Source organism: Luteimonas sp. A482, assembly GCF_054072655.1.
This window is the reverse complement of the sequence record NZ_JBSVRO010000006.1, coordinates 55,651-167,501: the sequence shown is the minus strand read 5'-3', so window position 1 is coordinate 167,501 and position 111,851 is coordinate 55,651. Positions and strand designations below refer to the sequence as shown.

Annotated in this window: 102 protein-coding genes and 3 tRNA genes (1 of these 105 running past the window's edge); 67 read left to right on the top strand and 38 right to left on the bottom strand. The window is 68.8% G+C overall.

Going from position 1 to position 111,851, the window contains the following annotated elements:
• Nucleotides 1–1,360, bottom strand: partial view of a M14 family metallopeptidase gene (locus ACW5DW_RS15435; protein WP_457020090.1) — the 5' portion only. Its footprint begins 419 nt before the window's first position; 1,360 of the gene's 1,779 nt are visible here — the first part of the coding sequence; its start codon is at nucleotides 1,358–1,360; the stop codon falls past the left edge of the window.
• Between the two features lie 135 nt (nucleotides 1,361–1,495).
• Here ACW5DW_RS15435 and ACW5DW_RS15430 point away from each other — a divergent pair, with 135 nt between their 5' ends.
• Both ACW5DW_RS15430 and ACW5DW_RS15425 read left to right on the top strand, forming a co-directional pair.
• Complete coding sequence (locus tag ACW5DW_RS15430) at nucleotides 1,496–3,130, top strand: POT-type proton-dependent oligopeptide transporter (RefSeq protein WP_457020088.1); 1,635 nt, start codon at nucleotides 1,496–1,498, stop codon at nucleotides 3,128–3,130.
• Between the two features lie 24 nt (nucleotides 3,131–3,154).
• A complete protein-coding gene (locus ACW5DW_RS15425; protein ID WP_457020108.1) occupies nucleotides 3,155–3,763 on the top strand; it encodes a rhomboid family intramembrane serine protease in 609 nt (202 codons plus the stop codon).
• A 51-nt stretch (nucleotides 3,764–3,814) separates the two neighbouring features.
• Here ACW5DW_RS15425 and ACW5DW_RS15420 read toward each other — a convergent pair whose 3' ends face one another.
• Nucleotides 3,815–3,997: a hypothetical protein gene (locus tag ACW5DW_RS15420; RefSeq protein ID WP_457020087.1), complete on the bottom strand. Its 183-nt coding sequence runs from the start codon at nucleotides 3,995–3,997 to the stop codon at nucleotides 3,815–3,817.
• A gap of 183 nt (nucleotides 3,998–4,180) precedes the next feature.
• Here ACW5DW_RS15420 and ACW5DW_RS15415 point away from each other — a divergent pair, with 183 nt between their 5' ends.
• The 4 genes from ACW5DW_RS15415 to ACW5DW_RS15400 all read left to right on the top strand — a co-directional run bounded on the left by ACW5DW_RS15415 (nucleotide 4,181) and on the right by ACW5DW_RS15400 (nucleotide 7,096).
• Nucleotides 4,181–4,453 carry a GNAT family N-acetyltransferase gene (locus ACW5DW_RS15415; RefSeq protein WP_457020086.1) on the top strand — a complete coding sequence of 91 codons (273 nt, stop codon included), beginning with the start codon at nucleotides 4,181–4,183 and terminating at the stop codon, nucleotides 4,451–4,453.
• A 161-nt stretch (nucleotides 4,454–4,614) separates the two neighbouring features.
• Complete coding sequence (locus tag ACW5DW_RS15410; protein WP_457020107.1) at nucleotides 4,615–5,325, top strand: pseudouridine synthase; 711 nt, start codon at nucleotides 4,615–4,617, stop codon at nucleotides 5,323–5,325.
• Nucleotides 5,326–5,570: 245 nt separating this feature from the next.
• Nucleotides 5,571–5,780 carry a cold-shock protein gene (locus ACW5DW_RS15405; RefSeq protein ID WP_457020085.1) on the top strand — a complete coding sequence of 70 codons (210 nt, stop codon included), beginning with the start codon at nucleotides 5,571–5,573 and terminating at the stop codon, nucleotides 5,778–5,780.
• Nucleotides 5,781–6,265: 485 nt separating this feature from the next.
• Nucleotides 6,266–7,096 carry a hypothetical protein gene (locus ACW5DW_RS15400; protein WP_457020083.1) on the top strand — a complete coding sequence of 277 codons (831 nt, stop codon included), beginning with the start codon at nucleotides 6,266–6,268 and terminating at the stop codon, nucleotides 7,094–7,096.
• A gap of 185 nt (nucleotides 7,097–7,281) precedes the next feature.
• On the opposite strand, the gene ACW5DW_RS15395 is transcribed toward ACW5DW_RS15400, so the two are convergent.
• Both ACW5DW_RS15395 and ACW5DW_RS15390 read right to left on the bottom strand, forming a co-directional pair.
• On the bottom strand, nucleotides 7,282–8,124 hold the full coding sequence (locus ACW5DW_RS15395; protein WP_457020081.1) for an NAD-dependent protein deacetylase: 843 nt from the start codon (nucleotides 8,122–8,124) through the stop codon (nucleotides 7,282–7,284).
• 88 nt (nucleotides 8,125–8,212) lie between these two features.
• A complete protein-coding gene (locus ACW5DW_RS15390) occupies nucleotides 8,213–10,408 on the bottom strand; it encodes a M3 family metallopeptidase (RefSeq protein WP_457020080.1) in 2,196 nt (731 codons plus the stop codon).
• A gap of 166 nt (nucleotides 10,409–10,574) precedes the next feature.
• On the opposite strand from ACW5DW_RS15390, the gene ACW5DW_RS15385 reads away from it, so the two are divergent.
• Nucleotides 10,575–12,623, top strand: coding sequence for an amidohydrolase family protein (locus ACW5DW_RS15385; protein WP_457020079.1), 2,049 nt, complete (start codon nucleotides 10,575–10,577; stop codon nucleotides 12,621–12,623).
• Nucleotides 12,620–13,108 carry a glutathione peroxidase gene (locus ACW5DW_RS15380; RefSeq protein ID WP_457020078.1) on the top strand — a complete coding sequence of 163 codons (489 nt, stop codon included), beginning with the start codon at nucleotides 12,620–12,622 and terminating at the stop codon, nucleotides 13,106–13,108. Before ACW5DW_RS15385 ends, ACW5DW_RS15380 begins: the two co-directional genes overlap by 4 nt.
• Nucleotides 13,109–13,124: 16 nt before the next feature.
• Here ACW5DW_RS15380 and ACW5DW_RS15375 read toward each other — a convergent pair whose 3' ends face one another.
• Nucleotides 13,125–13,547, bottom strand: a complete 423-nt coding sequence (locus ACW5DW_RS15375; protein ID WP_457020077.1) for a universal stress protein — start codon at nucleotides 13,545–13,547, stop codon at nucleotides 13,125–13,127.
• A gap of 147 nt (nucleotides 13,548–13,694) precedes the next feature.
• On the opposite strand from ACW5DW_RS15375, the gene ACW5DW_RS15370 reads away from it, so the two are divergent.
• Entirely contained in the window at nucleotides 13,695–14,771 is a 1,077-nt protein-coding gene (locus ACW5DW_RS15370; RefSeq protein ID WP_457020075.1) for a hypothetical protein, read from the top strand.
• Between the two features lie 4 nt (nucleotides 14,772–14,775).
• On the opposite strand, the gene ACW5DW_RS15365 is transcribed toward ACW5DW_RS15370, so the two are convergent.
• The 5 genes from ACW5DW_RS15365 to ACW5DW_RS15345 form a co-directional block, all read right to left on the bottom strand.
• The gene (locus ACW5DW_RS15365; protein ID WP_457020074.1) at nucleotides 14,776–15,570 is read right to left on the bottom strand and encodes a ferredoxin--NADP reductase; all 795 of its coding nucleotides are present in this window, start codon (nucleotides 15,568–15,570) and stop codon (nucleotides 14,776–14,778) included.
• Nucleotides 15,571–15,775: 205 nt separating this feature from the next.
• Complete coding sequence (locus ACW5DW_RS15360; RefSeq protein ID WP_457020073.1) at nucleotides 15,776–17,662, bottom strand: ABC transporter ATP-binding protein; 1,887 nt, start codon at nucleotides 17,660–17,662, stop codon at nucleotides 15,776–15,778.
• Between the two features lie 210 nt (nucleotides 17,663–17,872).
• A complete protein-coding gene (locus tag ACW5DW_RS15355; protein WP_457020072.1) occupies nucleotides 17,873–19,273 on the bottom strand; it encodes a PhoH family protein in 1,401 nt (466 codons plus the stop codon).
• 100 nt (nucleotides 19,274–19,373) lie between these two features.
• Nucleotides 19,374–19,856, bottom strand: coding sequence for a peroxiredoxin (locus ACW5DW_RS15350; RefSeq protein WP_457020071.1), 483 nt, complete (start codon nucleotides 19,854–19,856; stop codon nucleotides 19,374–19,376).
• A gap of 28 nt (nucleotides 19,857–19,884) precedes the next feature.
• Nucleotides 19,885–20,511: a glycine cleavage system protein R gene (locus ACW5DW_RS15345; RefSeq protein ID WP_457020070.1), complete on the bottom strand. Its 627-nt coding sequence runs from the start codon at nucleotides 20,509–20,511 to the stop codon at nucleotides 19,885–19,887.
• A 116-nt stretch (nucleotides 20,512–20,627) separates the two neighbouring features.
• Between ACW5DW_RS15345 and dapA the strand changes: the two genes are divergently transcribed.
• Nucleotides 20,628–21,533 (top strand): 4-hydroxy-tetrahydrodipicolinate synthase, encoded by a 906-nt coding sequence (gene dapA, locus ACW5DW_RS15340; RefSeq protein ID WP_457020069.1) that lies wholly within the window; start codon nucleotides 20,628–20,630, stop codon nucleotides 21,531–21,533.
• Nucleotides 21,534–21,559: 26 nt separating this feature from the next.
• A complete protein-coding gene (locus ACW5DW_RS15335) occupies nucleotides 21,560–22,072 on the top strand; it encodes a hypothetical protein (RefSeq protein WP_457020068.1) in 513 nt (170 codons plus the stop codon).
• 74 nt (nucleotides 22,073–22,146) lie between these two features.
• Here the strand turns inward: ACW5DW_RS15335 and fdxA are convergent, their stop codons facing one another.
• Together fdxA and ACW5DW_RS15325 are read right to left on the bottom strand one after the other, a co-directional pair.
• Entirely contained in the window at nucleotides 22,147–22,470 is a 324-nt protein-coding gene (fdxA, locus tag ACW5DW_RS15330; RefSeq protein ID WP_457020106.1) for a ferredoxin FdxA, read from the bottom strand.
• Between the two features lie 680 nt (nucleotides 22,471–23,150).
• A tRNA-Glu gene (locus ACW5DW_RS15325) sits at nucleotides 23,151–23,226 on the bottom strand.
• A gap of 151 nt (nucleotides 23,227–23,377) precedes the next feature.
• On the opposite strand from ACW5DW_RS15325, the gene pcnB reads away from it, so the two are divergent.
• The 5 genes from pcnB (at nucleotide 23,378) to pgi (ending at nucleotide 28,616) form a co-directional block, all read left to right on the top strand.
• Complete coding sequence (gene pcnB, locus ACW5DW_RS15320) at nucleotides 23,378–24,706, top strand: polynucleotide adenylyltransferase PcnB (RefSeq protein WP_457020067.1); 1,329 nt, start codon at nucleotides 23,378–23,380, stop codon at nucleotides 24,704–24,706.
• Nucleotides 24,703–25,200, top strand: a complete 498-nt coding sequence (gene folK, locus ACW5DW_RS15315; protein ID WP_457020066.1) for a 2-amino-4-hydroxy-6-hydroxymethyldihydropteridine diphosphokinase — start codon at nucleotides 24,703–24,705, stop codon at nucleotides 25,198–25,200. Before pcnB ends, folK begins: the two co-directional genes overlap by 4 nt.
• A 4-nt stretch (nucleotides 25,201–25,204) precedes the next feature.
• Nucleotides 25,205–26,017 carry a 3-methyl-2-oxobutanoate hydroxymethyltransferase gene (panB, locus tag ACW5DW_RS15310; protein ID WP_457020064.1) on the top strand — a complete coding sequence of 271 codons (813 nt, stop codon included), beginning with the start codon at nucleotides 25,205–25,207 and terminating at the stop codon, nucleotides 26,015–26,017.
• 7 nt (nucleotides 26,018–26,024) lie between these two features.
• Nucleotides 26,025–26,879 (top strand): pantoate--beta-alanine ligase, encoded by an 855-nt coding sequence (gene panC / locus ACW5DW_RS15305; RefSeq protein WP_457020062.1) that lies wholly within the window; start codon nucleotides 26,025–26,027, stop codon nucleotides 26,877–26,879.
• Nucleotides 26,880–27,113: 234 nt separating this feature from the next.
• Complete coding sequence (gene pgi / locus ACW5DW_RS15300) at nucleotides 27,114–28,616, top strand: glucose-6-phosphate isomerase (RefSeq protein WP_457020061.1); 1,503 nt, start codon at nucleotides 27,114–27,116, stop codon at nucleotides 28,614–28,616.
• Between the two features lie 266 nt (nucleotides 28,617–28,882).
• On the opposite strand, the gene queG is transcribed toward pgi, so the two are convergent.
• On the bottom strand, nucleotides 28,883–30,004 hold the full coding sequence (gene queG, locus ACW5DW_RS15295) for a tRNA epoxyqueuosine(34) reductase QueG (protein WP_457020060.1): 1,122 nt from the start codon (nucleotides 30,002–30,004) through the stop codon (nucleotides 28,883–28,885).
• A 23-nt stretch (nucleotides 30,005–30,027) separates the two neighbouring features.
• Here queG and ACW5DW_RS15290 point away from each other — a divergent pair, with 23 nt between their 5' ends.
• The 6 genes from ACW5DW_RS15290 to ACW5DW_RS15265 all read left to right on the top strand — a co-directional run bounded on the left by ACW5DW_RS15290 (nucleotide 30,028) and on the right by ACW5DW_RS15265 (nucleotide 37,452).
• Nucleotides 30,028–31,524, top strand: coding sequence for an NAD(P)H-hydrate dehydratase (locus ACW5DW_RS15290; RefSeq protein ID WP_457020059.1), 1,497 nt, complete (start codon nucleotides 30,028–30,030; stop codon nucleotides 31,522–31,524).
• Nucleotides 31,521–32,009, top strand: coding sequence for a tRNA (adenosine(37)-N6)-threonylcarbamoyltransferase complex ATPase subunit type 1 TsaE (gene tsaE, locus ACW5DW_RS15285; RefSeq protein ID WP_457020058.1), 489 nt, complete (start codon nucleotides 31,521–31,523; stop codon nucleotides 32,007–32,009). The genes ACW5DW_RS15290 and tsaE overlap by 4 nt, the downstream gene beginning before the upstream one ends.
• A 75-nt stretch (nucleotides 32,010–32,084) precedes the next feature.
• Nucleotides 32,085–33,605, top strand: coding sequence for an N-acetylmuramoyl-L-alanine amidase (locus ACW5DW_RS15280; protein ID WP_457020057.1), 1,521 nt, complete (start codon nucleotides 32,085–32,087; stop codon nucleotides 33,603–33,605).
• Nucleotides 33,606–33,656: 51 nt separating this feature from the next.
• Nucleotides 33,657–35,489: a DNA mismatch repair endonuclease MutL gene (gene mutL, locus ACW5DW_RS15275; protein WP_457020056.1), complete on the top strand. Its 1,833-nt coding sequence runs from the start codon at nucleotides 33,657–33,659 to the stop codon at nucleotides 35,487–35,489.
• Nucleotides 35,490–35,505: 16 nt separating this feature from the next.
• Nucleotides 35,506–36,435 (top strand): DUF1684 domain-containing protein, encoded by a 930-nt coding sequence (locus tag ACW5DW_RS15270; RefSeq protein ID WP_457020105.1) that lies wholly within the window; start codon nucleotides 35,506–35,508, stop codon nucleotides 36,433–36,435.
• A 51-nt stretch (nucleotides 36,436–36,486) separates the two neighbouring features.
• A complete protein-coding gene (locus ACW5DW_RS15265) occupies nucleotides 36,487–37,452 on the top strand; it encodes a TraB/GumN family protein (protein WP_457020055.1) in 966 nt (321 codons plus the stop codon).
• A gap of 229 nt (nucleotides 37,453–37,681) precedes the next feature.
• Here ACW5DW_RS15265 and rnfB read toward each other — a convergent pair whose 3' ends face one another.
• From rnfB to ACW5DW_RS15250, 3 genes are all read right to left on the bottom strand, one after another.
• On the bottom strand, nucleotides 37,682–38,110 hold the full coding sequence (rnfB, locus tag ACW5DW_RS15260) for an Rnf electron transport complex subunit RnfB (RefSeq protein ID WP_457020054.1): 429 nt from the start codon (nucleotides 38,108–38,110) through the stop codon (nucleotides 37,682–37,684).
• A gap of 146 nt (nucleotides 38,111–38,256) precedes the next feature.
• Nucleotides 38,257–40,365 carry a methionine--tRNA ligase gene (gene metG / locus ACW5DW_RS15255; RefSeq protein WP_457020053.1) on the bottom strand — a complete coding sequence of 703 codons (2,109 nt, stop codon included), beginning with the start codon at nucleotides 40,363–40,365 and terminating at the stop codon, nucleotides 38,257–38,259.
• Between the two features lie 125 nt (nucleotides 40,366–40,490).
• Entirely contained in the window at nucleotides 40,491–40,928 is a 438-nt protein-coding gene (locus tag ACW5DW_RS15250) for a DUF2147 domain-containing protein (RefSeq protein WP_457020052.1), read from the bottom strand.
• Nucleotides 40,929–41,181: 253 nt separating this feature from the next.
• On the opposite strand from ACW5DW_RS15250, the gene apbC reads away from it, so the two are divergent.
• From apbC to ACW5DW_RS15235, 3 genes are all read left to right on the top strand, one after another.
• A complete protein-coding gene (apbC, locus tag ACW5DW_RS15245; protein WP_457020051.1) occupies nucleotides 41,182–42,030 on the top strand; it encodes an iron-sulfur cluster carrier protein ApbC in 849 nt (282 codons plus the stop codon).
• 138 nt (nucleotides 42,031–42,168) lie between these two features.
• Nucleotides 42,169–42,741 (top strand): dCTP deaminase, encoded by a 573-nt coding sequence (gene dcd / locus ACW5DW_RS15240; protein WP_457020050.1) that lies wholly within the window; start codon nucleotides 42,169–42,171, stop codon nucleotides 42,739–42,741.
• A 59-nt stretch (nucleotides 42,742–42,800) separates the two neighbouring features.
• Nucleotides 42,801–43,301: an RDD family protein gene (locus tag ACW5DW_RS15235; protein ID WP_457020049.1), complete on the top strand. Its 501-nt coding sequence runs from the start codon at nucleotides 42,801–42,803 to the stop codon at nucleotides 43,299–43,301.
• An 84-nt stretch (nucleotides 43,302–43,385) separates the two neighbouring features.
• Here ACW5DW_RS15235 and ACW5DW_RS15230 read toward each other — a convergent pair whose 3' ends face one another.
• The 11 genes from ACW5DW_RS15230 to ACW5DW_RS15180 form a co-directional block, all read right to left on the bottom strand.
• Nucleotides 43,386–43,814: an HIT domain-containing protein gene (locus tag ACW5DW_RS15230; protein ID WP_457020047.1), complete on the bottom strand. Its 429-nt coding sequence runs from the start codon at nucleotides 43,812–43,814 to the stop codon at nucleotides 43,386–43,388.
• Between the two features lie 10 nt (nucleotides 43,815–43,824).
• Nucleotides 43,825–44,499, bottom strand: coding sequence for a dienelactone hydrolase family protein (locus tag ACW5DW_RS15225; protein WP_457020046.1), 675 nt, complete (start codon nucleotides 44,497–44,499; stop codon nucleotides 43,825–43,827).
• Between the two features lie 167 nt (nucleotides 44,500–44,666).
• The gene (gene greB / locus ACW5DW_RS15220) at nucleotides 44,667–45,170 is read right to left on the bottom strand and encodes a transcription elongation factor GreB (protein ID WP_457020044.1); all 504 of its coding nucleotides are present in this window, start codon (nucleotides 45,168–45,170) and stop codon (nucleotides 44,667–44,669) included.
• A gap of 12 nt (nucleotides 45,171–45,182) precedes the next feature.
• Nucleotides 45,183–45,692 carry a copper resistance protein NlpE N-terminal domain-containing protein gene (locus tag ACW5DW_RS15215; RefSeq protein WP_457020043.1) on the bottom strand — a complete coding sequence of 170 codons (510 nt, stop codon included), beginning with the start codon at nucleotides 45,690–45,692 and terminating at the stop codon, nucleotides 45,183–45,185.
• A 170-nt stretch (nucleotides 45,693–45,862) separates the two neighbouring features.
• Entirely contained in the window at nucleotides 45,863–46,528 is a 666-nt protein-coding gene (pcp, locus tag ACW5DW_RS15210; protein WP_457020042.1) for a pyroglutamyl-peptidase I, read from the bottom strand.
• Nucleotides 46,528–47,478, bottom strand: a complete 951-nt coding sequence (locus ACW5DW_RS15205; RefSeq protein WP_457020041.1) for a DUF979 domain-containing protein — start codon at nucleotides 47,476–47,478, stop codon at nucleotides 46,528–46,530. Before ACW5DW_RS15205 ends, pcp begins: the two co-directional genes overlap by 1 nt.
• A complete protein-coding gene (locus ACW5DW_RS15200; protein ID WP_457020040.1) occupies nucleotides 47,475–48,197 on the bottom strand; it encodes a DUF969 domain-containing protein in 723 nt (240 codons plus the stop codon). The genes ACW5DW_RS15205 and ACW5DW_RS15200 overlap by 4 nt, the downstream gene beginning before the upstream one ends.
• Nucleotides 48,194–48,964 (bottom strand): 5-oxoprolinase subunit PxpA, encoded by a 771-nt coding sequence (locus ACW5DW_RS15195; protein WP_457020039.1) that lies wholly within the window; start codon nucleotides 48,962–48,964, stop codon nucleotides 48,194–48,196. The genes ACW5DW_RS15200 and ACW5DW_RS15195 overlap by 4 nt, the downstream gene beginning before the upstream one ends.
• Nucleotides 48,961–49,935, bottom strand: a complete 975-nt coding sequence (locus ACW5DW_RS15190) for a 5-oxoprolinase subunit C family protein (RefSeq protein ID WP_457020038.1) — start codon at nucleotides 49,933–49,935, stop codon at nucleotides 48,961–48,963. Before ACW5DW_RS15190 ends, ACW5DW_RS15195 begins: the two co-directional genes overlap by 4 nt.
• Nucleotides 49,928–50,656: a 5-oxoprolinase subunit PxpB gene (gene pxpB, locus ACW5DW_RS15185; protein WP_457020037.1), complete on the bottom strand. Its 729-nt coding sequence runs from the start codon at nucleotides 50,654–50,656 to the stop codon at nucleotides 49,928–49,930. The genes ACW5DW_RS15190 and pxpB overlap by 8 nt, the downstream gene beginning before the upstream one ends.
• A 17-nt stretch (nucleotides 50,657–50,673) precedes the next feature.
• Nucleotides 50,674–52,176, bottom strand: a complete 1,503-nt coding sequence (locus ACW5DW_RS15180) for a helicase HerA-like domain-containing protein (RefSeq protein ID WP_457020036.1) — start codon at nucleotides 52,174–52,176, stop codon at nucleotides 50,674–50,676.
• A 177-nt stretch (nucleotides 52,177–52,353) separates the two neighbouring features.
• On the opposite strand from ACW5DW_RS15180, the gene ACW5DW_RS15175 reads away from it, so the two are divergent.
• Entirely contained in the window at nucleotides 52,354–53,907 is a 1,554-nt protein-coding gene (locus ACW5DW_RS15175; RefSeq protein ID WP_457020035.1) for a transglycosylase SLT domain-containing protein, read from the top strand.
• 152 nt (nucleotides 53,908–54,059) lie between these two features.
• Here ACW5DW_RS15175 and ACW5DW_RS15170 read toward each other — a convergent pair whose 3' ends face one another.
• The 3 genes from ACW5DW_RS15170 to ACW5DW_RS15160 all read right to left on the bottom strand — a co-directional run bounded on the left by ACW5DW_RS15170 (nucleotide 54,060) and on the right by ACW5DW_RS15160 (nucleotide 56,157).
• Nucleotides 54,060–54,578, bottom strand: coding sequence for a DUF6491 family protein (locus tag ACW5DW_RS15170; RefSeq protein ID WP_457020033.1), 519 nt, complete (start codon nucleotides 54,576–54,578; stop codon nucleotides 54,060–54,062).
• A gap of 83 nt (nucleotides 54,579–54,661) precedes the next feature.
• Nucleotides 54,662–55,510 (bottom strand): archaetidylserine decarboxylase, encoded by an 849-nt coding sequence (asd, locus tag ACW5DW_RS15165; RefSeq protein ID WP_457020032.1) that lies wholly within the window; start codon nucleotides 55,508–55,510, stop codon nucleotides 54,662–54,664.
• Entirely contained in the window at nucleotides 55,507–56,157 is a 651-nt protein-coding gene (locus tag ACW5DW_RS15160; RefSeq protein ID WP_457020031.1) for an SCO family protein, read from the bottom strand. The genes asd and ACW5DW_RS15160 overlap by 4 nt, the downstream gene beginning before the upstream one ends.
• Nucleotides 56,158–56,230: 73 nt before the next feature.
• Between ACW5DW_RS15160 and prmB the strand changes: the two genes are divergently transcribed.
• The 7 genes from prmB (at nucleotide 56,231) to ACW5DW_RS15125 (ending at nucleotide 64,061) form a co-directional block, all read left to right on the top strand.
• Nucleotides 56,231–57,211 carry a 50S ribosomal protein L3 N(5)-glutamine methyltransferase gene (gene prmB / locus ACW5DW_RS15155; RefSeq protein WP_457020030.1) on the top strand — a complete coding sequence of 327 codons (981 nt, stop codon included), beginning with the start codon at nucleotides 56,231–56,233 and terminating at the stop codon, nucleotides 57,209–57,211.
• A gap of 106 nt (nucleotides 57,212–57,317) precedes the next feature.
• Nucleotides 57,318–58,412, top strand: a complete 1,095-nt coding sequence (gene aroC, locus ACW5DW_RS15150; protein WP_457020029.1) for a chorismate synthase — start codon at nucleotides 57,318–57,320, stop codon at nucleotides 58,410–58,412.
• The gene (locus ACW5DW_RS15145; protein WP_457020028.1) at nucleotides 58,405–59,409 is read left to right on the top strand and encodes a 2-hydroxyacid dehydrogenase; all 1,005 of its coding nucleotides are present in this window, start codon (nucleotides 58,405–58,407) and stop codon (nucleotides 59,407–59,409) included. Before aroC ends, ACW5DW_RS15145 begins: the two co-directional genes overlap by 8 nt.
• A 124-nt stretch (nucleotides 59,410–59,533) precedes the next feature.
• Nucleotides 59,534–60,562, top strand: coding sequence for an aspartate-semialdehyde dehydrogenase (locus ACW5DW_RS15140; RefSeq protein ID WP_457020026.1), 1,029 nt, complete (start codon nucleotides 59,534–59,536; stop codon nucleotides 60,560–60,562).
• Nucleotides 60,563–60,711: 149 nt separating this feature from the next.
• Nucleotides 60,712–62,535: a type IV pilus assembly protein FimV gene (locus ACW5DW_RS15135; RefSeq protein WP_457020025.1), complete on the top strand. Its 1,824-nt coding sequence runs from the start codon at nucleotides 60,712–60,714 to the stop codon at nucleotides 62,533–62,535.
• Between the two features lies 1 nt (nucleotide 62,536).
• Nucleotides 62,537–63,325, top strand: coding sequence for a tRNA pseudouridine(38-40) synthase TruA (gene truA / locus ACW5DW_RS15130; protein ID WP_457020024.1), 789 nt, complete (start codon nucleotides 62,537–62,539; stop codon nucleotides 63,323–63,325).
• Between the two features lie 79 nt (nucleotides 63,326–63,404).
• Complete coding sequence (locus tag ACW5DW_RS15125; RefSeq protein ID WP_457020022.1) at nucleotides 63,405–64,061, top strand: phosphoribosylanthranilate isomerase; 657 nt, start codon at nucleotides 63,405–63,407, stop codon at nucleotides 64,059–64,061.
• A 101-nt stretch (nucleotides 64,062–64,162) separates the two neighbouring features.
• Here ACW5DW_RS15125 and ACW5DW_RS15120 read toward each other — a convergent pair whose 3' ends face one another.
• On the bottom strand, nucleotides 64,163–65,056 hold the full coding sequence (locus ACW5DW_RS15120) for a LysR family transcriptional regulator (RefSeq protein WP_457020021.1): 894 nt from the start codon (nucleotides 65,054–65,056) through the stop codon (nucleotides 64,163–64,165).
• 95 nt (nucleotides 65,057–65,151) lie between these two features.
• Here ACW5DW_RS15120 and trpB point away from each other — a divergent pair, with 95 nt between their 5' ends.
• From trpB to pnp, 31 genes are all read left to right on the top strand, one after another.
• Entirely contained in the window at nucleotides 65,152–66,372 is a 1,221-nt protein-coding gene (gene trpB / locus ACW5DW_RS15115; protein WP_457020019.1) for a tryptophan synthase subunit beta, read from the top strand.
• Nucleotides 66,373–66,516: 144 nt separating this feature from the next.
• A complete protein-coding gene (trpA, locus tag ACW5DW_RS15110) occupies nucleotides 66,517–67,317 on the top strand; it encodes a tryptophan synthase subunit alpha (protein WP_457020017.1) in 801 nt (266 codons plus the stop codon).
• A gap of 168 nt (nucleotides 67,318–67,485) precedes the next feature.
• A complete protein-coding gene (accD, locus tag ACW5DW_RS15105; RefSeq protein ID WP_457020016.1) occupies nucleotides 67,486–68,367 on the top strand; it encodes an acetyl-CoA carboxylase, carboxyltransferase subunit beta in 882 nt (293 codons plus the stop codon).
• On the top strand, nucleotides 68,364–69,722 hold the full coding sequence (glmM, locus tag ACW5DW_RS15100) for a phosphoglucosamine mutase (RefSeq protein ID WP_457020014.1): 1,359 nt from the start codon (nucleotides 68,364–68,366) through the stop codon (nucleotides 69,720–69,722). The genes accD and glmM overlap by 4 nt, the downstream gene beginning before the upstream one ends.
• 76 nt (nucleotides 69,723–69,798) lie before the next feature.
• The gene (locus ACW5DW_RS15095; RefSeq protein WP_457020013.1) at nucleotides 69,799–70,737 is read left to right on the top strand and encodes an isopenicillin N synthase family dioxygenase; all 939 of its coding nucleotides are present in this window, start codon (nucleotides 69,799–69,801) and stop codon (nucleotides 70,735–70,737) included.
• Between the two features lie 38 nt (nucleotides 70,738–70,775).
• Entirely contained in the window at nucleotides 70,776–71,942 is a 1,167-nt protein-coding gene (locus tag ACW5DW_RS15090) for a glucuronyl esterase domain-containing protein (RefSeq protein ID WP_457020011.1), read from the top strand.
• 71 nt (nucleotides 71,943–72,013) lie between these two features.
• Nucleotides 72,014–72,766: a triose-phosphate isomerase gene (gene tpiA, locus ACW5DW_RS15085; RefSeq protein ID WP_457020010.1), complete on the top strand. Its 753-nt coding sequence runs from the start codon at nucleotides 72,014–72,016 to the stop codon at nucleotides 72,764–72,766.
• Between the two features lie 33 nt (nucleotides 72,767–72,799).
• Entirely contained in the window at nucleotides 72,800–73,261 is a 462-nt protein-coding gene (gene secG, locus ACW5DW_RS15080; RefSeq protein ID WP_457020009.1) for a preprotein translocase subunit SecG, read from the top strand.
• 50 nt (nucleotides 73,262–73,311) lie between these two features.
• Nucleotides 73,312–73,396: transfer RNA gene (locus ACW5DW_RS15075), tRNA-Leu, on the top strand.
• 80 nt (nucleotides 73,397–73,476) lie between these two features.
• Nucleotides 73,477–73,833: an NADH-quinone oxidoreductase subunit A gene (locus ACW5DW_RS15070; RefSeq protein WP_457020008.1), complete on the top strand. Its 357-nt coding sequence runs from the start codon at nucleotides 73,477–73,479 to the stop codon at nucleotides 73,831–73,833.
• Complete coding sequence (locus tag ACW5DW_RS15065) at nucleotides 73,824–74,432, top strand: NuoB/complex I 20 kDa subunit family protein (RefSeq protein ID WP_457020007.1); 609 nt, start codon at nucleotides 73,824–73,826, stop codon at nucleotides 74,430–74,432. The genes ACW5DW_RS15070 and ACW5DW_RS15065 overlap by 10 nt, the downstream gene beginning before the upstream one ends.
• A gap of 4 nt (nucleotides 74,433–74,436) precedes the next feature.
• Nucleotides 74,437–75,213: an NADH-quinone oxidoreductase subunit C gene (locus ACW5DW_RS15060; RefSeq protein ID WP_457020104.1), complete on the top strand. Its 777-nt coding sequence runs from the start codon at nucleotides 74,437–74,439 to the stop codon at nucleotides 75,211–75,213.
• Nucleotides 75,210–76,532: an NADH-quinone oxidoreductase subunit D gene (locus ACW5DW_RS15055; RefSeq protein ID WP_457020006.1), complete on the top strand. Its 1,323-nt coding sequence runs from the start codon at nucleotides 75,210–75,212 to the stop codon at nucleotides 76,530–76,532. The genes ACW5DW_RS15060 and ACW5DW_RS15055 overlap by 4 nt, the downstream gene beginning before the upstream one ends.
• An 8-nt stretch (nucleotides 76,533–76,540) precedes the next feature.
• The gene (gene nuoE / locus ACW5DW_RS15050) at nucleotides 76,541–77,068 is read left to right on the top strand and encodes an NADH-quinone oxidoreductase subunit NuoE (RefSeq protein WP_457020005.1); all 528 of its coding nucleotides are present in this window, start codon (nucleotides 76,541–76,543) and stop codon (nucleotides 77,066–77,068) included.
• A complete protein-coding gene (nuoF, locus tag ACW5DW_RS15045) occupies nucleotides 77,068–78,435 on the top strand; it encodes an NADH-quinone oxidoreductase subunit NuoF (protein ID WP_457020004.1) in 1,368 nt (455 codons plus the stop codon). The genes nuoE and nuoF overlap by 1 nt, the downstream gene beginning before the upstream one ends.
• The gene (gene nuoG / locus ACW5DW_RS15040; protein WP_457020002.1) at nucleotides 78,432–80,693 is read left to right on the top strand and encodes an NADH-quinone oxidoreductase subunit NuoG; all 2,262 of its coding nucleotides are present in this window, start codon (nucleotides 78,432–78,434) and stop codon (nucleotides 80,691–80,693) included. The genes nuoF and nuoG overlap by 4 nt, the downstream gene beginning before the upstream one ends.
• Nucleotides 80,690–81,793 (top strand): NADH-quinone oxidoreductase subunit NuoH, encoded by a 1,104-nt coding sequence (gene nuoH, locus ACW5DW_RS15035; protein ID WP_457020001.1) that lies wholly within the window; start codon nucleotides 80,690–80,692, stop codon nucleotides 81,791–81,793. Before nuoG ends, nuoH begins: the two co-directional genes overlap by 4 nt.
• Nucleotides 81,793–82,284, top strand: coding sequence for an NADH-quinone oxidoreductase subunit NuoI (gene nuoI, locus ACW5DW_RS15030; RefSeq protein ID WP_457020000.1), 492 nt, complete (start codon nucleotides 81,793–81,795; stop codon nucleotides 82,282–82,284). The genes nuoH and nuoI overlap by 1 nt, the downstream gene beginning before the upstream one ends.
• Before the next feature lie 10 nt (nucleotides 82,285–82,294).
• Nucleotides 82,295–82,945 carry an NADH-quinone oxidoreductase subunit J gene (locus ACW5DW_RS15025; RefSeq protein ID WP_457019998.1) on the top strand — a complete coding sequence of 217 codons (651 nt, stop codon included), beginning with the start codon at nucleotides 82,295–82,297 and terminating at the stop codon, nucleotides 82,943–82,945.
• The gene (nuoK, locus tag ACW5DW_RS15020) at nucleotides 82,945–83,268 is read left to right on the top strand and encodes an NADH-quinone oxidoreductase subunit NuoK (protein ID WP_457019997.1); all 324 of its coding nucleotides are present in this window, start codon (nucleotides 82,945–82,947) and stop codon (nucleotides 83,266–83,268) included. Before ACW5DW_RS15025 ends, nuoK begins: the two co-directional genes overlap by 1 nt.
• Before the next feature lie 326 nt (nucleotides 83,269–83,594).
• Nucleotides 83,595–85,709, top strand: coding sequence for an NADH-quinone oxidoreductase subunit L (gene nuoL, locus ACW5DW_RS15015; RefSeq protein ID WP_457019995.1), 2,115 nt, complete (start codon nucleotides 83,595–83,597; stop codon nucleotides 85,707–85,709).
• Between the two features lie 4 nt (nucleotides 85,710–85,713).
• On the top strand, nucleotides 85,714–87,228 hold the full coding sequence (locus tag ACW5DW_RS15010; RefSeq protein ID WP_457019994.1) for an NADH-quinone oxidoreductase subunit M: 1,515 nt from the start codon (nucleotides 85,714–85,716) through the stop codon (nucleotides 87,226–87,228).
• Nucleotides 87,229–87,316: 88 nt separating this feature from the next.
• Nucleotides 87,317–88,765 carry an NADH-quinone oxidoreductase subunit NuoN gene (gene nuoN, locus ACW5DW_RS15005; RefSeq protein WP_457019993.1) on the top strand — a complete coding sequence of 483 codons (1,449 nt, stop codon included), beginning with the start codon at nucleotides 87,317–87,319 and terminating at the stop codon, nucleotides 88,763–88,765.
• Nucleotides 88,766–88,841: 76 nt separating this feature from the next.
• Nucleotides 88,842–88,918, top strand: a tRNA-Met gene (locus tag ACW5DW_RS15000).
• Nucleotides 88,919–89,093: 175 nt separating this feature from the next.
• Entirely contained in the window at nucleotides 89,094–89,675 is a 582-nt protein-coding gene (gene rimP / locus ACW5DW_RS14995) for a ribosome maturation factor RimP (RefSeq protein ID WP_457019991.1), read from the top strand.
• Nucleotides 89,676–89,782: 107 nt separating this feature from the next.
• Complete coding sequence (gene nusA, locus ACW5DW_RS14990) at nucleotides 89,783–91,294, top strand: transcription termination factor NusA (protein WP_457019989.1); 1,512 nt, start codon at nucleotides 89,783–89,785, stop codon at nucleotides 91,292–91,294.
• Between the two features lie 95 nt (nucleotides 91,295–91,389).
• Nucleotides 91,390–93,999, top strand: coding sequence for a translation initiation factor IF-2 (gene infB, locus ACW5DW_RS14985; RefSeq protein ID WP_457019988.1), 2,610 nt, complete (start codon nucleotides 91,390–91,392; stop codon nucleotides 93,997–93,999).
• Nucleotides 94,000–94,134: 135 nt separating this feature from the next.
• Nucleotides 94,135–94,473 (top strand): 30S ribosome-binding factor RbfA, encoded by a 339-nt coding sequence (gene rbfA, locus ACW5DW_RS14980; protein ID WP_457019986.1) that lies wholly within the window; start codon nucleotides 94,135–94,137, stop codon nucleotides 94,471–94,473.
• Nucleotides 94,474–94,651: 178 nt separating this feature from the next.
• The gene (gene truB / locus ACW5DW_RS14975) at nucleotides 94,652–95,620 is read left to right on the top strand and encodes a tRNA pseudouridine(55) synthase TruB (RefSeq protein WP_457019984.1); all 969 of its coding nucleotides are present in this window, start codon (nucleotides 94,652–94,654) and stop codon (nucleotides 95,618–95,620) included.
• Nucleotides 95,621–95,805: 185 nt separating this feature from the next.
• On the top strand, nucleotides 95,806–96,066 hold the full coding sequence (gene rpsO, locus ACW5DW_RS14970; RefSeq protein WP_457019982.1) for a 30S ribosomal protein S15: 261 nt from the start codon (nucleotides 95,806–95,808) through the stop codon (nucleotides 96,064–96,066).
• A 126-nt stretch (nucleotides 96,067–96,192) separates the two neighbouring features.
• Nucleotides 96,193–98,301: a polyribonucleotide nucleotidyltransferase gene (gene pnp, locus ACW5DW_RS14965; protein ID WP_457019980.1), complete on the top strand. Its 2,109-nt coding sequence runs from the start codon at nucleotides 96,193–96,195 to the stop codon at nucleotides 98,299–98,301.
• A 622-nt stretch (nucleotides 98,302–98,923) separates the two neighbouring features.
• On the opposite strand, the gene ACW5DW_RS14960 is transcribed toward pnp, so the two are convergent.
• The 3 genes from ACW5DW_RS14960 to ACW5DW_RS14950 form a co-directional block, all read right to left on the bottom strand.
• Nucleotides 98,924–100,471 carry a DUF1501 domain-containing protein gene (locus tag ACW5DW_RS14960; protein WP_457019978.1) on the bottom strand — a complete coding sequence of 516 codons (1,548 nt, stop codon included), beginning with the start codon at nucleotides 100,469–100,471 and terminating at the stop codon, nucleotides 98,924–98,926.
• Nucleotides 100,472–100,481: 10 nt separating this feature from the next.
• Entirely contained in the window at nucleotides 100,482–102,263 is a 1,782-nt protein-coding gene (locus tag ACW5DW_RS14955) for a DUF1800 domain-containing protein (RefSeq protein ID WP_457019977.1), read from the bottom strand.
• A 144-nt stretch (nucleotides 102,264–102,407) separates the two neighbouring features.
• Nucleotides 102,408–103,811, bottom strand: a complete 1,404-nt coding sequence (locus tag ACW5DW_RS14950; RefSeq protein ID WP_457019976.1) for a GntP family permease — start codon at nucleotides 103,809–103,811, stop codon at nucleotides 102,408–102,410.
• A gap of 167 nt (nucleotides 103,812–103,978) precedes the next feature.
• Here ACW5DW_RS14950 and ACW5DW_RS14945 point away from each other — a divergent pair, with 167 nt between their 5' ends.
• From ACW5DW_RS14945 to ACW5DW_RS14935, 3 genes are all read left to right on the top strand, one after another.
• Entirely contained in the window at nucleotides 103,979–106,189 is a 2,211-nt protein-coding gene (locus ACW5DW_RS14945; protein WP_457019974.1) for a TonB-dependent receptor, read from the top strand.
• Between the two features lie 134 nt (nucleotides 106,190–106,323).
• On the top strand, nucleotides 106,324–109,638 hold the full coding sequence (locus tag ACW5DW_RS14940; protein ID WP_457019972.1) for a PAS domain-containing hybrid sensor histidine kinase/response regulator: 3,315 nt from the start codon (nucleotides 106,324–106,326) through the stop codon (nucleotides 109,636–109,638).
• Nucleotides 109,639–109,843: 205 nt separating this feature from the next.
• Complete coding sequence (locus tag ACW5DW_RS14935; protein ID WP_457019971.1) at nucleotides 109,844–110,332, top strand: NUDIX hydrolase; 489 nt, start codon at nucleotides 109,844–109,846, stop codon at nucleotides 110,330–110,332.
• 10 nt (nucleotides 110,333–110,342) lie between these two features.
• Here the strand turns inward: ACW5DW_RS14935 and ACW5DW_RS14930 are convergent, their stop codons facing one another.
• The 4 genes from ACW5DW_RS14930 to ACW5DW_RS14915 all read right to left on the bottom strand — a co-directional run bounded on the left by ACW5DW_RS14930 (nucleotide 110,343) and on the right by ACW5DW_RS14915 (nucleotide 111,750).
• Nucleotides 110,343–110,702 (bottom strand): VOC family protein, encoded by a 360-nt coding sequence (locus ACW5DW_RS14930; protein WP_457019969.1) that lies wholly within the window; start codon nucleotides 110,700–110,702, stop codon nucleotides 110,343–110,345.
• Nucleotides 110,703–110,757: 55 nt separating this feature from the next.
• The gene (locus tag ACW5DW_RS14925; RefSeq protein ID WP_457019967.1) at nucleotides 110,758–110,916 is read right to left on the bottom strand and encodes a hypothetical protein; all 159 of its coding nucleotides are present in this window, start codon (nucleotides 110,914–110,916) and stop codon (nucleotides 110,758–110,760) included.
• 7 nt (nucleotides 110,917–110,923) lie between these two features.
• Entirely contained in the window at nucleotides 110,924–111,103 is a 180-nt protein-coding gene (locus tag ACW5DW_RS14920) for a hypothetical protein (RefSeq protein WP_457019966.1), read from the bottom strand.
• Between the two features lie 95 nt (nucleotides 111,104–111,198).
• A complete protein-coding gene (locus ACW5DW_RS14915) occupies nucleotides 111,199–111,750 on the bottom strand; it encodes a DUF1294 domain-containing protein (protein ID WP_457019964.1) in 552 nt (183 codons plus the stop codon).
• Nucleotides 111,751–111,851 lie beyond the last annotated feature (101 nt).

Here is a 111,851-nt window from a genome sequence, read left to right as displayed (position 1 = left end):
GCTTGGCGTCGGCCCGGAACACCTGCACGTCCAGCGCCTCGCACGGGCTGGAGTCCGGGCGGCAGTCGACGCGGCGATGGCGGACGCCGTGCTGGTCGAGCTTCGCGGCGACGATGTCGGCGAAGCCCGCCGGCACGAGGTAGCCGCCACGCGGGGCTTCGACGACCGTGTGCGGCACGACCACGTCACGCAGCGGCACCTGCCACACCCGTGGCGTGGTCGTGTCATAGCGGGTCATCGGCGCCCCGGACACCTCCGACGGCGTACGCGTGTAGGCATAGCCGCGGAAATCGATGATGCGGCTGTCCGTGGTTGCCAGGTATTCCAGCGCGACCGGCTGGCCGGACAGATCACGCGCATCGGCCGCCTGCGCCACCGCCATCCATTCGCGGCCGTGCCGCGCCACCTGCTCCAGCACCGAGACGATGGTGTTGCGGGTGATGCGCACGCGCACCGGGTACTGCTTCCAGGAGTGTGTCTCGACCAGCATCGCCAGCCGGTTGCGCAGCAGGAAGTAGCCGGTGGAAAAGCGCGGCGGCGAAACGCCATCCTCGAACCCCGAAGCCGGGTCCTGGTAATCCTCGAACGAGGGATAGAACGGCAGCGGCAGCGAGCCCTGCGCGGCCAGGTCGGCGATGGTGCGTTCGCGTAGGGCGAGGCCAGCCTGGCGCAGCGCCTCGTCGCCGGCGTGCAGCGGTTCGACCTGGATCGAGACGTCGTGTTCGAACTGCGCGCCGTTGGTGGCGTGCAGGTCGATGTAGGCGATCGGGTCCCAGGCCTCGACCAGCCGCAGCATCGCCTGCATCTCCGGCGAGTCGGCCTTGGCGTAGTCGCGGTTGAGGTTGAGGTTCTGCGCCGTGGTGCGCCAGCCCATTTCCTCGGGGCCGCTCTGGTTGGGGCGGTTCCAGGCGCCGAAGCGCTCGTGGCCATCGACGTTGAACACCGGCACGAACAGCCAGACCAGTTGCTCCAGCGCGCCCGGCGCGGCCTCGCCGGCCAGCGCCTCGCGCAGGGCCAGGAAACCGGCGTCCTTGCCGTCGATCTCGCCGGCGTGGATGCCGCCCTGGATCAGCACCACCGGCAGGCCGCGTGCGCGTGCGGCCTCGGGCGTCAGCGCGCCGCTGCGCGAGACAGCCAGCACTTTCATCGGCCGGCCTTCGGGGCTGGTGCCGAAATCGATGCAGCGCACCGCCTCGGGATGGCGCTGCTCGAAGGCCGCGCACAGCGCCACGGTTTCGTCGTAGCGGCCGGTCTTCACGAATCCGCTGCGCTCGGCCACGGTGGCCAGGGGCGGCTGTGCTGCGGCGGGCAGGGCGGTAGCCAGGACGGCGAGGAGGGCGGCGAGGATGGGCTGCTTCATCTTGGCTCGTGCGGAGGACGGTGCGGCGATGATGCCAGCGCGTCGCGCCGGGGCCATGTGTCAATGGTACGGACCGCATGGGCGGCTGGGCCCGGGATCGGCTAGCCTGCGGGACTTTCTCCCCGGAACACCCGCATGAGCACAAGCGCCACGCCGGTTCCCCCGGCCCAGGGCCGGATGCCCGGCCAGATCAAATACATCATCGGCAACGAAGCCTGCGAGCGCTTCAGCTTCTACGGGATGCGCAACATCCTGGTGCCGTTCCTGATCAGTTCGGTACTGCTGCAGTACCTGCCCGCGGGCAGCGAGCGCGAGGCGATGGCGAAGGAGGTCTTCCACACCTTCGTGATCGGCGTGTACTTCTTCCCGCTGCTGGGCGGCTGGCTGTCGGACCGCTTCTTCGGCAAGTACAACACCGTCCTGTGGTTCTCGCTGATCTACTGCGCCGGCCACGCCTGCCTGGCGATGTTCGAGGGCAACCGCACCGGATTTTTCACCGGCCTGTTCCTGATTGCGCTGGGATCGGGCGGCATCAAGCCGCTGGTGGTCAGTTTCTGCGGCGACCAGTTCGACCAGACCAACAAGGACAAGGCCAAGCTGGTCTTCGACGCGTTCTACTGGATCATCAACTTCGGTTCGTTCTTCGCCTCGCTGTTCGCGCCGCTGCTGCTGCGCCACTATGGTCCGGCCGTCGCCTTCGGCGTGCCGGGCGTGCTGATGTTCATCGCCACGGTGATGTTCTGGCTGGGCCGCAAGCAGTACGTCAACGTGCCACCGTCGGGCAACGACCCGCACTCGTTCCTCAACGTGATCCGCACCGCGCTGCGCGAGCGACGCGTGGGGGAGGGAAATGCTGGCGCGATCGTGGCCTGGAGCGGCGTCACGGTCGCCGCGCTGATGCTGGCGCTGTGGGCGCTTGATGCGATCGGCGCGGGTGTGCCGTGGCCGGACGCGTTCGGCTTCGTCATCACCGCCTGCCTGGCCCTGGGCGTGTTGATCGCCTTTGGCGGCTGGGGCGCGTCGCTGCAGCTCGAGCGGGCGCGTGGCCTGCATCCGGATGCCGCGGTGGACGGGGTGCGTGCCGTGCTGCGGATCCTGATCGTGTTCGCGCTGGTCACGCCGTTCTGGTCGCTGTTCGACCAGAAGGCCTCGACCTGGATCATCCAGGGCAACGCCATGGTGATCCCGCACGACCAGTGGTGGTGGCCGAGCCGGCTGATCCTGGAACCGGCGCAGATGCAGGCGCTCAACCCGCTGCTGGTGATGCTGCTGATCCCGTTCAACAACATCGTGCTGTACCCGCTGCTGCGGCGGATGGGATTCGTGGTGACCGCGCTGCGGCGGATGGGCTGGGGCATCGCGATCTCGGGCGTGTCGTGGATCGTGGCCGGCGTGCTGCAGCTGTGGATCGACAGCGGCGCCGAGGTCTCGCTGGCCTGGCAATCGCTGCCCTACCTGCTGCTGACCTTCGGCGAGGTGCTGGTCTCGGCGACCGCGCTCGAGTTCGCCTACAGCCAGGCGCCGCACGCGATGAAGGGCGTGATCATGGCGTTCTGGTATCTCACCAGCACCTTCGGCAGCCTGTGGGTGCTGCTGACCAACGCCGGCGTGCGCAACGACGGCTTCAAGGCGCTGATCGTGCAGACCGGCATGAGCGAACCGGCGTTCCTGATGTTCTTCTTCGCCGCATTCGCCTTCGTCGCGGCCGCCGCGTTCGCGCTGTATGCGCGGCGCTACCCGATGCAGGACAATTACCGCATCGCCAGCTGACGTCGCAGGAACCTTCGCATGTCCATCGTCACCTTCATCCTGATCGGCGTGACCGTGCTGGTCTCCTGGCAGGCGTTCAACAACCGCGTCCTGCTGGACCGCCTGATCCTGTGGCCGCCGGCGATCGACCGCCACCGCCAGTACGACCGCCTGGTCACCCACGGCTTCATCCACGCCGACAGCCAGCACCTGCTGTTCAACATGATCACGCTGTTCTTCTTCGGGCGCGCGATCGAGCCGGTGTTCGTGGACCGCATCGGACACCTGGGCTTCGCCGCGTTCTACCTGTCGGCCATCGTGATGGCGATCATGCCGACCTACTTCCGCCACCAGAAGGACGCGAACTATCGCAGCCTTGGCGCGTCGGGGGCCGTCTCTGCGGTGCTTTTCAGCTTCATCCTGTTCGCGCCGTGGAGCCTGATCTTCGTGTTCTTCATCCCGGTGCCGGCAATCGTGTACGCGGCGCTGTACATCGGCTACTCGATCTGGATGGACCGGCGCGGCGGCGACAACGTCAACCACAGCGCGCACCTGTGGGGCGCGGCCTACGGGATCCTGTTCACGGTGCTGATGGAGCCACGCGTGGCCAGCACGTTCCTGGCCCGGCTGCTCAGTCCAACGCTGGGCGGATGATCGGATGCGGCGCGCCGGCATGCCCGGCGCGGCAGGTTGCCGGCGGCGCGGTCAGACGGCGCTGGTCTGCACGTGGTGGTGTTCGATGTCGGTGTCGGTGACCCGGTAGGTCTGCTCGAGGCCGCCGTAGATCAGCGAGTCGAGCTGCGAGAATTCCAGGTTGTCGACGTCACCATTGCGAACCAGATCGAACAGGCGGTTGACCGCCTCATGCCGCGTGCTGCTGTCGATCATGGTGTTCCCCTTGCAAAATGGTGTCCGTTCCCTGCTTGGAAGCACGTTGCGTGCCAAAGTGAACCGTGATCGCCGTCAAGATACTGGCTGACGCTGGAGGTCAGCACCTGGCTGGTCGCGCGCATACTGACTCGAAGCGCAGCCGCCTGCGGCCGTGCGGCTGCATCTGATCGGGAGGACGCGATGGGTATCGAACACTTGGAGGGACGTGGCTTCAGTGTGGAGACGGATGGCCATCGCAGCGTCGTGGACTACACGCTGGAAGGCGACCGCATGCGGATCACGCACACCCTGGTCCCGGACGCCCTGCGCGGACGCGGCATCGCCGGACAACTGGTACGTGCCGCGTTCGAGCATGCGCGTTCGGAAGGGTGGCAGGTCGTAACCCAGTGCGAGTACGCGGCGTCCTGGGTCGAACGGCACCCGGAGTACGCCGACCTCGTTGTCGGGGACTGAGCCGGCGCGCGAATGCGGTGGCCGTAGTGCAGGCCGGGGGCCGTTGCGGGCCTTCCGGAGCACTGCGCCGTCCCGGACCTGGACGCATCCAGGTCGCGACGGATGGCCCGCGCAGCACGCGATCTGCGAGACTGCGCGTCCTCCCACGACCCGTGCGACCCATGCGGCTCAACCGTTACATCAGCGACACCGGCCATTGTTCCCGGCGCGAGGCCGACCGCCTGATCGGCGAAGGCCGCGTCACCGTGAACGGCCAGCGCGCCGGCATCGGCGCCGAGGTGGGCGAGGGCGACGCCGTGCTGCTGGACGGCCAGCCGCTGAAACAGCGTGCCGCCGCACGCGGCCGCCGCCACGTCTACATCGCGCTCAACAAGCCGGTCGGCATCACCTGCACCACGGAGTCGGCGGTGAAGGACAACATCGTGGACTTCGTGGATCACGAGCAGCGGATCTTCCCGATCGGGCGCCTGGACAAGGATTCCGAGGGGCTGATCCTGCTGACCAGCAACGGCGATATCGTCAACGCCATCCTCCGCGCCGAGAACGGGCTGGAGAAGGAATACCTGGTGGCGGTGAACCACGCGGTCACGCCCGAGTTCCTGCGTGGAATGAGCCGCGGAGTGCCCATCCACGGCCAGACCACGCTGCCGTGCAAGACCGCCAAGCTGGGGCGCTTCGGGTTCCGGATCGTGCTGACGCAGGGGTTGAACCGGCAAATTCGCCTGATGACGGCGCATTTCGGCTTGCGAGTCAAACAGTTGCAGCGCGTTCGCATCGGTAGCGTCAGGCTTGCCCACCTCAAACCGGGGCAGTGGCGCAATCTCACCGATGCCGAGCTGGCAGGCCTGCTGCCGGGCCGCGAGGACTGGTAACCGGTTGACAAATCGGGATTTACACTTTCCGCAAAAGTTTGGTATCTTTCGCGAACTGTTCAAGGCCGGGATCACGGTACATCGTGACTCCGATGCGGTAGATCACAAGAGTCACGAGCCGTCCCCCCCGGCGGTTGCTCCAGGCGATCCGCTCCATCGTTCGCGTTACCCCTTGCTCGATACAGTCCAGGCATCCCTGACAGGGCCCGGTATCCATCCACTGTCCAGTTTCAAGGAGTAGCAGCATGTCCGAACGTCAGACCGGTACCGTCAAGTGGTTCAACGACGCCAAGGGCTTCGGCTTCATCACGCCGGAAAGCGGCCAGGACCTCTTCGTCCATTTCCGTTCGATCCAGGGCACCGGCTTCAAGTCGCTGCAGGAAGGCCAGCAGGTCACCTTCAAGGTTGTGCAGGGCCAGAAGGGCCTGCAGGCTGACGAAGTACAGCCGGTCTAAGCGACACGTCGCTCAGGCAATGCCAGAAAGCCCCGGGTGGAGACACCCGGGGCTTTTTCGTGGTTCTTCTCCCATTCGAGGGAGAAGGATGGACACGGTTGCTGGAAGTCCCGCGCGTGCTTCGGATTGGTCGCCAGGGCACGGCTCACTGCGACTGCTGCCGTGATGCTTCGATGGCCAGCTTTTTCGAAGCCACGCCAGTGACTGGACGATAGTCGTTCCGGGGCGGGGGTTGCGGAAAGCAGCGCATGGATGCGCTGCGGCGGCGAGTCAGCCATGGATGGCTGACCGAGCCGGGGAGCAACCCCCGCCCCGGGACGATCCCGACCGAAGGAGGGTGTTGCATGCTCGTGCGGCCGCGCCCGCCAAGCATCCGGCCCTATCGTCCCATGCCTGCTCGGACAACCTTGACCGCCCCTGCACGCGCGCGGAGTTACAAAAGCGTTGGCGTGCATGTTCATGCCGCCATCCCAGCAGGGGGACTCATGAAGCGGTTACTGGTAACGATCCTCGTCGTGTGCGCGCTGGCGGGTTGCCGCCCTGAAGCGCCGACCCAGCCGGGTGCATCCGCCGTGCCCGGCACGCAGGCGCCGATGCCGCAGGAAGAACCAGCGGCGCCCGTGGTGCTCGAGGATGTGGTGGAAACCGATCCGCGCTACATCATCGGCATCACCTGGCCCGACGGCGTGGATCGCTATCCCAAGCTGGCCGTGCTGCTCAAGGACTACGCGGATGCGGCACGCGCCGAGGTGATGCAGGCGGTCGAGGGACTCGGGCCGGACGCAACCGCGATGTACGACCTGGCGCTGGAGTTCAGGGTGATCGCCGACACGCCGCAGGTGTTCGCCGTGGCCGCCGACGGCGGCAGCTATACCGGCGGCGCGCACGGCACGCCGCTCATCGCGCGTTTCGTCTGGCTGCCGCAGGAGGACCGCCTGCTCACGCCGGCCGACCTGGTCGCCGATGCGAGTGCGTGGCGGGAGGTGTCCTCGTACGTGCGTGAACAGTTGCACGCGGCGCTGTCGCAGCGCGTGGACGCCGACGAGCTTGAGCCGGGCGAGCGCGCGCGCGTGATGCGCTCGGCCGGCCGCATGATCGAGGAGGGCACGGCACCCGAACCGGACAACTTCGCACAGTTCGAACCCGTGATGGGCGCCGACGGCAGCGTGGTCGCCCTGCGTTTCGTGTTCCCGCCCTACCAGGTGGGGCCGTACTCGGATGGCGTGCAGACCGTTGAAGTGCCTGCCGCGGTGCTGCTGCCGCATGTGGCGTCGGCGTACCAGCCGCTGTTTTCGAGATCGGTCGCCGCAAACTAGATCCGCCGGCAGACTTCAGCGGGTGCACTCGCCAGAGGGCGCCGAAGCATGGTCAAGGTGGATTTCGCGCGCGGCGTGCGCGGGTGATATCGCGCCACAGCAGACTCAATGCCTGCTCGCTTCTGGATACGGCAGCAGCGCTGCGCGCCGAACGTACGCGGCGAGAAGAAGGCGGCGGAGAAGCGTCATCGCAGGGTCGCCTGCAGGGATGTGGCGATGTCCGCGTCGATGCGCAGGGTGGCGAGGGAATCGGCGCGGGTGCGGCCCTGGTTGAGGATCGCGATCGGCAGGCCGATCGCGGCCGCCATGCGTGCGAAGCGGAAGCCCGACCAGACCATCAACGAGGATCCTGCCACGAGCAGTGCGTCGGATTCGTGCAGGCCCTGCTGCGCATCGGCCACGCGCTGGCGCGGGACGCTTTCGCCGAAGAACACCACGTCGGGTTTGAGCAAGCCGCTGCACTGTATGCAGTACGGCGGGGTGAAGCCGTCGACGGCGCTGTCGTCGATGTCGGCGTCGCCGTCCGGTGCGGTGCGGGCAAGGCGGGACTGCCAGCCGGGATTGGCGGATTGGATATCGGACTGGATGCGTTCGCGTGGACTGCGTGCGCCGCAGCCCAGGCAGACGACGTCGTCGAGGCGGCCATGCAGGTCGATCACGCGCTGGCTGCCGGCGCGCTGGTGCAGGCCATCGACGTTCTGGGTGAGCAGCGTTCGCACCTGTCCGCGCTGTTCAAGCGCCGCCAGTGCGGCATGGGCGGCGTTGGGACGGGCCGACAGGAAGCGCGGCCAGCCGACGCTGCTGCGCGCCCAGTAGCGGCGGTAGGTGGCCTCGCTGCCGGTCAGGGCCTGGAAGGTGATTGGCGGCGTGCGCTTCCACTCGCCGTCGCGGTCGCGGTAGTCGGGGATGCCTGATTGCGTGCTGCAACCGGCACCCGTGAGCACGAAGATGCGGCGATGGCGCGCAATCCATTCGCGCAGGGCTTCGGCTGATCCGGCGCGCGGCGCAGCTTCGGGGATCGCGGACATATCGCGATCCTAACCGGAGCATTGCGCCTGCAGAACGAAAAACGCCGCCGGATGACCGGCGGCGTTTCCTGTGCTGCGATGGCGCGGATCAGTTCGCCGTCGGTGCCGCATCCAGGCCACGCTTCTTCAGCAGCGGCTCGATCCTGGGCTCGTGACCGGTGAAGTCGACGAACAGCTGCTTGGCATCCTTGGCGCCACCGCGCGAGAGCAGTGTCGAGCGCAGGCGGTCGCCGTTCTCGCGCTTCAGGCCGCCGTTGGCCTTGATCCACTCGACCGTGTTGGCGTCCAGCACTTCCGACCAGATGTAGGCGTAGTAGGCCGCCGCATAGCCGCCCATGATGTGGCTGAAGTAGGGCGTGCGATAGCGCGGCGGCACCGGTGCGTAGTCCAGTCCGACCGACTTCAGCGCAGCCGCTTCGGTCGCTACGATCTCGCCGGCCGCCGGCAGCTTGTCCTGCGGCAACTGGTGCAGGTACTGGTCGAGCATGGCCGCGCCGAGGTATTCGGTGGTGGCGAACCCTTCGTTGAAGGTGGCCGAGGCCATCTTCTTGTCCAGCAGTTCCTTCGGCAGCGGCTCGCCGGTCTCATGGTGCTTGGCGTAGTTGGCCAGGATCGACGGCCAATCGGCCCACATCTCGTTGACCTGCGAAGGGAACTCGACGAAGTCGCGCGGCACGTTCATGAAGAAGTACGGGTACTTCACGTCCGAGAACATGCCGTGCAGCGCGTGCCCGAACTCGTGGAACATGGTGGTGACTTCATCCCAGGTCAGCAGGGTCGGCTCGCCCGCCTGCGGCTTGGGGATGTTCTGGTGGTTGGCGACCACCGGCAGCGTGCCTTCGAGTTCGGACTCGCCGACGTAGGAGTTCATCCACGCGCCACCGCGCTTGGACGGACGCGCATAGGGATCGAAGATGAAGATCGACAGCGGCTTGCCGTCCTTGTCGAAGACATCGTAGGTGAGGGTGTCGGCGTGGTACTTCGGCAGGTCGCTGCGTTCCTTGAACGTGATGCCGTACAGCTCGGTCGCGGCGAAGAACACGCCGTTCTCGAGCACGTTCTTCATCTCGAAGTAGGGCTTGAGCTGGTTGTCGTCGAAGGCGTACTTGTCCTTGCGCACCTTCTCCGTGTAGTAGGCCCAGTCCCAGGGCTCGAGCTTGAAGCTGGCTTCGCCCTTGGCGGCCTGCTCACGGTCGATCATCGCCTGCAGGTCGGCGCCCTCGCGGCGCGCGTTGGCCACCGCGGCGGGTGCTAGGCGGCCGAGCATCTCGTTCACCGCTTCGACGGTGGCCGCGGTCTCGTCGGCCAGCACGAACTCGGCCGGCGTGTCGTAGCCCAGCAGCTTGGCGCGCTCGCTGCGCAGCTTGAGCACCTCGGCGACGATGCCGGTGTTGTCCCACTGGTTGCCGCGGCTGCCGCGGACCACCGAGGCCTTGTGGATGCGCTCGCGCAAGCTCCGGTTGTCCAGCTGCGGCAGCAGCGGCTGGCCGGTGGTGTTGAGCAGGGTCAGCAGGTACTTGCCGTCCTGGCCCTTGGCCTTCGCGGCCGCGGCGGCTGCGACGATCTGCCCCTCGCTGAGCCCGGCCAGTTCGGACGCGTCGTCCACCAGCACCGCCGAGTCGTTGACCTCGTCGAGCACGTTGTTGGAGAACTGCGTGCCGAGCGCGGCCATGCGCGAGTTGATCTCCTTCAGGCGCACCTTGTCGGCCTCGGAGAGCTTGGCGCCGGAGCGGACGAAGCTGTCGTAATACTCATCGACCAGGCGCACGCCCTCGGCGTCGAGGCCAAGCTCGTTGCGCTGGTTGTAGACGGCCTGCACCCGCTCGAACAGCTGCGGGTTGAGCATGACCGCGTCGCGGTGCGCGGCGAACTTCGGCGCGTACTCGTTGTTGATCTGCTTGCGCGTGTCGTTGGTGTCGGTGCCGTTGAGGTTGCCGAAGATGCGGCGCGCGTTGTCCAGCAGCTGGCCGGACTTCTCCAGCGCCAGGATCGTGTTCTCGAAGGTCGGCGCCGTCTTCACGGTGGCGATCTGCTGGATCTCTTCCAGGTTGCGCGCCATGCCCGCGTCAAAGGCCGGCGCGAAGTGTTCGTCCTTGAGCTTGTCGAACTGCGGGTAGCGCAGCGGCAGCGGGCTTTGCACGAACAGGGGATTGGCCGCCTGCGCCTCGGGGCTGGCGGCAGCGGTCGCGTTCACGGGGCCGTCGGCGGTGGTCTGGGCGGTGGCCCCGGTGGACACGGCGGCGGTCAGCGCGATGGCCAGGGCGGCAGCGAGCGGGTGCTTCATGGGCAATCCTCGTGAAACTGGAAAACCCAAGGGTAGCCGATGGCGGCTGACCAGGCCCCTGACAAACGGCACATGGCCGGGTTGCGCGGAGGGGGCAGGTCCAGCGCTACACTCCCTCGACGGCGGGGATCTCTTCACACGGCCGCGGCGCGGCATCGGGGGTTGCATGAAGTGCGACAGGTTCCTGTTCCTGCTGCTGGCCCTGGGCCTGGCGGGTACCGCCGGGGCGGCCGAGACGCTGCGCTACGTGGCACTGGTGGACGGCGGCAAGCAGGCCGGCCAGCAGACGGTGACCACCGGCGAGGACGGCGTGGTCCGGACCGAATTCATCTTCAAGGACAACGGCCGCGGACCCGAGCTGAAGGAAGAGTTCACCCTCAACGATGACGGCACGTTCCGCCGCTACCGTGTGGCCGGAATCTCCACGTACGGCGCACCGGTCGACGAGCAGTTCGAACTGCTCGATGGCGTCGCGCGCTGGAAATCGACCTCCGACCAGGGCGAGCAACGCGTCGCCGACGGCGCGCAGTACTCGCCGCTGGGCGGGACGCCTGCGGTGGCATCGGTTGCGCTCTCGGCGCTTGCCGCTCGCGGGGACGGGCGCCTGCCGTTGATCCCCAGCGGCACCCTGAGCGTGCGCAAGGTGACCGAAGCGCAGGTGCGCAGGGGCGACGAAGCCCGCACGGTGCAGCTGGTGGCGATTACCGGCATCGGCTTCACCCCGACCTTCGCCTGGGCCACCGACGAGGCGCGGCCGCGCCTGTTCGCCTACATCTTCCCGGGCTTCATGCAGATGATCGAGGCCGGCTGGGAAGGCAATGCCGACGCGCTCGAAACGGCGCAGAAGGCCGCGGAAGCCGAGGCGCTGGTGTCGCTGCAGCAGCGCCTGGCGCACCCGCTTGCCGGCAGCACCCTGATCCGCAACGCGCGCGTGTTCGACAGCGAGCAGGCGCGGCTGGGCGTGGCGTCGGACGTGCGGCTGGCCGATGGACGGATCGTATCGGTGCTGGCGGCCGGCGCGGATGTCGCCGCGGCCGACCACGTCATCGATGCGGGCGGGCGCGTGCTGCTGCCTGGGCTGTTCGACATGCACACCCACGTCGACCGCTGGGGCGGCGGCCTGCAGCTGGCCGCGGGCGTCACCTCGGTGCGCGACATGGGCAACGACAACGCCACCCTGCAGCAGGTGATGGCCGAAGAGCGCGCCGGCACGCTGCTGATGCCGCGCATCGTCGCCGCCGGCTTCCTCGAGGGCGAGAGCAAGCAGTCCGCGCGCAACGGGTTCGTGGTCGGGGGCCTCGATGGGGCGAAGAAGGCAATCGACTGGTATGCGGCCAATGGCTACCCGCAGCTGAAGATCTACAACTCGTTCCCGAAGGGAATCCTGCCGGCGACCGTTGCCTACGCGCACGAAAAGGGGCTGCGCGTGAGTGGCCATGTGCCGGTGTTCCTGCGCGCGCAGGACGCGGTCGATGCAGGCTTCGACGAGTTGAACCACATCAACCAGGTGGTGCTGAACTTCCTGGTCAAGCCCGACACCGACACGCGCACGCTCGAGCGCTTCTACCTGCCCGCGCGCGAGGCCATCGACCTGGACCTCGACTCCGATGCGGTGCAGGACTTCATCGGCACGCTCGCAGCGAAGCAGATCGTGCTCGACCCGACGCTTGCGACGTTCGAGTTCCTGCACCAGCGCAACGGCGAGATCACGCCGATCTTCGCCGGCATCGAGGACCACCTGCCGCCGGACGTGCAGCGTGGCCGTCGTGCCGCGGAGATGGACATTCCCGATGACGCAACCGGGGCGCGCTATCGCGAGTCGTTCCAGCGGATGGTCGAGTTCGTCGGGCGCGCGTACCGTGCCGGCGTACCGCTGGTGGCCGGCACCGACGAGGTGCCTGGCTTCACCCTGCAGCACGAGCTGGCGCTGTACGTGCGCGCGGGGCTGACGCCGGCGCAAGCGCTGCAGGTGGCGACCTGGAACGGCGCGAAGTATTCCGGCGTGCTGGAGCAGCTGGGCAGCATCGCGCCCGGGAAGCAGGCCGACCTGGTGCTGGTTGACGGTGACCCGACCACCGACATCGCCGACATCCGCAAGGTGGTCACCGTGATCAAGGGCCAGACCGTCTACTACCCGGCGGAAATCCTCACCGAGCTGGGCATCCGCCCGTTTGCCGAACCCCTGCGCGTGCAGGCCGCGGATGGCGCGCGATGACTACCGCGCACGGGTTTTCCGCGACGGGCATCGATGGCGACGAGGTGGCGCTGGCCGATTACGCCGGCAAGGTGCTGCTGATCGTCAACGTCGCTTCGAAATGCGGCTTCACCCCGCAGTACGCGGGGCTGCAGCAGCTGTGGCGCGACTACCGGGAACGCGGCCTGGTCGTGCTGGGCTTCCCCTGCGACCAGTTTGGCCACCAGGAGCCCGGCGACGAGGCCGCGATCCGCGCGTTCTGCACGCTCGACTACGGCGTCGACTTCCCGATGTTCGCCAAGGTCGAGGTCAACGGCGCAAGCGCGCATCCGCTGTGGGCATGGCTCAAGCGCGAGAAGGGCGGCCTGCTCGGGATCGACGCGATCAAGTGGAACTTCACCAAGTTCCTGGTCGGCCGCGACGGTCGCGTGCGCAAGCGCTATGCGCCGACCGAAACGCCCGACGCGCTGCGCGCCGACATCGAAGCGGCGCTGGCGCAAGGCTGAGCCGCGGCGCGCAAGGTCAATGGACGATGGTGACCGGCACCGGCATGCCGGCCAGCACCTTCATCGAGACCGAGCCGAGCAGGGTGCCCTTGATCGCGCCGCTGCCGCGCGAGCCCATCACGATCAGGTCGACCTTCTGCTTGGCCGCGGCATCGAGGATGCCCTCGGCGATGCCGTCCACCTTCTCGACGAAGCTCACCTGGACCTTGCTGCGGGCCAGCGCCTTTTTCGCAGGTGCGAACATGCGTTCGAAGTTCTCGGCGTGCAGGGTGCGCGCGGCTTCGGCGCCGATCCTGCGCTCCACGCCCGGGAACAGGGTGTCGTCGACCGCAACCACCACCACCTTGCCGGGCTTGGCCAACGACTTGGCCAGGCCCAGGGCGTGTTTCAGGGCGCGCGTGCTTGTGTCGCTACCGTCGACCGGTACCAGGATCTTCATTTGCGGGGTTCTCCGAATGTTGGTGTGATTCTACCCGTCCCTCCGGCGTCGGATGCGCTACCCCCGAACGGGCCAGCGGGCAGCGCGCCGTCCGTGGTGCCGACCTGGATATGTCCGGGCCGCGCATGGCTTTGCGTTGGCTCCGCCATGGCAATCGACCCCACCGCAAAAAAGCTGGCCTGCGCACTGATGCTCACACTGTCGCTCGCAACAGGGGCGGCGCACGCGGCGCCGGAGGAAGGTGCGCGCATCCGGCTCGCCGTCGTCGGCGACTCCGACAGCCATTCCTACCACGATCGCCTGCGTTTCAGCGGGAACGACGGCGCCCGTGGCGGCGCTCACCACGCCACCACCTGGCAGTGGACCGAGGCCCTGCAGCGCCTGCGCAGCGGCTGGATCGACCAGGGCGAATGGGCGCACCACGGCAGTCCCGGCACCATCGCACGGGCCGCCGGATGGGTGGGCCTGTCGGCGCGTGCGCCGGAAAAGGAGGACTTCCGCTACAACTTCGCGGTTTCCGGCGCCCGTTGCGAGAGCCTGATGGGAGGCGAACGACAGGTGCCACAACTGGTCGGCCTGATGGACGAGGAACCGGACGCGTGGCGTAGCGGAGTGGTGGTGATCCGTATCGGCGTCAACAGTTTCGGACAGAGCGACAGCCTCGAACGGCTCGCCACCAACCCGGACGATCCGGAGCTTTCGGGCACGATCACCCGCTGCATCTCGGCCATGCGCGAGGCCGTGCATCACGTGCACCACAGCCATCCGCATACCCGCGTGGTGCTGGTCGGCATCTTCGACAACAGCAACATCGGCGACGCCGCGCTCGCCCCGCGTGCGCCTGCCGCGCTGCGCAACATCGCCACCGCGTTGGACCGCTATGACGACGCGTTGCGGGCAATGGCGGTGCGCGATTCCCGCATCGCGTTCTTCGACGACCGCGCCTGGTTCGCAGCGCTGTGGGGGTCGCGCGGCCCGGAAGGACGGCCGCGTTATCGTGACGTCAACATCGGCGGGCGCATGCGCGTCAGCAATACGCAGGGCGATGCGCCTTCGCATGCGGTGTTGGCCGATGGCCACGCCGGCAGCGCATGGAACGCACTGTGGGCCCGGGCCCTGGTCGATCTGATCGACCGCCACTTTGGCGCGCGCATCCCGGCGGTGGACGAGGCCGAGCTGCTGGCGCTGCTGCAACCCGGCCGGCATCGCGACCGGCGCGGGTGACGCGCTATTTTTCGACGAAGGCGCGCTCGAACACATAGTCGCCAGGCGTGCCGATGCGCGGCGCAGCGGCGAAGCCGCGCCGGTCGAGCAGGGCGCGGAAGTCGGCCAGCATCTGCGTGCTGCCACAGATCATGGCGCGGTCCTTCGCCGGATCGAGTGGGTCGAGGCCGAGGTCGGCGGCCATGCGGCCGCTGTCGAGCAGGTCGGTCAGGCGGCCGCGCTGGTCGCGGCCCTGCCATTCGAAGGCCTCGCGGCTCACCGCCGGGTAGTACAGCAGCTGGCGCGCGATCTGCTCGCCCAGCAACTCATGCCGCGGCAGCTCGTTGACGATGTAGTCGCGGTAGGCGAGGTCGCCCGCGCTGCGCACGCCGTGGGCGACGATCACGCGCTCGAAGCGCTCGTAGGTCTCCGGATCCTTGATCACCGGCATCCACGGTGCCAGGCCTGTGCCGGTGCCCAGCAGGTAGAGGTTGCGGCCGGGATGCAGGTCGCTGATCAGGAGGGTGCCGGTCGGCTTGCGACCGATCAGCACTTCGTCGCCGGGCTGGATGTGCTGCAGGCGCGATGTCAGCGGGCCGTTGGCCACCTTGATGCTGAAGAACTCCAGCTGCTCCTCCCAGTTCGCGCTCGCGATCGAGTACGCGCGCAGCAGCGGCTTGCCCGCGACCTGCAGCCCGATCATCACGAACTGGCCGTTCTCGAAGCGGAAACCGTCGTCGCGGGTGGTGGTGAAACTGAAGTAGCTGTCCGTCCAGTGGCGGACGTCCAGCACCGTCTCGGTGCCGAAAGCGGAGGACATGGGAAAGGGGGTCGGAAGAGTCAGCCACAAATTATAGCGAATGGATGAGACTGGCTCTCATCTTCCAGGTGGCTAAGGGGTGACACTTTGTCCACAGACCGGCGTAGGAGCGGCTTCAGCCGCGATCGCTGGATCCGCAGCAACGCGCCCGATGGTCGCGATTCGCGGCTGAAGCCGCTCCTACAGTGGTCCACGAGCGGGCCGGCTACCGATACCCGGCCGCCTGCAGCTCGAACAGCTCCGCATAGCGCCCGCCCTGCGCCATCAACTGCTCGTGGGTGCCACTCGCCTCGACCCGGCCGTCGGCCAGCATCAGGATGCGGTCGGCCATGCGCACGCTGGAGAAGCGGTGCGAGATCAGCACCGCGGTTCGGTCGTCGGACAATTCCTTGAAGCGCTGGAACACCTCGAACTCGCTGCGCGCATCGAGCGCGGCGGTGGGCTCGTCGAGGATCATCACCTGCGCATCGCGCATGTAGGCGCGTGCGATCGCGATCTTCTGCCACTGCCCGCCGGACAGGTCGACGCCGGTCTTGAAGCGGCGGCCGATCAACTGGTCGTAGCCGCCCGGCAGCGCGTCGATGACCTCGTCGGCCATCGCCCGGCGTGCGGCGTCCTCGATCCGGGCACGGTCATCCATGCGGTCGATCTGGCCGACGCCGATGTTCTCGCCGGCGGTGAGGTGGTAGCGCACGAAGTCCTGGAAGATCACGCCGATATTGGCACGCAGCGCGTCGATGTCGTATTCGCGCAGGTCGTGGCCGTCGAGCAGGATGCGGCCCTCGTCCGGGTCGTAGAGGCGCGCCAGCAGCTTGACCAGCGTGGTCTTTCCGGCGCCGTTCTCGCCGACCAAAGCCAGCACCTCGCCGGCGCGCAGCTCGAAGTCCATGTGCCGCACCGCCCAGCGCTCCGCGCTGGGATAACGGAAGCCGACGTCCTCGAACACGAAGCCCTGCGCGATAGGGCTGGGGAATGGCCGCGGGTTGTCCGGCGAGGTGATTTCCGGCTCGACCTCGAAGAACGAGAACAGGTCGTCCAGGTACAGCGCCTGCCCGGCCACCTGCGAGAAGCCGATCAGCAGGCCCTCGAGCAGCTGGCGCAGCCGTCGGAAGCTGCCGGCGAGGAAGGTCAGGTCGCCAATGGTGAAGTCGCCGCGCACCGTGCGCCAGGCGATGTAGCCGTAGGCGACGTAATAGCCGAGCGTACCCAGCGCTGCGAGCAGCGCTCCCCAGAACGCGCGCCGCCGCGCGAGCGCGCGGTTGGCGAGGAAGAACTTGTCTGCCAGCGTCCGGTAGCGGTCCACCAGGAAGCGGTGCAGGTTGAAGATCTTCACTTCCTTGGCCGTCTCGACGCTGGCGCCGGTCTGGCGCACGTACTCGAGCTGCCGGCGCTCGGGCGTCCACTGGAAGTTGAGCGAATAGCTCAGCGCACTGAAATGCGCCTCGCCGAGGAAGGCCGGCACCAGCGCCACCGCCAGCAGCACGATCAGCCAGGGCGCGTAGACCAGCAGGCCGATCGCGAAGCTCACCACCGTGATCGCGTCCTGCACCTGGCCAAACAGCTGGCCCATCAGGTTCATGCGGCCCATGGTCTGGCGGCGCGCCCGGTCTAGCTTGTCCTGCAGCTCCGGGTCCTCGAAATCCTCCAGGTCGAGCGTGGCCGCGTGCTCCATCAGGCGCACGCTGGTAGCGTTGGTGAACAGCTCCGAGAGCAGCGCGTCGGCATAGCTCACGATCCGCCCGAGCAGGTCGGAGAGGATCGCCAGGCCGAACTCGATCACCAGCAGCCACAGCAGGTGTTCGAGCTGTCCGCCGCGCCAGGCCTCGCCGATCGAGTCGAAGCCAAGGCCCAGCCCGACCAGCCGGATCACCTCGTCGATGATCAGCTTGCCGATGTAGAGCGTGAGGATCGGCAGGAACGCGCGGATCACGCGCAGGCCGAGGCTGGTCATGCTCAACGCAGGGCTGGTGGCCCAGATCTGGCGCAGGAACGGCGGCAGGTTGCGCATCGCGTCGAAGCGCTCGCGCAGGCTGGGCCGGCTGTCTGCGCGGCTGGGCTTCGGGGCGGCTTTTTCGGTCCCGCGTCGGCTCATGCCGGTATTGTGCATCGCGTCCGTAGCCTTGTCGCGCGGATGGCCGCGGACTGTCACGCCGTCCTGAGGCTGTCATCCCGAGCGCAGCGAGGGATCTGCCTTAGGGCATCATGAGCAGATCCCTCGCTGCGCTCGGGATGACAAGTCCGGCTCCCGAAGCAGGACTGTCCGTTCGCGCGGCGCTGCTGAAGGGCAGCGTGCCGCTGACTCCTACAGCACTTCCGAGGCGTAATCCGCCAGCCGCGAGCGCTCGCCGCGACGCAGGGTCACGTGCGCGCTGTGCGCCCAGTTCTTGAAACGGTCGACCGCGTAGGTCAGGCCGGACGTGGTTTCGGTGAGGTAGGGCGTGTCGATTTGCTCGACGTTGCCCAGGCAGACGATCTTGGTGCCGGGCCCTGCGCGGGTGATCAGCGTCTTCATCTGCTTGGGCGTGAGGTTCTGCGCCTCGTCCAGGATCAGCCAGCGGCTGAGGAAGGTGCGTCCGCGCATGAAGTTGAGCGAACGGATCTTGATCCGCGAGGCCAGCAGGTCGTTGGTGGCCGCGCGTCCCCACGCGCCCCCTTCCTGGTTGTGGGTCAGCACCTCGAGGTTGTCGGTGAGCGCGCCCATCCACGGCGTCATCTTCTCCTCCTCGGTGCCGGGCAGGAAGCCGATGTCTTCGCCAACGCTCACCGTCGCGCGGGTCATGATGATCTCGCGGTAGCGCTGCTGGTCCATGGTCTGCGCCAGGCCTGCGGCCAGCGCGAGCAGGGTCTTGCCCGTGCCGGCGGTGCCAAGCAGGGTGACGAAGTCGATCTCCGGGTCCATCAGCGCGTTGAGCGCGAAATTCTGCTCGCGGTTGCGCGCGGAAATGCCCCAGACCGCGTGCTGGCTGCGGCGGTAGTCGTCGACGATCTGCAGCACCGCCTTGCCTTCGTCGACCTTGGCCACGCGGAACTCGGCGTCGTCGTCGCCGGGCAGGTACAGGTACTGGTTGGGATGCCAGTCGCTGTCCTCGTCGACGGCGACTTCGTAGTAGGTGCGGCCGCGATCGGTCCAGGAGCGCAGGTCCTTGCCGTGGCGCGTCCAGAAGTCTTCCGGCAGCGCGTTGGCACCGGTGTAGAGCAGGCTGAAGTCGTCGAGCGCGCGGTCGTTTTCGTAGTCCTCGCTGACCAGACCGGCGATCGCGGCCTTGATCCGCAGGTTGATGTCCTTGGACACGAACACGACCGGTAGCTCGGGCTCGTCGCGCCGCAGCTGCAGGATCGCGCCGAGGATGCGGTTGTCGGGCGCGACCGCGCCAAACGAGGTCTTGTCCTCCTTCGGCATCGTGGTCTGGAAACGCAGCTTGCCGATGCTCGCCGCGCCGCGCAGCTGCAGGCCGTTGGGGCGCTGGAGCAGCAGGCCGGTCCCGATCTTGTCGCTGCCGTGCGCCTCGATCAGCTCATTGATGAAGCGGCTCACCTGGCGCGCGTTGCGGCTGGCTTCGGATGTGCCCTTCTTGCCGTTGTCGAGTTCCTCGATGACCTGCATGGGCAGGAACACGTCGTGTTCCTCGAACCGGAACAGCGCGGTGGGGTCGTGCATCAGGACGTTGGTGTCGAGCACGTAGACGCGCTTGCCGTGGGTCATCATCGAAATGTTCGCCTCCTGGCGACGGAAAGACGGGCACGGCCGCGCGCCGCCGCGACCTGCGGGGCAGGGCGGCGGTCGGGGCGGTCGGCAATGGGAATCACGTGTGCTGCGCGACCTTCAGCGCATCCAGCACGGCCTGGGCATGGCCGGCGACCTTGACGCCGCGCCACTCGATGGCGAGACGGTGGTCGGGCGCGACGAGGAAGGTGCTGCGCACCACGCCCATCACCTTGCGCCCGTACATGTTCTTCTCGTGGATCACGTCGAAAGCACGGCAGAGCTTCTCGTCGCCATCGCTGACCAGCGCGAAGGCAAAGCCCTGCTTGGCGCAGAAGTTGTCGTGCGATTTCACCGAGTCGCGCGAGACGCCGAGGACGTCCGCGCCCAGTGCGTGGAAGTCCGGCAGCAGCGCGTTGAAATCCAGGCCCTCGGTGGTGCAGCCGGGCGTGGAGTCTTTCGGATAGAAGTACAGCACCAGCCAACGGCCGGCGTAATCGGCGAGCGTGGCGTTGGCGCCACCGGACAGCGCCAGCGGCAGTTCGAGCGTGGACTTCGGGAGGGTCTTGCCGACTTGTGTCATTGCACGTCTATCGTGGCGGCCGGGCGCATCAGAACTTCATCGGATCCATGATCGCGTCGAGGTTCAGGTGGTCGCAGAACTCGAGGAAGTCGTCGCGCAGCGCGGCGATGTGCATGTTCGCCGGCACGCCGATGGTGACCTGGGCCGAGAACATGTCGGCGCCGGTCTGCATGGCGCGGTAGCGCGAGCAGTGCAGGCTCTCGATGGTGATGCCCTGGCGATCGAAGAAATCGGCGAGCTGGAACAGGATGCCGGGCTTGTCGGCGGCCACCACCTCGACGATGTAGGGCAGCAGGTTGGACTGCACGGGCTTGGGGCCCGTGCGGTACCACACCAGCCTGAGGTCTTCCTCGCGCTCGAGCCGGGTGAGCATCGCCTCGAGTTTGGCCACCGAATCCCAGGAGCCGGTGGCGAGCGCGGTCACCGATACGTCGCGGCCGACGGTCGACAGGCGGGTATCGACGAGGTTGCAGCCGCTGTCGGCGATGCGCCGCGACACCGCCAGCAGGGGCGATGCCGGATGCGTCGTGTAGGCGTTGATCAGCAGGTGGTTCTCGTTCGGCGAGGGCCGCGATGCGGTATCTGGATCGGTCAAGGCGGCGTCCGCGACGATGGGTTCCGTGATGGCTCGGGTTCTGAACGGTGGCCCGGGCATGGCCGGGTGCAGTGGCCAGCATACTTGCCCGTGCTTCCGGGCCGCAAGTAACATGCGGGCATTCGAATCATCCGTTCATGCGCCCGGATCCGGCGCTTCGCACGAGACCCCGGCCCTTGCGACTTTCCGGCAGCATCACCGCGCTGGCGACGCCTTTCACGGTGGCGGGCGAACTCGATCTCGACGCCTGGCGACGCCTGCTGCACGCCCAGTGCGAGGCGGGAACGCAGGGCCTGGTGGTCGCCGGCTCCACCGGCGAAGCGACCGCGCTGCTCGACATCGAGTTCGACGCGCTGCTGCGCACGGCGGTTGAAACCGTGGCCGGGCGTGTCCCGGTGCTGGCCGGTACCGGGCAGTCGGCCACCGCGAAAACGATCGAACAGACCCGCCGCGCCGCGGCGCTCGGCGCCGATGCCGCGCTGGTCGTGACGCCGCCGTATGTGCGTCCGACCCAGGCAGGCCTGCTGGCGCACTACACGGCGCTGGCCGATGACGGCGCGCTGCCGGTGGTGATGTACAACGTACCCGCGCGTACAGGCTGCGACCTGCTGCCGGCAAGCGTGGCGGCCCTGGTCGGCCATCCGCGGATCGTCGGCATCAAGGAGGCGGTCAGCGATCAGGCACGTATCGCGGAGTGGCTGGCGCTGCGCACCGACGGCTTCGCCGTACTGTGCGGTGACGATGCCAGCGCGGCGACGGCGATGCTGGCCGGCGCCGACGGCGTGGTCTCGGTCGTGTCGAACCTGGTGCCGGCTGCGATGCGTCGCCTGTGCGATCTGGCCCGCGCCGGCTGCCGTTCGGATGCGGAACAATGGAATGCAGCGCTGGCGCAGTTCCACGAGTTCGCGTCGATCGCGCCAAACCCGATCCCGGTCAAGGCCGCGCTTTCGCTGCTGGGCCTCGGCCATGGTCTGCGCCTGCCGCTGACCCCACTGGCCGACATCCACCAGCCCATGGCTGCGCGCATTGCCGCCGCCGCCGTGTCCATCGAACACAGCCTCCGCGATCAGATCGCGGCCTGAACCTTTTTCCGCAGGAGATTCCAATGATGCGTCATTCCCGCCCTCTGTTCCGTCTGCTCGCGGTCGGCCTCGTCGCCGTTGCCGTGGTCGGCACCAGTGGCTGCAAGTGGTTCCGCAAGGGCAGCGAGCTGTACGCGGCCAGCCCTGAAAGCCGCCCCCTGGAAGTCCCGCCGGACCTCGATCGTCCCGATACCTCGGCGGCGATGGCACTGCCGGAAACCGGCTCGGTCACGCGTTCGGCGGTGGCCGACGCGGGCAGCCCGCAGCCCAACGGCTTTGCCGTGGCCGGCGAACTCGACCAGGTGTACGCCCGCGTGGGCGAGGCGCTGGCGGCAACCGAGGGCCTGACCGTGGTCAACCGCGCCCAGCTGCTGGGCACCTACGACGTCGACTATGGCGACGCCAAGTTCCTGGTCCGCGTCACCAGGACCGACACCGGCGCCTATGTCTCGGCGGTCGATCCGCGCGGCCTGCCGGCGGCGGGCGATCCGGCGCAGCGGCTGATCTCTGCCCTCAAGGCGGCGCTGAGCGGCGGCTGAGGCCACAAATCGGTAACGAAGAAGGCGCCGCGAGGCGCCTTTTTTCTTGATCGGATCGGGGCGGGAGCGGCCGCTCAGCGTTCCAGAAGCGGCAGCTTGTCGGGCTTGCCTTCCCACTCCTTGGCATCGGCCGGCGCATCCTTGCGGGTGGTGATCACCGGCCAGCCCTTCGACAACTCGGCGTTCAGCGCGACGAAGTGCTCCTGGCCCGCCGGCACGTCGTCCTCGGGATAGATCGCGTTGATCGGGCACTCCGGCTCGCACAGGGTGCAGTCGATGCATTCGTCCGGATCGATCACCAGGAAGTTCGGGCCTTCGTGGAAACAGTCCACCGGGCACACCTCGACGCAGTCGGTGTACTTGCACTTGATGCAGTTCTCGGTGACGACGAAGGGCATTTCGCGACGATCCATGGTTTCTGGCGGGATGACCCGCGATTTTAGAACACTCGCGCACCGAACGGTGCGAAGCGTTCGCATTCGCCGCGGGCGGGGTTAGCTGGCCTGTGGAGTGTCTGCCCCGACACAGCAAGCGACGGCGGCAGATGCTCCGTTCCCGTGCGTGCCGCGGACTGACAAAGAGCAGGCCTGAATCAAGTCTGCGGCCGGGGGCCGTCCCGGACCGGGGGTTGCTCCCCGGCTCGGTCAGCCATCCATGGCTGACTCGCCGCCGCAGCGCATCCATGCGCTGCTCTCCGCAACCCCCGCCCCGGAACGACCATTGCCCAGTCACTGGCTTGGCTTCGAAAAAAGCTGGCCATCGAAGCATCGCAACACAGTGGCAGTGAGCTGTGCCCTGGCGACCGGGGGTCGCGGAAAGCAAAACATGGATGTTTTGCGCGCGAGTCAGGGCAGGGAGAGCGTGGATGGCTTGCGCGGCATGCCGCGCATCCACGCGAGCGCCCGGCATGCTGTGCCGGGCCGGACCGCGCAGCGGCCCTGACCGAGCGAAAAGCGACCCCCGGTCGACAGGGCGCGGCGTCCATTCGAAGCCCGGAAGGGGACTTCCGCATCCAACTTCCCCTCGAATGGGAGCGGAAAAGAAAAAAGGCCCGCTTGCGCGGGCCTTTTTTTGAATATGGTGCTCCCTACGGGATTCGAACCCGTGTTTTAGCCTTGAGAGGGCCACGTCCTGGGCCTCTAGACGAAGGGAGCTGGGTGCTGCCTGGGCAGCGCCGGATGGACGTCCGACTGCCCGGCAGTGACCATGAAAGATCACGGGTGCCGGTGCAGCTTGCTAGTATAGCAGCGATACAAGGCTGCCGAATATCAAAACGTCGGCCCCCACCCGGAACCGCCTGGCCTGATGCCGACCTACAAACATGTCACTCCCGCGCTGAGGATCATCCCGCGCGACCAGCACCCCATCTCGCGCCGCGGGATCAGCCCCAACGCACTGCGCGTGCTTTACCGCTTGCACGAGGCCGGCCATCGCGCGTGCCTGGTGGGCGGTGCCGTCCGCGACCTGCTCGCCGGGCTCGTCCCCAAGGACTTCGACGTCGCCACCGACGCCACGCCCGAGGAGGTCAGGCACCTGTTCCGCAACTGCCGCCTGATCGGCCGGCGCTTCCGGCTGGCGCATGTCGTGTTCGGCCGCGAGGTCATCGAGGTCGCCACCTTCCGCGCCAACATCGACGACGGCAGCGGCGATCGCCAGGTGCACGATGGCGGCCGCCTGCTGCGCGACAACGTCTACGGCACCATCGAGGACGACGCGGTCCGTCGCGATTTCACCGCCAATGCGCTGTATTACGACATCGCCGATTTCTCGGTGCGCGACTATGTCGGCGGCTTCGAGGACGTCGGCAACCGTGTCATGCGCCTGATCGGCGATCCGGAGACGCGTTACCGCGAGGACCCCGTGCGGATGCTGCGCGCGATCCGACTGGCGGGCAAATTGCGCTTCGAGATCGCGCCCGAGGCGGCCGCGCCGCTGGCGCCGCTGGCGCCGCTGCTGGCTGAAGCCGCGCCAGCACGGCTGTTCGAGGAATGCCTGAAGATGTTCCTGTCCGGGCACGCGGTGGCCAGTTTCGAAGGCCTCGAGCGGCACGGCCTGCTGCCGGCACTGTTTCCAGAGACCGCCGCCGCGCTGGCTGCCAACCGCAGCGGCGCGCTGCGCCGGATGCTGATCGACGGCCTGCGCAGCACCGACCAGCGCGTGGCGACGGACGAGCCTGTGTCGCCGGCATTCCTGTTCGCCGTGCTGCTGTGGCCGGCCTACTGCCGCGCGCTGATGGCGCTGCAGGCGCAGGGGCTGAACACGGTGGAAGCCGAGCGCCGCGCCGCCGACCGGGTCACGTTGCACCAGCTCAACACGATCGCGCTGCCGCGGCGGTTCTCGCTGCCGATGCAGGAGATCTGGCTGATGCAGTCGCGCTTCTCGCTGCGCCAGCGCAAGCGGGTGGTACGGACGCTGTCGCATCCGCGCTTCCGTGCCGCCTTCGATTTCCTGGTGCTGCGTCGGGCGGCGTCGCCCGCGCACGATGAGGACATCGCGTTCTGGCAGGAGGCGCAGGGCAGTCCGGATGCGGCCATCGCGCACCACCCGCCGGGTGAAGTGGACGCGGACGCCGACGGGGACGCGGACGCGCCGCGCAAGCGTCGCCGCCGTCGCCGCAGCCGCGCCGGCGAATGAATCCCGTCGTCGCCTGCGTCGGCCTCGGCGGCAACGTCGGCGAGGTGGCGCGGACGCTGGCCGACGCGGTGCTCGCGCTGGCCGCGTTGCCCGGCTCGCGCCTGCTGCGGGCCTCGCACGTGTACCGGACGCCGGCCTGGGGGCGGCGCGACCAGCCCGATTTTCTCAATGCCGCCGCCACCCTGGAGACCGTGCTGCGGCCGCGGCAATTGCTTGATGCATTGCTCGAGATCGAACAGCGCTTCGGTCGCGAGCGCGCGGCCGGCGACAGCGGGCGCTGGGGTCCGCGTACGCTCGATCTCGACCTGCTGCTGTACGCCGACGCGGTGGTCGACGAACCGGGCCTGCGCGTGCCGCATCCGCACCTGCACGAGCGCGCGTTCGCACTGGTTCCGCTGGCCGAGATTGCCCCGGATGCGGTGATCCCCGGCCACGCCAGCGTGCGCGCCGCGCTGGCGGCATTGGATGCCGATGGCATCGAGGCGATACCCTAGGCCCATGAACAGCGCCGCAGACAAGCCGATCACCGTTCCCGGACTGGCCGAAGCGCGCCGGGCCGGCCGCCGCCTGGCGATGCTGACCGCGTACGATGCCGGTTTCGCGCGCGTGTTCGACGCCAACGGCGCCGACCTGATCCTGGTGGGCGATTCCCTGGGCATGGTGGTGCAGGGCCATGATTCCACCCTGCCGGTCACCGTCGAAGACATCGCCTACCACACGCGTGCGGTGGCCAAAGTGCTGCGCCGCGCGCTGCTGGTCGCCGACCTGCCGTTCCAGGCCGATGCCACGCCCGAACGCGCGCTGGAATCCTCGACCGCGCTGCTGCAGGCCGGTGCCGGGATGGTCAAGCTCGAGGGTGCGGGCCCGCACAAGCTGGCCGCGATCCGATTCCTGTCCGCGCGCGAGATTCCGGTGTCCGCGCATCTGGGCTTGACCCCGCAGTCGGTGCTGCGCTTTGGCGGCTACAGGGTGCAGGGGCGAGACGCGGTCGCGGCCGAGCAACTGCGCGCCGACTCGCTTGCCGTCGCCGAGGCGGGCGCCGCGCTGCTGGTGCTCGAGTGCGTGCCGTCCGCGCTTGCGGCGGAGATCACCGCCGCCTCGCCGATCCCCACCATCGGCATCGGCGCCGGGCCGCACTGCGACGGCCAGGTACTGGTGCTGCACGACATGCTCGGCCTGGACAGCGGCCACCGCCGCCCGAAGTTCGTGAAGGACTTCCTGGCCGAAGGTGGATCGGTCGCAGGCGCGGTGCGCGCCTATGTGCAGGCCGTGCGCGATGGCAGCTTCCCCGGGCCCGAACACCTCTACTGAGCCCGCGATGATCGAGGTCGCCGATACGCTTGAGGATTTGCGCGCGCGCGTGGCGCGCTGGCGGCGCGACGGCCTGCGGATCGGTTTCGTCCCGACCATGGGCAACCTGCACGCGGGCCATCACTCGCTCGCCAGGCTTGCACGCAGCCGCGCAGACCGCGTCGTCGCCAGCGTGTTCGTCAATCCGACCCAGTTCGGCCCGGACGAGGACTTCGCGCGCTATCCGCGCACCCCCGACCGTGACGCCGGTGGGTTGGCCGAGGCCGGCTGCGACCTGTTGTGGCTGCCGTCGGTGGAAACGATGTATCCCTACGGCGCGGCCAACGCGGTGAGCATGCGCGTGCCCGGAATCACCGACGTGCTGGAGGGCGCGCACCGCCCGGGACACTTCGACGGGGTGGCCACGGTCGTGTCGCGGCTGTTCAACCAGGTGCAGCCGGACGTAGCCGCATTCGGCCGCAAGGACTACCAGCAGCTCGCGGTGATCCGCTACCTGGTGCGCGATCTCGCGTTCCCGATCGAGCTGCTGGCCGGCGACACGGTGCGCGAGGATGACGGTCTGGCGATGAGTTCGCGCAACCAGTACCTGGCTCCGGCCGAACGCGCGCTGGCGCCGGAAATCCACCGCACGCTGCAGGCGATGCGCCAGGCGGCGCGGGACGGAGCCGCGACGGCGCAGGTCGAAGCCGATGCGGTCGCGCGGCTGGGCCGCAATGGTTTCGAGGTCGACTACGCGGCGGTGCGGCGCCTGGATCTTGACGATGCAGGCGAGGCGCAGGGTGGGGCGCGGGTGGCGCTTATCGCCGCGCGCATCGGCACGACGCGGTTGATCGACAACCTGGAATTCGATCTCGACGCCTGAGCCGGGTCGCGCGCGGACGTCCCCCCGAAAGTCTGCAAGCCGGGCCGCGTTGCGCCCCGGAATGTCATCCCGAACGCAGTAGGGGATCTGCGCGACGCCGGCGCATGGGTCTGCCAGTCGGTCAACCCGGCACCGCGATCGCCCTATACTTCGGGGCCGCAAGGCATGCGCATGCGCATGCATGGTTGCAGTTGAATCTGCATCGTCCAATTCCACGCAACAGGCAGGCCGTCCATGTCGGATTTCGCGACCCTCCGTACCCACGCCGAACGACTCTCCGCCACGGCCGTTTCCGCGCTCGTCGGCAACGACGCGGCGCGGGCGCAGTCGCTGTCGCTGCGCGTGGGCCCGCTGTATGCGAACTTCGCGCGCCAGCGCTACGACGCGCCGGCGCTCGATGCGCTGTTCGCATTGGCGGAGCATTCCGATCTTGCAGGCGCGATGCGACGGCTGCTCGATGGCGACATCGTCAACGTCACCGAGGGGCGTGCGGCGCTGCATACGGCGCTGCGCGGGGATACGTCGGATGCGCCGGTCGCGCGCGAAAGCGCCGGGTTCGCCCGCGATGCGCGCACGCGCATGGCCGCGATGATCGACGCCCTGGCCACGGGTGAAGTCACCGACATCGTCAGTGTCGGCATTGGCGGGTCCGACCTCGGCCCGAGGCTGGTGGCCGACGCGCTGGCGCTGGCGGGCGCGCGCTTCCGCGTGCACTTCCTGTCCAACGTGGACGGCAACGCGGCGCAGCGCACGCTGGCCGGCCTCGACCCGGCCAAGACCGCCGCGATCCTGATTTCAAAGACCTTCAGCACCCAGGAAACCCTGCTCAACGGCCGCATCGTGCGCGACTGGCTGGGCGACGACAGCCGCGTGTATGGCGTGAGCGCCAACGTCGAGCGCGCAGCCGCATTCGGCATCGCACCCGAGCGCATCCTGCCGATGTGGGACTGGGTGGGCGGGCGCTACTCGCTGTGGTCGGCGGTGGGCTTTCCAATTGCGCTGGCGATCGGCATGGACCGCTTCGAAGAGCTGCTCGCCGGCGCCGCTGCGATGGATGCACACGCCGCATCCGCCGCGCCGCGCGGGAACCTTGCGGTGTGGCATGCGCTCACCGCGCTGTGGAACCGCAACGCGCTGGGGCTGGCCACGCAGGCCGTGCTGCCCTACGACGAGCGCCTGAAGCTGCTGCCCAACTACCTGCAGCAACTGGTGATGGAAAGCCTCGGCAAGTCCGCGCGCCTGGACGGCGCGCCGCTGCAGGTCGACACGGTGCCGGTGTGGTGGGGCGGCCCAGGCACCGACACCCAGCACAGCTTCTTCCAGGCGCTGCACCAGGGCACCCAGGTGGTGCCGGCCGACTTCATTGGCGTGGTGAACAGCGAGGATGGACACGCCGACAACCATCGCGCGCTGCTGGCCAACCTGCTGGCGCAGACCGAGGCGCTGGCCAACGGCCAGGCCAGCGACGACCCGCACCGCGCCTACGCCGGCAACCGGCCCAGCACGATGATCCTGCTCGATGCGCTGACCCCGCACGCGCTCGGCGCGCTGGTGGCGCTGTACGAGCACAGCGTCTACCTGCAGTCGGTGGCCTGGGGCATCAACGCCTTCGACCAGTTCGGCGTCGAGCTGGGCAAGCAGCTCGCCAGTCGCCTGCTGCCGGCGCTGGAAGGCAAGGCGCAGGCCGACGATCCGGTCACGCGCGTGCTGCTCGACGAGATCGCCGCCCGCCAGTAGGAGCGCCTTCAAGCGCGAGCGCGGGCTGTCGAGTCGCTTGTGCTGTCGGCCGGGGATCCGCCGAACGCGCCATGGCGGGTCCGCAATGGGGCTTTCCGTTGCAATCCCGGCTGTCCTCCCGGTTGTCGTCCCTGATCCTCCCGGATGTCATCCCGAGCGCAGCGAGGGATCTGGCTTTGCCTCTGCAGCAGATCCCTCGCTGCGCTCGGGATGACAGCGCGAACGGGCTCGGGATGGCACTGGGAATGGCGGCCCGCAGCTGCGGATCAATCTGCGGCCGCGGGGTCCGCAAGCATCGACGTCGCGCCATGCCGCCGCAGCGCCCACTCCACGTGCTCGCGCACGACCGGATCCCCGATCTCGCGCCGCGACTGCAGCGCCGTGATGACCTCCGGCGTCGTCGGCGCATTGCCCAGCGCAACGGCGATGTTGCGCAGCCAGCGCGCATGGCCGCTGCGGCGGATCGCCGAGCCTTCGGTGCGCTGCAGGAACTCGTCCTCCGTCCACGCGAACAGCTCGGCCAGCGAGGCTTCATCCAGGCGATTACGTGCGCGGAAATCCGGCTCGTCGGTGCGGCGCGCGAACTTGTTCCACGGACAGACCAGCTGGCAGTCGTCGCAGCCGAAGATGCGGTTGCCGATCAGCGGCCGCAGCGACTCGTCGATGCTGCCCTCGTGCTCGATGGTCAGGTAGGAGATGCAGCGGCGCGCATCGAGCCGATGCGGCGCGATGATCGCTTGCGTCGGACACACCTCGATGCAGCGCACGCAGCTGCCGCAGTGCGCGCTGGCCGGCGGATCGATCGGCAGCGGCAGGTCGACGTAGATCTCGCCGAGGAAGAACCACGACCCGCCGTCGCGGTCGATCAGGCAGGTGTGTTTGCCGATCCATCCCATCCCGGCGTTGCGCGCGAGCGCGCGTTCGAGCACAGGCGCGGAGTCCACGAAGACGCGGTGGCCGAAGGGGCCCACCTCGTCGGCGACGCGTTCGGCCAGCTTCTGCAGGCGGTTGCGCATCAGCTTGTGGTAGTCGCGCCCCAGCGCATAGCGCGCGACGTAGGCGCGCTCGCCATCCTGCAGCGTGCGCCAGGCGTCATCGGGATCCTGCCCGTAGTCCAGCCCGACCGAGATCACCCGCAGCGTGCCCGGCACCAGCTCCTGCGGGCGCGAGCGCTTGTCGCCGTGCCGCGCCATCCATTCCATGTCGCCATACAGGCCCTGCGCAAGCCAGTCGCGCAGGAAGTCCTCGTCCTGCCCGAGTTCGATGCCAGCGATGCCGCAGCGCTGGAAGCCGGCCTCGCGCGCGAGCGCCTTGATGCGCAGCGCAAGCGCGGCCGCATCGGCGGGGACCGGACCGGGCAGGGCGGGATGGGCGGGGGGCGAGGACATGCTGCAAGTATAGAATCCGCCCGATGGACGCCGACCCCAACGCCCGCGGTACGCCGCTTTACGACACTGCCGCGCTGCGTGCAGTGGAAGCACGTGCGGCCGGGCACAGCGGTGATGCCTTCACGCTGATGGCGCGCGCCGGGCAGGCGGCCTGGCGCGAACTGCTGGCGCGCTGGCCGCAGGCGCGGCGCATTGTCGTGGTCTGCGGCCCGGGCAACAACGGTGGCGACGGCTACGAACTGGGCCGGCACGCGCTGGGTTCGGGTTGCGATGCGCGCGTGCTCCGGCTCGGGACGCATGCGCCGCGCACCCCGCTGGCGCAGCGCGCATGCGCAGCCTTCGTCGATGCCGGCGGGCAGGTGGCCGACGTCGGGGCTGGTTTCGGCGACACCGACCTGATCGTCGACGCGCTGTTCGGGATCGGCCTGTCGCGCGCGCCAGACGCCGCGACGGCCGCACTCATCGATGCGATCAACGCCTCGGCCAGGCCGGTGTTTTCGCTGGACGTGCCCAGCGGACTGGACGCCGACACCGGCAGCGCGCCCGGCGTGGTGGTGCGGGCCACGCACACGCTGCAGTTCCTAGCCGCGCACGCCGGGCTGCATGGCGGCGTCGCGCCGCGCTGCAGCGGCAGCCTGTCGCTGGCCACGCTCGATGCGGAGGAATTCCTGGCCGACGCGCCGGTGGCGGCGCTGCGCCTGCAGGCCGCCGACCTGCGCGACTGGCTGGCGCCGCGCAGGCGCGATGCGCACAAGGGCGACAGCGGCCACGTGCTGTGCGTGGGCGGTGACCTGGGCACCGGCGGCGCGGTGATGCTGGCGGCCGATGCGGCGCTGCGCTGCGGCGCGGGCCTGGTCAGCGTTGCGACGCGACCGGAGCATGTCGCGGCGTTTCTGGCGCGACGTCCCGAAGCGATGGTGCGCGGAATCGATTCTCCCGCGCAGCTCGACGCGATGCTCGAACGCGCCAGCGTGGTCGCACTGGGGCCAGGCCTCGGCCAGGACGAATGGGGCCAGCGCCTGTACGAACGCGTGCTGGCGTCATCGCGACCGCTGCTGCTCGACGCCGACGCGTTGAACCTGCTCGCGCGCAGCCCCCGGGCCCTGCACGCGGACACCGTGCTCACCCCGCATCCGGGCGAGGCCGCGCGCCTGCTTGGCGTCTCGGTCGCGGAAATCCAGGGCAACCGCTTCGCCGCGGCGCGGCTGCTGGCGGAGATGTGCGGATGCGTGGTCGTGCTCAAGGGCGCGGGCAGCCTGGTGGCCGCGCCGGGTCGCACGCCGCGCGTGATCGCCGCGGGCAATCCCGGCATGGCGGTGGGCGGCATGGGCGACCTGCTCAGCGGCTGCATCGCCGCGCTGCGCGCGCAGGGATTCGATGGGTTCGAGGCGGCCTGCTGCGGAACGCTCCTGCACGCGGCCGCAGGCGATACGGCTGCGCGCGGCGGTGAGCGCGGCATGTTGCCCGGTGACCTGCTCGATGCAATGCGGCTGTGGTCGAACGGAGGGCCCACGCCTTGACCGCACTCCACCTGCCGGACGAGGCGGCGACCCGCGCCCTGGCTGCGACGCTTGCGCAGACGGCTCCCGCAGCCGCCGTCGTCTACCTGCATGGAGATCTGGGCAGCGGCAAGTCGACGCTGGCCCGCGCCTGGCTGCGCACGTTGGGGGTCACCGGCACCGTGCGCAGCCCGACCTACACCCTGGTGGAGCGCTACCCGCTGGCGAAGGGGGGCGAAGCGCTGCATCTGGACCTGTACCGGATCGGCGCATCCGGCGAGCTGGAGTACCTGGGCCTGGACGACAGCCAGGCCGCGCTGTGGCTGGTCGAATGGCCCGATCGCGGGGCCGGGGCCCTGCCACAGGCCGACCTGCACATCCACCTGGCCATCGCGGGCAACGGGCGCGCGGCCCGGCTGGAATCCGGCAGTGTCGAGGGCCAGGACTGGGTGCGCCGCCTGGCCAACAAAGGCGATTTGCGCCCGATACCTGAACCGAACCCATAGGAAAGACCGGCAGGTTGCCGATTTGAAAGGAAAACTGCGTTGCAAATCCGTATCAACGGTGATTGACTACGGCCCATGCGCACGCGGCGAATCAACGTCCAACAGATCGTGCTGGCGGCAGCGCTGCTGGCGGCCCTGCTCTGGAACCTCACCCACGCGGCCGAAATCCGCGCAATCGAGCTGCACGCCGGCCCCACCGGCACCCGTGCCGAACTGCAGGTGGACGGGGAAGCCGAATACCGGCTGATCTCGCTCGCCAATCCCGACCGCCTCGTCGTCGACCTGCCGGGCAGCCGCGTCGCCGGCAAGCTCGCCCTGCCGACGCCCGCAGGGGTCGTGAAGACCGTCCGCCGCGGCCAGCCCGAGCCGGGCACCCTGCGTATCGTGTTCGACCTGGCCGAGCCCGTCGCGGCGCTCAAGCCACGCTTCGAGGCCGGGCCCGGTGGCGCGCGCCTGGTGATCGAGTGGCCGGGCGACGGGCACGCCGATCCGATCGCCCGCATCGCCGCGGCGTCCTCGGCGGCGACGCCGAAAGTCCAGGACACCGCAGCCGCCGCACCCCCACCCGCGGCACAGACGCCCGCACCCGATCCCGTCGCCGCGTCGGCCGCAGCGACCTCGCGCCTCGTCGCCGGGCTGGCGACCGCGCAGCAGGCCGCCCGGGCCACCGCCCCGCCCCAAGATTCGGCATCGCCGCCGCAGCCGCAGTCAACCGACGCCCCGTCATTGCCGCGTGCGGTGCCGTCCACTTCCAGCGCTGTCGCGACCACTGCCGCCACTCCGGCGATTGCCGCCAGCGAACCGACGCGCGTGATCGCGCAGCCCCCGGCAATCGCCAGCACCGGGCGTCCGCTGGTGATCGCCATCGACGCCGGCCACGGCGGGCAGGATCCCGGCGCGATCGGCCCCAGCGGCAAGCGCGAGAAGGACATCACCCTGGCCATCGCCCGCGAACTGGCGCGCCAGGTCAACGCCACGCCGGGACTGCGCGCGCAGCTGGTGCGCGACCGCGACGTGTTCATCCCGCTGACCAACCGCGCCCGCATCGCGCGTCAGGGCAAGGCCGACATGTTCATCTCGATCCACGCCGACGCGGCCGAAAACCGCAACGCCAAGGGATCGTCCGTGTACGTGCTGTCGCTGCGCGGCGCCTCGTCGCAGCGCGCGCGCTGGCTGGCGGAGAAGGAAAACGCGGCCGACCTGATCGGCGGCGTGCGCGCGCCGTCCAACGACAGCGTGCTTACCGGCGTGCTGCTCGACCTGACCCAGAGCGGGCAGATGAAGGCATCCGAGGATGCGGGCAACCACATCCTGGATGGCCTCAAGCGCATCGGCAACAACCACAAGCCGCACATCGAACGTGCCAATTTCGCGGTGCTGCGCACCTCCGACATGCCGTCGATGCTGGTCGAAACCGCCTTCCTGTCCAATCCCGAGGAAGAGAAGCGCCTGATCGACCCGAAGTTCCAGGGCACGGTGGCGCGCGCGATCCTCGACGGCGTGCACACCTATTTCTCCAGCCAGCCGCCACCGGGCACTCTGTACGCGGCGCGGGCCGCGGCCGGGCAGGTCGCAAGCGCCGGCGGCAGCCCCTGACGCAGGCACGTTCGGCCAGCGGCGGCATGCGCGCGCCGCTATCATGCACGGGTGCCCATCCAGCCCTTGCCCGACACCCTGATCAACCAGATCGCCGCAGGCGAGGTGGTCGAACGACCCGCGTCGGTGGTCAAGGAGCTGGTCGAGAACGCGCTTGACGCGGGCGCCACCCGGATCGACCTGGAACTCGAGGAAGGCGGCGTGCGCCTGATCCGCGTTCGCGACGACGGCGGAGGCCTGCCTGCCGCGGAACTGCCGCTGGCGGTGGCCCGGCACGCGACCAGCAAGATCGCCAGCCTCGACGACCTTGAATCGGTGGCCACGCTCGGCTTCCGCGGTGAGGCGCTGCCCTCGATCGCGTCGGTGAGCCGGCTGCGGATCGCGACCCGGCGGGCGGATGATGCGCATGGCGCGGAACTCGTCGTCGAAGGCGGGCGGGTTGGCGAGGTGTCGCCCAAATCGCATCCGGCGGGGACGACGGTGGAAGTCCGCGACCTGTTCTACAACGTGCCGGCGCGGCGCAAGTTCCTGCGCGCCGAGCGCACCGAGCTGGGGCACATCGAGGAATGGCTGCGCTCGCTGGCGCTGTCGCGGCCCGATGTCGAGCTGCGCGTCTCGCACAACGGCAAGGCTTCGCGGCGCTATCGCGCGTTCGACGGCTCCGGCGGTGCGCTGTTCACCGGCGAGCGGCTGGTGGAGACGCTGGGCGAGGAGTTCGCGAAGCAGGCCCTGCGCATCGAACACGAGGGCGCGGGCCTGCGCCTGCACGGCTGGATCGCGCAGCCGGCGTATTCGCGCGCCAGCGCCGACCAGCAGTACCTCTACGTCAACGGCCGCTCGGTCCGCGACCGCAGCGTGGCGCACGCGGTGAAGCAGGCCTTCGCCGACGTGATGTACCACGGCAGGCAGCCGGCGTACGTGCTGTTCCTGCAGCTCGATCCGACCCGCGTCGATGTCAACGTGCATCCGGCCAAGCACGAGGTCCGCTTCCGCGACTCGCGGCTGGTACACGACTTCGTCTACCGCACGCTGCACGACGCGCTGGCCGGCACGCGCGCCGGGCTCGCGGACACGGCCCCTGCGTTTGCGCGTGACGCGCTGCCGGGTGCCGCCGACACGATGCAGCCGGATGGGTTTGCGGGCGCGCGCCCATCCTGGGCTGCGTCATCGTCCGGTCCGCAGGTGCCGATGTCGCTGCAGGTCGACGAGGCGCGCGCGGCCTATGCGGCGCTGTATGCGCCCTCGCCGGCGTCCGCCCAGGACTGGCCAGCGCTGCCGCGCGCCGACCAGGCCGCGGGCGTGCCGCCGCTGGGCTATGCGATCGCCCAACTGCACGGCATCTACGTCCTCAGCGAGGCGGCCGACGGACTGATCGTGGTCGACATGCACGCCGCCCACGAGCGCATCGGCTACGAGCGGCTCAAGACCGCACACGACAGCGCGGGCCTGCGCACCCAGCCGCTGCTGGTGCCGCAGGCCGTCGCGGTATCCGAGCGTGAGGCGGACGTGGCCGAACTCGAAGCCGCGACCCTGGCCGAGTTGGGGTTCGAGGTATCGCGCGGCGGCCCGCAGACACTGCTGTTGCGCAGCGTGCCTGCGCTGCTCGCCGACGGCGACACCGAGGCGCTGCTGCGCGACGTGCTTGCCGACCTGCGCGAACGCGGCGAAAGCCTGCGTGTGCGCGGTGCCCGCGACGAACTGCTCTCGACCATGGCCTGCCACGGCGCCGTGCGCGCCAACCGGCGCCTGACCGTTCCCGAGATGAATGCGCTGCTGCGGCAGATGGAGGCCACCGAGCGCTCCGGGCAGTGCAACCACGGGCGCCCGACCTGGGCGCACTTCAAGCTGTCCGAGATCGACCGATGGTTCCTGAGGGGGCGTTGAGATGACGAAGGGCGTGATGGGGGCGGCGGCCGCTTCACTGATGTTGTTGCTTGCCGCTTGTGGAGGCGGCGATGGCACTGCGATGACGGACGATGCCGCAGGCCCGGCTGCGGATCCTGCATTCGTGGCGGACAACGACGCCTGGCGCGTCGAGCGCCGCGCGCGCCTGCTCGAGCCCGACGGCTGGCCCAGCCTGGTCGGCCTGCACTGGATCGAGCTGCCCGCGCATTACGTCGGCAGCGGCGCGACCAACGGCATCCGCCTGGCCAAGGGGCCGGAGAAGATGGGCCTGCTGCAGCAGCAGGCCGGCAAGGTCTGGCTCACGCCCGAGCCGGAGGCCGGCTTGACGGTGGACGGCGAGCCTGCAATCGCGCGGTTCGAACTGCAGCCCGAGCTGTCCGGGGCGCCGACCCTGGTCGGCTTCGATGACGGCAAGGGCCAGCTGTCGCTGATCCAGCGCGGCGGGCGCAGGGCGTTGCGCGTCAGGCATGCCGAGGCCGAGACCCTGACCGGGCTGGGCCCGCTGGAGTACTGGCCGGCGGATCCGGCCTGGCGCGTCCAGGCGCGTTTCGTCGCGCACCCTGCCGGCAAGACGATCCCGATCATGGACATCACCAGCCAGCAGGCGGTGCAGCCGAACCCGGGGACCGTCGAGTTCGAACATGGCGGCAGCAGCTATCGGCTGGAGGCACTGGAGGGTGAAGAGGGCGGGCTGTTCCTGGTCTTCTCCGACCGTACCAGCGGCCATGACAGCTACGCGGCAGGCCGCTACCTCTACACCGATGCGCCGGCGGCGGACGGTACGGTCGCGGTCGATTTCAACCGCGCCTACAACCCGCCCTGCGTGTTCACCGACTATGCGACCTGCCCGCTGCCGCCTCCCGAGAACCGCCTGGACCTGGCGGTGACCGCGGGCGAGAAGAAGTACGTACGGCCGGCGGGTTGAGCGCGTCTGCAAGACGTAAAGTCGCCCGGACCCACACTGCAAGGACACACGATGCGCGACCGCTGGAACATGCCCCGCCGCCTGATCCGCTCCACCCTTGCCGTTGCTGCGCTCGTCGCGTTCGCCGGCGCGGCTCTAGCCGATACGCCTCGCGGCGACGCGCCCGTGCCGCTGCTCTGGAAGGTGTCGGACGACAACAACTCGTTGTACCTGCTTGGCGCTTTCCACCTGCTCAAGCCAGGCGACTATCCGCTCTCGCGTGATGTCGACGACGCGTTCGCCGACGCCGAGAAGCTGGTGTTCGAAATCCCGCCGGAAGAGCTGGGGTCGCCCGCGCTGGGCATGCAGATGGGCCAGGCCGGGCTGCGCACCGACGGGACCCTGCTCGACAGCGAGCTGCCGGAGAAGACGCGGCTTGCGCTGGCCGCCTGGCTGAAGGCGAACGCCGCGGAGCTGCAGAAGATGCAGATGCCGCCGCAGACCATGCAGATGTTCGAGCCGTGGTTCGCCGGGTTGATGGTGACGATCGCGGAGATGACCAAGGCGGGCCTGGACCCGGCACTGGGCCTGGACGCGCATCTCGCGCGCAAGGCCAGCCAGGCCGGCAAGGCGACGTCGGGCCTGGAAACCGGCGTCGAGCAGATCGCCTTCCTGGACGACATGCAGCGCGGCGAGCAGCTGCAGTTCCTGCAGAGCTCGCTGGAGGGCGCTGCGGAGGGCCGCGCCGAGATCGACAAACTGCACGCCGCCTGGCGTAGCGGCGACGCGGATGCACTGTGGACCGGCATGGCCGCCGATATGCGCCGCGAATTCCCGGACCTGTACCAGCGCATCAACGTCGCGCGCAACGAAGCCTGGGTGCCCAGGCTGGAGGCCAAGCTGCGCGCCCCCGGGACCGACGACGTCCTGGTCGTGGTCGGCGCGCTGCATCTGCTCGGCGAGGACGGCGTGGTCGAGAAGCTGCGCGCAAAAGGCTACGAGGTCGAACGCATCTGCTCAGCCTGCGTAACGAAATAGGCCGTATGACCCTGCATTGACCGCTTCGGCCGCGGATGGCGCATCAAGCGCCTCGGCCCGTTCGTCATCCCGCCACCGCATCGCGGCTGAAGCCGCTCCTACAGCGGGGCGTATCGCCGCGAAATCACTCGCATTGCTCCCTGTAGGAGCGGCTTCAGCCGCGAACGGCGCATCAAGCGCTTCGGCACCCGTTCGTCATCCCGCCACGGCATCGCGGCTGAAGCCGCTCCTACAAGGCGCCCGGGAGCGGACGCATCTCGATGCAGTCCACCGGGCAGGCCGGCACGCACAGATCGCAGCCGGTGCACAGCGGCACCACCACCGTGTGCATCAGCTTGCTTGCGCCGACGATGGCGTCGACCGGGCAGGCCTGGATGCATTTCGTGCAGCCGATGCAGTCGGCCTCGATGATGACCGCCACCTGTGGCTGCCTGTGCAGGCCGCGGCTGCGGTCGTAGGGCAGCGCGGGCACGTCGAGCAGGCGTGCAAGGATTCGCGAGCCGCTGTCGCCGCCCGGCGGGCAGCGATCGATGCCTGCCTCCCCGCGCGCCATCGCCTCGGCATAGGGCCGGCAGCCTGCGTAGCCGCATTGCCCGCACTGGGTCTGCGGCAGCAGCCGGTCAAGGCGCTCGATCAGGTCGGGACGGGGCAGACTCATGCGATGCGCGTTCCTGCATGCCGGCGCTCATGGGCAAGGATCAGCATGTTGCGATCCTCCTTGCTGTCGCCGTAGGCGCCGCCCCTTTCATGATCCGCCATAGCGACCGTTCGGGCGCTGGCGGATGAATGTGCGGAGGCCCGTTCTCAACGCACCGGCATGCCCGGCTGTGCGCCGGCATCGGCATCGAGCAGGGCCAGGGCGCCGCCGTCGAAGCCGGCGGACAGGATCATTCCCTCGCTGAGGCCGAAACGCATCTTGCGCGGAGCGAGGTTGGCGATGAACACGACGCTGCGGCCGACCAGCTGCCCGGGTTCGGCGTAGCTGGCGCGGATGCCGGAAAAGATCTGGCGCTGGCCAAGTTCGCCGGCATCGAGCAGGAAGCGCAGCAGTTTGTCCGAACCCTCGACGAAGCCGCATTCGAGCACCTTGCCGATGCGCAGGTCGAGCTTTGAGAAATCCTCGATGCCGATGTGGCCGGGGCCATCGTTGGCCACGGTAGCGGACGCAGGCGCGGCCTTTTTGTCCGGCGCCTTCGCAGGTACGGCATCCTGCATCGTGGTCAGGGTGTCCTTCGAGGCTTCGGTCATGGCGTCGATCTGCTTCGGGTCGATGCGGGTGAACAGCGGCTGGTAGGGGCTGAGCGTGCGGCCGGCAAGCGGCGTGCGCACGCCCGGCGCCAGCGTCACACCGAGATACTGCTCGATGCGGGCGGTGATGGTCGGCAGGATCGGCTTGAGCGCGCCGGCGATGTCGGCGAAGGCCTGCAGCGCGGTGCTCAGCACCAGGTGCAAGTCGCCGCTGCGCGCGGGATCCTTGGCCAGCGCCCAGGGGGCGGTCTGGGCGATGTACTCGTTCACCCAGTCTGCGGCTTCCATCACGCCACGCGCCACGGCGGCGAAGTTGCCGCCCTCGTAGTGCCCCGGGACCAGGCGCACGGCGTCGAGCACACGCGCCTGCAGCGCCGAAGCCTGGACGTCCCAGTCCGCGCTCACGCCGTCCGGCGTCCCGGTCGCAAGCGCATTGTCGAACTGCCCCTGCAGCAGCTTCGCGCAGCGGCTGGCGATGTTGACGAACTTGCCGACCAGGTCGCTGTTCACGCGTGCGACGAAGTCGGAGAGGTTGAGGTCCAGGTCGTCCACGCCGCCGGAGGACTTGGCCGCGAAGTAGTAGCGCAGCGCCTCGGGGTCGAGCCCGCTGTCGAGATAGGTGCGCGCCATCACGAAGGTGCCGCGCGACTTGCTCATCTTCGCGCCGTCGACCATCAGATAGCCGTTGACGTGCAGCCGGTCGGGCAGGCGCAGGCCGTTGCCGCCCAGCACCGCCGGCCAGAACAGGCCGTGGAAGTTGACGATGTCCTTGCCGATGAAGTGGTGCAGCTCGGCCGCATCGCCAGGGCGGAGCAGGCGTTCGAACTCGGCCTCGTCGAGGCCCGGCTTGCTGCCGCTGCGCGCCAGCGCAAGCAGGCTGGAGTAGTAGCCGATCGGCGCGTCCAGCCACACGTAGAAGTACTTGCCCGGATGGCCGGGGATCTCGAAGCCGAAGTAGGGCGCGTCGCGGGAGATGTCCCAGTCGCGCAGGCCGCCCTCGGCATCGATCCACTCGCGCAGCTTGGCCCTCACCCCGGGAATGGCGACGTCGCCTTGCAGCCACGCGCGCAGCCTGTCGGTGAAATCACCGACCTTGAAGAAGAAGTGCTCGGAGGCGCGCAGTTCGGGCGTTGCGCCCGACACCACCGAGCGCGGGTCCTTCAGCTCGGTGGGCGCATAGGTGGCGCCGCAGGACTCGCAGTTGTCGCCGTACTGGTCTTCGGTGCCGCAGTTCGGGCAGGTGCCCTTGACGTAGCGGTCGGGCAGGAACATCTGCTTGACCGGGTCGTAGAGCTGCTCGATCGAACGCCGGTCGATATGGCCACCGGCGTCGAGCGCGGCATAGAAGCGCTCGGTCAGCTCGCGGTTTTCGGCCGAATGCGTGGAGTGGTACCAGTCGAAGTCGACGCGGAACTCCGCGAAGTCGCGCTCCTGGCTCGCCTGCGTGCCCTGGATGAACTGCTCCGGCGCGATCCCGGCCTTCTCGGCCGCCAGCATGATCGGCGTGCCGTGGGTGTCGTTGGCGCAGACGAAATGCACCGTGCCGCCGGCCTGCCGCCGTGCGCGCACCCAGATGTCGGCCTGGATGTAGCCGACCAGGTGGCCGATGTGCAGGTGGCCGTTGCCATAGGGCAGGGCACTGGTGACGATGGCGGAGCGGGGCATGTCTTCGCGTTCTGCGGCGGTGGCGGATTATCGCATGGCGCTGCAGACCGCCCGCTGCAGCGGCGGCGGACAGCAAAAGGCCCGGCGCGTTGGCCGGGCCCCTGGCGCGTCGAACCTGCAGCCCGTTACTGGCGCTGCCAGACCTGAGACTTGCAGATGAAGGCCACGCAGCCCGATACCTCGAGCTTGCTGCCGCCCTCGATCAACTCCATCTTCGACTTGTACACCTTGCCCTCGTCTGGTTTGAGGATGGTGCCGCCGGCGTAGGCGTCGCCGTCGCGCTTCATGCCGCGGATGATCTCCATGCCGGTGATCGGCTTGCCCTTGCGATCGTCCTTGCACTTGTCGCAGGCCGGATTGGGCTTGCCGGGATTGAGCAGTTCAACGATGCGGCCGCTGAGCGTGCCGTTGGCGCCCTGCGTGATCTCGACGATCGACTTGGCCTGGCCCGTTTCGTCGTCGATGGTCTTCCAGCGGCCAACGGCTGGGTCGGCGGCGAGCGCCGGCAGGCACAGGGCCAACAAACCTGCTGCAACGAGAAGCCTGGATCGCAAGTGGTACATGGTCACTCCCGGGTGTGTGTGCTGGCCCGCAGTCCGGTTGAAAAAAGCACCCGACGCGGTACGTACGGTGGAGTATCCAACAAGTGCAAGGGCATGGCTACGGACCGCCCGCGCCCGGTGTTCAGCTTCCCGCATCGCCTGCACGCCCGCGTGGGTACCGCGCTCAGGGGGAGGACGGAATGTCCCGGGGGGGAGTGGCGCTGCGATGGCGCGATAGACTGGGCGCAGGTTTTTCGCAGGTGATCACGCGTCCATGGCAATCCACTCCCGCGCGGTGCAGGGCGCGCTTTCGCCGCTGCCGCAGGTCCGCAACATCCTCGCCGTCGGTTCGGGCAAGGGTGGCGTGGGAAAATCGACGACCGCGGTCAATCTCGCCCTCGCGCTAGCCGCCGATGGTGCGCGCGTGGGCGTGCTGGATGCCGACGTCTACGGCCCGAGCATCCCGATGATGTTGGGGCTGTCGGGCAAGCCGGAGAGTCCGGACGGCAAGTCGATCCTGCCGATGCGCGCACACGGGATCGAGGCGATGTCGATCGGGCTGCTGGTGGATCCGGACACACCGATGATCTGGCGCGGGCCGATGGCGACCTCGGCGCTGACGCAGCTGCTCAACGAGACGCGCTGGGGTGGCGAGGACGGGTTGGACTACCTGATCGTCGACCTGCCGCCCGGCACCGGCGACATCCAGCTGACCCTGGCGCAGAAGATCCCGGTCGCGGGCGCGGTGGTGGTGACCACGCCGCAGGACGTCGCCACGCTGGACGCGCGCAAGGCGCTGCGGATGTTCGAGAAGGTCGAGGTGACGGTGCTGGGGCTGGTGGAGAACATGGCCCAGCACGTATGCACGAACTGCGGGCACGTGGAGCATCTGTTCGGGCAGGGCGGCGGCGAGCGCATGGCTGCGCAGTACGGCGTGCCTCTGCTGGGATCGCTGCCGCTGGAGGTCGGGATCCGCGAGCAGGGCGATGCGGGCGTGCCGATCGTGGCGTCGGCGCCGCAATCGGCGGCGGCCGCTGCGTATCACGAGACCGCGCGGCGGCTGGTCGAGGAACTCGAGAAGCGTCCGCGCGCGCCGCGCAGCATTTCTGCTTCGCTGCTCTAGGGCAACGCTGAAAAAGTCAGATTTGTCATTCCGAAGGCCGCTCGAACGCGGAGCGTCTGCGCGGTCGCAACGGTTCCTGCCGCCCGGCAAGCGCCCTACAATGCGGCGATTGGCCGCATCGGCCGCAGAGAACCGCGCATGAGCATCAAGAGCGACCGCTGGATCCGGCGGATGTCGGAGCAGCACGGCATGATCGAGCCCTACGAGCCCGGCCAGGTGAAGGAAGCGAACGGCGGCCGCATCGTCAGCTACGGCACCTCCAGCTACGGCTACGACGTGCGTTGCTCGCGCGAGTTCAAGATCTTCACCAACATCAACTCCACGATCGTCGATCCCAAGAATTTCGACCCCAAGAGCTTCGTCGACATCGAAGCCGACGAGTGCATCATCCCGCCCAATTCGTTTGCACTGGCACGCACGATCGAGTACTTCCGCATCCCGCGCGACACGCTGGTGGTGTGCCTGGGCAAGAGCACCTATGCGCGCTGCGGGATCATCGTCAACGTGACTCCGCTCGAGCCCGAATGGGAAGGCCACGTCACGCTTGAATTCAGCAACACCACGCCGCTGCCCGCGCGCATCTACGCCAACGAGGGCGTGGCGCAGATGCTGTTCTTCCAGTCCGACGCCGATGACGTCTGCGAGACGTCCTATCGCGACCGGGGCGGAAAATACCAGGGCCAGACCGGCGTGACCCTGCCGCGGACCTGAGTGCAGGCCGCGCACAGCCATTCCCGACATCGAATCCACAACCGCAAGGACGCAGCACGATGAACGAGCAAAACCCGTATGGCAGCCCCGAGGCGGTGGTCGCAGACCTGGGCGACACCAACCTCGCCGGTCGTGGTGAGCGGCTGGGCGCGGCCATCATCGACACGCTCATCCTGCTGGTGATCCTGGTTCCGCTGATGTTCGTGGGCGGCTACTGGCAGGTGGCGATGTCGGGCGGTGGGGAGATCCCGTTCGGGACCGCGCTGCTGTGGGCGGCGGTCGGATTTGCCGTATTCGTGGCCGTGCAATGGGTTCCGCTCAACGCCAATGGCCAGACCTGGGGCAAGCGCATGCTGGGTATCCGCATCGTCGACATGGACGGCGACAAGCCGCCGATCGGCCGGCTGATCGGCCTGCGCTACCTGCCGGTGCAGTTGGTCACCAACGTGCCGGTGGTCGGGATGGTGCTGGCCCTGGTGAACGTGCTGCTGATCTTCCGCGGTGACCGTCGCTGCGGCCACGACCTGATCGCGGGCACCCAGGTGGTCAAGGGCGGCTGAAGCCCGCCAGTCAACGCGCTTATGCAACGAGGCCCGCAGCGATGCGGGCCTCCTGCTTTGTGGGCTTTGCGGGGGCGCGTCCGGTCAGGCCCGCAGCCCGTCCTCGAGCAGGCGGATCCGCGCGACCAGCGTTTCGGGCGTGTACGGCCGGGCGGCGACGCGGCCCCAGACCGGCGCCGGCCAGGCCGGGTCGTCCTCGAAGCGTGCGATCACGTGCACGTGCAGCTGCGGCACCAGGTTGCCCAGCGCCGCCACGTTGAGCTTGAACGGGCGGAAGCCATCGCGCAGGAGCCGGGACGCGAGGTCGATCTCGTCGGTGAGGCGATGGCGCTGCGCGTCGTCCAGTTCGACCAGTTCGCGCGCGCCTGCGACGCGCGGGACCAGCACCAGCCAGGGGTAGTTGGCGTCATCCATCAGGCGCAGGTCGCACAGTTCCAGGGTGGCCAGCGGATGGGTATCGGCGGCGAGCTGCGGGTGCAGTTCGTAAGGTGCGTGGTCGTGATGCCTGGCCATAAGGACTCCTTCAGCGCAGCGCCGATTCGAAGAACGCCAGCGTACGCCTGCGCGCCAGCGCGGCGCTCGCTGCGTGGAAGTGGCGGGGATCCACGTCGCGGTTGAAGGCGTGGCCGGCGCCGGGATAGACCTGCACCTCCGCCTCGGGCCACGCGTCGCGGTGTGCCTGGATGTAGTCGGGCGGCGTGCTTTCGTCGTCTTCGCCGAAGTGGAACAGCATCGGCGCGCGCAGCGCTTCGCCCAGGTGGGGCTGCGAGCGCGCTCCGTAGTAGGCCACGGCCGGCAGGCCCAACCGCGTATTGCCGAGCAGGGCGGCGCTGCCACCCCAGCAGAAGCCCACCACGGCGACCTTCAGGCCCTCGCGGCGCAGCGTCTCGGCCGCCGAGCGCGTGGTGTCGACCGCCCGGTCCATGCCCAGCTCGCCCACCAGCTCGAGTCCCCTGGCGAAGCCGGCCTCGTCGTAGCCAAGCTCGACGTTGCGCGCCACCGGATCGAACAGGGCCGGCGCCAGGGACACGTAGCCGGCCGCGGCATAGCCTTCGGCGACGCTGCGGATGTGCTCGTTGACCCCGAAGATCTCCTGCAGCACCACGATCCCGCCCAGGGCGGCTGCGCGGTCCGGCGGATCGGCCCGCCAGGCGTCGATGGGGCCGGCTCCGGTCTGGATGACGATGTCTCGGCCCATGCGAGGCCTCCGTGCGCAGGTCCACCGATTCTAGCCGAGGCCATGATTCGCGCCCCGTGACGCCCAGGCGCCGCGCGCGTGCATTCCCAGCCACCTTCATCGTCGGCTTCCCCGGCGAGACCGAGGGCGAAGTGCGAGGAACTGCTGGATTTCCTGAGCGAGGCAGGTCAGTCCCCGTAACGCACGTCGACGATGAAGTACCTTGCCGCGCCGCCCGGCAGCTGCGCCTCGAATTCGTCGTCGATGCGCTTCTTCAGCATCGCGCGGGCGAGCGGGGAATCGATGCTGATCCAGCCGAGCTTCGCGTCGGTCTCATCCGGGCCGACGATGCGGTAGCGGGCGGTTTCACCGGTGCTCGCGTGTTCCACCTCCACCTGCGCGCCGAAGAACACGGCCTGCGGGTCGGATGGCGGCCCGTCGATCACGCGCAGCGCCTCCAGGCGCTTGCTGAGGTAGCGCACGCGGCGGTCGATCTCGCCCAGCTGCTTCTTGCGGTAGCTGTACTCCGCATTCTCGGAGCGGTCGCCCTCGGCCGCCGCGGCGGCAAGCGCGGCCACCACTTCCGGACGGCGCACTCGCCACAGCGTGTCGAGTTCGGCCTTCAGGCGCGCGTGGCCCTCCGCGGTGACCAGCGCGGTGCTCTTCTCGGCGGGAGGACGCCAGCGACCCAAGCAGGCGACCTCTCAGTTCCGGCGCAGGCTGGTGTAGCCGTCGCCCGCGAGCGGCGCGCCGTCCGCATCCAGCAGGCGGATCTCGTCGCGCGACACGATGGCGAAGCGGCGGTCGTCGGCTTGCTTGGTCTCGGGGTCGAGCAGGAGTTGGCTACCGTCGGCGTTCACCGTCCAGGTGCCGGTCGCGCGTGCGGCTTCGGCGCCTTGTTGGACCTCGGCCTGGGAGTACGTGCCGTCGGCGCGGATCTCGACCGAGGTTTCGATGCCGGGGCAATCCGCGCAGGGCAGGATCCCCGCGAACGTTCCTGCGAACGCCTTGCGGTCGAAACCGGCCGGATCGGTGGCGTCGTGACGGATGACGGCACTGGCGTCGGTACCGGCGAGCAGCGGATCGGCCGGGAGGGCGGGCTCTTCCACCTTCGATGTGGCCGGTGCAGGCGCCGCATCCGGCTCCGGCGCGCAGGCAGCAAGCGCCACGACGATCAGGATGGACAGCGGCGCAAGGGCTCGGGACGATCGCATGGCAGGATTCCTGCGGACGGGGAAGGTGAAGGATAGGGCGGCGGCGTGAACATGCTTTCGCTGGACGCGCCAGGGAAGTCTGGACGATCGACGCGCGGTCGTCATTCCTGCGAGCCGACCCTTGCAGCCGCGGGCTGGTAATGCGGCGATGGCGTCACCGCAGGGATCGGCTAATGCTCCGCGCCGGCAGTGACCGCCATGTCGACCGCATGCGACAGCGCCGCTTCCACCGCGATCCGCACGCCCGCGACCATCGTCTCCAGCGGCAGCCCGGGCTGGCCGGGATGGCACGCAGCCTGTGCATCGGAATACGGGATGTGGATGAAGCCGCCGCGCACCGCCTTGCGCCTGCGCAGGGTGTGCATCAGCCCATAGAACACGTGGTTGCAGACGAAGGTGCCGGCGGTCTGCGAGACCTCGACGGGGATCCCCGCGCGCGTCATCGCCACCAGCATGGCCTTGACCGGCAGCGTCGTGAAATACGCCGCCGGCCCGCCCGCGACCACTGGCGTGTCGATTGGCTGCGCGCCGGCGTTGTCGGGAATGCGCGCGTCGTCTACGTTGATGGCGACACGCTCGAGCGAGATGTTCGCGCGGCCGCCGGCCTGGCCCACGCAGACCACCAGCGCGGGACGCGCCTGGCGGATTGCGCGACGCAGCGCGCGCAGCGACTCGCCGAACACCACCGGCAGCGCGTGGCCGACGATGCGGTGGCCGGCCACGACCTCGCCGTCCAGCGCCCGCACCACGGCCTGGCTGGGGTTGTCGCCGTGGCCGCCAAAGGGACCGAATCCGGTCAGCAGCACGGTGGGCATCGAAGTGGCGTCGTCGGTCATCAGCGGAACACGATGAAGTACATCAGCACGATATTGCAGGCCAGCAGCGGCAGCGCGGTCGCCACCTGCTGGCGGATCACCGCGTTGGGATCGCGCAGTTCCAGCAGGGCCGCGGGCACCAGGTTGAAGTTGGCCGCCATCGGCGTGAGCAGGGTGCCGCAGTAGCCCGACAGCATGCCGATCGCCGCAAGCGATGCGGCATCGGCGCCGTGCATCTGCACCAGCAGCGGCAGGCCGACGCCGGCGGTGATCACCGGGAAGGCGGCAAAGGCGTTGCCCATCACCATGGTGAAGGCGGCCATGCCCAGCGCATAGGCCACCACCACGACGAAGCGGTTCTCCACCGGGATCAGCATTCGGATCACTCCGGCCACCGCCTCGCCCACGCCGGTGGCCGCGAACACGCTGCCGAGCGTGGCCAGCAGCAGCGGCAGCAGCGCGGCCCAGCCGATCGCATCCAGCAGCCGGCGCGACTGCTCGATCGCCGCGACCGGCGTGCTGCGCGTGAGCAGCAGCGCGGCGATCACCGCCAGCACGCAGGCCACCCCCAGCCCGACCAGGGTGGTCAGCTGCGCGCCGAACACGCGCGTGCCGCCCAGCTCGATGTCGGCAAACGGCACGGCCACCAGCACCGCGACCACCGGGATCAGCAGCGCTGGAATGAACAGCCGGTTGCCCAGGCGGCGCGCCGACGCTTCGCGCCCGGCTGGCGTGCCTTCGTCGCAGCGTCCCCGTCCCAGGCCAAATGCCGCCAGGCAGGCGAGCACGACCACGATGCCGCCGACCACGGCCGGCGGCATCCGCTCGGCCGCCAGCATGGCCAGCGCGACCAGGCCCCAGAACAGCGCGTTGGCGAAGCGGCGCGGATTGGCGCGGTCGCGCGCAGCGCGCAGCGAGGTCCACAGCAGGGTGCCGCCAACCAGCCAGTAGATCCACTGCAGGCTGATCATGGCGTCTTGCCTTCGACATCGACCGGCGTGACCGTACGCGCGGCGAGGGCGGCGGCCTCACGCTGCAGGCGCCGGTCGAGCCGCGCCAGCCGCGCGCCATGGATGACGAAGGCGCAGATCGCCGTCGGAATGCCCCACAGCGCGATATGCAGGGGTTCGAGCACGATGCCGTGCTCGGCGTAGAAGCCCTGCATCAGCAGCACCGCGCCGAAGGCGATGAAGATGTCCTCGCCGAAGAACAGGCCGACGTTGTCGGTGGCCGCGCACAGCGCCTTCAGGCGCTCGCGGCTGTCCTCCGGCAGCGACCCGTGGCGCGCCTCGGCGGCCGCTTCGGCCATCGGCGCCAGCAGCGGGCGCACCGTCTGCGGATGCCCGCCCAGGCTGGTCAGGCCGAGCGCGGACGCAAGCTGCCGCGCGCCGAGATAGGCGATCAGCAGGCGCCCCGCGGTCGCGCCGCGCAGGCGCGTGATCCAGGCCTGGGCGTGTTCCTTCAGCCCGTGCCGCTCGAGCAGGCCGATCACCGGCAGGGTCAGCAGGAATACCGTCAGGTAGCGCTGCTTGGTGAACGACTCGCCCAGCAGCTCCAGCACCTGCACCGGCGTTTTCCCTGCAACCAGGCCGGTGACCAGCCCCGCCGCGACCACGATCAGTGCGGGGTTGAGGCGCAGGGCGAAGCCGATCACGACCAGCGCGATGCCGACCAGGGGCCAGTAGCTCATGCGTGCGGCATCCGCGTGGCGGGGGAGAGGATGGCGAAGCCCTCGGCGCGCAGCGCGCCGCGCAAGGCTGAGGCGAACGCGGCGGCGTCCGCGTCCGCGCGATCACCGTGCAGGCACAGCGTGTCGGCGCGGATCGGCACAACGTGCCCGTCGATCGAGGTCACCGTGCCCGAACGCAGCATGCTGCGCACCTGGGCGAGCGCAGCCTCCACGTCCGGGACCACGGCGCCGGGCTGATCGCGCGGCACCAGGCGGCCGTCGGCGGTGTAGGCGCGTTCGGCGAAGGCTTCCTGCGCCACCGGCAGGCCCAGGCGTGCGCCGGCGTGGGCCAGCTCGGAGCCGGCCAGGGCGTACAGCCACAGGCGCGGATCGGAGTCGTGGACCGCGCGGGCGATGGCGTCGGCGATGCCTGCATCGCGCGCTGCGAGGTTGTACAGCGCGCCGTGCGGCTTGACGTGGGCAAGTACGGTGCCGGCTTGGGTACACAGCGCTGCCAGCAGCTCGACCTGGTCGCGGACCAGGGCATGCACTTCCGCCGGCGGCAGCGACAGCTCGCGCCGGCCGAAGTGCGCCCGGTCCACGAACGAAGGATGCGCGCCGATCGCCACGCCATGGCGTAGGCACAGCGCGATCGCCTCGCGCATGCTGCGCGCGTCGCCGGCATGGCCGCCGGTGGCGATGCTGGCCGAGCTGATGCAGGGCACGATCGCGGCATCGTCGCCGCAGCCTTCGCCTAGATCGCAGTTGAAGTCGATGCGTGCCGTCATGTCGCGCGGGTCCTCGCCTCGATGGCCAGGGCGATGCGGTGCAGGCGCTGGCGCTGCTCGGCATTGGCCGCGCTGGCCTGCGCCGGCGTGCAGGGCAGGAAGTGCAGCCGTGCGCCGGGACGCATCTGCGCCAGCAGCGGGATGTCGGCGCGGATGACGTGGCCGATGCGCGGATAGCCGCCATGGGTCTGCGCATCGGCCAGCAGCACGATGGGCTGGCCGTCGGGCGGCAGCTGGACGGTGCCGGGGGCGACAGGTTCGGAAATGCGCTCATCACGATCTGCCACCTGCAGGGCCGCACCCTGCAGGCGCAGACCCTGGCGGTTGCTGCGCGCATCCGCCTGCCAGACCGGGCCGCACACGCCGTCCACCGCATCGGCCCCGGGCAGGAGCCGGATCGTGCGGGGCCGCCCAGACGGATGAGCATAGGGCAGGGGATTGGCGTCGATCCACCAGCGCGCGACCTGCAGCTGGCGCGAAGGCGACGCGGAGCGGCCGCCGATCGCGAGTTGGTCGCCCGCCTGCAGGGCGCGCCCGTCCAGGCCGCCAAATCCGCCGCGCAGGTCGGTACTGCTGCTGCCCAGGACCGGCTCGACATCGAGTCCACCGGCCACGGCCAGATAGCTGCGCGCGCCATCCAGGCAGGGTCCGAAGGCGAGGGTGGTCCCTCTCGGCAGGTCGACCGGTCGATTGCCCGGCACCGGCATGCCGTTCGCGCGCGCCTCGATGGCGGCGCCGCAGATCGCCACGCGCGCCGCCTGGCCGAAGCGCAGCGTCGGCCCGACCAGTGTGATCTCCAGGCCGGCGTGCCCAACCGGATTGCCCGCCAGCAGGTTGGCCAGTGCGTGCGCCCAGGGATCGGCCGGACCGCCGCTGGCCACGCCGAGATGCCGCAGGCCGTGGCGCGGCGCGCCCTGGACCGTGGTCAGCAGGCCCGGCGCGATGATCCCGATCGATGCCGGCCTAGCCACGTGCGTCGTCCACGGTCGCTGCCAGGCGCGCGTACTCGGCCAGGGCGATCGACACGAAGCGCAGGCGCTGGCCGGGCTGCAGCAGGCTGGGCGCCGCGCGATGCGGATCGAACAGCGCGGTGGGCGTGCGGCCGATGATCTGCCAGCCGCCGGGGCTGCCGGACGGATAGATTCCGGTCTGGCTGCCGCCGATGCCGACGCTGCCGGCCGCCACCCGGGTGCGCGGCGTGGCGTGGCGCGGCGTGGCCAGCGCCGGGTCCAGCCCCAGCAGGTACGGAAAGCCCGGCGCGAATCCGATCATCCCGACGCTGTATTCCGGTGCGCAATGGCGCGCGATGACCTCGTCCCGGTCCAGCCCGGCCCGGGCCGCCACGGCATCCAGGTCCGGTGCGCAGGCACGCTCGTAGCAGACCGGGATTTCAATCGTGCCGGTCGCCGTGCACCCCGCAGCGTGCGCGTCCCCGGCCGGCAGCCCCGCCAGCCAGTCTTCGGCCAGGTCGCGGGCGAAGCGGTCGCGGGCCAGCAGATGTCCTGGATCGATGTAGAGCGCGAGTGCGGCATAGGCCGGCACGATGTCGAGCAGCCACGGCGGGCGCGCGGCGGAGATGCGCGCGGCCAACGCATGCACCTGCCGGTTGAGCTGCAGCTCGACGCACGCGCCCAGGCGCAGCAGGACCGCGTCCTCGCCCAGCGCCTCCAGTGTCCAGGGCGGCGTATTCAATCCGGCTCCGGCGCCGCTCAGCGCTTCTTGCCGCCCAGCAGGCCGCCCAGGATGCCGCGCACGATCTGGTTGGTGATCGTGCGCGCGGCCTGCTTGCTGGATGCCTCGATCACGCCCTGGCGCCGGCCGCTCCCGAACAGCACGTCGCGCACCGCCTTGCCAAAGCCGCCGCCCTCGTCCGCCTTCCCGGGGCCGCCACGCGCCGGCGGCGCTGCAGCGACGTCGGTGGCGGCCTGCGCGCGCGCGGCCAGCATCTCGGCCGCCGATTCGCGATCCACCGCCGTGTCGTACTTGCCGCCGACCGGGCTGCCTGCGCGCACCTGCGCACGCTCGGCTTCTGTGATCGCGCCCATGCGGCAGCGCGGCGGCGCGACCAGGGTGTGCTCGACCGCCATCGGGATGCCTTTTTCCTGCAGCGTCGACACCAGCGCCTCGCCGGTGCCCAGCCGCGACAGCGTCTGCACCACGTCCAGCGCCGGATTGGCGACGAAGGTTTCGGCCGCGGTCCGCACCGCCTTCTGGTCGCGCGGGGTGAACGCGCGCAGCGCGTGCTGCACGCGATTGCCGAGCTGGCCGAGGATCTCGTCCGGCACGTCGTCGGGAAACTGCGAGCAGAAGTACACGCCCACGCCCTTGGAGCGGATGATGCGCACCACCTGTTCGATGCGCTGGCGCAGCGCCGCCGGCGCATCGTCGAACAGCAGGTGCGCCTCATCGAACATGAACACCAGCTTCGGCTTGTCGAGGTCGCCAACCTCGGGCAGGTGCTCGAACAGCTCCGACAGCAGCCACAGCAGGAAGCTCGAGTACAGGCGCGGCTTGAGCACCAGCTGGTCGGCGGCGAGGATGCCGATCACGCCGCGGCCGTCGTGGGTGGTGCGCATCAGGTCGGACAGCTCCAGCGCCGGCTCGCCGAACACGTGGTTGCCGCCATCCTGCTCCAGCCGCAGCAGGGCGCGCTGGATCGCGCCGATCGACTGCGGGCTCACCAGCCCGTACTCGGTCGAGATCGACTTGCGCTCCTCGGCCACCAGGCCGAGCAGGGCGCGCAGGTCGGCCAGGTCGAGCAGCAGCAGGCCGCGGTCGTCGGCCAGCTTGAACACGATGTCGAGCACGCCCGACTGGGTGTCGTTGAGCTCGAGGATGCGCCCGAGCAGGGTCGGGCCCATCTCGCTCACGGTGGTGCGCACCGGGTGGCCGAGCTTGCCGTACAGGTCCCAGAACACGACCGGACTGCCTTCGGCCGCGTAACCCTCCACGCCGATCTGCGCGGCGCGGGCCAGCAACTTGTCGTTCATGGCGCCCGGCACGGCCAGACCGGCCACGTCGCCCTTCACGTCGGCCATGAACACCGGGACGCCGATGCGCGAGAAGCCCTCGGCCAGGGTCATCAGGGTGACCGTCTTGCCGGTGCCGGTGGCGCCGGCGACCAGGCCGTGGCGGTTGCCGTAGCGCGGCAGCAGGTGCACCTGGGCGCCCCCGCCGGTGGTGATGGCCTTGCCGACAAGAATGGGCTGCATGCGTGCGTCCGTGTTCCGGTGTGGATTGCCCGGGATTCTAGCCTTGTCCCGGGTGCGGGCAGGCGCACCGGCGAAGTAGCGCCGGCAGTGCGCGGTTGCGCGGAATCGGCCTGAGTTCCTTGTGGCACCCGGCGGCAGCGGCTACCCTGCCGGCCCCCTCCGCGGTCCCGGTGCTAGATGTCGTCCCTGCCCATGCCTGCACTGCGCGGCCTGCTGCTGGCCAGCGCGCTCGTGCTCGCCGTCGTTCCCTCCGCCGCGCAGGCGCAGTCCAGGCGCACCGTGGCTGCGATCGAAGCACTCAACCAGCGCATGGCCGCCGCCGAGACGCGCTGGCGCGACGCGCTGGTGAAGATCGGCAACAGCGATCCGACCGGGCTGGACGAAAGCAATGCCGCGCTCGAGGACATGGAGGACGTGATCGTCGATTGCGGCAAGCTCAAGGGCTGCGGCTCGGGCAACCTGCTGGCCAGCTACAAGCGGCTGCTCAAGGCGCAGGCCGATGCCGCCGCTGGCGTGGTCGGCGATGAAGCGGACGACAGCATCGCCGAGGAAGGCGACCTGCCGACCGGCGAAGTGCCCGACAGCGCCACCGCCGCCGCGCTGCTGGGCGCCGAGGACCGCCGTTTCCTCGAGCAGGTGCAGATGAACCCTGCCGTGCAGGCCGGCATCCGCCGCTGGCTGACCGACATGCGGGTGGCGCTGATCACCAGCCACGAGAACTTCCAGTACATGCAGCACCTGATGTCGCCGGCGTTCAAGCGTCGCGGCCTGCCCGAAGCGCTGCTGTTCGGCATCCTGGCCAAGGAATCCAATGGCCGCGTGCACTCGCGCTCGCGCGCCGGCGCCACCGGCCCGCTGCAGTTCATGCCGGCCACCGGCAGCCGCCTGGGCCTGGGGCTGGACGGGCGCGGCTTTGACACCCGCTACGATCCGCGCGCCTCGGCTGACGCGGCCGCGGTGTACCTGGGCGAGCGCTACGCTGAATTGGGCGGCGACAACATCGAGCTGTGGCTGGCCGCCTACAACGGCGGCGAGGGCAGGGCGCGTCGCGTGCATCGCGAGTTCGGCGGTCGCAGCTTCTGGGATCCGGACGTCTACAGCCAGTTCCCGCCCGAGACCCGCGACTACGTGCCGATGGTGATCGCGGCGGCCTGGCTTTACCTGCATCCGCGCGAGTACGGCCTGAACTTCCCGCGCGTGGACACCCGCCCGGCAACCTTCCAGCTCAAGCGTGCGGCCTCGATCTACGAGCTGACCATTTGCCTGGGCAACGGCAATACCCGCGACGGCTACATGCGCGTGCTGCGCAACCTCAATCCCCAGTACGAGGCCGAGGCGGTGATCCCGCAAGGCGCGCGCCTCAACGGCACCGTGCGCATGGCCGGCCTGTACGAGCGCTGGTGCACCAAGGGCGCGCGCGCCGAACTCGCCCGGCAGCTGGTCAACAGCGACCCGTCCACTGCGATCGTGCGCGTGGGCGATGTGGAAACGGTGACCTTGCCCGATGGCACGGTGTTGCAGCAGCAGGCCGCGCTGTCCGCACCTGCCGCCACGGTGGCCCCGGCGCCAGCAGCGCCGCGTACCCATCGCGTCGCTTCCGGCGAAACCCTGGTCGCCATCGCGCAACGCTACAGCTGCGATACCAAATCGCTGGCCGCCGCCAACGGCATCAAACCGCCGCGCTACTTGGTCCGGCAGGGCCAGCAGCTGAAGCTGGAAGGCTGCCGCTAGAAACCCGGACACATCCACGAACGCAACGATTGCGTTCGGAATGCCAAATCAGGGCTATCCGGGCATTCTTCCCAGGCGATCACGGGCGCAGCTCCAGCGCCGGGCAGGCCGGCGCGGACCAAGGGCAGGTGTCCGCCCGGGGTCCGGCAGGCTCAGTCGCCGCCGTCTTCCTGCTGCGCCTCGTCCTCGCGCTCGATCGAGGTGGCTTCGAGCAGTTCCTGCTGCGGCTGGCGCAACGCGACCAGGTCGAGTGGCCGGATGCTGCGGATGTGGCAGCGAATCCGGATGGACGACGTGCCCGGGCCCATCGGCCTGACGTAGTCGAATCGCGCCACGATCGACCCGGTGCGGCTGGAGATATGGATCGAGTGGGCGAAGGGCAGATCGCTGCAGGGGCCGGTCAGATCGAGCAGGAATGCCTGGCTGGGCCGCGTGTGCAGGACCAGCGCGCTGGATCCCACCGAACTCCAGCCGGAGAACCGGCCCGGGTGTCGGATGGAATTGACCGGCTCGCCGGCGTGTGCTTCGAGAACCGCCAGACGCTCGGCAGGGCTCATGCGGGGTCCGCTCGCGCAGGCGGCGAGGGCGACAATCAAGGCGAGAAAGGCGAGTAGGCGGCTCATGACGGCTCCTGTGGCGCGGGTTCGCGGTCGGTCGATTCCGACGGACATCGACCATGTGGGGAGACGAGCGAAGCCACTCTACACCCGTTGTGGTGTCAACGATCCGTGATGCGGATCGCAGTCGCGTCGCGTCAGGGCGCCGATCGTCTTGCAAGCGCCTGTCCCAGCCGCACCGCGGTTTCCGCCTTCAGCGAGGGATCCAGCTCGGCCACGCCCGCCGGCAACAGCACCACCACGGTCGAGCCGTAGTTGAAGCGCGCCATCTCCTCGAACCGCTCCAGCACGATCCCATCGCTGGTCCAGTTCTTCGCGGTGACGCTGTCGCCGTAGGCGGGGATCTCCTCGCCGCTCCACACCGTCTCCACGCCCGACACCAGCAGCGCACCGACCATCACCACGGCCATCGGGCCGAAGTCGGTGTCGAAGTGGCAGACCAGGCGCTCGTTGCGCGCGAACAGGCGCGGCACCGAGGCCACCGCATCCGGACCCACCGAGAACAGCCGCCCGGGCACGTGCACGGTCTCGCGCAGGCGCCCGGTCCAGGGCATGTGCACGCGGTGGTAGTCCTTGGGCGACAGGTACACCGTGGCGTACAGGCCGTCGGCGTAGGGCGCCGCCGCAGCCTCGTTGCCCAGCAGTTCGGCGGCAGTGAACGAGCGGCCCTTGGCCTGGAAGATGCGGCCCTGCTCGATGCGCCCGCACTGGCTGACACGGCCATCGGCCGGCATCAGCAGCGCCAGCGGATCGGGATCGGGCACGCGCACGCCGGGCTTGAGCGCGCGGGTGAAGAAGGCATTGAAGGTCGCGTAGGCACCTGGATCGGACTCCTGCGCCTCCGACAGGTCGACCCCGAAGCGCCGCGTCACCGTGTCGATCAGCCAGCCCCGCGTGCGCGGATTGTCCGAGTAGGCCAGTGCGCGCGCCAGCGAGGACAGCAGCCGGTGCGGCAGCAGCCAGGTCAGCGCGGTGACCAGGTTCACGGGCCGTCCGCCCCGGACAGCGCCAGCAGGTCGGCCGCGATCGCGGCCGGGTCGTCCACGGCGCTGCCGGTCACCACGCCGGCCATGCGGCCTTGCGGGTCGAGCAGGGCCATCGATGCGCTGTGGTCGATCGAGTACTGGTCGGCCGGCGCGCCGTCGGGCGCCGGCACCTTGGCGAACACCATCGACAGCGAGCGGGTGAAGGCCTCCAGCGACGGCACGTCGGCGGTCGCGGCCAGGGTGTCGCGATGGAAGGCGTGGGCGTATTCGCCAATGCGGTCGGGCGAGTCGCGCTCCGGGTCGACCGAGACGAACAGCACGCGCGGCCGGGTCGAGTCGGGCAGCGCTTCCCATTGCCGCTGCGCCTGCGCCAGCTGCGCGAGCGTCATCGGGCACACGTCCGGGCAGAAGGTGAAGCCGATGAACACCAGGGTCCAGTGGCCGTGCAGCTCGCCCGGCATCAGCTGGGTGCCGTCGGACTGCTGCAGCGCGAAGTCAGGCAGTTCGCGCGGCTGCGGGAACAGTTTCACCGCCTGCAGCGAGGGCTGCGGCGTGGCCGGATCGCTGAAGAACTTGCGCGAAGCGAGCAGCCCCAGTCCCGCAAACAGGGCGACCAGCAGCACGATGATGACGGTACGGTTGAACATCCGTAAATCCAGGCCGACAGCGGCCCATCATACCCGCCGCTCGCTATACTTGCCGACCGGCGGCGTGCCGGGGATGGACAGCGCCATGACCGACGAACTGCAGACGATCATCGACCTGATCCGTTACGGCGCCAGCCGCTTCAGCGCGGCCGGGCTGACCTTCGGGCACAGCTACGACAACGCCATCGACGAGGCCACCCAGCTCACCCTGCACGCCCTGCACCTGCCGCACGACCTGGGCCCGGCCTATGGCCAGGCGCGGGTGACGCTGGCCGAGAAGGAAGATGTGCTGGCGTTGTTCCTGCGCCGCATCGAGGAGCGGGTGCCGGCGGCCTACCTCACCGGCGAGGCCTGGTTCGCCGGGCTGAGCTTCAAGAGCGACGCGCGCGCCCTGGTGCCGCGCTCGCCGATCGCCGAGCTGATCCTGTCGGGCTTCGAACCCTGGCTGGGCGGGCGCGAAGTGCGCCGCGCGCTGGACCTGTGCACCGGTTCGGGCTGCATCGCCATCGCGATGGCGCACTACAACCCCGACTGGCACGTGGATGGCGCCGACATCAGCGACGACGCGCTGGCGCTGGCGCGCGAAAACGAATCGCGGCTGCTGTCGGCCAATACGCGCATCGTGAAGTCGGACCTGTTCGCCGACCTGCAGGGCGAGCACTACGACCTGATCGTCAGCAACCCGCCGTACGTGACCGACGACGAGACCGACGCGCTGCCGGAGGAGTACGCCCACGAGCCGGAGCTGGGCCTGCGCGCCGGCAACGACGGCCTGGACATCGTGCTGCGGATCCTGCGCGACGCACCGCTGCACCTCACCGAGGACGGCATGCTGGTGTGCGAAGTCGGCGAATCCGAAGGCGCGCTGTCGACGCTGCTGCCGGGGCTGCCGCTGATCTGGGTGGAGTTCAAGGTCGGGCAGATGGGCGTGTTCGTGGTCGAGCGCCACGACCTGGTTTCGCACCATGCGCGGATCCGGGCGCTTGCCGATGCGCGCGGGGGTCGTGTGACATCGGCCGAGGTCGTGGATTCGGCCGGTGGTCGCCTGTTCTAGTTTCGTAGCCGGAGTGGCGCGATCTTTGGACTGCCATTCCAGATGGATGGATCAACCGCATGGATTCCCGCGTTCGCGGGAATGACGGAATCAGGAAGGCGTCAAGTTGAACACGTTTGGTCATCTTTTCCGCGTCACCACCTTCGGCGAATCGCATGGGCCGGCGATCGGCTGCGTGATCGACGGTTGCCCGCCCGGCGTCGCGATCGCGCCGGAGGATTTCTCGCACGACCTGGCGCGGCGCGCCACCGGCAAGACCCGCCACACTTCGGCGCGGCGCGAGGCCGACGAGGTCGAGATCCTCAGCGGCGTGTACGAAGGCGTCACCACCGGCACGCCGATCGCGCTGCTGGTGCGCAATACCGACCAGCGCAGCAAGGACTACGGCGCCATCGCGCGCCAGTTCCGTCCCGGCCACGCCGATTACGCGTACTGGCAGAAGTACGGCCTGCGCGATCCGCGCGGCGGCGGGCGTTCGTCGGCGCGCGAGACCACGATGCGCGTCGCCGCGGCGGTGGTCGCCAAGAAGTGGCTGTTCGCGCGCGGCGTCGGCGTGCGCGGCTACATGGCGCAGATCGGCGACGTGGTGCCGCGCGCGCACGACTGGAGCGTGGTCGAGGACAACCCGTTCTTCTGGCCCTGCGCCGGGCAGGTTGCGGAACTCGAGAGCTACATGGACGCGCTGCGCAAGTCGGGTGATTCGGTGGGCGCCAAGGTCGTCGCCGTGGCCGACGGCGTGCCGCCGGGCTGGGGCGAGCCGGTGTACGGCAAGCTCGATGGCGACATCGCCGCGGCGATGATGTCGATCAACGCGGTCAAGGGCGTGGAGATCGGCGAGGGCTTTGCCTCGGTGGCGCAGAAGGGTACGCAGCACCGCGACGTGATGACGCCTGGCGGCTTCCTGTCCAACCACGCCGGCGGCGTGCTCGGCGGCATCAGCACCGGGCAACAGGTGGTGGTCTCGGTCGCGTTCAAGCCGACCTCCAGCCTGCGCCTGCCGGTGGAAGGCGTGGATGTCGACGGCAACGTGGTCGACATCATCACCACCGGCCGCCACGATCCCTGCGTCGGCATCCGCGCCACGCCGATCTGCGAGGCCATGCTGGCGCTGGTGCTGATCGACCAAGCGCTGCGCCACCGCGCGCAGTGCGGCGATGTCGGCGAGGTGTCGCCGCGCATTCCCGCGGCACCGGATGGCTGAAGTCCGGCCACGGGTGTGGGTGTCTCAGCCGCTGTTCGACGACATCGTCGGCAGGCTGGCGGAGCATTTCGACGTCGAGGCCACGCGCGAGGTCACCGCGTGGTCGCCGGCTGCGGTGGCCGACAGGCTGCGCGACGTCGACGGCGCGCTGGTGACCCTCAACGAACGCATCGGCGCAGCCGAGATCGCCGGCGCGGCGTCATTGCGCGCGGTCGCCAACGTCGGCGTCGGCTACGACAACCTCGACGTGGCCGCGCTGGCCGCGCGCGGCATCGTCGCCACCAACACGCCCGACGTGCTCACCGAAACCACCGCCGACATGGGGTTCGCCCTGCTGCTTGCCGCGGCGCGCCGCATCACCGAGGGCGAGCGCTGGCTGCGCGAGGGGCGCTGGACGCAGTGGTCGTTCGACACCCTGCTGGGCCATGACGTGCACGGCAGCACGCTGGGCATCCTCGGCATGGGCCGGATCGGGCAGGGCATCGCACGCCGCGGCGCGCACGGCTTCGGAATGCGCGTGATCTACCACAACCGCAGCCGGCTGCCGGTCGGTGTCGAAAGCAACTGTCGTGCGACGTATGTCGACTTGGATACACTGCTGCGCGATTCGGACCACCTGGTGCTGGTCCTGCCGTATTCCGCGCATACCCGCCACGTGATCGACGCCGCCGCCCTTGCGAAGATGAAGCCCACCGCGACGCTGATCAACATCGCGCGCGGCGGCCTGGTCGACGAAGACGCGCTGGCAGCGGCGCTTGCCGGCGGCCGTCTTGCCTCGGCGGCGCTCGACGTGTTCGAAGGCGAGCCTGCGGTCAACCCGAAGCTGCTGGCGCTGCGCAACGTGGTGCTGACTCCGCACGCGGGTAGCGCCAGCCGGGCCACCCGCCGCGCGATGGCCAGCCTGGCCGTCGACAACCTGACCGCCGCGCTGGGCCGTGGCCCGCAGGCCGGCAATCCGCCGACGCCGGTCACCGGGAAAGCGACCGCGAAACGATAGGGGAGCCAACGCCGGTCGTCCCGCGCGCGGGTTCCCCCGAATACCAGCGACGGCGCGCATCCGCGCGCGCCGATGCACCTGTCCAGAATTCCCTGCGCCCCACCCCTTTCCGGATTCCTGCCCCATGAGCACCTCGCCCAACCGTCGTTTCAACGTTGCCGTCGTCGGCGCCACCGGCGCCGTCGGAGAAGTGATGCTGTCGATCCTGGCAGAGCGCGATTTCCCGATCGGCAAGCTGGTCGTGCTCGCCTCCGAGCGCTCGGCCGGCAGCACCGTCGAGTACCGCGGCGAGGATCACGTCGTCCAGGACCTGGCGACCTTCGACCCCGCCGGCATCGACATCGCGCTGTTCTCCGCCGGTGGCGACACCTCGAAGGAGTACGCGTCGAAGTTTGCCGCCGCCGGTGCCGTGGTGATCGACAACTCCTCGGCCTTCCGCTACGACGACGACGTGCCGCTGGTGGTGAGCGAGGTCAACCCCGAGCAGGTGCGCAACCGGCCGCGCGGCATCATCGCCAACCCCAACTGTTCGACCATGCAGTTGCTGGTCGCGCTGGCGCCGCTGCACCGCAAGTACGGCATCGAGCGCATCAACGTGGCCACCTACCAGTCGGTGTCCGGCGCTGGCCGCAGCGCGATGGAGGAACTCGGCAAGCAGACCGCACAGCTGCTGGCCTTCCAGGAAATCGACCCGCAGAAGTTCCCTGTGCAGATCGCCTTCAACCTGATCCCGCACATCGATGCGTTCATGGACAACGGCTACACCAAGGAAGAAATGAAGCTGGTCTGGGAGACGCGCAAGATCCTCGGCGACGAGTCGATCCTGGTGAACCCGACCGCGGTGCGGGTGCCGGTGTTCTACGGGCACTCCGAGGCGGTGGCGATCGAAACCCGCGAAAAGGTCACGCCCGAGGCCGCGCGCGAGCTGCTGGCCGCTTCGCCGGGCATCGAGGTGGTCGACGACCGCAAGCCGGGCGGCTATCCGACGCCGGTCAGCCATGCCTCGGGCAAGGATGCGGTCTACGTCGGCAGGATCCGCGAGGACCTGTCGCACCCGCGCGGCCTCAACCTGTGGATCGTCTCGGACAACATCCGCAAGGGCGCCGCACTCAACGCCGTGCAGCTGGCCGAGCTGGTGGCTGCGGAGGGCTGAGACGGGGCGTCCAAGCGGGTCGCGTCGCGCAGATGTCGCTTGGCGCGGCACCAGGTTCGCGTCGCGCCGCTTGACGATCGCTACGTCAATCAATACGTTGCGAGCGTCATTTCGACTGATTCTGATCCGGAATCCATGGGGACCTTCTCTTGAAGACGCTGGCGTGCCGCCTCGTCCTGCTGCTGGCGCTGCTGCTGCACATGCCGGCAGCGCTGGCGCTGGGCCTGGGCCAGATCGAGGTGAAGTCGCAGGCCGGCGAGCCGCTGCTGGCCGAGATCCCGATCATCTCCACCGATCCGTCGGAGCTGGACAACCTGCAGGCGCGCCTGGCTTCGCCCGAGACGTTCCGGCGCATCGGGCTGGAGCCGCCGACCGGCCTGGTCTCGGGCCTGCGCTTCACGATCGCGCTCGATCCGCGCGGGCGTCCGGTGATCCGCATTACCAGCGACGTGCCGGTGCAGCAGCCGCTGCTGACCTTCCTGATCGAAGTGGACTGGGGGCAGGGGCGCCTGGTGCGCGAATACTCGGCCCTGGTCGACACGCCGCAGACGGTGGCCGCGCCGGCGCAGCCGCCGATCCAGGCGCCGCAAGCCGCGCCGTCGAACGTGATTGCGCGCGTCCCGCAGGCCGGGCAGGCCGCCGACGATGCGCAGCCCGAGGACGTGCCGGCAGCCGGGACCGAACCGGAGCAGCCCGTCGCCGAAGAGTCGACGGCGCCTGCTCCTGCGCCCGCACCTGCGCCTGCGCCCGAGCCTCCGGCGCCCGCCGCGGCCGTGGCGTCGGACGAATACGGACCCGTGCAGCAGGGCCAGACGCTGGGCCGGATCGCCGCCGAGCTCTCGGCAGGCAGCGGCCAGAGCCTCAACCAGGTGATGCTGACCCTGCTGCGCGCCAATCCCGAGGCGTTCATCGGCGGCAACCTCAACCTGATCCGGCAGGGCGCGGTGCTGCGTGTGCCGCCGCAGGAAGACTGGTCGCAGGCCAGCGTGGCCGAGGCCAATGCCCTGGTCCGCGAGCACGTTGCGCGCTGGCGCGAGATGCGGCGGCCCGTGGTGCAGCCGGATGCTGGCGCAGAAGCGGCGCAGGCCGCGGCACCTGCCGCTGCCGCGGATCCGGCATCGGCCGCACAGCCGGCCGCGCGGGTGGCCGATGCGCGGCTGGAGATCGTGCCGGCCGGCAGCGGCGGACAAGAGCAGGCAGGTACACGGACCGGCACGGCCGCCGGAGGCGAGGGCGACATGCTGCAGCAACAGGATCTGACCCAGACGCGTGAAACCCTGGCCGCGCGCGACGCCGAGGTGCAGGAGCTGCAGACGCGCCTGGCCGAGCTGGAACAACTCCAGCAACAGCAGCAGCAGCTGATCCAGATGAAGGACAGCGAGCTGGCCGCCGCGCAGGAGCGCCTTGCCCAGAGCAATGCGCAGGCCAGCCAGCCCCAGCCCGATGCGCAGGCCGCCGCCACTGCGGGCCTGCCGTGGCTGTGGATCGGACTCGGCCTGCTGGTTGCAGGCCTGCTGGCCTGGTGGCTGCGCTCGCGGCGCAAGCCGGTTGAACCTGCACGCAAGCCAGCTTATGGCTTCGCGTCGGCGCCGACCCAGCGCACGGCCGCCCAGCCGACGCCCGCCCAGCAGGCAGTCGCCCCGGAACCGCAGGCAGTCGTGCCCGTGGCGGATGTCGTGCCGGCGCCCGCGCCTGCTGTCGAAAAGCCGATTTCCATGCAGGCCGCGGTGTCCTGGCGCGACGCGCCCGCCGCGGCCACGGGTGGCTCGCCGACCTGGCACGCCGGCGGCGATGCCGCGTCGGTCGCGCCGCTCAACCAGGCCCCGGCGGGACAGGAACGCATCGAGCTGGCGCGCGCCTATATCGACCTGGGCGACGTCGAGACCGCCCGCAGCCTGCTGCAGGAAGTGGCGGCTTCGGGCGACGCGGACGCGCGCGGCGAGGCCGAGCGGCTGCTGCGCGATCTGGCCTGAAGTGCCGCGTTACGCGATCGGCGTCGAGTACGACGGCGCTGGCTTCAGCGGCTGGCAGCGGCTGACCAAGGCTGGCGCGCACGACGGGGCCACGGTGCAGGGCGTGCTCGAGGCGGCGCTCAGCGCGGTGGCCGACGCCAATGTCGTCACCGTCTGCGCCGGGCGCACCGACGCCGGTGTGCACGCACAGTGCCAGGTGGCCCATTTCGACAGCGAAGCCGCGCGCGACCTGCGCGCCTGGACCCTCGGCGCGACCACGCGCCTGCCGCCCTCGGTCAGCGTGACTTGGTGCCGGCCGGTCGCCGACGACTTCAACGCGCGCTTCTCGGCGGTGGCACGGCGCTATCGCTACCGCATCCTCAACCGACGGGTGCGACCGGCCCTGGCGCGGCAGTGGCTGTCCTGGCACTGGCGCCCGCTGGATGCGGCGACGATGCACCGCGCCGCGCAGGCGCTGCTGGGCGAGCATGATTTCGGGGCGTTCCGCTCCAGCGAATGCGAGGCCAACCACGGCCGGCGCGAGCTGCAGCACATCGAGGTCCGGCGCGAGGGCGATCTCGTCGTCGTCGACGTGCAGGCCAACGCCTTCCTGCACCACATGGTCCGCAACATCGTCGGCTCGCTGCTCGAGGTCGGCGCTGGTGCGCAGGACGAGGCCTGGATCGGCGGCCTGCTGGCCGGCCGCGACCGCAGGCTTGCGGGTCCGACCGCCCCGGCCGATGGCCTGGTGTTCGTCGGTCCGCTGTATCCGGCTGCGCATGGACTGCCAAACGAGGTCACGCTGGCCTGAAGCCGGCGCGGACGCGGGCGCGTTGTCCGCCTTCGCCTGAACCGCGCACAATGCCGCATCGCCCCCTGGAATCCCGATTGTGTCCATGCCCCCGTTTCGCACCCGCATCAAGTTCTGCGGCATGACCCGCGCCGGCGATGTGCGCCTTGCCGGCGAACTCGGGGTCGATGCGGTCGGCTTCGTCTTCGCGGCGCGCAGCCGGCGCCGGGTGGATGCGGGGCAGGCGGCGGCGATGCGCGAGGCGCTGGCGCCGATGGTGGATGCGGTGGCGCTGTTCATGGACAACCCGGTCGAGGAGGTGCGCGAGGTGATCTCGCGTGTCCGCCCTTCGCTGCTGCAATTCCACGGCGACGAGGACGAGGCCTTCTGCCGCAGCTTCGGGTTGCGCTACCTCAAGGCCGTGGCGATGGGCGGCGACGCCCGGCTGGACGCGCTGGAGCTGCACGCGCGCTGGCCCAGCGCAGCAGGCTTCCTGTTCGACGGACACGCGCCGGGCGAGGGCGGTGGCGGCGGACGCGCATTCGAATGGTCGCGCGTGCCCAAAGGCGTTACCAAACCCTACTTCGTCGCGGGCGGGCTGACGCCCGACAACGTGCACGATGCGGTCATGGCCACCCGGCCCTGGGGCGTGGACGTGGCCAGCGGCGTGGAAGCACGCGACGGCCTCCCCGGTGCCAAGGACGGTGCGCGCATGCGCCGCTTCGTCGAGGAAGTGCGCCGCGCCGATTGCGGCTGAAGGCTGAGGCTGGCGCGGCGCACATCCGCGCCTGCGGGAGTGGATTGTCCGAAAGCTGGATTTCTCCGCTGCGCCCTAGCCCGGATCGCGAGGCGACGCGCTCAATCCGCTGCCGCAAGCTGCGCGCGCAGCCATGCCGCCAGCCGCTCGAGCTGGGGATCCGCATCCGCGCGGGTACACAGGCACCAGTGCGCGCCTGTTTCGATGAAGCCCCAGGGCGCCACCAGGCGGCCGCTGGCGAGCTCGCCCGCCACCAGCGGCTGCGGCGCGATCGCCACGCCCAAACCGGCGACCGCCGCTTCCAGCAGGTAGTACAGGTGCTCGAAGCCGGTTCCCTGGCGCAACGCGGCCGGATCCAGCCCGTGGTGGCGCGCCCACTGTGGCCAGGCCTGTGGGCGCGACGCCGTATGCAGCAGGTCTTCCTCCAGCAGCGCCGCGGCCGGCCGGCCGGCCAGTCGCGCTGCCGATGGATGCCGCGGGTCGACCACCGGCCCGATGCGTTCGGGTGCCAGCACGTGCACGCGCCATTGCGCCGGCCAGGGTGGCTCCGCGATCAGCACAGCGGCGTCCAGGCCGGGCAGGGCGGGTGCGAACGCGCCTTCGTGGGGCGACAGATGCAGCTGCAGGCCGGGCAGATCGCTACGCAACTGCTCCAGGCGCGGGATCATCCAGCGCGCCAGCAGGCTGCCCGGGCAGCCGATGACACGGGTGCCCGGCTCGCTGCCGCGCCGCAGCCCGCGCACCGTCGCCTGGATCTGGGCAAACGCGGTGCCGGTGGCTTCGCCCAGGCGCCGTCCTGCATCGGTCAGGCGCAGGCCGCGCCCTTCGCGCGTGAACAGCGCCACGCCCAGCTCGTCCTCCAGCAGGCGCACCTGGCGGCTGACCGCGCCGTGGGTCACGTGAAGTTCGGCAGCGGCGCGTCCCAGACCGCCCAGTCGCGCGGCAGCCTCGAAGGCGCGCAGCGCATTGAGCGCCGGGAGATCGTGACCGGACATGTGAGTTTTACTGATGAGTTGCCCAGATCTTATCGGTTTTTACGCGCAGACATGTGCGCTAGAGTGCGATGCATCCGCAGCACCGGCACATACTGATGAGCGCCAATCCCTCCCCGCAGGACTTCCACGCCTACCCCGATGCCACAGGCCACTTCGGCCGCCACGGCGGGCGCTTTGTCGCCGAAACCCTGATGGGGCCGCTGGAGGAACTTGCGGCGGCCTACGACGCCGCGCGCGTCGACCCTGCGTTCGTGGCCGCCTTCGACAAGGACCTCAAGCACTACGTCGGCCGGCCCAGCCCGATCTACCACGCCGAGCGGCTGAGCCGCGACGTGGGCGGCGCGCAGATCCTGCTCAAGCGCGAGGACCTCAACCACACCGGCGCGCACAAGGTGAACAACACCATCGGCCAGGCGCTGCTGGCCGCGCGCATGGGCAAGACGCGGATCATCGCCGAGACCGGCGCCGGCCAGCACGGCGTGGCCAGCGCCACGGTCGCCACGCGGCTGGGCCTGGAGTGCGTGGTCTACATGGGCGCGACCGACATCGAGCGCCAGAAGATCAACGTCTACCGGATGAAGCTGCTGGGCGCGACCGTGGTGCCGGTGACCAGCGGCTCGGCCACGCTCAAGGACGCGCTCAACGAAGCGATGCGCGACTGGGTCACCAACGTGCGCGAAACCTTCTACATCATCGGCACCGTGGCCGGGCCCGACCCGTATCCGCGCATGGTGCGCGACTTCAATGCCGTGGTCGGGCGCGAGGCGCGCGCGCAGATGCTTGAAGACTACGGGCGCCTGCCGGATGTGATCACCGCCTGCGTGGGCGGCGGCAGCAACGCGATCGGCCTGTTCCACGCCTTCCTCAACGACCCGGGCGTGCGCATCGTCGGCGCCGAGGCGGCGGGCGAGGGCATCGATACGGGCCGCCATGCGTCCTCTCTGTCGGCCGGGCGCGTCGGCGTGCTGCACGGCAACCGCACCTACGTGATCTGCGACGATGACGGCCAGATCACCGAGACGCATTCGATCTCCGCCGGCCTGGACTATCCCGGCGTCGGCCCCGAGCACGCCTTCCTCAAGGACACCGGCCGCGCCCAATACGTCGGCGTGACCGACGAGGAAGCGCTGGCCGCCTTCCACAAGCTCACCCGCAGCGAAGGCATCCTGCCGGCGCTCGAATCCAGCCACGCCGTCGCCCAGGCAATCAAGCTCGCGCGTGAACTGCCCAAGGACGCGCTGGTGCTGTGCAACCTCTCCGGCCGCGGTGACAAGGATGTGCACACCATTGCCGCGCGCGAAGGGGTGGAGGTTTGATTCGGCCACGGATGACGCGGATGAACGCGGATCGACAGCAGACAGGACCATCGCAATGAAACAGCCGCACTTTGGCTTCGAACTGCCGGATCCGCGTTCATCCGCGCGAATCCGTGGCCGCACCACCCTCCCTGGACGCCAGGCATGAGCAGACTCGAGCAGCGTTTCCAGGCTTTGCGCGCCACCGGCCGCAAGGCGCTGATCCCCTTCATCACTGCCGGCGATCCGTCGCTGGAGGCCACCGTTCCGGTCATGCATGCGCTGGTTGCTGCCGGCGCGGACGTGCTGGAGCTGGGCGTGCCGTTTTCCGACCCGATGGCCGACGGGCCGACCATCCAGCGCAGCTCCGAGCGCGCGCTGGCACGCGGTGCGGGGATGGGTTGGGTGCTGGGCGCGGTGCGCGAGTTCCGCGAGCGCGACATGGACACGCCCGTGGTGCTGATGGGCTACCTCAACCCGGTCGAGATCCGCGGCGCGGAGCAGTTCGCCCGTGACGCGGCCGAGGCGGGGGTGGACGGTGTGCTGCTGGTCGACCTGCCGCCGGAGGAATCGCCGGAGTTCCGCGAGCCCTTCGCCGCGCACGGGGTGGCGCTGGTGCTGCTGGCGTCGCCGACCACACCCGATGCGCGCCTGTCGTTGCTGCTGGACAACGCCCAGGGTTATCTCTACTACGTCAGCTTCGCCGGGGTGACAGGTGCATCCGAACGCCTCGACCCGGAGGCGGCCGCAACCCACCTGCGCCAGATCCGGGCGCACAGCCCGGTGCCGGTGGTGGCCGGGTTCGGCATCCGCGACGCCGCCAGCGCCGCGGCCATGGCGGTGGACGCGGACGGGGTGGTGGTCGGCAGCGCGCTGGTCTCGGCGATGGCCGATGCGGCAGACCCGGCCGATGCGGCTGCGCGTGCCGCGGAATTCCTGGTCCCGCTGCGGGCCGCGCTGGGCTGATCGCGCTCCCCCGGCGCCGGCCGCCGGTTCCGGACGCGGGAAGGGCGAGAGCCGCCGTGGCCTGCTGGCCGGACCGGGAACGGCCCCGGACCGTCCATGGCGACACCGGCCCGTGCGCTAAACTGCGCGCCTTCGCGGCCGCCGCCGCCAACGGATCCGACGCCAAGCATGTCCTGGTTGAAGAAACTGATGCCGCCGCACATCCGCACCGAGTCTGGCGCGGCCCGCAAGCGCAGCGTGCCCGAGGGGCTGTGGGAGAAGTGCGACCGCTGCGGCGCCGTGCTCTACGGGCCCGAGCTCGAGGAGAACCTCGAGGTCTGCCCCAAGTGCAGCTTCCATCGGCCGATCCGCGCCCGCGCACGGCTGCGCACCTTCCTCGACACCGGTGAGCTGCGCGAGATCGCGGGCCATCTGGGCCCGACCGACGTGCTCCGCTTCCGGGACCAGAAGCGCTACGCCGACCGCATCAAGGCCGCGCAGAAGGCGACCGGTGAACGCGACGCGCTGGTGGTCATGGAGGGCCGGCTCAAGCAGATGCCGATGGTGGCCGCCGCGTTCGATTTCGCCTTCATGGGCGGGTCGATGGGGTCGGTGGTCGGTGAGCGCTTCGCCCGCGGCGTGGAGCGTGCGCTCGAAACCGGTTCGGGCTTCGTGTGTTTTTCCGCCAGCGGCGGCGCGCGCATGCAGGAAAGCCTGTTTTCGCTGCTGCAGATGGCCAAGACCTCGGCGGCGCTCGGGCGCCTGCGCCAGGCCGGGCTGCCCTATATCTCGGTGATGACCCACCCCACCACCGGCGGCGTTTCCGCCTCGTTCGCGATGCTGGGCGACGTCAACATCGCCGAACCCGACGCGCTGATCGGCTTCGCGGGCCCGCGCGTGATCGAGCAGACGGTGCGTGAAACCCTGCCCGAAGGCTTCCAGCGCCCCGAGTTCCTGCGCGAGCACGGCGCGATCGACCAGATCTGCGATCGCCGCGAGCTGCGCGACCGCATCGCCACCCTGGTGGCCATGATGACGCGCCAGCCTGCGCCGCAGGACGTGGCCGCATGAGCCGTCGCTACTTCGGCACCGACGGCATCCGCGGCCATGTCGGCGAAGGGGCGATCTCGGCCGATTTCGTGCTGCGCCTGGGCAACGCCTACGGGCACATCCTGCGCGAGGCGGCCGAAGCGCGCGGCGACCATCGCAAGCCGCTGGTGGTGATCGGCAAGGACACGCGCATCTCCAACTACATGTTCGAGGCGGCGCTGGAAGCCGGGCTGGTCGCGGCCGGCGTGCACGTGCAGCTGATGGGTCCGATGCCCACGCCGGCAGTCGCGCACATGACCCGCTCGATGCGCGCCGATGGCGGCATCGTCATTTCCGCCTCGCACAACCCGCATTACGACAACGGCATCAAGTTCTTTTCGGCCGAAGGCGAGAAGCTCGACGACGCCACCGAGCTGTCGATCGAGGCCGCGCTGGACCGCCCGTTCACCACCGTGGCCTCCGAGCGGCTGGGCAAGGCCTTGCGCACCCGCGACGCTGTGGGGCGCTACGTCGAGGCCTGCAAGAGCTCCGTACCACGTCGGTTCAACCTGACCGGCATGCACGTGGTGGTCGATTGCGCCCATGGCGCGACCTACCAGATCGCCCCGCTCGTGCTGCGCGAGCTCGACGCGCGGGTCGACACCATCGGGGTCGAGCCCAACGGCACCAACATCAACGACGGCGTCGGCTCGATGCACCCCGAAGGGCTGGCCGAGCGCGTGCGTGCCACCGGCGCCGACCTCGGCATCGCCTTCGACGGCGACGGCGACCGGCTGCTGTTCGTCGACAGCGATGGCGCGGTCCACGATGGTGACAACCTGCTCTACCTGCTGGCCACCGACTGGCAGGCCAGCGGCCGCCTGCGCGGTCCCGTGGTCGGCACGCTGATGACCAACTACGGGCTGGAGCAGGCGCTGCAACGCGAAGGCATCGGCTTCCTGCGCAGCAAGGTCGGCGACCGCTACGTGCACCAGGCCCTGCTTGCGCACGGTGGCATCCTCGGCGGCGAGGCTTCCGGCCACCTGCTGTGCCTGGACCGCGCGACCACCGGCGATGGCATCATCAGTGCGCTGCAGGTGCTGGAAGTGCTCAAGCGCCGCGGGCTCACCCTGCAGCAGGCGCTGGCCGGCGTGCTCAAGCTTCCGCAGAAGACGGTCAACGTGCGCTGCGGCAACGGCCGCAAGCCGGCCGAGGCCGACAGCGTGCAGGCCGCGCTGGCTCGCGCGCAGGCGGCGGTGCAGGGGCGCGGCCGCGCGTTCCTGCGCCCGTCCGGCACCGAGCCGGTGGTGCGCGTGACCGTGGAGGCCGACGACCAGGCGCTGATGCAGTCCACCCTCGATGCACTCGCCGAGGCGGTCCGCGCCGCCGCGACGTGAATTTTTGACCGGGATCAGTGCCATCGGCCCGCAGGCGTGGCCCAATCGCCGGATCGCAGAACACCCGGAGCCCATGATGACCCCGCGCATCCCGACCCTCGACATCCGCCGCTACGACGGCGACCGCGACGCCTTCGTCGCAGAGCTCGGCAACGCATACCGCGAATGGGGGTTCGCGGGCATCAGCCACCACGGCATTCCGCAGGCCTTGATTGACGAGGCCTACGCGGCGTTTCGCCGCTTCTATGCGCTGCCCGAGGAGGTCAAGAAGAAGTACCACGTGCAGGGCCAGGGCGGCGCGCGCGGCTACACGCCCTTCGGCATCGAGACCGCCAAGGGCTCGAAGCACTTCGACCTCAAGGAGTTCTGGCACATCGGCCGCGAGTTGCCGGAGGATTCGAAGTACCGCGACGTGATGCCCCCCAACGTGTGGCCCGACGAGGTGCCGGAGTTCCGCGAACACGGCCTGGCGCTGTACAACGCGCTCGATGCGCTCGGCTCGCGCGTGCTCTCGGCGCTGGCGCTGCACATCGGCCTGGCGGAGGACTTCTTCGCCGACAAGACCAACCTCGGCAACTCGATCCTGCGCCCGATCCACTACCCGCCGATCACCGCCGACGACATCCCCAACGTGCGCGCCGGTGCGCATGGCGACATCAACTTCATCACCCTCCTCGTGGGCGCATCGACCGCCGGCCTCGAGGTGCAGTCGAAGAAGGGCGAGTGGGTACCCTTCACCTCCGAGGGCGACACCATCGTGGTGAACATCGGCGACATGCTCGAGCGGCTCACCAACCATGTCTATCCCTCGACCATCCACCGCGTGGTCAATCCCCCCGGCGAGGCGGCGCGACAGCCGCGCTATTCGGTGCCGTTTTTCCTGCACCCCAATCCGGATTTCCTGATCGACGTACTGCCCTCGTGCATCACGTCCGACAGCCCCAGCCGCTATCCCGAGCCGATCACCGCGCACGGCTTCCTCGAACAGCGCCTGCGCGAGATCAATCTGAAGTAGCGGCGGCCCGCACATATCTGCACGACGTGGAGCCCACGATGCCGACGATCCCCGTACGTCCTGCCGTGTTCGCACTGGCGTTGTCCGCAGCGTTCGCGGCACCAGCCGCAGTCCCGGCCGATTGCGCCACGCCGCTCGCGCCGCGCGAGGCGGCCACCGGCCTGCCCGGGCTGCTGCTCCAGCCAGATGGAACCAGGATCACGCGCGCGGACTGGCCCTGCCGGCGCCAGACGCTGCGCGCGACCGCCGAGGCCCATGTCTACGGCCCACGGGGACCTGATCCGGAGCGCGTGTCGGCCCGGATCGAAGGCGATCGCATCCATGTCGAGGTCAGTCACGATGGCCGCGAAGCCGGCTTCGGCGCCACACTGCGCCTGCCGGAAGGGCCCGGGCCGCATCCGGTCCTGATCGTGATCGGTGGGGTTGCCGGCGTCGACGACGCGCTGCTGGCCGCCGAGGGCATCGCCCGCATCGATTTCGTGCCCACCCCGGTCGGCGCTGAAACCGGGCAATCGCGGGACCGGCGTGGCGCGTTCTTCGAACTCTACGGAGAGCCGGTGCAGGCTACCGGCAGCCTGATGGCCTGGGCCTGGGGCGTGAGCCGGCTGATCGATGCGATTGAACAGGCGGGGCAGGGCCTGCTGCGGCCCGACGCGGTCGCGGTCGCCGGCTGCTCGCGCTATGGCAAGGGTGCGCTCGCCGCAGGTGCCTTCGACGAGCGCATCGCCCTGACGATTCCGATCGAATCTGGTTCCGGCGGCGTGCCGCTCTGGCGCGGCGTGGTCGGTGGCGGGGCGCAGCCGCCGCATAGCGCGTTTGGCGAACAGCCCTGGCTCGCGGATGCATTCGCTGCCTTTGCCAATGACGTGGAGCGGCTGCCGATCGATCAGCACGCGGTCCTGGCGCTCGTGGCACCGCGGGGGCTGCTGGTGCTGGACAACCCGCACGTGGACTGGCTGGGCGCATCCGCCGGCCATGCGGCCGTGCAGGCCGTGGCCGGCGTCTACGCCATGCTCGGCGTGGAGGGCAACCTCGGCTACCACGGCGACGTGGTCGAACCACGCCACTGCGCCTGGCGCGTCGAATGGGACGTGCCTGCGCGCGATGCGATCCGCCGCCACCTGCACGGGGCGGAGGCCGACGACCTGCCGGTGGTTGCCGCGGGCGCGGACGCCACTGCCCAGGTGTCGCGCGGCGAGCGGTGAGCGATGGGGCCCGGCGGCGCGGCGCGGGCATCGGCTATCCTGTGCGCCCGTCATGCAGCAGGGGTCACGCGATGCGCCGCAGGATCGTAGCCGGAAACTGGAAGCTGTATGGCACCCGCGAATTCGCGGCCAACCTGCTCGGTGAACTCGTGGCGGACCTGCCGGTGCCGGGCGTGGACGTGGTGGTGCTGCCGCCGCTGCCCTATCTGGGCGACCTGATCGAGGACTTCGAGCAACACCCGGTCGCTTTCGGCGCGCAGGACGTCAGCCACAACGAAGAGGGCGCCTACACCGGCGAAGTCTCGGCGCGGATGCTGCTTGATGTCGGTGCGCGCTACGGACTGGTGGGCCACTCCGAGCGCCGTCGCCACCATATGGAGAACAGCGACCTGGTGGCGAAGAAGTTCCTGGCCGCGTCCAACGCCGGACTCGTGCCGATCCTGTGCCTGGGCGAGACGCTCGAGGACCGCGAGGCCGGGCGCACCGCCGCTGTCATTGCCTCGCAGCTGGAGCCGGTGCTGGAGCGGGCCGGCGTGGCGCGCTTCACCGGTGCCGTGGTCGCCTACGAGCCGGTCTGGGCGATCGGCACCGGGCAGACCGCCAGCCCCGCCCAGGCCCAGGAAGTCCACGCCCTGATCCGTGGCCACGTCGCTGCATGGGATGCTAGAATTGCTGATTCGCTGCCGATCCTGTACGGCGGCAGCGTGAAGCCGGCCAATGCCGCGGAGCTGTTCGCCCAGGCGGACATCGACGGCGGACTCATTGGCGGCGCCTCGCTGGTGGCGGCGGACTTCCTCGCCATCGTGCGCGCCGCGGCCCGCTGACCGCAGCTCCCAAGACATTCCGAGTACGCCGCAATGCTGCTGTTGATCCTCAATATCCTGTTCGTCCTGATCGCGATCGCGATGATCGCGCTGATCCTCATGCAACGCGGCGCCGGCGCGTCGGCCGGTTCGGGTTTCGGCGGTGGTGCTTCGGCCACCGTGTTCGGCGCCCGCGGCTCGGCCAGCTTCCTGACCAAGGCCACCAAGTGGCTGGGCATCAGCTTCTTTGCCATCACGCTGTTCATGGCGTGGTATGCGACGCGGCAGGCCACCACCCCGCAAACCGGCGCGGACCTGGGCATCATGTCGCAAGTGCCCGCTGCCCCGGCATCGCCGGGCGCCGTGCCGGTTGCGCCGCAGTCCTCGCCGTCGGTTCCGGTTGTGCCCCGGCAGTCGACGCAGGAGCCGGCCATCGGTGCCGTGCCGGTCGCCCCGGAGCAGCAGCAGCAAGACGCGCCGGACCCCGTGCCGCCGGCTGCTCAAACCGGGCAATAAAGCTTACAATTGCCGCGTTGCCGAAAGCGGTTCCAGGCGGCGACAGATTTGCCCAGGTGGCGGAATTGGTAGACGCACTACCTTGAGGTGGTAGCGGCTTAGGTCGTGGGGGTTCGAGTCCCCCCTTGGGCACCATATTTACCGATGTCGCGCGCGCATCAAGGCGCGCCGAGCGACGGCCGCCATATGGCGGCAAGTAGCCGAGAGAACAACGAGTGCTGGCCGAATACCTGCCGACCCTGCTGTTCCTGATCGTTGCCACGGGGGTCGGCGTTGCATTGCTGATCATCGGCAACCTGTTGGGTCCGAAAGCTCCGTCGGCCGAGAAGCTCTCGCCCTACGAGTGCGGCTTCAACGCGTTCGAGGATTCGCGCATCCAGTTCGACGTGCGCTACTACCTCATCGCGATCCAGTTCATCATTTTCGACCTGGAAATCATCTTCATCGTGCCTTGGGCGACGGTGTTCCGCGAGCTCGGCCCGCTGGGCCTGATCGAGATGGGCATCTTCGTGGGCATGCTGCTGCTCGGATTCATCTACGTGTGGAAGAAGGGAGCGCTCGAATGGGAGTGATCCAGGCGATACGCGGCCTGGCTGATTCGGCCAGCAACCCGCTGCCGGATGGTCGCGTCGACGACATCCTGCGCCCGGAAACCCTGCTCGGCGGCTCGGCGGACAACAACCCGCTGCTCGAGCGCGGCTTCCTCACCACCAGCTCGGATGTGCTGCTCAACTGGGCGCGCACCGGCTCGATGTGGCCGATGACCTTCGGCCTTGCCTGCTGCGCGGTCGAGATGATGCATGCAGGCGCCGCGCGCCTGGACCTGGACCGCTACGGCGTGGTGTTCCGCCCCTCGCCGCGCCAGTCCGACGTGATGATCGTGGCTGGCACCCTGGTCAACAAGATGGCCCCGGCGCTGCGCAAGGTCTACGACCAGATGCCCAACCCCAAGTGGGTGATCTCGATGGGCAGCTGCGCCAACGGTGGTGGCTATTACCACTACTCCTACGCGGTGGTGCGCGGCTGCGACCGCGTGGTGCCGGTCGATATCTATGTGCCCGGTTGCCCGCCGACGGCCGAAGCGCTGATCTACGGCATCCTGCAGTTGCAGAAGAAGATCCGCCGCGCCACCAACTTCGGCGACGAGAAGACGGGGATGCGTCATGGCTGATCGCATGACCCGCGAAACCGCGGCTGCCTTCGCCGAGCGCCTGCGCGCACGCTTCCCCGATGCTGCGGTCAGCGTGGCCATGCCGCGTGGCGAGGTCGGGCTGGTCACGTCCGGCGATTGGCTCGAGGTCTGCACCGCGCTGCGCGATGAATTCGCATTCGAGTCGCTGGTCGACCTGTGCGGCGTGGACTACTTGGGCTACGGCAGCGACGAGTGGGATACGGAAGCTTCGTCCGAAGGCTACAGCCGCGGCGTCGAAGGGCGCGGTCCCGGCCGCTTCGGCTTTGGCGAAACGACTTCGCAGCAGCTCGACCAGCCCGATGGTATCGGCGCGATCCATGTGCCGCAGCGTCGTTTCGCCGCGGTGACGCAACTGCTGTCGCTGCAGCACAACCGCCGCCTGCGCGTGACCTGTTACGCGCCGAGCGACGACCTGCCCGTCGTGTCTTCGCTGACCGGCCTGTGGCCTGTGGCCAACTGGTTCGAGCGCGAAGCCTTCGACCTGTTCGGCATCGTGTTCAGGGGCCACCCGGACCTGCGCCGGATCCTGACCGACTACGGTTTCGTCGGCCATCCGTTCCGCAAGGACTTCCCGCTGATCGGCAATGTCGAAGTGCGCTACGACGCGGAAAAGAAGCGCGTGGTGTACGAGCCGGTGACCTCGGTGGAGCCGCGCGTGACCGTGCCGCGCGTCATTCGCGACGACGCGCGCTACCAGACCGCGGTGGACGAGCAGCGCGCACGCCGCGAGCATGCGGGCAGGTCGGAGGGGCCGAAATGAGCCTCGTTCCGAATACGCCACCGCGACCGTCCGGCGAAGCCTTCGCCAGCAGCCGGGCCGAGTTCTCGCAGGAAATCCGCAACTACACGCTCAACTTCGGCCCGCAGCATCCGGCCGCGCACGGCGTGCTGCGCCTGATCCTGGAGATGGACGGCGAGGTGGTGCAGCGCGCCGACCCGCACATCGGCCTGCTCCACCGCGGTACCGAAAAGCTGGCCGAGTCCAAGCCGTTCAACCAGTCGATCGGCTACATGGATCGCCTGGACTACGTGTCGATGATGTGCAACGAGCACGCCTACGTGCGCGCCATCGAAATCCTGATGGGCATCGAGGCGCCGGTTCGCGCGCAGTACATCCGCACGCTGTTCGATGAAATCACGCGGATCCTCAACCATCTGATGTGGCTCGGTTCCAACGCGCTCGACCTGGGCGCGATGGCGGTGTTCCTGTACTCGTTCCGCGAGCGCGAGGAACTGATGGACGTGTACGAGGCAGTGTCGGGCGCGCGCATGCACGCGACCTACTACCGTCCCGGCGGCGTCTATCGCGACCTGCCGGACCGCATGCCGCAGTACCGCGAGTCCCCGTGGCGCAAGGGCGCCAAGCTCAAGCGCTTCAACGAGTGGCGCGAAGGCTCGATGCTGGACTACCTGGAGGCCTTTGCGAAGGACTTCCCGAACCGCGTCGACGAGTACGAGACCCTGCTCACCGACAACCGGATCTGGAAGCAGCGCACCGTCGGCATTGGCGTGATCCCGCCGGAGCAGGCGCTGGCCTGGGGCATGACCGGGCCGATGCTGCGTGGTTCGGGCGTGGCCTGGGACCTGCGCAAGAAGCAGCCGTACGCGAAGTACGCCGAAGTCGATTTCGATATCCCGATTGGCGCCAACGGCGACTGCTACGACCGCTATCTGGTCCGCGTGGCCGAGATGCGCCAGTCGACGCGCATCGTCGAGCAGTGCGTGAAGTGGCTGCGGGCCAACCCCGGCCCGGTGATGATCGACAACTACAAGGTCGCGCCTCCCTCCCGCGAGGAGATGAAGGACGACATGGAAGCACTGATCCACCACTTCAAGCTGTTCTCCGAAGGCTACTGCGTGCCGGTTGGCGAGACCTATGCCGCGATCGAGGGGCCCAAGGGCGAGCTCGCCTGCTACCTGGTCAGCGACGGCGCCAACAAGCCATTCCGTCTGCATGTGCGCGCGCCCGGCTTCGCGCACCTGTCGTCGATGGACGAGATCGTAAGGGGGCACATGCTGTCGGACGTGGTGGCGATGATCGGCACGTACGACGTCGTGTTTGGCGAAATCGACAGGTAAGGCAGGCGATGAAAGCGACAGGCAATTTCGAAAACGCGCGCAACGTCGACCCGATGGTCGTGCTGAGCGACGCGACCCGTGCGCACATCGACCACTGGCTGGCGAAGTTCCCGGCCGACCGCAAGCGCTCGGCCGTGCTGCAGGGGCTGTTTGCCGTGCAGGAGCAGAACCAGGGCTTCCTGACCGACGAGCTGATCGCGGGCGTCGCCAGGTACCTCGACCTGCCGCCGGTGTGGGCGTACGAGGTGGCGACCTTCTACACGATGTTCGAAACCCAGGAGGTCGGTCGCAACAACGTCGCCTTCTGCACCAACATCAGCTGCTGGCTCAACGGTGCCGAGCAACTGGTCGAGCACGCGGAAAAGAAGCTGGGTTGCAGGCTGGGTGAGTCGACTGCCGACGGGCGCGTCTACCTCAAGCGCGAGGAAGAGTGCGTGGCCGCGTGCTGCGGCGCGCCGGTGGTCGTGATCAACGGGCATTACCACGAGAAGCTCACCCCCGAGAAGGTGGACGAGCTGCTGGACGGGCTGAAGTAATGGCGGGTCATTCGCACTATTCGGAAGGCTACGGCCCCGTCGGCCCCGCGCCGAAGGAGCACCAGGCTGTCTACACCACGCTGCATTTCGACAAGCCGTGGTCGTACGAGAACTACCTCAAGACCGGTGGCTACCAGGCGCTGCGCCGCATCCTGACCGAGAAGATCCCGCCGACCGACGTGATCGAGATGGTCAAGCAGTCCGGCCTGCGCGGCCGTGGCGGCGCAGGCTTCCCGACCGGCCTGAAGTGGAGCTTCATGCCCAAGGGCGAGATGCAGAAGTACATCCTGTGCAACTCCGACGAGTCCGAACCAGGCACCTGCAAGGACCGCGACATCCTGCGCTACAACCCGCACTCGGTCGTCGAGGGCATGGCGATCGCCTGCTATGCGACCGGTTCGAACGTGGGCTACAACTACCTGCGCGGCGAGTTCCACCACGAGCCATTCGAGCATCTTGAGGAAGCCACGCGCGAGGCCTATGCCAATGGCTGGCTCGGCAGCGACATTCTTGGCTCGGGCATCGACATCGAGATCTACAACGCGCTGGGCGCCGGCGCCTACATCTGCGGTGAAGAGACCGCGCTGATGGAGTCGCTGGAAGGCAAGAAGGGCCAGCCGCGCTACAAGCCGCCGTTCCCGGCCAACTTCGGCCTGTACGGCAAGCCGACCACGATCAACAACACCGAGACTTTTGCCTCGGTGCCGGCGATCGTGCGCAATGGCGCCGAGTGGTTCCTCAATCTAGGCAAGCCCAACAACGGCGGCTGCAAGATCTTCTCGGTGTCGGGCCATGTCGGTCGGCCGGGCAACTACGAAATCCGCCTCGGCACGCCGTTCAGCGAGCTGCTGGAGCTGGCCGGCGGCATCCGCAACGGCAACCCCATCAAGGGCGTGATCCCCGGCGGTTCGTCGATGCCGGTGCTGCCGGGCGAGACGATGATGGGCCTGACCATGGACTACGACGCGCTCCAGAAGGCCGGTTCCGGCCTCGGCTCGGGCGCGGTCATCGTCATGGACCACACCACCTGCATGGTGCGCGCCTGCCAGCGCATCGCCCGCTTCTATTTCAAGGAAAGCTGCGGCCAGTGCACCCCGTGCCGCGAGGGCACCGGCTGGATGTACCGCATGCTCACCCGCATCGCCAACATGGAAGCCACGCTCGACGACCTGCATATGCTGCGTGCGGCGGCAGGGCAGATCGAGGGCCATACCATCTGCGCCTTCGGCGAGGCCGCGGCCTGGCCGGTGCAAGGCTTCCTGCGCCACTACTGGCACGAATTCGAATACGCCATCGTGAACAAGCGTTTCCACGTCGACGACGAGCTTGCAGGCACGCTGGTCAAGGCCGAGAAGGTGGCCGCGTGAGCGCACAGCCCGTCAATCCGAACCTGCCGCCCGACCACGTCACCGTCATCATCGATGGCGTCGAGCTGGCCGCGCCCAAGGGCTCGATGATCATCCAGGCCGCGGACAAGGCCGGCATCGCGATCCCGCGTTTCTGCTACCACGACAAGCTGTCGATCGCGGCCAACTGCCGCATGTGCCTGGTCGACACCGAGGTCGGCGGCCGTTCCGCGCCGAAGCCGTCGCCCGCCTGCGCCACGCCGGTGATGGACGGCCTCAAGGTCTTCACGCGCAACGAGAAGGCGCTCAAGGCGCAGCGCAACGTGATGGAGTTCCTGCTGATCAACCATCCGCTCGACTGCCCGATCTGCGACCAGGGCGGCGAGTGCGAACTGCAGGACCTGTCGTTGGGCTACGGCCGGTCGGTGAGCCGCTTCGTCGAACGCAAGCGCGTGGTCGCCGACGAGGACCTCGGCCCGCTGGTGTCCAGCGACATGACCCGCTGCATCCACTGCACCCGCTGCATCCGCGTCACCGACGAAATCGCCGGTACCTACGAGCTGGGCGGAATGCAGCGCGGCGAGGACCTGCAGATCGGCACCTACGACGGCAAGCCGCTGACCACCGAACTGTCGGGCAACGTCATCGACGTGTGCCCGGTCGGCGCGCTGACCAACAAGGTCTTCCGCTTCCGCGCCCGTCCCTGGGAGCTGATCGCGCGCGAATCGCTGGGCTTCCACGATGCGCTGGGCAGCAACCTGTTCCTGCACATGCGCCGTGGCGACGTGATGCGCGCGGTGCCGCGCGACAACGATGCGGTCAACGAGTGCTGGTTGTCCGACCGCGACCGCTACTCGCACCAGGGCCTGTACGCCGACGATCGCGCGGTGAAGCCACTGCTGCGCGTTGCCTCCAACGGCGACGATGGCGACTGGCGCGAAGCCAGCTGGGACGAGGCGCTGGCCAGCGCCGCACGGATCCTGCGCGACAACGGCGCCGACAACCTCGGCGTGCTGGTGCACCCTGCCACCTCGAACGAGGAGGGCAGCCTGCTGGCGCGCCTGGCCGAGGGCCTGGGCACCGGCAACATCGACCATCGCATCTCCCAGCGCGACCTGTCCGATGGCGCGGTGGCCGAACCATTCGCGATGGCGGTCGCCGACATCGACCAGGCCGACGCGATCGTCATCGTCGGCTCCAACCTGCGCCACGAGGTACCGCTGCTGCACCAGCGCGTGCGCAAGGCCTGGCGTCGCGGCGCAAAGGTGCACGTGGTCAGCCCGGTCGACTTCGAGTTTGCGTTCGATATCGCCAGCAAGGCGATCGTCGCACCGTCGAGGCTGGCCGACGCGCTGGGTTCGGCGGACCTCGCCGAAGCCGTGCGCGGTGCAGGCAGCATCGCCGTGATCGTGGGCGCGGTGGCCGAAAACGGCCCGCACGCGGCTGCCGTTCGGGCCGCAGCGGCCGGTTTCGCGCAGGCGACCGGCGCCAGGCTGTGCCGCATCCCGCAGGGTGCCAATGCGCTGGGCCTGTCGCGCCACGGCGTGCTGCCGTCCGGTCGCGATGCAGCCGCCATGCTGGCGGAACCGCGTGGGGCCTACGTGCTGTACGGCGTCGAGCCCGGCCTGGACTTTGCCGACCAGGCGGCTGCGTTGAACGCGCTGGGTGGCGCGCAGGTGGTGGCCTTCAGCCATTTCGCCTGCCAGTCCACGCGCCGCGTCGCCGACGTGATCCTGCCGATCGCGACGCTGTTCGAAAACAACGCGACCCTCACCAACCTCGAGGGCATCGACCAGCGGGCGATCGCCGCCGGCAAGCTGCCGGGCGAAGCGCGACAGGGTTGGACGGTGCTGCGCGCGCTTGGCGGGATGCTGCAAGTGCCAGGTTTCGAGTTCACCGACCTGGCCGGGCTTCGCGCCGGGCTGCAGGCGACCGCGCCGAACGCAAGCCGTGGCGCTGCGGCCACCGCGGCGTCCGGCGAAGGCCTCGAGCTCGCGGTGTCGCAGGCGATCTACCGCGTCGACGGGCTGACCCGCCGCGCGCAGGCGCTGCAGGCGCATCCTCTCACCGTCGGCCCGCGCCTGAGCCTGCATCCGGATGACGCCGGTGCTGCCGGGCTCGCGAGCGGCGCAATGGCCAAGGTCCGCAACGGCGCCGGCACGGCAACGCTGCAGGTCAACGTCAGCAACCTGGTCGCGCGCGGCTGCGCCTGGGTCGAGTCGGGCTATGGCGCCACTGCCGCTCTTGGCGCCGGCAACGTCACGGTGGAGGCCGCATGAGCGCGACCAATACCGCCACCCTGCTGTCCGCTTGGACCGCACCGCTGCATGACGGGCTGATGTCGCTGGGCGCGATCGGCGTGATCGTCTGGATCGTGCTCAAGATCCTCGCCATTGCGGTTCCGGTGATCGTGTCGGTGGCGTTCTACGTGGTCTGGGAGCGCAAGCTGATCGGCTGGATGCATTCGCGGCACGGCCCGATGTACGTGGGCTGGGGCGTGCTGCAGGCCTTCGCCGACGTGTTCAAGCTGCTGTTCAAGGAAGTCATCCAGCCCACCAACGCGCACAAGGCATTGTACGTGCTGGCGCCGCTGATCACCCTGGCCCCGGCGTTCGCCGCCTGGGCGGTGGTGCCGTTCGACGCGCAGCTGGTGCTGTCCAATGCCAATGCCGGCCTGCTGTACCTGCTGGCGATGACCTCGCTGGGCGTGTACGGCGTGATCCTGGCCGGCTGGGCCTCGAACTCGAAGTACGCCTTCCTCGGCGCGATGCGCTCGGCCGCCCAGATGGTGAGCTACGAGATCGCGATGGGCTTCGCCCTGGTCGGCGTGATGGTCGGCGCGGGCAGCCTCAACCTGTCGCAGATCGTGATGGCGCAGTCCGGCGACGCCGGCCTGTTCGAATGGTTCTGGCTGCCGATGCTGCCGCTGTTCGTCATCTACTTCGTGTCCGGCGTGGCCGAGACCAACCGCTCGCCGTTCGACGTGGTGGAAGGCGAATCCGAAATCGTCGCTGGCCACATGGTCGAGTACTCGGGTTCGGCGTTCGCACTGTTCTTCCTGGCCGAATACGCGAACATGATCCTGGTCAGCTTCCTGACCCCGATCTTCTTCCTCGGCGGCTGGCTGTCGCCGATCCCCGCTGCCTGGATCCCCGACGTGCCGGTGCTGGGCGTGATCCTCGGCGACGGCTGGTGGTGGCTGTTCGCGAAGGCGTTCTTCTTCGCCAGCTGCTTCGTCTGGTTCCGCGCATCGTTCCCGCGCTACCGCTACGACCAGATCATGCGGCTGGGGTGGAAGGTGTTCATCCCGCTGAGCATCGGCTGGATCGTGGTGGTGGCGTTGATGGCGTACTTCGGCGTTTTCGAGGCGGGGCAGTGATGGGCAAGTTTGTTTCCTGGTTCCGGAGCCTGTTCCTGCTCGAGCTGCTCGGCGGGCTGGCGCTGACGCTCAAATACCTGTTCCGTCCCAAGTACACGCTGATGTACCCGATGGAAAAGACGCCGCAGTCGCCGCGCTTCCGTGGCCTGCATGCGCTGCGCCGCTACCCGAACGGCGAGGAGCGCTGCATTGCCTGCAAGCTGTGCGAGGCGGTGTGCCCGGCGCTGGCGATCACCATCGATTCGGAGCCACGGCCCGAGGACGGCACGCGCCGGACCACTCGCTACGACATCGACCTGTTCAAGTGCATCTACTGCGGCTTCTGCGAAGAGTCGTGCCCGGTCGACTCGATCGTCCAGACCCACCTGCACGAGTACCACTTCGAGAACCGCGGCGAGAACATCGTCACCAAGCCGCAGCTGCTGGCCATCGGCGACCGGCTTGAAGCCGAGATCGCCGAGCGCCGCGCCGCCGACGCCGCCTTCCGATAAGCGACCGACCATGGATTTCGCACTGCTCGCCTTCCTCACCTTCGCCGCCGTGGCCGTCGCCTCGGCTGCCGCGGTGATCAGCGTCCGCAACCCGGTGCACGCCGCGCTGTTCCTGGTGTTGACCTTCTTCACCGTGGCCTGCACCTGGATCCTGGCCGGCGCCGAGTTCCTGGGCGTGGCGCTGATGGTGGTCTACGTCGGCGCGGTGCTGGTGCTGTTCCTGTTCGTGGTGATGATGCTCGACGTCGACGTGGCGCCGCTGCGCGAGGGATACGTGCGCTACCTGCCGGTCGGCCTGCTGGTGGCCGTGGTGATGCTGGTGGAGATCCTGACGCTGATCGGCATCAAGTCGCGGCTGGCGCCCTTCGGCGTGGACCAGGTCGACGCGGTCGGCGGCAACAACGTCAGCTGGATCGCAAGGCGTCTGTTCACCGACTTCCTGCTGCCCTTCGAAGTGGCCGCGCTGATCCTGACGGTCGCGGTCGTGGCCGCGGTCACCCTGACCCTGCGGCGCCGCCCGGGTGCCAAGCACCAGAACCCGGGCGAACAGACCCGCACCCGCGCGGCCGACCGCCTGCGCATGGTCAGCATGCCGGCCGAGCGGCCCGTCGACGAAGTCCCGCCGGCGGATGCCGCGGGCGGCGAAGGGGAGACCCGGTAATGGAATTCTTCGGACAGGGCCTCGCGCTTGGCCACTATCTCGCGCTCGGTGCCGCGCTGTTCTGCATCAGCGTCGCCGGCATCTTCCTCAACCGGAAGAACGTGATCATCCTGCTGATGTCGATCGAGCTGATGCTGCTCGCGGTCAACGTCAACTTCATCGCCTTCTCGCGCCACTTCGGCGACGAGGCGGGACAGATCTTCGTGTTCTTCATCCTGACCGTGGCCGCCGCGGAAGCCGCGATCGGCCTGGCGATCCTGGTCACCCTGTTCCGCAACAACCGCACCATCAACGTCGCCGAACTCGACACGCTGAAGGGGTGAGCCGCAGCGCTTGCGGACCACTGGTCCGCGCTGCGGCGAACGCCCGGCCACGGATGGCCGGGCCGGATCTCCCCGGAGTCCACGCCGTACCGCCATGGATGGCCGCAATGACAACTCGAACGTCAGGTATGCGGACCACTGCTCCGCGCATCGGCGAACGCCCGGCCATGGATGGCCGGGCCGGGTCCCTCCGGAGCCCACGCTGTAGCGCCATGGATGGCTGCAATGACAACAGCATGATTTTCTCGCGCTGACTTTTGAAGTCACGCGTCGCCGTCCCGGAAGGGCGGCAGTGAAGGTGGTACGACCCGGGTAATGGACAAGACATGGCGATTTCGACAACCCACCTGCTGATCATCGTGCTGGCGCCGCTGCTGGGCGCGATCGTGGCCGGCTTCTTTGGCCGCCAGGTCGGCCGCGCCGGCGCGCACACGGTCACGATCCTCGGGGTCGCGATCAGCTGCGCCCTGTCGGGCTACGTGCTGTGGCAGCTGGTGGGGCAGGGCGCGCCACCGCTCAACGAGAACCTCTACACCTTCTTCGAGGTGGGCCGGTATTCGGCGCACGTCGGCTTCCTGGTCGACAACCTGACCGCGATGATGATGGTGGTGGTGACCTTCGTCTCGCTGCTGGTGCATGTCTACACCGTCGGCTACATGGCCGAGGATCCGGACTACCAGCGCTTCTTCAGCTACATCTCGCTGTTCACCTTCGCCATGCTCATGCTGGTGATGAGCAACAACTTCCTGCAGCTGTTCTTCGGCTGGGAAGCGGTGGGCCTGGTGTCGTACCTGCTGATCGGCTTCTGGTTCAAGCGCCCGACCGCCGTGTTCGCCAATCTCAAGGCGTTCCTGGTCAATCGCGTGGGCGACTTCGGTTTCCTGCTCGGCATCGCCGCGGTGATGTGGTACTTCGGCAGCCTCGACTACGCGACCGTGTTCGGGCGCGCCAGCGAGGTGCTGGACGGGCGCACCATCCAGATCTTCGGCAGCACCGAATGGTCGGTCGCCACGATGATCTGCATCTGCCTGTTCATCGGCGCCATGGGCAAGTCGGCGCAGGTGCCGCTGCACGTGTGGCTGCCCGACTCGATGGAAGGCCCGACCCCGATCTCGGCGCTGATCCACGCCGCCACGATGGTGACCGCGGGCATCTTCATGGTCGCGCGCATGTCGCCGATCTTCGAGCTCAGCCCCACGGCGCTGGACTTCGTGCTGTTCATCGGCGCCACGACCGCGTTCTTCACCGGCCTGATCGGCATGGTGCAGAACGACATCAAGCGCGTGGTCGCGTACTCGACCCTGTCGCAGCTGGGCTACATGACCGTCGCTCTCGGCGTGTCGGCCTACTCGGCGGCCGTGTACCACCTGATGACCCACGCCTTCTTCAAGGCACTGCTGTTCCTGGCCGCCGGCAGCGTGATCATCGGCATGCACCACGAGCAGGACATGCGCAAGATGGGCGGCCTGCGCAAGTACATGCCGATCACCTTCTGGACCACCCTGATCGGCACGCTGGCGCTGGTGGCGACGCCGTTCTTCAGCGGCTTCTACTCCAAGGACACCATCATCGAGGCGGCCAAGCTCGCCGCCGACGGCCGCGGCTGGGTCGGCAGCTACGGCTACTGGGCGGTGCTGCTGGGCGCATTCGTGACTTCGTTCTACAGCTTCCGCCTGCTGTACCTGACCTACTTCGGCGCGGAGCGTTTCCGCGATGTGCCGCAGTCGCATCCCGAGGCGCAGCACGGCCCGCTGGGCCAGGAAACCCGGCATGAGCCCTCGCACCTGGATGCGCATGGCCACCACGTGGACGACGACCACCATGGCGTGCACGAGCCGCATGAATCGCCATGGGTGGTGACCGTGCCACTGGTCCTGCTGGCGATTCCCTCGATCCTGATCGGTTTCTTCACCGCCGGGCCGATGCTGTTTGGCACCGACTGGAGCGGCCACGAGGAGACGACGCCGTTCTTCGCCGGGGCCATCGAGGTGCTCGCAGGCAACGACGTGATGGCGCAGCTCAAGGACACCCTGTGGCACGGCCCGGTGGCGTTCGCGCTGCACGGCTTGGTGGCGCCGGCGTTCTGGCTGAGCCTGGCCGGCTTCCTGCTGGCGACCCTGATGTACGTCTGGCGCCCGAGCCTCGCGCCGAAGGTGGCGCATGCGCTGCGCGGCCCGATCCGGGTGCTCGAGAACAAGTACGGCATGGACGACCTGTGGATCAAGGGCTTCGCCGGCGGCAGCCTGCTGCTGGGCCGCGGCTCGCGCGAGGTGGACAGCAAGTTGATCGACGGCGTGTTCGTCAACGGCGCCGCCAGGCTTGTCGATTTCACCGCCGGGCTCGTCCGCCGCATGCAGACCGGATACCTCTACCACTACGCATTCGCGATGATCGTCGGCCTGATCGTGCTCCTGGCCGTCCTGATCCGCTATTGGACCTGACCCCGTGCAGAACTGGCCCCTCCTCAGTCTCCTGATCTGGCTGCCGATCCTCGGCGGTGCCGCCGTGTTCGCGCTGGGCGACACACGCGCCGCGGCCGCACGCTGGCTTGCGCTGGCCATCGCGCTGGTGGTGTTCGCGCTCAGCCTGCCGCTGTTCACCGGCTTCGACTATGCCGCCACCGGGCTGCAGTTCCTCGAGCGGCGCGCGTGGATCCCCGCCTATGACATCCAGTACCACCTGGGCGCCGACGGCATCTCGATCGCGCTGATCATCCTCACTGCGCTGACCACCGCGCTGGTGCTGGTGGGCGCCTGGACATCGATCGACCGGCGCGTGAGCCAGTACTTTGGTTCGATGCTGGTCCTCGAGGGCCTGATGATCGGCGTGTTCTCGGCCGTGGACGCGCTGCTGTTCTACGTGTTCTTTGAGGCCATGCTGATCCCGATGTTCATCATCATCGGTGTCTGGGGCGGCCCGCGGCGCGTGTACGCGGCGATCAAGTTCTTCCTGTACACGTTCCTCGGCTCGATCTTCATGCTGGTCGGCCTGATCTACCTGTACCTGAAGGCGGGCAGCTGGCAGTTGCCGGACCTGTACGCGCTGCGGCTGACCTCGACCGAGCAGATGTGGCTGTTCTTCGCCTTCCTCGCCGCGTTTGCGGTGAAGGTCCCGATGTTCCCGGTGCACACCTGGCTTCCGGACGCGCACGTCGAGGCGCCGACCGGTGGCTCGGTGATCCTGGCGGCAATCATGCTGAAGATCGGCGGCTACGGCTTCCTGCGCTTCAGCCTGCCGATCACGCCCGACGCCGGCCACGAATGGGCCTGGCTGGTGATCGCGCTGTCGCTGATCGCAGTGGTGTACGTGGGCCTGGTGGCGCTGGTCCAGGAGGACATGAAGAAGCTCATCGCGTACTCCTCGGTCGCGCACATGGGCTTTGTGACCCTGGGTATGTTCATCGCCTTCGCGCTGGTGCGCGACGTGAGCGGCGGCGAGGATGCCGCACGCCTGGGCCTGCAGGGCGCGATGGTGCAGATGATCTCGCACGGCTTCATCTCCGGCGCGATGTTCTCCTGCGTCGGCGTGCTCTACGACCGCATGCACACGCGCATGATCCGCGACTACGGCGGCGTGGCCAACGTGATGCCGTGGTTCACCTTCTTCTTCGTGCTGTTCGCGATGGCCAACTCGGGCCTGCCGGGCACCTCGGGTTTCGTCGGCGAGTTCATGGTGGTCTTGGCCAGCTTCCAGCACCATCCGATGATCGCGTTCACCGCCGCGCTGACCTTGATCATCGGCGCCGGCTACTCGCTGTGGCTGGTCAAGCGGGTGATGTTCGGCGAGGTAGGCAATGCGCACGTGGCCGAGCTCAAGGACATCAACGCACGCGAGTGGATCGTGCTGGGCACGTTCGCGTTCGGCACGCTGCTGATCGGCGTATGGCCCAAGCCGCTGATCGACCTGATGGACCCGGCGATCGCCGAGCTGGCGGCCCACATCGCGGCGAGCAAGCTGTGAGCCGGTCCCGGACCATGCATCGGTTGGTGGGTGGAGACAGGGTGGCCCGCGTGGCCGCCGAGGACTGCATGAAGTGATTACGACCGCGATGACGCCCCCTCCCGTACGTTCCTTGGCCGAGCTCGCGCCGATGGCGCCCGAACTGCTCGTGGTCTTCGGCGCGTTTGCGCTGCTGATGCTCGACCTGTTCCTGGACGACCGCCGCCGCGTGGTCACCCATGCGCTCGCGATGACCACTTTGCTGGCAGCCGCGGCGATGGTCTGGTTCGACGTCGGCGGACACGGCACCGTGCTCGCCGGCATGTTCGTGCGCGACGAAGGCGCGGACGTGATGAAGCTGGTGCTGCTGCTGGTCAGCGCGCTGGCGATGGCCTACATCTGGCCGTTCCTGCGCGAGCGCGGCCTGTACAAGGGCGAAGTGGCGGTGCTGGTGCTGTTCGCGGTGGCCGGCATGATGTTGCTGGTCTCGGCCGGCAACATGACCATGGTCTACGTGGGCCTGGAGCTGCTGGCGCTGTGCTCGTACGCGCTGGTCGCGACCGACCGCGACAGCCCGCTGGGTTCCGAGGCGGCGATGAAGTACTTCGTGCTCGGCTCGCTGGCCTCGGGCCTGTTGCTGTACGGCATGACCCTGGTCTACGGCGCCACCGGCACGCTCGACCTCACTGAAATCCGTGACGCGGCCGTTGCCGTGTCCGGCACGGACAAGACGCTGCTGCTCACCGGCACGGTGTTCGTGGTGGTCGGCATCGCCTTCAAGTTCGGCGCGGTGCCGTTCCACATGTGGCTGCCCGACACCTATCACGGCGCGCCCACGCCGATCACACTGTTCATCGGCTCCGCGCCCAAGATCGCCGCGTTCGGCATGACCTGGCGCATGCTCGACCTCGCGCTGGGCCCGGTCTACGAACAGAGCCAACTGCTGCTGGCGGTGCTGGCGGCGCTGTCGCTGGGAGTGGGCAACCTGTTTGCGATCGCGCAGAGCAACCTCAAGCGCATGCTGGCGTACTCGACGATCTCGCACGTGGGCTTCATGTTCATGGGCCTGGCCGCCGGCGGCGCCGAGGGCTACGCGGCGGCGCTGTTCTATGCGATCAGCTACGCGATCATGTCGGCCGCCGCGTTCGGCGCGATCGTGATGCTGTCGCGGCAGGGCTTCGAGGCCGACCGCATCGAGGACTTCCGTGGGCTGAACGCACGCAACCCCTGGATGGCGGGCCTGGTGCTGCTGATCATGGCCTCGCTGGCCGGCGTGCCAGTGCTGCTGGGCTTCTGGGCCAAGGTCGCGGTGCTGCGCGCGGCGCTCGAGGCCGACCTGCTGTGGCTGGTGATCGTGGGCATCGTGTTCGCTGTGATCGGCGCGTTCTACTACCTGCGCGTGATCAAGGTGATGTACTTCGACCAGCCGTCCGGCGAGCCGGTGACGGTGCGCGGCGGCGCGCTGCAGGCGGTGTTCTCGATCAACGCGCTGGCGCTGCTGGGCCTGGGCCTGTTCTGGAGCCCGATCATGGAGTGGTGCCAGCAGGCATTCGCCTGATCGTCCTTATCCTGTCGCAAAGATGCATGGGGGGGCTTGTCAAAACCGCCCAACATCTTCATAATTCCGCTTCTGATGCGGGGTGGAGCAGTCTGGCAGCTCGTCGGGCTCATAACCCGAAGGTCGCAGGTTCAAATCCTGCCCCCGCTACCAGTTTCATCGGACCACCGGAGGCGCTGAAGCCTCCGGATGGTGCCGGGAAACCGGGCTTCATCGAGGTCACTGCTTGCCTCGATGCCGAAATCCGGCTTTGGCCGGACATTCAGGACAAGGGGCCCCATCGGGCCCTTTGTTGTTTCCGGCGATCTGAAAGGTTCAACGACACGACGTGACAGACAAGGCGACACAGATCAGCACGCTGCTTGCGCCCACGGTGGAATCGCTGGGGCTGCAGCTGCTCGGCATCGAATACCTGTCCGCACCTGGCGGTGCGGTGCTGCGCCTGTATATCGACGTGCCGCAGGCCGAGGCGGCGACCAGGGTCGTGACGGTCGAGGACTGCGAGTCGGTCAGCCGCGAGGTGTCGGCGCAGCTCGACGTCGAGGATCCGATCACCGCCAACTACACGCTGGAAGTGTCTTCGCCGGGCGTCGACCGGCCGCTGTTCGATGTCGCGCAGTTCGCGCGCTTCGCCGGCGAACGCGCCAAGGTCGGGCTGAAGCTGCCGCAGGACGGCCGTCGCCGCCTGACCGGCACCATCGTGTCGGTCGACGCCGGGACGGTCGTGTTCGATGTCGATGGCGAGATGATCGAAGTGTCGGCGGACAATATCGACAAGGCTCGCCTGGTGCCGGACTGGGCTGCACTGGGCTATGCGCCCGCGCGTGAGCTGCCCGAGGGCGATGCGCGTCCCGGCAAGCCCGGGCGCAAGGCGGCGGGCCGCCGCGCGGCCAGGCCGCCGCGCGACTGATTTTCCGCCGCGCCGGCGTGGTCGTGCTGGCGCGGAACGAGGGACCGGGCACGGTGTGTCCGGGCGTGATGACAGGATCAAACCGGTTTTCAGAGGTTTTCAAACAGATGAGCAAAGAACTGTTGTTGGTGGTCGATGCGGTCGCCAACGAAAAGGGCGTACCGGAGTCGGTGATCCTGGAAGCGATCGAGGCCGCGCTGGCCACGGCGGCGAAGAAGCGCTATCTGGACCAGGACGTGCTGACCCGCGTGTCGATCGATTCCAAGGACGGAAACTACGAGACCTTCCGTCGCTGGGAGGTCGTGGCCGACGACGTGGTGATGGAGTCGCCCGACCGCCAGCTGCGCCTGATGGACGCCGTGGACGAGGTCGAGGGCGTCGAGGTCGGCGACTACATCGAAGAGCAGATCGAGAACGTCGACTTCGGGCGCATCGCCGCGCAGGCCGCCAAGCAGGTGATCGTGCAGCGCGTGCGCGAGGCCGAGCGCCAGCAGGTGGTGGACGCGTGGAAGGACCGCATCGGCGAACTGGTCACCGGCGTGGTCAAGCGCGTGGAGCGCGGCAACGTATTCATCGACCTGGGCGGCAACGCCGAGGCCTTCATCCCCAAGGACAAGGCGATCCCGCGCGACATCGTGCGCGCCGGCGACCGCATCCGCGGCTACCTGTTCGACGTGCGCAACGAGCCGCGCGGCCCGCAGCTGTTCATCAGCCGCGCCGCGCCCGAGTTCATGATGGAACTGTTCAAGCTCGAGGTCCCGGAAGTGGGCCAGGGCCTGGTCGAGATCAAGGGCTGCGCGCGTGATCCGGGCGACCGCGCCAAGATCGCGGTCATCGCCTACGACACCCGCACCGATCCGATCGGCGCCTGCATCGGCATGCGCGGTTCGCGCGTGCAGGCGGTGAGCAACGAACTCAACGGCGAGCGCGTGGACATCGTGCTGTGGTCGGACAACCCGCCGCAGTTCGTGATCAACGCGATGGCGCCGGCCGAGGTGCAGTCGATCGTCGTCGACGAGGACAAGCACTCGATGGACTTGGCGGTCGCCGAGGACAAGCTGGCCCAGGCGATCGGCAAGGGCGGGCAGAACGTGCGCCTGGCCAGCCGCCTCACGGGCTGGCAGCTGAACGTGATGACCCAGGACCAGGTGACCGCGAAGTCCGAGGCCGAGCAGGCCACGGCGCGCGCACTGTTCCAGGAAAAGCTCGAGGTCGACGAGGAGATCGCCGGCATCCTGGTGGCCGAAGGCTTCGGCACCGTCGAGGAGATCGCGTACGTGCCGGTCGGCGAGCTGCTGGCGGTGGAGGGCTTCGACGAGGACATCGTCGAGGAACTGCGCGCCCGCGCCCGCGACGCGCTGCTCAACGACGCGCTCGCGGTCGAGGAGGGGCTGGACGAGAACGCGCCGACCGAGGACCTGCTGGCCCTGGAAGGCATGGACGACGAAACCGCCTACGCGCTGGCCTCGCACGGTGTGCGAACCAGCGAAGAACTGTCCGACCTGGCGGCGGACGAAGTGCTTGAGTTCGGCATCGAAGGGCTGGACGGGGAACGCGCCGCAGCGCTGATCCTGGCCGCCCGCGCCGAAGAAATCGCACGCCTGGAGCGCGGCGAATGACCACGCGATGAACGCCGCCCTGCACAGGTCAGGGCTTGGAATCCGCGCTTCCCTTGCACTTGGCGAGGGGGCGCCAAACAGAGCATAGAATCCGAATGTCGCAACAAACCACCATCCGCAAGCTCGCCGCCCTGGTCAACACGCCGGTGGAGAAGCTGCTGGAACAGCTGTCCGAAGCGGGCATGGCGTTCACTGGTCCCGACCAGGTCGTCACCAGCACCGAAAAGGTCAAGCTGCTCGGCTTCCTGCGCCGCACCCACGGCAAGGCCGACAAGCCAGCCGAGGAAGCGGTTGCGCCGAAGAAGATCACGCTCAACCGCACGCGCAAGCAGGAACTCACCGTCGGCGGCGGCAAGAACCGCGCGACCGTCGACGTGGTGGTGCGCAGGAAGGTCACGCTGGTCAAGCCGACCAACGAGACCGCCAAGGGCGGCGGCGCTGGGGTGGACGACGAGCAGGCCGAGATCCTGCGCAAGCTCGAGGAGTCGCGCCAGCGCAACCTCTCCGAGCAGCAGCGCCTGGCCGAGGAAGACCAGCGCCGTGTCGACGCAGCGACCGAGATCAAGCGCCAGCAGGATGCCGAGGCCGAGCGGCTGCGCAAGGAGGCCGAACAGGCCGCCGGCGCTGGCACTGGCGCGGCGGAGCCCGATGCCGATGCGGCCGCGCGCAAGCCGGCCCACGGCCACGGCCATCCGAAGCCGCCGCCGCCGCGCGACGAGCGCGGCACCGGTCCCAAGCACAAGGGCAACCGCGGCTCGCACGCGATGGTGGCCGGTGTCGAGGACGACGAAAACACCGCCCGTTTCGCCGGCCAGCTGCACCTGAGCCCGACCGAGCGCGCGCGCCGCAGCACCAGCTCGCGCGGCAAGCCGAAGTCGCGTCGCCACGTGGAGCAGTCGCGCAGCGGCGCGGGCCCGCATGGCTTCGAACGCCCGACCGCACCGGTGGTGCGTGAAGTGGCGATCGGCGAGGCGATCACCGTGGCTGACCTGGCGCAGAGGCTCGCGCTCAAGGGCGGCGACGTGGTCAAGGCGCTGTTCAAGATGGGCGTGATGGCCACCATCACCCAGAGCATCGACCACGACACCGCGGTGCTGATCGTCGAAGAGCTCGGCCACAAGGCCGTCGCCGCCGAGAGCAACGACGCCGAGTCCGAGCTGCTGGCGCACGCCGTCGACACGCAGGGCGAGCAGGCCCAGCGTCCGCCGGTGGTCACGATCATGGGTCACGTCGACCACGGCAAGACCTCGCTGCTGGATTACATCCGCCGCACCAAGATCGCCACCGGCGAGGCCGGCGGCATCACCCAGCACATCGGCGCGTACCACGTCGAGACCAGCAAGGGCGTCATCAGCTTCCTCGATACCCCGGGCCACGCCGCGTTCAGTTCGATGCGCGCGCGCGGCGCCAAGCTGACCGACATCGTGGTGCTGGTGGTTGCGGCTGATGACGGCGTGATGCCGCAGACGATCGAGGCGATCCAGCATGCGAAGGCGGCGAAGGTGCCGCTGATCGTGGCGATCAACAAGGTCGACAAGTCCGACGCCGACCCCGAGCGGATCAAGAACGAGCTGCTGGCCCACGAACTCGTCGCCGAGGACTTCGGTGGCGACACGCAGATGGTCGAGCTGTCGGCCAAGACCGGCGATGGCGTGGACAACCTGCTCGACGCGATCCTGCTGCAGTCCGAGCTGCTGGAGCTTCGCGCCGTGGCCGACGGCCGCGCCTCGGGCACGGTCATCGAATCCTCGCTCGACAAGGGCCGCGGCCCGGTCGCGACGGTGCTGGTGCAGCAGGGCCTGCTGGAGAAGGGTGACTACCTGGTGTGCGGCGTGCAGTACGGGCGCGTGCGTGCCCTGTTCGACGAGACTGGCTCGCAGGTGGAGAATGCCGGTCCGTCCATCCCGGTACAGGTGCTCGGCCTGTCGGGCGTGCCCGATGCCGGCGACGATTTCGTCGTGGTCGCGGACGAGCGCCTGGCCAAGGACGTCGCCCAGCAGCGCGAGGCCAAGCGCCGCGAACTGCGCCTGGTGGCGCAGGCGGGCAACCGCATGGAAGACATCATCGCGCAGATGGGCAAGAGCGAGGCGCAGCTGCAGCTCAACCTGGTCATCAAGGCTGACGTGCAGGGTTCGGTGGAAGCACTGCGCCAGGCGCTGACCGCGCTGTCGAACGAGCAGATCCGCATCAACGTGATCGTCTCGGGCGTGGGCGGCATCACCGAGTCCGACGCCAACGCCGCGGCTACCGCCAAGGCCACGATCATCGGCTTCAACGTCCGCGCCGACGCCTCGGCGCGCAAGGTGATCGAGAACAGCGGCTTGGACCTGCGTTACTTCTCGATCATCTACGACGTGATCGACCAGGTGAAGCAGGTGGCATCCGGCCTGCTGGGCGTGGAAATCCGCGAAGAGATCATCGGCATCGCCGAGGTCCGCGACGTGTTCCGCAGCTCCAAGTTCGGCGCCGTCGCCGGTTCGATCGTGGTCGAGGGCGTGGTTCGCAAGAACCGCCCGATCCGCGTGCTGCGCGACAACACGGTGGTCTTCGAGGGCGAGCTGGAATCGCTGCGCCGCTTCAAGGAGAACGTCGAGGAAGTGCGCAACGGCACCGAGTGCGGCATCGCGGTGAAGGCCTACAACGACGTCAAGCCCGGCGACCAGATCGAGTGCTTCGAGCGCATCGAGGTCCAGCGGACGCTGTAAGCGTCCACCGGGAATGGAAAGCCGGGAACAGGGAACGGTGGCAGACAGCCACCGTTCCGACATCCCGGCTCCGGATCCGTTCCGGCGTTTCCCGCCCTTTCTCCCACATTCCCCAATCCCGGTTCCCCATTCACGATGACCAAGTCTTTCCACCGTACCGACCGCATCGCCGCGCAGCTCCGCAGGGAGCTCGGCACGCTGGTGCGCGAGGCGGTGGCCGAACACGGGCTGCCGTCGCTCAGCGTGTCGGATGTCGAGGTCTCGCGCGACATGGCGCACGCCAAGGTGTTCGTGACCGCGCTGGAAGCGGAGCGTGCGCTCGAGGCGGTGAAGGGGCTGCGCGCGGTCGCGCACGAGGTCCGCTTCCGCCTGGCGCGCGCGGTGAAGATGCGGCACGTGCCCGAGCTACATTTCCACTACGACGATTCGGTTGATCGCGGCGAGCGCATCGACCAGTTGCTGCGCGACCTGTAGTTCCTCGATCCTCTGTCATCCCGAGCGCAGCGAGGGATCTGCGCCCGCGCGAAAGGCAGATCCCTCGCTAAGCTCGGGATGACAATTTGCGCTTTCGGGACAAACAAATCACCGCGCCCCGCAATGACAAGGCCCGGACGAATTCCCCGGTTGTGAGTCGGCCTCCTACAATCACCCGATGACCTCCCGCCCACGCACGAAATTCCGCAAGCTCGACGGCATCCTGCTGTTCGACAAACCGCGTGGCCTGAGTTCCAACCAGGCACTGCAGCGGGTGCGCCATCTGTTCCGCGCCGAGAAGGCCGGCCACACCGGCAGCCTTGATCCGCTTGCGACCGGCCTGCTGCCGGTGTGCTTCGGCGAGGCGACCAAGATCGCGGGCGGCCTGCTCGGCGCGCGCAAGGCCTACGACACTGTCGCCCGCCTGGGCGTGGTCACCGACACCGACGATGCCGACGGCCAGCCGCTGCGCGAGCGGCCCGTGCCGATGCTGCGCATCCCGCGGATCGACCAGGCCCTGCACGTGCTGACCGGCCGCATCCAGCAGCGCCCGCCGATCTATTCGGCGCTCAAGCGCGGCGGCGAGCCGCTGTACGCGAAGGCGCGGCGTGGCGAGGTGGTGGAGGTCGAGCCGCGGCCGGTCGACGTGCACGAGTTCCGGCTGCAGTCGGCGGCCGACCTGCTCGACGACCTGAACGGCATTGCCCCTCAGCTGCGCCTGCATGTCGAATGCGGCTCGGGGACCTACGTGCGCAGCCTGGTGCGCGACCTGGGCGAGGACCTGGGCTGCGGCGCCCACGTGGTCGAGCTGCGACGGCTGTGGGTCGATCCGTTCAGGGATCCGCGGATGTGGACCCTGGACGAGCTGCAGGCGCTGGCCGCACGCGGGGAACGCAGCCTGCTGGCCTGCCTGCTGCCGCTGGAACAGGGCATGGCCTCGTGGCCACCGGTCGAGCTGGACGACGCGCAGGCGCGGCGCCTGGGCCGGGGGCAGGTCGTGAACGGAGATTTCCACCCCGCCGGAGGCGTGGCGGTGTTCGGCCCGGACGGACGCGCGCTGGGGCTGGGCGAGGTGGCGGACGGCGCGCTGCGCGCGAAGCGGCTGTTCACATGGGCCAGCGAGGCAGCAGCCGGCGACGCGCGCTGAGCTTGTCCGGCCGGTCCGGAGCCGCTACAATTCCACGGCTTTTTCAAGCACTTCCAACAGCAGATCGATCCAGCACGGGCTGGCCATTCCGGCCTTCCCATCATCCCCATGACGAACCCTTGTGGTACGCGCCGACACCAACAATGCGGCGACGTGATCTGCGGGTTTCGTGACCAGAGGCAATCATGTCCATCGACAACAACCAGATCATCCAGGAACACGCGCGCGCCGCCAACGACACCGGTTCGCCGGAAGTGCAGGTGGCCCTGCTCACCGCACGCATCGTGCACCTGACCGAACACTTCAAGACGCACAAGAAGGACCACCACAGCCGGCGCGGCCTGCTGATGATGGTCAACCGCCGCCGCAGCCTGCTCGACTACCTGCATCGCAAGGACGCTGCGCGCTACAGGGCCCTGATCGAGAAGCTCGGCCTGCGTCGCTAAGCCGGAACACCGCCGCGGCGCAGTGATGCGCCGCGGTTCTTTTTTTGGCCGTGGTGGACGCGGCCACCCGACCGGGACAGGGGTCCTGGCCGGTCCATCGAAAGAGTCATCCCAAGGAATCCCCAAGTGGCAAAAGTGACCAAGAGCTTCCAGTACGGCGACCGCACCATCACCCTTGAAACCGGCGAGATCGCGCGCCAGGCCGGCGGCGCGGTGATGGTTTCGTGCGAGGGCACCGTGCTGCTGGTCAGCGCCGTTGCCAACAAGACCGCGCGCGAGGGGCAGGACTTCTTCCCGCTCACCGTGGATTACCAGGAGAAGTTCTACGCCGGTGGCCGGATCCCCGGCGGCTTCTTCAAGCGCGAAGGTCGCCAGACCGAGAAGGAAACGCTGATCTCGCGCCTGATCGACCGCCCGATCCGTCCGCTGTTCCCGGACGGCTTCCGCAATGAAGTCCAGATCATCGCCACCGTGATGTCGATGAACCCGGAAGTCGATGGCGACATCCTCGCCCTGCTCGGCGCCTCGGCCGCGCTGTCGCTGTCGGGCGCGCCGTTCGACGGCCCCATCGGCGCCGCCAAGGTCGGCTACAAGGCTGGCCAGTACGTGGTCAACCCGACCGTCAGCGAGCTGGCCGATTCGGAGCTCGAGCTGGTCGTCGCCGGCACCGCCAACGCAGTGCTGATGGTCGAGTCCGAAGCCAAGGAGCTGTCGGAAGACGTGATGCTCGGCGCGGTGATGTTCGGCCACCAGCAGATGCAGGTCGCGATCGCCACGATCAACGAGCTGGTTGCCGAAGCCGGCAAGCCGAAGTGGACCTGGAGCGCGCCGGCTGCCGACGAAGGCATCGTCAGCGCCATTCGCACCGCCGTGGGCGACCAGCTCGCGGCCGCGTTCCAGGTGCGCGACAAGCTCGAGCGCAAGGACGCCATCTCCACCGTCAAGAAGGCCATCCTGAACGCGCTGGCCCCCGAGGCGGAGACCAAGGCGTGGACCGCCGGCGACCTCTCGAAGGAGTTCGGCGAGCAGGAATACCAGACGATGCGCGACTCGGTCCTCAAGACCAAGATCCGCATCGACGGCCGCGCGCTCGACACCGTGCGCCCGATCGCCAGCCGCGTCGGCATCCTGCCGCGCGTGCACGGCTCCTCGCTGTTCACCCGCGGCGAGACCCAGGCCATCGTGGCCGTGACCCTCGGCACCGCGCGCGATGGCCAGATCATCGATGCCGTCGCCGGCGAGTACAAGGAACACTTCCTGTTCCACTACAACTTCCCCCCCTACTCGGTGGGTGAAGCCGGCCGCATGATGGGCCCGAAGCGTCGCGAGATCGGCCACGGCCGCCTCGCCAAGCGCGGCGTGCTGGCAGTGATGCCGACGATGGAAGCATTCCCGTACACCATCCGCGTGGTCTCGGAGATCACCGAGTCCAACGGTTCCTCGTCGATGGCGTCGGTGTGCGGTTCGTCGCTGGCGCTGATGGACGCGGGCGTGCCGATCAAGGCGCCGGTCGCCGGCATCGCGATGGGCCTGGTGAAGGAAGGCGACGACTTCGTCGTGCTGTCCGACATCCTCGGCGACGAGGATCACCTCGGCGACATGGACTTCAAGGTCGCCGGCACCGCGAGCGGCATCTCCGCGCTGCAGATGGACATCAAGATCCAGGGCATCACCGAGGAGATCATGAAGGTCGCGCTGGCCCAGGCCAAGCAGGGCCGCCTGCACATCCTCAAGGAAATGGAAGCCGCGCTGACCGCGCCGCGTTCGGAGCTGAGCGAGTTCGCGCCGCGCCTGATCACGATCAAGATCCACCCCGACAAGATCCGCGAAGTGATCGGCAAGGGTGGCTCGGTGATCCAGGCGATCACCAAGGAAACCGGCACCCAGATCGACATCCAGGACGACGGCACCATCACCATCGCCTCGGTCAACGCCGTGGCCGGCCAGGCCGCCAAGGACCGCATCGAGCAGATCACCTCCGACGTGGAGCCGGGCCGCATCTACGAGGGCAAGGTCGCCAAGATCATGGACTTCGGCGCGTTCGTCACCATCTCGCCCGGAAAGGACGGGCTGGTGCACGTCTCGCAGATCTCCAATGACCGCGTCGAGAAGGTCAGCGACGTGCTCAAGGAAGGCGACGTGGTGAAGGTCAAGGTGCTGGAAGTCGACAAGCAGGGCCGCATCCGCCTGTCGATGAAGGCCATCGAAGAAGGCGAGGGCGTGTCGGCCGAATAAGCCGGCAACGTTCGCGTCAAGGAAAGGCGGGCTTCGGCCCGCCTTTTTCTTTGGTTCTTTCCCAATCAAGGGAGAAGGTGGGCACGATTGCTTGAAGTCCCGCGGGCTTCGGATAGACGCCGCGCCCTGTCGACCGGGAATCGCTTTTCGCTCGGTCAGGGCCGCTGCGCGGTCCAGCCCGGCGCAGCGCGCCGGGCGCTCGCGTGGATGCGCGGCATGCCGCGCAAGCCATCCACGCTCTCCCTGCCCTGACTCACGCGCAAAACATCCATGTTTTGCTTGCCGCGATCCCCGGTCGCCAGGGCACGGCTCACTGCGACGGGTGCTGCGATGCTTCGGTGGGAGCTTTTTTCGAAGCACGTCAGTGACTGGGCGATGGTCGTTCCGGGGCGGGGGTTGCGGAAAGCAGCGCATGGATGCGCTGCGGCGGCGAGTCAGCCATGGATGGCTGACCGAGCCGGGGAGCAACCCCCGCCCCGGGACGACTCCGACCGAAGGCTATCCAATAGGCTGCGCATCCGAGAGCAGATGTCTCCCTGCGGTCGACATGACAGCCAGACTTTCCTGGTGCGGCCCGCCGGGGCGCCACACGGCACGGGCCGCGTACAAATGACGCAGGCGCCTACAGCCGGTGCTGCTGCATCAGCCGGTAGAGCTTCAACCGCAGGCGCAGCAACGGCTGCGAGATGCGGGTGGGCATCCGCACCGTGCCGCGGCGATGGCGGATCGGTCCCGTGACTGTCGAGGCGGTTTCAGCAGGGCCCGTCGACGCGGCGGATGGCGTGTGGATATTGGACAGCGCCGGCTGCGGTACCTGCCGCGCGGGTGCCGACGCCGAGGCCGCCGCCGCCGCCGCGCCTGCGGCGGCGAACATGCCCAGCGTGCTGTAGCCGCTGTAGCCGGGAAACACCTCGGCCGTGCGGGTGTGCCCCATGCGCGCGCGCAGCAGTTCGGTGAAGACGCGGCGGAAGTCGGTGGTCACCGGCACGTCGCCGAAGTGCGGCGAGAGGATTTCCGGATGCAGCCCGGGCCAGCTGCCGTAGAAGCGTCGCCCGTTCACCGGGCCACCCATCACCAGCAGCGGGTTGCCGTAACCGTGGTCGGTGCCGCCGCTGCCGTTCTCGCGCACGCGTCGGCCGAATTCCGACTGCACGACCACCGTCACCCGCCCCATCTCACCGGTCGCCGCAAGTTCGCCATAGAAGGCCGCCAGCGCCTGCGACAGCTCCCCCACGCGCCCGTGGAAATAGCCGCCGCCGCTGTTGCCCTGGCTCTCGTGCGTATCCCAGCCGCCCACGTCGACGGCCGCATAGCGCAGGCCGAGGTTGAAGCGGATCGACTGCGCCACCGTCCACAGCTGGCGGGCGAAGGTCGTGGTCGGCCACGCGGTCGGCAGGGTTGCGTTGTAGGCCTGCCGCGCGACCGTGCGCAGTGCGCCGTCGGCAGCCCGGCCGCTGTGTTCCACCCCCACGTTGCCCTGCCACATGCTGGCCAGCGTCTCGTTCACGCCCTTGAAGCCCGTGGGCGAGCCGTCGCGCACGCGCTGCCAGGCATAGGAACCCGAGTTGAGGTCGAAGTCGGTGGGACTGCCCATGGTCAGGGCCTGAGTGGCGCCGAGCAGGTTGGCGGGCATGCGGCTGTTGGCCGCCAGCGCCGGCATGACCACTGACGACGAAGCGCCCGGCTGCGTCTCCCAGGCGCGGGCGATCCAGCCGGTACCGTTGCCCTTGTTGCCGGGCGTGCCGAAGTCCAGGTACTGCTGCGCGTCGAAATGGCTGCGCGTGACCGTGGTCTGCATGCCGCAACAGTGGACGATGGCGAGCCTGCCGTCGGCCCAGACGTCGCGCAGCCCGGTAGCTGCTGCGTGCAGGCCGAAGCCGGTGGCCGAACCGTTGGCCAGGGTGAGCGGCAGCGCGGCGTTCTCGCCGCTGACCGGCACTTGGATATCCGGACGCGCCTGCTGGTAGTGGTCGCGGTCGTTGCCCGAGATAGGCACGACGAGGTTGAGCCCGTCGATGCCACCGCGCAGGAACACGTGGACGATGGTGTCGTAGCTGTTGACGGCTGCGTGCGCGTTGTTGCCGAAGAACAATGCGGGAGCCGCGGCGCCAACCGCGGCAGTGGCGCAGCAACCCTTCAGGAAGCCGCGGCGATCGAGTTCGATGGTCATGGTCTCGTCCTCAGCGGCTCAGGAATTCGGGCGACATCAGGATCAGCGACACCATGCTGCGTAGCCGCTCGTGGTTGTAGTGGCGCTTGAGGTCGCCCTGCTGCCATGCGTTGGTGTCCTCGATCACGTAGCCCGCGGGGTCGCCGTTCTGCGCCATGAACTGGCGCAGCACGCCCAGGCGCTGGGCCGTCGGCAGGTAGCCCAGCACGCGCCGGCACCAGAATTCCACCAGCCGGTTCGCGGTCCACTGCGCGGGCGGCAGCCCGGCCCTGGTGATCTCCAGCAGCGGCAGCAGCTTGCCGGTGCCGGCCACGTTGTTGGTTTCGGTCAGCCAGTTCTGCAGCTTCCAGGTCATGCCGAAGCTGCTGGCGCCGGACCACGCGGTGGACACGTCCGGATAGCCGTTCGGCGCCGCCCAGTCGTAGGGCTGGTGGCCGGTGAAGCCCAGGCGCCAGTTGAGGTCGTTGCTGCGGTTCTCGTCGAAGGTGTAGGTCCACTGGCAGCCAAGCACGCGCAGCGTCGCGGCCAGCGCCTCGAACGGGCGCCGCGTCTTGCGGCCCCAGGCGTATTGGGCCGTGTCCGACAGCAGGATGTGGCGCAGCGTGCGCTTGATCTGGTCGGGCGCCTGCCAGTTGGCGCGGAATACCGCCGCGGCGCTGTCGACCAGTGCCTGCGGCGGGTCGTCGCTGATGAAGCGGCGCACCAGCTTGCGACAGATGAAGCGCGCCACGCGCGGGTGGCTGGCGATGCGGTCGAGGATGTCGCGACCGTCCTGCAGCGCCGGCCGCTCGGGATAGATGAAACGGCCCAGCACGAACTTTGGCCCGGAATCATGCCAGTCGGCGTGATAGTAGAAGGCGCCGTCGTCCTTGCTGGCGTGGGTGAATTCCCAGTGGTTGTTGTTGACCGACCAGCCGGTGAATGCCGCCGCGGTCTCGTAGACGTCGATGTCGGTGTAGCCGATCGGATAGTCCGGATCCTCAGGGCAGGGCGGCACCTCGAACGGATCCATGAAGCCGAGATAGTTTTCCGCGCCGAAGGTGTGCAGCTCCAGCAACTCGCGCGCGAAGTTCTCGTTCGGGCCCGAACGCCGGTTCGACTTGTTGTCGAGGTAGGTCATCATGGCGGTGCTGCGCGCCACGTCCTCGAGCATCTTGCGGAAGTTGCCGAACGCGTTGGCGCGGATCACTTCGCGGTCGTAGTGGCCGTAGACCGGGCAGCAGTCGTAATCACTGACCATCACGTTGAAGTGGTCATGCCAGAAAGCGGTGGTGACCTCGAACAGCTGGCGCTTGGAAAACACCGCGCGAACCAGTGCCTCGCGCTGCACTTCCCAGCCGGGGCGCATGCGCACCGCGTACTCGACGTCGGCACGCACGTGCTCGGTCCACTGCTGCGCAAGGGTCTTGCCCAGCGTGGTGTAGCCGGCGCTCGACAGGCGCGTGGCGACGGCAGCGTCGTCGATGGCGGCAGGATTGAGCTGGCGATCGACCCACGTGGTCAGACGCGCGACGTCACTGCTGCCAAGAGCGTTGAACTCGGCGACCGATTCGGGCGTGGCGCCATGGCTCATGTTGTTGAGCACGCGCACGGCGAAGGGTGGCGTGGGCAGGGTCAGCAGGCGCCTGGGCGAGGCCTTTTCCATCCCGACCGAGGGAACGGCGCTGGCGGGCGCGGCGTCCGATGCCTGCTCGGGAAAGCCCTGGAAGCGCGGCGCCCGCGCAAGCCGGTAACGCTGGCGGTGCGCGCGCTCAAGCGCGGCGCGCTCCCCCCGGGAGAGGCCTCGATCCATGACATTTCCTTGTTGATCCCCTGCGCGGAGAGTATCGGCGCAAACCGGGCCCGGTTGTGACAGGGCCCACAGTCCGTTTCCGTTCGCGCGCGTATGTCCCGGATTGCCAGGTTGCTGGCTCTCCACAAGCGACGTCCCCTCGCCTCACACCAGCCCGGTCGCGTAGAACACTCCGATGATCACGAACACCGCCGCGGTCTTGATCAGCGTGATCGCGAAGATGTCCTTGTAGGACTGGTGGTGGGTCAGGCCGGTGACCGCCAGCAGGGTGATCACCGCGCCGTTGTGGGGCAGGGTGTCCATGCCGCCCGAGGCCATCGACGCGACGCGATGCAGTACCTCCATCGGGATCCCGGCGGCGTCGGCATTGGCGATGAAGGTCTCGGCCATGGCCGCCAGGGCGATGCTCATGCCGCCCGAGGCCGAACCGGTGATGCCGGCCAGCGCGGTCACGGTGACGGCCTGGTTGATCAGCGGATCGGGAATCGCGCTCAGCACGTTGGCCACCACCAGGAAACCAGGCAGCGCCGCGATCACTGCGCCAAAGCCGTATTCCGATGCCGTATTCATCGATGCCAGCAGGGCGCCACCGATCGCCGACTTCGTGCCCTCGGCGAAGCTCGCTAACACCGGTTTCCACGCGAACGCCAGGATCGTCGCGATGCCAACCAGCAGCGCGCCCTGCACGGCCCATATCGCGGCGATCTTGCTCACTTCCTGCACCACCGGCGCCGGGTCGCCGACCACCGCCGGCACGAAGGCGTGGCTGGTCCCGTACAGCGCCGGGATCCAGCGTGTGAACAGCAGGTTGCTCACGCCGACCAGCAGCAGCGGCAGCAGCGCGACCAGCGGATGGGCCAGGCGCTCGCCCATGAAGGGCGCGGGCTCGTTGAGCAACAGGGCAGGATCGCCATAGCCTTCGCCCGCACGCTGCGCTGCGCGCCGGCGCCACTCGAGGTAGGTCATGCCAACGACCAGGATGAACACGCCGCCCAGCGTGCCCAGCACCGGCGCGGCCCAGGCGGTGGTACCGAAGAACGCGGTGGGAATGATGTTCTGGATCTGCGGTGTACCGGGCAGGGCATCCATGGTGAAAGTAAAAGCGCCCAGCGCGATCGTGCCCGGGATCAGCCGCTTGGGAATGTCGCCCTGGCGAAACAGCTCGGCCGCGAACGGATACACCGCGAACACCACCACGAACAGCGACACCCCGCCGTAGGTGAGCAGCGCGCAGACCAGCACGATGGCCAGCATCGCGCGCTTCGCGCCGACCACCCGGATGGTCGCGGCCACGATCGAGCGGGAAAAACCCGAGATCTCGATCAGCTTGCCGAACACCGCGCCCAGCAGGAAGACGGGGAAATACAGCTTCAGGAAGCCGGCCATCCTGTCCATGAACAGGCCAGTGAACATCGGTGCCACCAGCGTGGGATCGCTGAGCAGCACCGCGCCCATCGCCGCCACCGGCGCGAACAGGATGACGCTGTGGCCGCGGTAGGCCACCAGCATCAGGAAGCACAGCGCGCCGAGCACGATCAGGAAATCCATGTGCAGACCTTCGGCGCAGGGCGCCCGGGAACGGCAGCCAGTGTCGGCAACACGCGCGGTGCCAGCCCATTGTCCGAAGGTACGATGCCGCCGGATGCGCGGCCTCCCTAATCTCTGCGCCATGCGGCCCTGCGGCCGTTCGCCTTGCATCCCTGGGAGGGGCATCGATGAAGCGCAATCTGAAAACCAGCAGCCTGAGCCTGGCCATCGCCCTGGGCCTCGCCGCGCCCGCCGCCGCCTGGGCGCAGGACAGTGCCGCCACGATCACCGCGCCGCGATCTTCGGCCACGACCCTGGACGTGATCACGGTCACCGCCCGCAAGCGCGAGGAGACCCTGCAGGACGTGCCGGTCGCGGTCACCGCGTTCACCGCCGACACGATCGACAAGCTCAACATCCAGGACATCGGCGACCTCGATGCGCAGGTGCCCAACCTGACCATCTATGCCGCGCGCGGGTCGACCAGCACCGTGACCGCCTACATCCGCGGCGTCGGCCAGGCCGATCCGCTGTGGGGCGTGGACCCGGGCGTGGGCATCTACCTGGATGACGTCTACATCGCGCGGCCGCAGGGCGCGCTGCTCGACGTGTTCGACGTCGAGCGCATCGAAGTGCTGCGCGGGCCGCAGGGCACGCTGTACGGCAAGAACACCATTGGCGGCGCGATCAAGTACATCTCACGCGGCCTGCCGACCGAAACAACCGGCTTTGGCTCGATCACCGTGGGCAACTACAACCAGCTCGACGCCAAGGCGGGGATCGGCGGGTCGCTTGGCGGCGAGGACAGTGGCCTGCGCGGCCGGGTCGCGGTCGCCAGCATGAACCGCGACGGCTACGGCACCAATTTGTTCAACGGCCAGGACGTGAGCGACAAGGAGATCAACGCGCTGCGCATGCAGCTGGGCGCGTATTCGCACGAAGACTTCGACGTGCAGTTCGCGTTCGACTGGATCGACGACCAGTCGGGCGTGCGCGGCGCGAAGATGCTGGCGCCCAACACCAACCCGCTGGTGCCGGTGACTGGCGGGGCGCCGATGGACAACCGCTACGACATCCGCAGCGGCATGCCCAACGTCAACGACACCGAGATGAAGGGCATTTCCGCCACCGTCAACTGGCGGCCGAGCGAGGACTGGGCGCTCAAGTACGTGGTTGCCAAGCGCGAGTCGGACACCGAAACCAACATCGACTTCGACACGCTGCCGGAGAGGATCGCCGACGTGAAGGCGTTCTACAGCGACCAGCAGGTCAGCCATGAGCTGCAGGCCAACTATGACGCCGGCGGCCGCGGCCGCGGCGTGGTCGGCATCTACGCCTTCAACGGCGATGCCGGCGGCCAGGTGCTCAACAACTTCTTCGATCTGTCCTTCGGCGATACACAGGGCTACGTCAACACCAAGGCGATCGCGCTGTACGCCGACTGGACCCACGACCTGACCGACCGGCTGAAGCTCGACGTCGGCGCGCGCTACACCGACGAGGACAAGCACGCGGTCGCCTACAACATCGGCTACACCGATGCGACGTTCACCGTGCCCAATGGCGTGGTGGCGGCCAACTTCGACAAGACCGTCAACTTCAAGAACGTATCGCCCAAGGTCTCGCTGGATTACCAGCTCACGCCGGACGTGATGATCTACGGCTCGGCCTCGCGCGGCTTCAAGTCGGGCGGCTACAACATCCGCGCCAACACCACGGCGGTGCCGCGCTCGGGCGAACCGTTCAACGACGAGAGCGTGGACAGCTTCGAGATCGGCACCAAGATGGGTCTGCTCGACCAGCGCCTGTTCCTCAACCTGGCCGCGTTCCACAACATCTACGAGGACATCCAGCTGTCGGTGTTCACCGCGCTGCCGGGTGGCGGCTTCTTCGGCGACTTCACCAACGCCGGCAAGGGCACGGTGACGGGCGTCGAGGCCGAGTACCAGTTCATGCCGACCGAGCACTGGTTGATCAGCGGCAACCTGGCATGGCTGGATGCGGAGTACGACGAGTTCATGAGCGGCGGGGTCAACATCGCCGACACGCAGTACTTCACCAATGCACCGGAGTTCTCGGGCGCAATCAACGTGGAGTACCGCACCGACCTGGCCAACGGCGGCAACCTGTCCGCGCGCGTAGGCTATTCCTACCAGTCGGAGGTCTGGCCCACCACCGACCTGAGCCCGGTGATCAGGCAGGAGGGCTACGGCCTGGTCAATGCCGGCGTGATCTGGCGCGCCAACGATGCCTGGTCGTTCTCGCTGCAGGGCACCAACCTGGCCGACGAGGAATACCGGACCACCGGCTACAACCTCGTCAGCGCCGGCCTCGGCGTGCTCACCGGGTTCTATGGCCCGCCGCGCCAGTACAGCCTGACGGCCCGCTACAACTTCTGAGCGGCCCTGCGGGCAGGCGATGTCACCGGTCATCCCGGACGAAGAAGGGCTGCGGATCCGTCCGCGGCCCTTCGCGCTATGCTCGCGCGCGGTAGGGTCAGGGTCGTGGTGATGGCAGGGCAGGGGCGGAGGCGATGCTGAGCATCGGTGCGGTGGTGTCGGCGTCGCTGCTGTGGCTGGCGCTGCTGTTCGGCATCGCGGTGTATGCCGAGCGCCGCACGGGCGTGCTCGCACGCCACTGGAAGCACGTCTACGCGCTCTCGCTGGCGGTGCACTGCACCTCGTGGACGTTCTACGGCACCGTCACCCAGGCAGGCCGCTACGGCTGGCCGCTGCCGCCCACCTTCGTCGGCGCGATCGCGTTCTACGCGCTGGCGGTGTTCTTCCTGATCCGCCTGGTGCGGCTGGCGCGCGAGACCAACGCCACCTCGCTGGCCGACCTGATCGCCACGCGCCTGGGCAAGGATGCGTGGCTGGCTGCGATCGTCACCCTGGTGGCGGCGCTGGGCGTGATCCCCTACATCGCGCTGCAGCTGCAGGCGATCACGCAGAGCTTCGCCACGCTCACCAGCGACGCGGCCTCGGCCGGAGTGCCGCTGCCCTGGCGCGACGGCGCGCTGTACGTGGCGCTGGCGATGGCGCTGTTCGCAATGGTGTTCGGCACGCGTCGGGCCAGCGCGACCGAGCACAACCGCGGCCTGGTGCTGGCGATCGCGTTCGAGTCGGTGTTCAAGCTGCTGGCGATGCTCGCACTGGGAGGGTTTGTCTGGCTGGGCCTCGATGGGGTGCGCATGGACGCCGCGCCGCTGCCGTCGCCGCCTGCGACCGGCGGCTTCGTCCCGCTGGTGCTGCTGGGGGCGCTGGCGATGTTCGTCATGCCGCACCAGTTCCACGTGGGCGTGGTGGAGTGCCGCGACGACCGTCACGTGCGCACCGCGCGCTGGCTGTTCCCGCTGTACCTGCTGCTGATCGCGATCCCCGCGCTGCCGCTGGCGCGTGCCGGCGCGCAGCTGCTGGGCGACAGCGTGCCCTCGGACATGTACGCGCTGGCGCTGCCGCTGGCCGCGGGCAACGACGCGATCGCGCTGCTGGTCTTTCTTGGTGGACTGAGCGCGGCCACGGGCATGGTGATCGTGGCCACGCTGACGCTGAGCCTGATGATCGGCAACCACTGGTTTGCGCCTGGCCTGCTGCGTGGCGCCTGGTCGCGCGGGCGCGCGGACGACCATCGCGGCGGCCTGCTGCTGCTGCGGCGGACCGGCATCGTGGTGATCATGCTGCTCGGCTGGGCCTATGCGCGCCTGGTGGGCGGCAACGAGGCGCTGGCTGACGTGGGCGCGGTGTCGTTCTCGGCGCTGGCCACGCTCACGCCGGCGCTCGCGTTCGCGGTCTGGCGCCCGCAGACGCCGGCGCGCGCGGCGGTGGCCGGCGTCGCCACGGGTTTCGCCGCTTGGGCCTGGGTGATGCTGCCGCCGATGATCGCGCCCGGCGATGCGTTCGTGCAGCACGGCCCGTTCGGCCTGGCCTGGCTGGCGCCGGAGTCACTCTTCGGCCTCACCGGCTGGAGTCGCCTCGGCCGCGCGGTCGGGGTCAGCCTGTTCGTCGGCACCGCAACCACCGCATTGCTTGCCGGCCTACGCAGCGCACCGCACCGCAGCGAGGCGCGTGGCTCGGACCTGCAGACCCTGCGCAATGCGGGGCGCCGGTTCCTGGCGGCGCAGCGCGTGGACGAGTTGCTGCGCGGCGCGCCGCCCAGCGGGCCGGTGCCGGCGGCCATCGAATCGACGCTCGAACGCGAACTCGCGGCCGTGCTGGGCAGCGCCTCGGCGCGACTGTTGCTCGACGCCGCGCGCCGCGAGGCGGGCCCCGATCTCGACACCGTCGCCGCAATCGTCGGCGAGGCCTCGCAGGACCTGCGCTTCAACCAGCGCCTGCTCGAGGCGGCGCTGGAGAACATGAGCCAGGGCATCAGTGTCGTCGACAGCGAGCTGCGCCTGGTGGCCTGGAACGGCCGTTACGCAGAGCGCTTCGACTACCCGCCGCAGATGCTGCGCGTGGGCGTGCCGGTCGGCGAGCTGGTGCGCTGGAACCTCGGCCGCGGCCTGCTCGGCCCGGTCGACATGGAGCGCGAGCTGCAGCGGCGCCTTGAGCACATGCGCGCGGGCACGCCCTATGTCGCCGAGCGCCGCTTCCCCGACGGCACCGTGGTGGAAATACGCGGCAACCCGATGCCCAACGGCGGCTTCGTGGCCACGTTCACCGACGTCACCGCCTTCCGCGTCGCCGAGGTCGAACTCAAGCGCAGCAACGAAACGCTCGAACAGCGCGTGGCCGAACGCACCGCCAGCCTCGACCAGGCGCGGCGCGAGGCCGAGCGCGCCAACGACGCCAAGAGCCGCTTCCTCACCGCGGTGGGCCATGACCTGCTGCAGCCCCTGCACGCCGCGCAGCTGTTCACCGAATCGCTGTCGCAGCAGCTCGACGCGGGCAAGCGTGCCGCGCTGGGCCAGGTGCGGGGCGCGCTGGATTCGACCACCGACCTGCTCACCGGCCTGTTCGACATGTCGCGCCTGGAGGCAGGCGGGCTGGTGCCGCAGCCGCGCGATTTTCCGCTGGCCGAGGTGCTCGATCCGCTCGCGTCCGAGTTCCGCGCCCTGGCGAGAGCGGAGGGGCTGTTGTTCGCGTACGTGCCCACCGCGGCCTGGGTGCACGGCGATCCGCAGCTGCTGCGCCGCGTGCTGCAGAACTTCCTGGCCAACGCCGTGCGCTACACCCGCAGCGGCGGCATGCTGCTGGGCGTGCGCCGTGACGGCAGTGCGTTGCGCATCGGGGTGTACGACACCGGTCCTGGCATCGAGCCTTCGCAGCAGGCGTTGATCTTCGAAGAGTTCCGTCGCGGCGATGGCGTAGCGGGGCAGGGGCTTGGCTTGGGGCTTGCCATCGCCGACCGCATCGCGCGGCTGGTTGATGCGCCGCTGGGCCTGTCCAGCCGGCCGGGGCAGGGCACCGCGTTCTGGCTGCTCGTGCCGCGTGTGGCCGCAGCGCAGCGTCACGAAGCGCCGCTGGCGCGTCCGGGGCTGGCCGGCGAACGCATCCTCATCGTCGACAACGATCCCGCCGCGCTCGCTGCGCTGCGTGGGCTGCTCGAGGCCTGGGGCTGCACCGTCGATGCCGCGGCCGATGGCGTCGGCGCCGAAGCGCTGCTGCAGCGCCAGCCCGCAGCGCTGTGGCTGTTCGACTACCACCTCGACGACGGCGACACCGGCATCGCCGTGCACGCGCGCCTGGCCGAGCGATACGGCGCGCGGCCGGCCCTGATCCTCAGCGCCGACGACAGCGGCGAAGTGCGCCGCGCCGCGCTCGAGCAGGGCCTGTCGCTGCTGCAGAAGCCGGTGCGCCCGCTGGCGCTGAAGTCGGTGCTCGACCGGATGCTTGCAGGTAGGCAATAGGCGGCCTGTCATCGCGAATGCAATGAAGATTGTCATCTCGACTGTAATGAAGATTGTCATCTCGAACGCAGTGAGAGATCTGCTCCACCGCAGATCTCCCCATCCGGAATGACAGTCCCCGGCGTCCCCATTCCTGCGGAACGACAGTCAGTATGTCGATGCGATAATTCCCGAAACGCCCCCGCGTCCTACGGAAGCATCCCGCATGCCCTACACCCCCATCGTCGCCACCCTCGGCTACGTGCTCTCGCCAGACCGCAAGCGCGTGCTGATGGTCCACCGCAACGCGCGGCCCGCCGACCAGCACCTGGGCAAATACAACGGACTGGGCGGCAAGCTAGAAGCCGACGAGGACATCGTCGCCGGCATGCGCCGCGAGATCCACGAGGAAGCCGGCATCGAATGCGACGAGCTGCAGTTGCGCGGCACGATCAGCTGGCCCGGCTTCGGCAAGCAGGGCGAGGACTGGTTCGGCTTCCTGTTCGTGGTGACGCGATATTCCGGCGAGGCGTTCACCTCGAACCCGGAAGGCACGCTCGAATGGATCGAGATCGACCGCATCCTCGATCTGCCGCTGTGGGACGGCGATCGCCAGTTCCTGCCGCTGGTGTTCGACGATGACCCACGCGCCTTCCATGGCGTGATGCCGTACCGCGACGGGCGGATGGTGTCGTGGAACGTGTCGCGGATCTAGGGAACCCCGATCAGCCCTCGGGCTCGGCCCACGCGGCGAACTCGCCGCCACCGGGTTCGATGAAGTGGAAGCGCCGGCCGCCCGGGAAATCGAAGATCGGCTTCACCACATCGCCGCCGGCGTCCACCACCTTGGCGAGCGTGGTCTCCAGCGCGTCGCTGAAGAAGACGACAAGCGCGCTCCCGGTCTCCGTGCGCGCCGACAGCTCGGCCTTGTAAAATCCTCCGTCGAGGCCCGCGCCGGAGAAGGCGACGTAGTCGGGGCCGTAGTCCACGAACGTCCAGCCGAACACCTGTCTAAAGAAGCGCTTCGTGGCGTCGAGGTCACGCGACGGGTATTCGACGTAATCGATCTTTTCATGTTTCGGCATGGTGGTCTCCGAACTTGACGATAAGTGGGATGCGGCGAGAGCCTGGAGCGCCCGGCTAGCGGACCGCCGCAGCGCATCTGCCGGTCAGCCGATCGAGTTCCTCGAACAGCGCCGGATCCACGGCGGTGAAGTTCAAGCAGGACTTGCCCTGCATCCTTCTGCGAAGCGCCTCCGAGGTATCCACCAACAGCTCCGGGTTCTCGTAAACCGGCATCAGGTGATTAACTCACGTAGGCCTTCTTCGTCTGCACTGCGGCGAAGAACTTCGGTTTGGCCTTTGCAGTGGCGGCCGGCAGCTCGATGTAGAGATGACGCGGCTCGTCCGTCCTCAAGGGCATGCCCGCGACATGCTTGCGCAGGATGCCGGGCAGGGCGGCGAAGGTCGCGTCGAGGTCGGGCATGTCGGACTCCCGTGTGTCCAGCCTGGGTGGCCATGCTGCATCCGGACCGGGCGCACGGGCAAGCAGTTCCGCATGCCTGTGCGCCCGTGTTCTCGCTATCCGCCCAACGTCCGCGCCAGCTCATCCGCCATGCCGGTCGAAACCAGCCACCACGCCGCGGCGAGATTGAGGACCACCGTGATCCAGAACACCGACTGGAACGGCTGCTTGACCGTCTTGTGCCGGAACTGCTGCTGGGCGATGAGTGCGCCGGGCCAGCCGCCGCACAGGCTCACCAGGTGCAGGCTGTTCTCGGGGGTGCGCTGGGCGTCGCGCCGCGCTGCCGCCTTGTCGAAGGAGTACATCAGCCAGGCCAGGCCGCTCGCCGCGAACCAGGCGACAGCCATCAGCACGGGAATCGCCCCAAGGGCGGCCGCCGCCGCGATGGCGGCCAGGGCGCCAACCCCGAGCGCCGCCCGTGGCACGCGGGACGGCTGTCGCGGCGTCTCGATCTTCTGGCCGGCATGCCGTATCTGGCGCGCCTGCAGCCTGCCTTTCGCATCCTTGCCGGGAAGATACGAGATCAGGTCGCCGGAAACAGGACGGCGCGATCCACGCTGGAACTCATTGACGTGCACGAAGGCACGGTCACCGCCACCGTTGGGCATGACAAAGCCGAAGCCCTTGTCGTCGTTCCAGTCGGTGATCCTGCCTGCGAGTCGCACGGCTGCTTCCTCCGGTGGCCGATGCCGTGGGCGCAGCACGGCGA

What these genes read in the sequence shown, in the direction of transcription:
- ACW5DW_RS15195 (WP_457020039.1), bottom strand. Translation starts at nt 48,964, where the DNA reads ATGACGGCACGCATCGACTTCAACTGCGATCTAGGCGAAGGCTGCGGC.
- ACW5DW_RS15175 (WP_457020035.1), top strand. Translation starts at nt 52,354, where the DNA reads ATGTCGTCCCTGCCCATGCCTGCACTGCGCGGCCTGCTGCTGGCCAGC.
- nuoK (WP_457019997.1), top strand. Translation starts at nt 82,945, where the DNA reads ATGGAATTCTTCGGACAGGGCCTCGCGCTTGGCCACTATCTCGCGCTC.
- ACW5DW_RS15375 (WP_457020077.1), bottom strand. Translation starts at nt 13,547, where the DNA reads ATGAAGATCCTGGTACCGGTCGACGGTAGCGACACAAGCACGCGCGCC.
- glmM (WP_457020014.1), top strand. Translation starts at nt 68,364, where the DNA reads ATGAGCCGTCGCTACTTCGGCACCGACGGCATCCGCGGCCATGTCGGC.
- metG (WP_457020053.1), bottom strand. Translation starts at nt 40,365, where the DNA reads ATGCCCCGCTCCGCCATCGTCACCAGTGCCCTGCCCTATGGCAACGGC.
- ACW5DW_RS14940 (WP_457019972.1), top strand. Translation starts at nt 106,324, where the DNA reads ATGCTGAGCATCGGTGCGGTGGTGTCGGCGTCGCTGCTGTGGCTGGCG.
- ACW5DW_RS15390 (WP_457020080.1), bottom strand. Translation starts at nt 10,408, where the DNA reads ATGAAGCACCCGCTCGCTGCCGCCCTGGCCATCGCGCTGACCGCCGCC.
- apbC (WP_457020051.1), top strand. Translation starts at nt 41,182, where the DNA reads ATGGCAATCCACTCCCGCGCGGTGCAGGGCGCGCTTTCGCCGCTGCCG.
- accD (WP_457020016.1), top strand. Translation starts at nt 67,486, where the DNA reads ATGTCCTGGTTGAAGAAACTGATGCCGCCGCACATCCGCACCGAGTCT.
- ACW5DW_RS15370 (WP_457020075.1), top strand. Translation starts at nt 13,695, where the DNA reads ATGGCAATCGACCCCACCGCAAAAAAGCTGGCCTGCGCACTGATGCTC.
- nusA (WP_457019989.1), top strand. Translation starts at nt 89,783, where the DNA reads ATGAGCAAAGAACTGTTGTTGGTGGTCGATGCGGTCGCCAACGAAAAG.
- dcd (WP_457020050.1), top strand. Translation starts at nt 42,169, where the DNA reads ATGAGCATCAAGAGCGACCGCTGGATCCGGCGGATGTCGGAGCAGCAC.
- ACW5DW_RS15380 (WP_457020078.1), top strand. Translation starts at nt 12,620, where the DNA reads ATGACTACCGCGCACGGGTTTTCCGCGACGGGCATCGATGGCGACGAG.
- ACW5DW_RS15420 (WP_457020087.1), bottom strand. Translation starts at nt 3,997, where the DNA reads ATGATCGACAGCAGCACGCGGCATGAGGCGGTCAACCGCCTGTTCGAT.
- rpsO (WP_457019982.1), top strand. Translation starts at nt 95,806, where the DNA reads ATGTCCATCGACAACAACCAGATCATCCAGGAACACGCGCGCGCCGCC.
- pcp (WP_457020042.1), bottom strand. Translation starts at nt 46,528, where the DNA reads ATGACCGACGACGCCACTTCGATGCCCACCGTGCTGCTGACCGGATTC.
- ACW5DW_RS14935 (WP_457019971.1), top strand. Translation starts at nt 109,844, where the DNA reads ATGCCCTACACCCCCATCGTCGCCACCCTCGGCTACGTGCTCTCGCCA.
- ACW5DW_RS15160 (WP_457020031.1), bottom strand. Translation starts at nt 56,157, where the DNA reads ATGTTCAACCGTACCGTCATCATCGTGCTGCTGGTCGCCCTGTTTGCG.
- ACW5DW_RS15095 (WP_457020013.1), top strand. Translation starts at nt 69,799, where the DNA reads ATGACCCCGCGCATCCCGACCCTCGACATCCGCCGCTACGACGGCGAC.
- tpiA (WP_457020010.1), top strand. Translation starts at nt 72,014, where the DNA reads ATGCGCCGCAGGATCGTAGCCGGAAACTGGAAGCTGTATGGCACCCGC.
- ACW5DW_RS15365 (WP_457020074.1), bottom strand. Translation starts at nt 15,570, where the DNA reads ATGTCCTCCGCTTTCGGCACCGAGACGGTGCTGGACGTCCGCCACTGG.
- ACW5DW_RS15215 (WP_457020043.1), bottom strand. Translation starts at nt 45,692, where the DNA reads ATGCGATCGTCCCGAGCCCTTGCGCCGCTGTCCATCCTGATCGTCGTG.
- ACW5DW_RS15120 (WP_457020021.1), bottom strand. Translation starts at nt 65,056, where the DNA reads ATGTCCGGTCACGATCTCCCGGCGCTCAATGCGCTGCGCGCCTTCGAG.
- ACW5DW_RS15055 (WP_457020006.1), top strand. Translation starts at nt 75,210, where the DNA reads ATGAGCCTCGTTCCGAATACGCCACCGCGACCGTCCGGCGAAGCCTTC.
- ACW5DW_RS15410 (WP_457020107.1), top strand. Translation starts at nt 4,615, where the DNA reads ATGCGGCTCAACCGTTACATCAGCGACACCGGCCATTGTTCCCGGCGC.
- ACW5DW_RS15025 (WP_457019998.1), top strand. Translation starts at nt 82,295, where the DNA reads ATGGATTTCGCACTGCTCGCCTTCCTCACCTTCGCCGCCGTGGCCGTC.
- ACW5DW_RS14955 (WP_457019977.1), bottom strand. Translation starts at nt 102,263, where the DNA reads ATGGATCGAGGCCTCTCCCGGGGGGAGCGCGCCGCGCTTGAGCGCGCG.
- ACW5DW_RS15265 (WP_457020055.1), top strand. Translation starts at nt 36,487, where the DNA reads ATGCGCGACCGCTGGAACATGCCCCGCCGCCTGATCCGCTCCACCCTT.
- ACW5DW_RS15170 (WP_457020033.1), bottom strand. Translation starts at nt 54,578, where the DNA reads ATGTCCGTCGGAATCGACCGACCGCGAACCCGCGCCACAGGAGCCGTC.
- ACW5DW_RS15335 (WP_457020068.1), top strand. Translation starts at nt 21,560, where the DNA reads ATGCGTCATTCCCGCCCTCTGTTCCGTCTGCTCGCGGTCGGCCTCGTC.
- ACW5DW_RS15405 (WP_457020085.1), top strand. Translation starts at nt 5,571, where the DNA reads ATGTCCGAACGTCAGACCGGTACCGTCAAGTGGTTCAACGACGCCAAG.
- pcnB (WP_457020067.1), top strand. Translation starts at nt 23,378, where the DNA reads ATGCCGACCTACAAACATGTCACTCCCGCGCTGAGGATCATCCCGCGC.
- secG (WP_457020009.1), top strand. Translation starts at nt 72,800, where the DNA reads ATGCTGCTGTTGATCCTCAATATCCTGTTCGTCCTGATCGCGATCGCG.
- ACW5DW_RS14960 (WP_457019978.1), bottom strand. Translation starts at nt 100,471, where the DNA reads ATGACCATCGAACTCGATCGCCGCGGCTTCCTGAAGGGTTGCTGCGCC.
- nuoH (WP_457020001.1), top strand. Translation starts at nt 80,690, where the DNA reads ATGAGCGCGACCAATACCGCCACCCTGCTGTCCGCTTGGACCGCACCG.
- ACW5DW_RS15395 (WP_457020081.1), bottom strand. Translation starts at nt 8,124, where the DNA reads ATGTCCGCGATCCCCGAAGCTGCGCCGCGCGCCGGATCAGCCGAAGCC.
- trpA (WP_457020017.1), top strand. Translation starts at nt 66,517, where the DNA reads ATGAGCAGACTCGAGCAGCGTTTCCAGGCTTTGCGCGCCACCGGCCGC.
- ACW5DW_RS15280 (WP_457020057.1), top strand. Translation starts at nt 32,085, where the DNA reads ATGCGCACGCGGCGAATCAACGTCCAACAGATCGTGCTGGCGGCAGCG.
- ACW5DW_RS14920 (WP_457019966.1), bottom strand. Translation starts at nt 111,103, where the DNA reads ATGCCCGACCTCGACGCGACCTTCGCCGCCCTGCCCGGCATCCTGCGC.
- panB (WP_457020064.1), top strand. Translation starts at nt 25,205, where the DNA reads ATGAACAGCGCCGCAGACAAGCCGATCACCGTTCCCGGACTGGCCGAA.
- ACW5DW_RS15065 (WP_457020007.1), top strand. Translation starts at nt 73,824, where the DNA reads ATGGGAGTGATCCAGGCGATACGCGGCCTGGCTGATTCGGCCAGCAAC.
- ACW5DW_RS15250 (WP_457020052.1), bottom strand. Translation starts at nt 40,928, where the DNA reads ATGTACCACTTGCGATCCAGGCTTCTCGTTGCAGCAGGTTTGTTGGCC.
- nuoE (WP_457020005.1), top strand. Translation starts at nt 76,541, where the DNA reads ATGAAAGCGACAGGCAATTTCGAAAACGCGCGCAACGTCGACCCGATG.
- ACW5DW_RS14930 (WP_457019969.1), bottom strand. Translation starts at nt 110,702, where the DNA reads ATGCCGAAACATGAAAAGATCGATTACGTCGAATACCCGTCGCGTGAC.
- ACW5DW_RS14945 (WP_457019974.1), top strand. Translation starts at nt 103,979, where the DNA reads ATGAAGCGCAATCTGAAAACCAGCAGCCTGAGCCTGGCCATCGCCCTG.
- ACW5DW_RS15345 (WP_457020070.1), bottom strand. Translation starts at nt 20,511, where the DNA reads ATGCCCGGGCCACCGTTCAGAACCCGAGCCATCACGGAACCCATCGTC.
- ACW5DW_RS15180 (WP_457020036.1), bottom strand. Translation starts at nt 52,176, where the DNA reads ATGCAGCCCATTCTTGTCGGCAAGGCCATCACCACCGGCGGGGGCGCC.
- ACW5DW_RS15145 (WP_457020028.1), top strand. Translation starts at nt 58,405, where the DNA reads ATGGCTGAAGTCCGGCCACGGGTGTGGGTGTCTCAGCCGCTGTTCGAC.
- ACW5DW_RS15090 (WP_457020011.1), top strand. Translation starts at nt 70,776, where the DNA reads ATGCCGACGATCCCCGTACGTCCTGCCGTGTTCGCACTGGCGTTGTCC.
- rnfB (WP_457020054.1), bottom strand. Translation starts at nt 38,110, where the DNA reads ATGAGTCTGCCCCGTCCCGACCTGATCGAGCGCCTTGACCGGCTGCTG.
- ACW5DW_RS14915 (WP_457019964.1), bottom strand. Translation starts at nt 111,750, where the DNA reads ATGCCCAACGGTGGCGGTGACCGTGCCTTCGTGCACGTCAATGAGTTC.
- ACW5DW_RS15360 (WP_457020073.1), bottom strand. Translation starts at nt 17,662, where the DNA reads ATGAGCCGACGCGGGACCGAAAAAGCCGCCCCGAAGCCCAGCCGCGCA.
- nuoL (WP_457019995.1), top strand. Translation starts at nt 83,595, where the DNA reads ATGGCGATTTCGACAACCCACCTGCTGATCATCGTGCTGGCGCCGCTG.
- ACW5DW_RS15235 (WP_457020049.1), top strand. Translation starts at nt 42,801, where the DNA reads ATGAACGAGCAAAACCCGTATGGCAGCCCCGAGGCGGTGGTCGCAGAC.
- ACW5DW_RS15430 (WP_457020088.1), top strand. Translation starts at nt 1,496, where the DNA reads ATGAGCACAAGCGCCACGCCGGTTCCCCCGGCCCAGGGCCGGATGCCC.
- folK (WP_457020066.1), top strand. Translation starts at nt 24,703, where the DNA reads ATGAATCCCGTCGTCGCCTGCGTCGGCCTCGGCGGCAACGTCGGCGAG.
- trpB (WP_457020019.1), top strand. Translation starts at nt 65,152, where the DNA reads ATGAGCGCCAATCCCTCCCCGCAGGACTTCCACGCCTACCCCGATGCC.
- ACW5DW_RS15270 (WP_457020105.1), top strand. Translation starts at nt 35,506, where the DNA reads ATGGGGGCGGCGGCCGCTTCACTGATGTTGTTGCTTGCCGCTTGTGGA.
- ACW5DW_RS14950 (WP_457019976.1), bottom strand. Translation starts at nt 103,811, where the DNA reads ATGGATTTCCTGATCGTGCTCGGCGCGCTGTGCTTCCTGATGCTGGTG.
- infB (WP_457019988.1), top strand. Translation starts at nt 91,390, where the DNA reads ATGTCGCAACAAACCACCATCCGCAAGCTCGCCGCCCTGGTCAACACG.
- ACW5DW_RS15225 (WP_457020046.1), bottom strand. Translation starts at nt 44,499, where the DNA reads ATGGGCCGAGACATCGTCATCCAGACCGGAGCCGGCCCCATCGACGCC.
- nuoN (WP_457019993.1), top strand. Translation starts at nt 87,317, where the DNA reads ATGACGCCCCCTCCCGTACGTTCCTTGGCCGAGCTCGCGCCGATGGCG.
- ACW5DW_RS14925 (WP_457019967.1), bottom strand. Translation starts at nt 110,916, where the DNA reads ATGCCGGTTTACGAGAACCCGGAGCTGTTGGTGGATACCTCGGAGGCG.
- ACW5DW_RS15140 (WP_457020026.1), top strand. Translation starts at nt 59,534, where the DNA reads ATGAGCACCTCGCCCAACCGTCGTTTCAACGTTGCCGTCGTCGGCGCC.
- panC (WP_457020062.1), top strand. Translation starts at nt 26,025, where the DNA reads ATGATCGAGGTCGCCGATACGCTTGAGGATTTGCGCGCGCGCGTGGCG.
- prmB (WP_457020030.1), top strand. Translation starts at nt 56,231, where the DNA reads ATGGACAGCGCCATGACCGACGAACTGCAGACGATCATCGACCTGATC.
- queG (WP_457020060.1), bottom strand. Translation starts at nt 30,004, where the DNA reads ATGTCCTCGCCCCCCGCCCATCCCGCCCTGCCCGGTCCGGTCCCCGCC.
- ACW5DW_RS15200 (WP_457020040.1), bottom strand. Translation starts at nt 48,197, where the DNA reads ATGAGCTACTGGCCCCTGGTCGGCATCGCGCTGGTCGTGATCGGCTTC.
- ACW5DW_RS15385 (WP_457020079.1), top strand. Translation starts at nt 10,575, where the DNA reads ATGAAGTGCGACAGGTTCCTGTTCCTGCTGCTGGCCCTGGGCCTGGCG.
- ACW5DW_RS15350 (WP_457020071.1), bottom strand. Translation starts at nt 19,856, where the DNA reads ATGACACAAGTCGGCAAGACCCTCCCGAAGTCCACGCTCGAACTGCCG.
- ACW5DW_RS15415 (WP_457020086.1), top strand. Translation starts at nt 4,181, where the DNA reads ATGGGTATCGAACACTTGGAGGGACGTGGCTTCAGTGTGGAGACGGAT.
- ACW5DW_RS15205 (WP_457020041.1), bottom strand. Translation starts at nt 47,478, where the DNA reads ATGATCAGCCTGCAGTGGATCTACTGGCTGGTTGGCGGCACCCTGCTG.
- pgi (WP_457020061.1), top strand. Translation starts at nt 27,114, where the DNA reads ATGTCGGATTTCGCGACCCTCCGTACCCACGCCGAACGACTCTCCGCC.
- nuoI (WP_457020000.1), top strand. Translation starts at nt 81,793, where the DNA reads ATGGGCAAGTTTGTTTCCTGGTTCCGGAGCCTGTTCCTGCTCGAGCTG.
- ACW5DW_RS15060 (WP_457020104.1), top strand. Translation starts at nt 74,437, where the DNA reads ATGACCCGCGAAACCGCGGCTGCCTTCGCCGAGCGCCTGCGCGCACGC.
- ACW5DW_RS15355 (WP_457020072.1), bottom strand. Translation starts at nt 19,273, where the DNA reads ATGACCCACGGCAAGCGCGTCTACGTGCTCGACACCAACGTCCTGATG.
- rbfA (WP_457019986.1), top strand. Translation starts at nt 94,135, where the DNA reads ATGACCAAGTCTTTCCACCGTACCGACCGCATCGCCGCGCAGCTCCGC.
- fdxA (WP_457020106.1), bottom strand. Translation starts at nt 22,470, where the DNA reads ATGCCCTTCGTCGTCACCGAGAACTGCATCAAGTGCAAGTACACCGAC.
- ACW5DW_RS15230 (WP_457020047.1), bottom strand. Translation starts at nt 43,814, where the DNA reads ATGGCCAGGCATCACGACCACGCACCTTACGAACTGCACCCGCAGCTC.
- ACW5DW_RS15290 (WP_457020059.1), top strand. Translation starts at nt 30,028, where the DNA reads ATGGACGCCGACCCCAACGCCCGCGGTACGCCGCTTTACGACACTGCC.
- truB (WP_457019984.1), top strand. Translation starts at nt 94,652, where the DNA reads ATGACCTCCCGCCCACGCACGAAATTCCGCAAGCTCGACGGCATCCTG.
- nuoF (WP_457020004.1), top strand. Translation starts at nt 77,068, where the DNA reads ATGGCGGGTCATTCGCACTATTCGGAAGGCTACGGCCCCGTCGGCCCC.
- ACW5DW_RS15400 (WP_457020083.1), top strand. Translation starts at nt 6,266, where the DNA reads ATGAAGCGGTTACTGGTAACGATCCTCGTCGTGTGCGCGCTGGCGGGT.